110 protein-coding genes, 1 tRNA gene and 8 pseudogenes (2 of these 119 cut by a window edge) are annotated in these 109,970 nt (G+C 67.9%); 61 read left to right on the forward strand and 58 right to left on the reverse strand.

Annotated features, from left to right (window positions below; all coding sequences use genetic code 11):
- The 6 genes and pseudogenes from ACZ1HC_RS13380 to ACZ1HC_RS13405 all read right to left on the reverse strand — a co-directional run.
- Positions 1-228, reverse strand: the 5' portion of a protein-coding gene (locus ACZ1HC_RS13380) for a phage tail tape measure C-terminal domain-containing protein (protein WP_472700407.1). Its footprint begins 2,190 nt before the window's first position; the window shows 228 of its 2,418 coding nt (coding positions 1-228); the start codon lies at positions 226-228; its stop codon lies off the left edge, out of view.
- A complete protein-coding gene (locus ACZ1HC_RS13385) occupies positions 221-349 on the reverse strand; it encodes a DUF7697 family protein (RefSeq protein ID WP_472700848.1) in 129 nt (42 codons plus the stop codon). The genes ACZ1HC_RS13380 and ACZ1HC_RS13385 overlap by 8 nt, the downstream gene beginning before the upstream one ends.
- Positions 350-447: 98 nt before the next feature.
- A pseudogene (locus ACZ1HC_RS13390) lies at positions 448-883 on the reverse strand (hypothetical protein).
- Positions 883-1,821 carry a phage tail tube protein gene (locus ACZ1HC_RS13395; RefSeq protein ID WP_449309841.1) on the reverse strand — a complete coding sequence of 313 codons (939 nt, stop codon included), beginning with the start codon at positions 1,819-1,821 and terminating at the stop codon, positions 883-885. Before ACZ1HC_RS13395 ends, ACZ1HC_RS13390 begins: the two are co-directional and overlap by 1 nt.
- A 24-nt stretch (positions 1,822-1,845) precedes the next feature.
- Positions 1,846-2,265: an acyl-CoA transferase gene (locus tag ACZ1HC_RS13400; protein ID WP_123194493.1), complete on the reverse strand. Its 420-nt coding sequence runs from the start codon at positions 2,263-2,265 to the stop codon at positions 1,846-1,848.
- Between the two features lie 108 nt (positions 2,266-2,373).
- Entirely contained in the window at positions 2,374-2,742 is a 369-nt protein-coding gene (locus tag ACZ1HC_RS13405; protein ID WP_093359426.1) for an ArsR/SmtB family transcription factor, read from the reverse strand.
- A gap of 53 nt (positions 2,743-2,795) precedes the next feature.
- Between ACZ1HC_RS13405 and ACZ1HC_RS13410 the strand changes: the two genes are divergently transcribed.
- Positions 2,796-3,650 (forward strand): cation efflux transmembrane domain-containing protein, encoded by an 855-nt coding sequence (locus ACZ1HC_RS13410; RefSeq protein WP_093359427.1) that lies wholly within the window; start codon positions 2,796-2,798, stop codon positions 3,648-3,650.
- A gap of 69 nt (positions 3,651-3,719) precedes the next feature.
- Here ACZ1HC_RS13410 and ACZ1HC_RS13415 read toward each other — a convergent pair whose 3' ends face one another.
- The 8 genes from ACZ1HC_RS13415 to ACZ1HC_RS13450 all read right to left on the reverse strand — a co-directional run bounded on the left by ACZ1HC_RS13415 (position 3,720) and on the right by ACZ1HC_RS13450 (position 11,475).
- Positions 3,720-4,349: a DUF6441 family protein gene (locus ACZ1HC_RS13415; RefSeq protein ID WP_472700849.1), complete on the reverse strand. Its 630-nt coding sequence runs from the start codon at positions 4,347-4,349 to the stop codon at positions 3,720-3,722.
- Between the two features lie 5 nt (positions 4,350-4,354).
- Entirely contained in the window at positions 4,355-4,666 is a 312-nt protein-coding gene (locus ACZ1HC_RS13420; protein WP_472700408.1) for a head-tail joining protein, read from the reverse strand.
- Complete coding sequence (locus ACZ1HC_RS13425) at positions 4,666-5,001, reverse strand: DUF2190 family protein (RefSeq protein ID WP_472700409.1); 336 nt, start codon at positions 4,999-5,001, stop codon at positions 4,666-4,668. The genes ACZ1HC_RS13420 and ACZ1HC_RS13425 overlap by 1 nt, the downstream gene beginning before the upstream one ends.
- 77 nt (positions 5,002-5,078) lie before the next feature.
- Complete coding sequence (locus ACZ1HC_RS13430) at positions 5,079-7,154, reverse strand: prohead protease/major capsid protein fusion protein (RefSeq protein WP_472700410.1); 2,076 nt, start codon at positions 7,152-7,154, stop codon at positions 5,079-5,081.
- A 5-nt stretch (positions 7,155-7,159) separates the two neighbouring features.
- Complete coding sequence (locus ACZ1HC_RS13435) at positions 7,160-8,716, reverse strand: phage portal protein (protein WP_472700411.1); 1,557 nt, start codon at positions 8,714-8,716, stop codon at positions 7,160-7,162.
- Positions 8,716-8,925 (reverse strand): phage head-tail joining protein, encoded by a 210-nt coding sequence (locus ACZ1HC_RS13440; protein WP_028030714.1) that lies wholly within the window; start codon positions 8,923-8,925, stop codon positions 8,716-8,718. Before ACZ1HC_RS13440 ends, ACZ1HC_RS13435 begins: the two co-directional genes overlap by 1 nt.
- Positions 8,926-8,927: 2 nt before the next feature.
- Positions 8,928-10,931 carry a phage terminase large subunit family protein gene (locus ACZ1HC_RS13445; protein ID WP_472700412.1) on the reverse strand — a complete coding sequence of 668 codons (2,004 nt, stop codon included), beginning with the start codon at positions 10,929-10,931 and terminating at the stop codon, positions 8,928-8,930.
- Positions 10,879-11,475, reverse strand: a complete 597-nt coding sequence (locus ACZ1HC_RS13450) for a hypothetical protein (protein WP_472700413.1) — start codon at positions 11,473-11,475, stop codon at positions 10,879-10,881. Before ACZ1HC_RS13450 ends, ACZ1HC_RS13445 begins: the two co-directional genes overlap by 53 nt.
- A gap of 111 nt (positions 11,476-11,586) precedes the next feature.
- Here ACZ1HC_RS13450 and ACZ1HC_RS13455 point away from each other — a divergent pair, with 111 nt between their 5' ends.
- Together ACZ1HC_RS13455 and ACZ1HC_RS13460 are read left to right on the forward strand one after the other, a co-directional pair.
- Positions 11,587-11,859, forward strand: coding sequence for a hypothetical protein (locus tag ACZ1HC_RS13455; protein ID WP_028720222.1), 273 nt, complete (start codon positions 11,587-11,589; stop codon positions 11,857-11,859).
- Between the two features lie 95 nt (positions 11,860-11,954).
- A complete protein-coding gene (locus ACZ1HC_RS13460; protein ID WP_472700414.1) occupies positions 11,955-12,527 on the forward strand; it encodes a DUF3489 domain-containing protein in 573 nt (190 codons plus the stop codon).
- A 53-nt stretch (positions 12,528-12,580) separates the two neighbouring features.
- On the opposite strand, the gene ACZ1HC_RS13465 is transcribed toward ACZ1HC_RS13460, so the two are convergent.
- The 14 genes from ACZ1HC_RS13465 to ACZ1HC_RS13530 all read right to left on the reverse strand — a co-directional run bounded on the left by ACZ1HC_RS13465 (position 12,581) and on the right by ACZ1HC_RS13530 (position 24,875).
- The gene (locus ACZ1HC_RS13465) at positions 12,581-12,805 is read right to left on the reverse strand and encodes a DUF7220 family protein (protein WP_472700415.1); all 225 of its coding nucleotides are present in this window, start codon (positions 12,803-12,805) and stop codon (positions 12,581-12,583) included.
- Positions 12,802-14,178, reverse strand: a complete 1,377-nt coding sequence (locus tag ACZ1HC_RS13470) for a site-specific DNA-methyltransferase (protein WP_472700416.1) — start codon at positions 14,176-14,178, stop codon at positions 12,802-12,804. Before ACZ1HC_RS13470 ends, ACZ1HC_RS13465 begins: the two co-directional genes overlap by 4 nt.
- A gap of 444 nt (positions 14,179-14,622) precedes the next feature.
- Positions 14,623-15,051 carry a DUF6362 family protein gene (locus tag ACZ1HC_RS13475; RefSeq protein ID WP_472700417.1) on the reverse strand — a complete coding sequence of 143 codons (429 nt, stop codon included), beginning with the start codon at positions 15,049-15,051 and terminating at the stop codon, positions 14,623-14,625.
- Between the two features lie 190 nt (positions 15,052-15,241).
- Positions 15,242-15,778, reverse strand: a complete 537-nt coding sequence (locus tag ACZ1HC_RS13480; protein WP_472700418.1) for a crossover junction endodeoxyribonuclease RuvC — start codon at positions 15,776-15,778, stop codon at positions 15,242-15,244.
- 466 nt (positions 15,779-16,244) lie between these two features.
- Positions 16,245-18,536 (reverse strand): AAA family ATPase, encoded by a 2,292-nt coding sequence (locus ACZ1HC_RS13485; RefSeq protein ID WP_472700419.1) that lies wholly within the window; start codon positions 18,534-18,536, stop codon positions 16,245-16,247.
- On the reverse strand, positions 18,533-19,291 hold the full coding sequence (locus tag ACZ1HC_RS13490; protein ID WP_472700420.1) for a PD-(D/E)XK nuclease family protein: 759 nt from the start codon (positions 19,289-19,291) through the stop codon (positions 18,533-18,535). Before ACZ1HC_RS13490 ends, ACZ1HC_RS13485 begins: the two co-directional genes overlap by 4 nt.
- Positions 19,291-19,719 (reverse strand): DUF6511 domain-containing protein, encoded by a 429-nt coding sequence (locus ACZ1HC_RS13495; RefSeq protein ID WP_472700421.1) that lies wholly within the window; start codon positions 19,717-19,719, stop codon positions 19,291-19,293. The genes ACZ1HC_RS13490 and ACZ1HC_RS13495 overlap by 1 nt, the downstream gene beginning before the upstream one ends.
- Entirely contained in the window at positions 19,716-21,383 is a 1,668-nt protein-coding gene (locus ACZ1HC_RS13500; RefSeq protein ID WP_472700422.1) for a DEAD/DEAH box helicase, read from the reverse strand. The genes ACZ1HC_RS13495 and ACZ1HC_RS13500 overlap by 4 nt, the downstream gene beginning before the upstream one ends.
- A 7-nt stretch (positions 21,384-21,390) precedes the next feature.
- Complete coding sequence (locus tag ACZ1HC_RS13505; RefSeq protein WP_472700423.1) at positions 21,391-21,996, reverse strand: hypothetical protein; 606 nt, start codon at positions 21,994-21,996, stop codon at positions 21,391-21,393.
- 13 nt (positions 21,997-22,009) lie between these two features.
- Positions 22,010-22,900, reverse strand: a complete 891-nt coding sequence (locus ACZ1HC_RS13510; RefSeq protein WP_472699953.1) for an ATP-binding protein — start codon at positions 22,898-22,900, stop codon at positions 22,010-22,012.
- Positions 22,901-23,034: 134 nt separating this feature from the next.
- Entirely contained in the window at positions 23,035-23,385 is a 351-nt protein-coding gene (locus tag ACZ1HC_RS13515) for a hypothetical protein (RefSeq protein ID WP_472699952.1), read from the reverse strand.
- A gap of 26 nt (positions 23,386-23,411) precedes the next feature.
- Positions 23,412-23,774, reverse strand: a complete 363-nt coding sequence (locus ACZ1HC_RS13520) for a hypothetical protein (RefSeq protein ID WP_472699951.1) — start codon at positions 23,772-23,774, stop codon at positions 23,412-23,414.
- Complete coding sequence (locus tag ACZ1HC_RS13525; RefSeq protein ID WP_007425318.1) at positions 23,774-23,980, reverse strand: helix-turn-helix transcriptional regulator; 207 nt, start codon at positions 23,978-23,980, stop codon at positions 23,774-23,776. The genes ACZ1HC_RS13520 and ACZ1HC_RS13525 overlap by 1 nt, the downstream gene beginning before the upstream one ends.
- Before the next feature lie 211 nt (positions 23,981-24,191).
- Positions 24,192-24,875 (reverse strand): hypothetical protein, encoded by a 684-nt coding sequence (locus ACZ1HC_RS13530; protein WP_472700424.1) that lies wholly within the window; start codon positions 24,873-24,875, stop codon positions 24,192-24,194.
- Between the two features lie 109 nt (positions 24,876-24,984).
- On the opposite strand from ACZ1HC_RS13530, the gene ACZ1HC_RS13535 reads away from it, so the two are divergent.
- Together ACZ1HC_RS13535 and ACZ1HC_RS13540 are read left to right on the forward strand one after the other, a co-directional pair.
- A complete protein-coding gene (locus ACZ1HC_RS13535; protein WP_472700425.1) occupies positions 24,985-25,224 on the forward strand; it encodes a helix-turn-helix domain-containing protein in 240 nt (79 codons plus the stop codon).
- Entirely contained in the window at positions 25,221-25,661 is a 441-nt protein-coding gene (locus tag ACZ1HC_RS13540; RefSeq protein ID WP_472700426.1) for a S24 family peptidase, read from the forward strand. The genes ACZ1HC_RS13535 and ACZ1HC_RS13540 overlap by 4 nt, the downstream gene beginning before the upstream one ends.
- A 103-nt stretch (positions 25,662-25,764) precedes the next feature.
- On the opposite strand, the gene ACZ1HC_RS13545 is transcribed toward ACZ1HC_RS13540, so the two are convergent.
- Both ACZ1HC_RS13545 and ACZ1HC_RS13550 read right to left on the reverse strand, forming a co-directional pair.
- Positions 25,765-27,444, reverse strand: a complete 1,680-nt coding sequence (locus tag ACZ1HC_RS13545; protein ID WP_472700427.1) for a CHAT domain-containing protein — start codon at positions 27,442-27,444, stop codon at positions 25,765-25,767.
- Positions 27,389-28,393, reverse strand: a complete 1,005-nt coding sequence (locus tag ACZ1HC_RS13550; RefSeq protein WP_472700850.1) for a winged helix-turn-helix domain-containing protein — start codon at positions 28,391-28,393, stop codon at positions 27,389-27,391. Before ACZ1HC_RS13550 ends, ACZ1HC_RS13545 begins: the two co-directional genes overlap by 56 nt.
- A gap of 219 nt (positions 28,394-28,612) precedes the next feature.
- Here ACZ1HC_RS13550 and ACZ1HC_RS13555 point away from each other — a divergent pair, with 219 nt between their 5' ends.
- Genes ACZ1HC_RS13555 through ACZ1HC_RS13570 form a run of 4 tightly spaced genes read left to right on the forward strand, consistent with a single transcriptional unit; the run spans position 28,613 to position 31,027 of the window.
- A complete protein-coding gene (locus ACZ1HC_RS13555) occupies positions 28,613-28,831 on the forward strand; it encodes a hypothetical protein (protein WP_472700382.1) in 219 nt (72 codons plus the stop codon).
- Positions 28,828-29,328 carry a DUF2924 domain-containing protein gene (locus tag ACZ1HC_RS13560; RefSeq protein ID WP_472700383.1) on the forward strand — a complete coding sequence of 167 codons (501 nt, stop codon included), beginning with the start codon at positions 28,828-28,830 and terminating at the stop codon, positions 29,326-29,328. The genes ACZ1HC_RS13555 and ACZ1HC_RS13560 overlap by 4 nt, the downstream gene beginning before the upstream one ends.
- On the forward strand, positions 29,325-30,647 hold the full coding sequence (locus tag ACZ1HC_RS13565; protein ID WP_472700428.1) for a recombinase family protein: 1,323 nt from the start codon (positions 29,325-29,327) through the stop codon (positions 30,645-30,647). Before ACZ1HC_RS13560 ends, ACZ1HC_RS13565 begins: the two co-directional genes overlap by 4 nt.
- Positions 30,647-31,027 (forward strand): hypothetical protein, encoded by a 381-nt coding sequence (locus ACZ1HC_RS13570; RefSeq protein ID WP_472700429.1) that lies wholly within the window; start codon positions 30,647-30,649, stop codon positions 31,025-31,027. Before ACZ1HC_RS13565 ends, ACZ1HC_RS13570 begins: the two co-directional genes overlap by 1 nt.
- Positions 31,028-31,036: 9 nt before the next feature.
- Here the strand turns inward: ACZ1HC_RS13570 and ACZ1HC_RS13575 are convergent, their stop codons facing one another.
- From ACZ1HC_RS13575 to phaC, 5 genes are all read right to left on the reverse strand, one after another.
- Positions 31,037-31,975: a metallophosphoesterase gene (locus ACZ1HC_RS13575; protein WP_472700430.1), complete on the reverse strand. Its 939-nt coding sequence runs from the start codon at positions 31,973-31,975 to the stop codon at positions 31,037-31,039.
- Between the two features lie 457 nt (positions 31,976-32,432).
- Positions 32,433-32,522: transfer RNA gene (locus ACZ1HC_RS13580), tRNA-Ser, on the reverse strand.
- A 38-nt stretch (positions 32,523-32,560) separates the two neighbouring features.
- On the reverse strand, positions 32,561-33,178 hold the full coding sequence (gene phaR / locus ACZ1HC_RS13585) for a polyhydroxyalkanoate synthesis repressor PhaR (RefSeq protein WP_472700431.1): 618 nt from the start codon (positions 33,176-33,178) through the stop codon (positions 32,561-32,563).
- A 146-nt stretch (positions 33,179-33,324) separates the two neighbouring features.
- Positions 33,325-33,798, reverse strand: coding sequence for a Phasin (locus ACZ1HC_RS13590; protein WP_472700432.1), 474 nt, complete (start codon positions 33,796-33,798; stop codon positions 33,325-33,327).
- Between the two features lie 183 nt (positions 33,799-33,981).
- A complete protein-coding gene (gene phaC / locus ACZ1HC_RS13595) occupies positions 33,982-35,766 on the reverse strand; it encodes a class I poly(R)-hydroxyalkanoic acid synthase (RefSeq protein WP_472700851.1) in 1,785 nt (594 codons plus the stop codon).
- A gap of 422 nt (positions 35,767-36,188) precedes the next feature.
- Between phaC and phaZ the strand changes: the two genes are divergently transcribed.
- The gene (gene phaZ, locus ACZ1HC_RS13600) at positions 36,189-37,496 is read left to right on the forward strand and encodes a polyhydroxyalkanoate depolymerase (RefSeq protein WP_472700852.1); all 1,308 of its coding nucleotides are present in this window, start codon (positions 36,189-36,191) and stop codon (positions 37,494-37,496) included.
- 37 nt (positions 37,497-37,533) lie between these two features.
- On the opposite strand, the gene ACZ1HC_RS13605 is transcribed toward phaZ, so the two are convergent.
- Positions 37,534-38,487: an alpha/beta hydrolase gene (locus ACZ1HC_RS13605; RefSeq protein ID WP_472700433.1), complete on the reverse strand. Its 954-nt coding sequence runs from the start codon at positions 38,485-38,487 to the stop codon at positions 37,534-37,536.
- Positions 38,474-39,214, reverse strand: coding sequence for an alpha/beta hydrolase (locus tag ACZ1HC_RS13610; protein WP_472700434.1), 741 nt, complete (start codon positions 39,212-39,214; stop codon positions 38,474-38,476). The genes ACZ1HC_RS13605 and ACZ1HC_RS13610 overlap by 14 nt, the downstream gene beginning before the upstream one ends.
- Positions 39,215-39,335: 121 nt before the next feature.
- Between ACZ1HC_RS13610 and thrS the strand changes: the two genes are divergently transcribed.
- The 4 genes and pseudogenes from thrS (at position 39,336) to ACZ1HC_RS13630 (ending at position 43,660) form a co-directional block, all read left to right on the forward strand.
- Positions 39,336-41,282 carry a threonine--tRNA ligase gene (gene thrS / locus ACZ1HC_RS13615; protein WP_472700435.1) on the forward strand — a complete coding sequence of 649 codons (1,947 nt, stop codon included), beginning with the start codon at positions 39,336-39,338 and terminating at the stop codon, positions 41,280-41,282.
- 207 nt (positions 41,283-41,489) lie between these two features.
- Entirely contained in the window at positions 41,490-41,696 is a 207-nt protein-coding gene (locus tag ACZ1HC_RS13620) for a cold-shock protein (protein WP_089388183.1), read from the forward strand.
- A gap of 66 nt (positions 41,697-41,762) precedes the next feature.
- Positions 41,763-42,386: a DsbA family oxidoreductase gene (locus ACZ1HC_RS13625; RefSeq protein ID WP_472700436.1), complete on the forward strand. Its 624-nt coding sequence runs from the start codon at positions 41,763-41,765 to the stop codon at positions 42,384-42,386.
- 120 nt (positions 42,387-42,506) lie between these two features.
- A pseudogene (locus ACZ1HC_RS13630) lies at positions 42,507-43,660 on the forward strand (multidrug effflux MFS transporter).
- Here ACZ1HC_RS13630 and ACZ1HC_RS13635 read toward each other — a convergent pair.
- From ACZ1HC_RS13635 to ACZ1HC_RS13650, 4 genes are all read right to left on the reverse strand, one after another.
- Positions 43,619-44,221 (reverse strand): nucleoside/nucleotide kinase family protein, encoded by a 603-nt coding sequence (locus ACZ1HC_RS13635; RefSeq protein WP_472700437.1) that lies wholly within the window; start codon positions 44,219-44,221, stop codon positions 43,619-43,621. The pseudogene ACZ1HC_RS13630 and the gene ACZ1HC_RS13635 sit on opposite strands and share 42 nt — an antisense overlap.
- 74 nt (positions 44,222-44,295) lie before the next feature.
- Positions 44,296-45,069 carry an ATP-binding cassette domain-containing protein gene (locus tag ACZ1HC_RS13640; RefSeq protein WP_472700438.1) on the reverse strand — a complete coding sequence of 258 codons (774 nt, stop codon included), beginning with the start codon at positions 45,067-45,069 and terminating at the stop codon, positions 44,296-44,298.
- Positions 45,066-46,121: an ABC transporter permease gene (locus ACZ1HC_RS13645; protein ID WP_472700439.1), complete on the reverse strand. Its 1,056-nt coding sequence runs from the start codon at positions 46,119-46,121 to the stop codon at positions 45,066-45,068. Before ACZ1HC_RS13645 ends, ACZ1HC_RS13640 begins: the two co-directional genes overlap by 4 nt.
- A gap of 63 nt (positions 46,122-46,184) precedes the next feature.
- The gene (locus tag ACZ1HC_RS13650) at positions 46,185-47,213 is read right to left on the reverse strand and encodes a substrate-binding domain-containing protein (RefSeq protein WP_472700440.1); all 1,029 of its coding nucleotides are present in this window, start codon (positions 47,211-47,213) and stop codon (positions 46,185-46,187) included.
- A 119-nt stretch (positions 47,214-47,332) separates the two neighbouring features.
- Between ACZ1HC_RS13650 and ACZ1HC_RS13655 the strand changes: the two genes are divergently transcribed.
- The 10 genes and pseudogenes from ACZ1HC_RS13655 (at position 47,333) to ACZ1HC_RS13700 (ending at position 56,023) form a co-directional block, all read left to right on the forward strand.
- Positions 47,333-48,244 (forward strand): ROK family protein, encoded by a 912-nt coding sequence (locus ACZ1HC_RS13655; RefSeq protein WP_472700441.1) that lies wholly within the window; start codon positions 47,333-47,335, stop codon positions 48,242-48,244.
- Positions 48,241-48,438 carry a hypothetical protein gene (locus tag ACZ1HC_RS13660; RefSeq protein ID WP_472700442.1) on the forward strand — a complete coding sequence of 66 codons (198 nt, stop codon included), beginning with the start codon at positions 48,241-48,243 and terminating at the stop codon, positions 48,436-48,438. Before ACZ1HC_RS13655 ends, ACZ1HC_RS13660 begins: the two co-directional genes overlap by 4 nt.
- A 124-nt stretch (positions 48,439-48,562) precedes the next feature.
- Positions 48,563-49,183 (forward strand): 30S ribosomal protein S4, encoded by a 621-nt coding sequence (rpsD, locus tag ACZ1HC_RS13665; protein ID WP_472700443.1) that lies wholly within the window; start codon positions 48,563-48,565, stop codon positions 49,181-49,183.
- A 142-nt stretch (positions 49,184-49,325) separates the two neighbouring features.
- Complete coding sequence (locus ACZ1HC_RS13670; protein WP_472700444.1) at positions 49,326-50,180, forward strand: calcium-binding protein; 855 nt, start codon at positions 49,326-49,328, stop codon at positions 50,178-50,180.
- 81 nt (positions 50,181-50,261) lie between these two features.
- On the forward strand, positions 50,262-51,353 hold the full coding sequence (gene hisC, locus ACZ1HC_RS13675; RefSeq protein WP_472700445.1) for a histidinol-phosphate transaminase: 1,092 nt from the start codon (positions 50,262-50,264) through the stop codon (positions 51,351-51,353).
- The gene (locus ACZ1HC_RS13680) at positions 51,350-52,270 is read left to right on the forward strand and encodes a prephenate/arogenate dehydrogenase family protein (protein ID WP_472700446.1); all 921 of its coding nucleotides are present in this window, start codon (positions 51,350-51,352) and stop codon (positions 52,268-52,270) included. The genes hisC and ACZ1HC_RS13680 overlap by 4 nt, the downstream gene beginning before the upstream one ends.
- Before the next feature lie 72 nt (positions 52,271-52,342).
- Positions 52,343-52,899 (forward strand): annotated as a pseudogene (locus tag ACZ1HC_RS13685) (gamma-glutamylcyclotransferase).
- 77 nt (positions 52,900-52,976) lie between these two features.
- Positions 52,977-53,522, forward strand: coding sequence for a hypothetical protein (locus tag ACZ1HC_RS13690; RefSeq protein ID WP_472700447.1), 546 nt, complete (start codon positions 52,977-52,979; stop codon positions 53,520-53,522).
- Positions 53,498-54,340 (forward strand): hypothetical protein, encoded by an 843-nt coding sequence (locus tag ACZ1HC_RS13695; RefSeq protein ID WP_472700448.1) that lies wholly within the window; start codon positions 53,498-53,500, stop codon positions 54,338-54,340. The genes ACZ1HC_RS13690 and ACZ1HC_RS13695 overlap by 25 nt, the downstream gene beginning before the upstream one ends.
- Before the next feature lie 3 nt (positions 54,341-54,343).
- On the forward strand, positions 54,344-56,023 hold the full coding sequence (locus ACZ1HC_RS13700) for a peptidoglycan -binding protein (RefSeq protein ID WP_472700449.1): 1,680 nt from the start codon (positions 54,344-54,346) through the stop codon (positions 56,021-56,023).
- Here ACZ1HC_RS13700 and ACZ1HC_RS13705 read toward each other — a convergent pair whose 3' ends face one another.
- The 3 genes from ACZ1HC_RS13705 to ACZ1HC_RS13715 all read right to left on the reverse strand — a co-directional run bounded on the left by ACZ1HC_RS13705 (position 56,024) and on the right by ACZ1HC_RS13715 (position 58,151).
- Positions 56,024-56,359 (reverse strand): SMR family transporter, encoded by a 336-nt coding sequence (locus ACZ1HC_RS13705; protein ID WP_472700450.1) that lies wholly within the window; start codon positions 56,357-56,359, stop codon positions 56,024-56,026.
- Entirely contained in the window at positions 56,359-57,351 is a 993-nt protein-coding gene (locus ACZ1HC_RS13710; RefSeq protein WP_472700451.1) for a YihY/virulence factor BrkB family protein, read from the reverse strand. The genes ACZ1HC_RS13705 and ACZ1HC_RS13710 overlap by 1 nt, the downstream gene beginning before the upstream one ends.
- Before the next feature lie 62 nt (positions 57,352-57,413).
- The gene (locus tag ACZ1HC_RS13715; protein ID WP_472700452.1) at positions 57,414-58,151 is read right to left on the reverse strand and encodes a hypothetical protein; all 738 of its coding nucleotides are present in this window, start codon (positions 58,149-58,151) and stop codon (positions 57,414-57,416) included.
- A gap of 144 nt (positions 58,152-58,295) precedes the next feature.
- On the opposite strand from ACZ1HC_RS13715, the gene purB reads away from it, so the two are divergent.
- The 3 genes from purB to gap all read left to right on the forward strand — a co-directional run bounded on the left by purB (position 58,296) and on the right by gap (position 61,816).
- Entirely contained in the window at positions 58,296-59,609 is a 1,314-nt protein-coding gene (gene purB, locus ACZ1HC_RS13720) for an adenylosuccinate lyase (protein WP_472700453.1), read from the forward strand.
- Between the two features lie 69 nt (positions 59,610-59,678).
- Entirely contained in the window at positions 59,679-60,689 is a 1,011-nt protein-coding gene (locus ACZ1HC_RS13725; protein ID WP_472700454.1) for a FliG C-terminal domain-containing protein, read from the forward strand.
- Positions 60,690-60,814: 125 nt separating this feature from the next.
- Positions 60,815-61,816: a type I glyceraldehyde-3-phosphate dehydrogenase gene (gene gap / locus ACZ1HC_RS13730; RefSeq protein ID WP_472700455.1), complete on the forward strand. Its 1,002-nt coding sequence runs from the start codon at positions 60,815-60,817 to the stop codon at positions 61,814-61,816.
- A gap of 55 nt (positions 61,817-61,871) precedes the next feature.
- Here the strand turns inward: gap and ACZ1HC_RS13735 are convergent, their stop codons facing one another.
- Complete coding sequence (locus ACZ1HC_RS13735) at positions 61,872-62,624, reverse strand: SDR family oxidoreductase (protein ID WP_472700456.1); 753 nt, start codon at positions 62,622-62,624, stop codon at positions 61,872-61,874.
- A 53-nt stretch (positions 62,625-62,677) separates the two neighbouring features.
- Entirely contained in the window at positions 62,678-62,977 is a 300-nt protein-coding gene (locus tag ACZ1HC_RS13740; protein WP_472700457.1) for an antibiotic ABC transporter, read from the reverse strand.
- Positions 62,978-63,110: 133 nt separating this feature from the next.
- Here ACZ1HC_RS13740 and pyrC point away from each other — a divergent pair, with 133 nt between their 5' ends.
- From pyrC to ACZ1HC_RS13760, 4 genes are all read left to right on the forward strand, one after another.
- On the forward strand, positions 63,111-64,154 hold the full coding sequence (pyrC, locus tag ACZ1HC_RS13745) for a dihydroorotase (RefSeq protein WP_472700458.1): 1,044 nt from the start codon (positions 63,111-63,113) through the stop codon (positions 64,152-64,154).
- A complete protein-coding gene (locus ACZ1HC_RS13750) occupies positions 64,151-64,822 on the forward strand; it encodes an orotate phosphoribosyltransferase (RefSeq protein ID WP_472700459.1) in 672 nt (223 codons plus the stop codon). Before pyrC ends, ACZ1HC_RS13750 begins: the two co-directional genes overlap by 4 nt.
- A 109-nt stretch (positions 64,823-64,931) precedes the next feature.
- Positions 64,932-66,419, forward strand: coding sequence for a replicative DNA helicase (locus ACZ1HC_RS13755; protein ID WP_472700460.1), 1,488 nt, complete (start codon positions 64,932-64,934; stop codon positions 66,417-66,419).
- Positions 66,410-66,766: a DMT family protein gene (locus ACZ1HC_RS13760; RefSeq protein ID WP_472700461.1), complete on the forward strand. Its 357-nt coding sequence runs from the start codon at positions 66,410-66,412 to the stop codon at positions 66,764-66,766. Before ACZ1HC_RS13755 ends, ACZ1HC_RS13760 begins: the two co-directional genes overlap by 10 nt.
- 24 nt (positions 66,767-66,790) lie before the next feature.
- Here the strand turns inward: ACZ1HC_RS13760 and ACZ1HC_RS13765 are convergent, their stop codons facing one another.
- Positions 66,791-67,099 (reverse strand): ETC complex I subunit, encoded by a 309-nt coding sequence (locus ACZ1HC_RS13765; RefSeq protein WP_472700462.1) that lies wholly within the window; start codon positions 67,097-67,099, stop codon positions 66,791-66,793.
- Positions 67,100-67,534: 435 nt separating this feature from the next.
- Between ACZ1HC_RS13765 and ACZ1HC_RS13770 the strand changes: the two genes are divergently transcribed.
- Both ACZ1HC_RS13770 and ACZ1HC_RS13775 read left to right on the forward strand, forming a co-directional pair.
- On the forward strand, positions 67,535-67,759 hold the full coding sequence (locus ACZ1HC_RS13770; RefSeq protein ID WP_472700463.1) for a superoxide dismutase family protein: 225 nt from the start codon (positions 67,535-67,537) through the stop codon (positions 67,757-67,759).
- Positions 67,760-67,850: 91 nt separating this feature from the next.
- Complete coding sequence (locus ACZ1HC_RS13775; protein ID WP_472700464.1) at positions 67,851-68,108, forward strand: I78 family peptidase inhibitor; 258 nt, start codon at positions 67,851-67,853, stop codon at positions 68,106-68,108.
- Here ACZ1HC_RS13775 and ACZ1HC_RS13780 read toward each other — a convergent pair.
- The 3 genes from ACZ1HC_RS13780 to rpsB form a co-directional block, all read right to left on the reverse strand.
- Positions 68,095-68,694 (reverse strand): (d)CMP kinase, encoded by a 600-nt coding sequence (locus ACZ1HC_RS13780; protein ID WP_472700853.1) that lies wholly within the window; start codon positions 68,692-68,694, stop codon positions 68,095-68,097. The genes ACZ1HC_RS13775 and ACZ1HC_RS13780 overlap by 14 nt on opposite strands.
- Positions 68,695-68,818: 124 nt before the next feature.
- Positions 68,819-69,730, reverse strand: coding sequence for a translation elongation factor Ts (gene tsf / locus ACZ1HC_RS13785; RefSeq protein WP_472700465.1), 912 nt, complete (start codon positions 69,728-69,730; stop codon positions 68,819-68,821).
- A gap of 82 nt (positions 69,731-69,812) precedes the next feature.
- Entirely contained in the window at positions 69,813-70,598 is a 786-nt protein-coding gene (rpsB, locus tag ACZ1HC_RS13790) for a 30S ribosomal protein S2 (protein WP_472700466.1), read from the reverse strand.
- A gap of 239 nt (positions 70,599-70,837) precedes the next feature.
- On the opposite strand from rpsB, the gene trhA reads away from it, so the two are divergent.
- Complete coding sequence (trhA, locus tag ACZ1HC_RS13795; protein ID WP_472700467.1) at positions 70,838-71,488, forward strand: PAQR family membrane homeostasis protein TrhA; 651 nt, start codon at positions 70,838-70,840, stop codon at positions 71,486-71,488.
- A 33-nt stretch (positions 71,489-71,521) separates the two neighbouring features.
- Here trhA and glgB read toward each other — a convergent pair whose 3' ends face one another.
- From glgB to ACZ1HC_RS13810, 3 genes and pseudogenes are all read right to left on the reverse strand, one after another.
- Positions 71,522-73,693, reverse strand: a complete 2,172-nt coding sequence (gene glgB / locus ACZ1HC_RS13800; RefSeq protein ID WP_472700468.1) for a 1,4-alpha-glucan branching protein GlgB — start codon at positions 73,691-73,693, stop codon at positions 71,522-71,524.
- A pseudogene (treS, locus tag ACZ1HC_RS13805) lies at positions 73,690-76,967 on the reverse strand (maltose alpha-D-glucosyltransferase). The gene glgB and the pseudogene treS overlap by 4 nt, the downstream one beginning before the upstream one ends.
- Positions 76,968-76,980: 13 nt before the next feature.
- Positions 76,981-79,056: pseudogene (locus ACZ1HC_RS13810) on the reverse strand (alpha-1,4-glucan--maltose-1-phosphate maltosyltransferase); the annotation flags it as partial.
- A gap of 182 nt (positions 79,057-79,238) precedes the next feature.
- Here ACZ1HC_RS13810 and ACZ1HC_RS13815 point away from each other — a divergent pair.
- Both ACZ1HC_RS13815 and ACZ1HC_RS13820 read left to right on the forward strand, forming a co-directional pair.
- Positions 79,239-80,351: a metallophosphoesterase family protein gene (locus ACZ1HC_RS13815; RefSeq protein ID WP_472700469.1), complete on the forward strand. Its 1,113-nt coding sequence runs from the start codon at positions 79,239-79,241 to the stop codon at positions 80,349-80,351.
- Complete coding sequence (locus ACZ1HC_RS13820) at positions 80,348-82,975, forward strand: AAA family ATPase (RefSeq protein WP_472700470.1); 2,628 nt, start codon at positions 80,348-80,350, stop codon at positions 82,973-82,975. The genes ACZ1HC_RS13815 and ACZ1HC_RS13820 overlap by 4 nt, the downstream gene beginning before the upstream one ends.
- Positions 82,976-82,988: 13 nt before the next feature.
- On the opposite strand, the gene ACZ1HC_RS13825 is transcribed toward ACZ1HC_RS13820, so the two are convergent.
- Complete coding sequence (locus ACZ1HC_RS13825) at positions 82,989-83,885, reverse strand: LysR family transcriptional regulator (protein WP_472700854.1); 897 nt, start codon at positions 83,883-83,885, stop codon at positions 82,989-82,991.
- An 82-nt stretch (positions 83,886-83,967) separates the two neighbouring features.
- Between ACZ1HC_RS13825 and ACZ1HC_RS13830 the strand changes: the two genes are divergently transcribed.
- From ACZ1HC_RS13830 to ACZ1HC_RS13905, 16 genes are all read left to right on the forward strand, one after another.
- The gene (locus ACZ1HC_RS13830; protein ID WP_472700471.1) at positions 83,968-85,167 is read left to right on the forward strand and encodes an acyl-CoA dehydrogenase; all 1,200 of its coding nucleotides are present in this window, start codon (positions 83,968-83,970) and stop codon (positions 85,165-85,167) included.
- Entirely contained in the window at positions 85,160-86,335 is a 1,176-nt protein-coding gene (locus ACZ1HC_RS13835) for a CaiB/BaiF CoA transferase family protein (RefSeq protein ID WP_472700472.1), read from the forward strand. Before ACZ1HC_RS13830 ends, ACZ1HC_RS13835 begins: the two co-directional genes overlap by 8 nt.
- Before the next feature lie 518 nt (positions 86,336-86,853).
- On the forward strand, positions 86,854-87,222 hold the full coding sequence (locus ACZ1HC_RS13840; RefSeq protein ID WP_472700473.1) for an isochorismatase family protein: 369 nt from the start codon (positions 86,854-86,856) through the stop codon (positions 87,220-87,222).
- Positions 87,223-87,298: 76 nt separating this feature from the next.
- The gene (locus ACZ1HC_RS13845; protein ID WP_472700474.1) at positions 87,299-87,574 is read left to right on the forward strand and encodes a hypothetical protein; all 276 of its coding nucleotides are present in this window, start codon (positions 87,299-87,301) and stop codon (positions 87,572-87,574) included.
- Positions 87,575-88,234, forward strand: coding sequence for a polysaccharide deacetylase family protein (locus ACZ1HC_RS13850; RefSeq protein ID WP_472700475.1), 660 nt, complete (start codon positions 87,575-87,577; stop codon positions 88,232-88,234).
- Positions 88,234-90,600 carry a 3-isopropylmalate dehydratase large subunit gene (gene leuC / locus ACZ1HC_RS13855; RefSeq protein ID WP_472700476.1) on the forward strand — a complete coding sequence of 789 codons (2,367 nt, stop codon included), beginning with the start codon at positions 88,234-88,236 and terminating at the stop codon, positions 90,598-90,600. Before ACZ1HC_RS13850 ends, leuC begins: the two co-directional genes overlap by 1 nt.
- A gap of 10 nt (positions 90,601-90,610) precedes the next feature.
- A complete protein-coding gene (gene leuD, locus ACZ1HC_RS13860; protein ID WP_472700477.1) occupies positions 90,611-91,225 on the forward strand; it encodes a 3-isopropylmalate dehydratase small subunit in 615 nt (204 codons plus the stop codon).
- A 55-nt stretch (positions 91,226-91,280) separates the two neighbouring features.
- Positions 91,281-92,504, forward strand: a complete 1,224-nt coding sequence (locus ACZ1HC_RS13865; RefSeq protein ID WP_472700478.1) for an ABC transporter substrate-binding protein — start codon at positions 91,281-91,283, stop codon at positions 92,502-92,504.
- 59 nt (positions 92,505-92,563) lie between these two features.
- Positions 92,564-93,433 (forward strand): branched-chain amino acid ABC transporter permease, encoded by an 870-nt coding sequence (locus ACZ1HC_RS13870; protein ID WP_472700479.1) that lies wholly within the window; start codon positions 92,564-92,566, stop codon positions 93,431-93,433.
- Positions 93,433-94,410, forward strand: coding sequence for a branched-chain amino acid ABC transporter permease (locus tag ACZ1HC_RS13875; RefSeq protein ID WP_472700480.1), 978 nt, complete (start codon positions 93,433-93,435; stop codon positions 94,408-94,410). Before ACZ1HC_RS13870 ends, ACZ1HC_RS13875 begins: the two co-directional genes overlap by 1 nt.
- Positions 94,403-95,143, forward strand: a complete 741-nt coding sequence (locus ACZ1HC_RS13880) for an ABC transporter ATP-binding protein (protein WP_472700481.1) — start codon at positions 94,403-94,405, stop codon at positions 95,141-95,143. The genes ACZ1HC_RS13875 and ACZ1HC_RS13880 overlap by 8 nt, the downstream gene beginning before the upstream one ends.
- Positions 95,136-95,636, forward strand: coding sequence for an ABC transporter ATP-binding protein (locus ACZ1HC_RS13885; RefSeq protein WP_472700482.1), 501 nt, complete (start codon positions 95,136-95,138; stop codon positions 95,634-95,636). The genes ACZ1HC_RS13880 and ACZ1HC_RS13885 overlap by 8 nt, the downstream gene beginning before the upstream one ends.
- A gap of 11 nt (positions 95,637-95,647) precedes the next feature.
- Positions 95,648-95,836 (forward strand): hypothetical protein, encoded by a 189-nt coding sequence (locus ACZ1HC_RS13890; protein WP_472700483.1) that lies wholly within the window; start codon positions 95,648-95,650, stop codon positions 95,834-95,836.
- 61 nt (positions 95,837-95,897) lie between these two features.
- Positions 95,898-96,791: an isocitrate lyase/PEP mutase family protein gene (locus ACZ1HC_RS13895; protein WP_472700484.1), complete on the forward strand. Its 894-nt coding sequence runs from the start codon at positions 95,898-95,900 to the stop codon at positions 96,789-96,791.
- 16 nt (positions 96,792-96,807) lie between these two features.
- Complete coding sequence (locus ACZ1HC_RS13900; RefSeq protein WP_472700485.1) at positions 96,808-98,562, forward strand: FAD-dependent oxidoreductase; 1,755 nt, start codon at positions 96,808-96,810, stop codon at positions 98,560-98,562.
- 12 nt (positions 98,563-98,574) lie between these two features.
- Positions 98,575-98,991 (forward strand): aspartate/glutamate racemase family protein, encoded by a 417-nt coding sequence (locus ACZ1HC_RS13905; RefSeq protein ID WP_472700855.1) that lies wholly within the window; start codon positions 98,575-98,577, stop codon positions 98,989-98,991.
- On the opposite strand, the gene ACZ1HC_RS13910 is transcribed toward ACZ1HC_RS13905, so the two are convergent.
- Together ACZ1HC_RS13910 and ACZ1HC_RS13915 are read right to left on the reverse strand one after the other, a co-directional pair.
- Entirely contained in the window at positions 98,988-99,767 is a 780-nt protein-coding gene (locus tag ACZ1HC_RS13910) for a GntR family transcriptional regulator (protein WP_472700486.1), read from the reverse strand. The two genes, ACZ1HC_RS13905 and ACZ1HC_RS13910, sit on opposite strands and share 4 nt — an antisense overlap.
- 114 nt (positions 99,768-99,881) lie before the next feature.
- Positions 99,882-100,796, reverse strand: a complete 915-nt coding sequence (locus ACZ1HC_RS13915; protein WP_472700487.1) for a 3-hydroxyacyl-CoA dehydrogenase NAD-binding domain-containing protein — start codon at positions 100,794-100,796, stop codon at positions 99,882-99,884.
- A 298-nt stretch (positions 100,797-101,094) separates the two neighbouring features.
- On the opposite strand from ACZ1HC_RS13915, the gene ACZ1HC_RS13920 reads away from it, so the two are divergent.
- The 7 genes and pseudogenes from ACZ1HC_RS13920 (at position 101,095) to ACZ1HC_RS13950 (ending at position 105,404) form a co-directional block, all read left to right on the forward strand.
- Positions 101,095-101,532, forward strand: a complete 438-nt coding sequence (locus ACZ1HC_RS13920) for a septum site-determining protein MinC (RefSeq protein WP_472700488.1) — start codon at positions 101,095-101,097, stop codon at positions 101,530-101,532.
- Positions 101,529-101,843 carry a septum site-determining protein MinC gene (gene minC, locus ACZ1HC_RS13925; protein ID WP_472700489.1) on the forward strand — a complete coding sequence of 105 codons (315 nt, stop codon included), beginning with the start codon at positions 101,529-101,531 and terminating at the stop codon, positions 101,841-101,843. Before ACZ1HC_RS13920 ends, minC begins: the two co-directional genes overlap by 4 nt.
- On the forward strand, positions 101,840-102,688 hold the full coding sequence (gene minD, locus ACZ1HC_RS13930; RefSeq protein ID WP_472700490.1) for a septum site-determining protein MinD: 849 nt from the start codon (positions 101,840-101,842) through the stop codon (positions 102,686-102,688). Before minC ends, minD begins: the two co-directional genes overlap by 4 nt.
- Positions 102,685-102,960, forward strand: coding sequence for a cell division topological specificity factor MinE (minE, locus tag ACZ1HC_RS13935; RefSeq protein ID WP_472700491.1), 276 nt, complete (start codon positions 102,685-102,687; stop codon positions 102,958-102,960). Before minD ends, minE begins: the two co-directional genes overlap by 4 nt.
- Before the next feature lie 308 nt (positions 102,961-103,268).
- A complete protein-coding gene (locus ACZ1HC_RS13940; RefSeq protein ID WP_472700492.1) occupies positions 103,269-103,406 on the forward strand; it encodes a hypothetical protein in 138 nt (45 codons plus the stop codon).
- 149 nt (positions 103,407-103,555) lie between these two features.
- Positions 103,556-104,199, forward strand: a pseudogene (gene eda / locus ACZ1HC_RS13945) (bifunctional 4-hydroxy-2-oxoglutarate aldolase/2-dehydro-3-deoxy-phosphogluconate aldolase).
- Positions 104,200-104,201: 2 nt separating this feature from the next.
- Positions 104,202-105,404, forward strand: a complete 1,203-nt coding sequence (locus tag ACZ1HC_RS13950) for an MFS transporter (RefSeq protein WP_472700493.1) — start codon at positions 104,202-104,204, stop codon at positions 105,402-105,404.
- A 47-nt stretch (positions 105,405-105,451) separates the two neighbouring features.
- On the opposite strand, the pseudogene xseA reads toward ACZ1HC_RS13950, so the two are convergent.
- A pseudogene (gene xseA, locus ACZ1HC_RS13955) lies at positions 105,452-107,004 on the reverse strand (exodeoxyribonuclease VII large subunit).
- Between the two features lie 62 nt (positions 107,005-107,066).
- On the opposite strand from xseA, the pseudogene purD reads away from it, so the two are divergent.
- Positions 107,067-108,324: pseudogene (gene purD / locus ACZ1HC_RS13960) on the forward strand (phosphoribosylamine--glycine ligase).
- A gap of 60 nt (positions 108,325-108,384) precedes the next feature.
- Here purD and ACZ1HC_RS13965 read toward each other — a convergent pair.
- Complete coding sequence (locus ACZ1HC_RS13965) at positions 108,385-109,404, reverse strand: ribose-phosphate pyrophosphokinase (protein WP_472700494.1); 1,020 nt, start codon at positions 109,402-109,404, stop codon at positions 108,385-108,387.
- An 87-nt stretch (positions 109,405-109,491) separates the two neighbouring features.
- Here ACZ1HC_RS13965 and ACZ1HC_RS13970 point away from each other — a divergent pair, with 87 nt between their 5' ends.
- Positions 109,492-109,970 carry the 5' portion of a DsbA family protein gene (locus tag ACZ1HC_RS13970; protein ID WP_472700495.1) on the forward strand. The gene runs 121 nt beyond the window's last position, so 479 of the gene's 600 nt are visible here — the first part of the coding sequence; the start codon lies at positions 109,492-109,494; its stop codon lies off the right edge, out of view.

The raw sequence follows: 109,970 nt of genomic DNA on the forward strand, positions 1-109,970 counted from the left end.
TCCGGAGCGCACCATGGCCACCCCGGCGGCGGTCGCAGCGGCGACGGCGGCCGCGGCGGCCACGCGAACCCGGCGCGAGAAGGCCGCGAGCCGGGCATTGGCCGCTTCCATCTCCCGGCTCAGCCGTCCGAAGCCCCGCGACCCGGCCTCGCCCACGCCTTCCAGCTCGGCGCGCACCTGCCGTCCGCCCACGGCCGCGAGGCGGACGCTGACCCTCTTCTCAGCCATGGGCGTGATCCATCTGTTCGTTGAGCTTGGCCACCATCACCGCTTCGATGACGGGTAGCAGTTCGGCCATGGAGAGCGGCGGCACGCCGAGCGCGTCACCGAGCGCCAGCGCCGCCGACATGTCCCAGCCGATCACCGCGCCGGGCAACACGCGCAGCTGGCCGCCGAGACGGCCGACGAGGTCCCAGACCTGCCAACCCTCCGGAGTTTCCGGTCGGTTCAGCCGCGCCGGGCAGTCCGGGCAGGCTTGCGTGCAGGCTTGGCAGTATCGCTCGCCCCCGCCGAAGGACCATTCGGCGAGAGCGCGGAGGCGTTTTTCCCGTTCCAGCAGCAGGCCCTTCGAGACGTAGCTCAGCTGGAAGGCTTCGAAGATCGGCCAGACATCGAGCAGCGCGTCGATCGCCTCGGGTGCCGGATCGATGGGGCTGCCGTCGGCGTCGCCGATGCCCTCCCAGGCGAGCACCGCCCGCCGCGCGAGCGCTTTGGCGAAGGCGACGGCACGTTCCTCGTCGGAGGCATCCTCGGGCACGGCCTCGACAGCGGCATCGCTTCGCGTCGCCACCATCAGCGCGGTGGTCAGCGGGCGCAGCTGCACTCGGACGCCGGGCACGAGGTCATGCCAGCGCGGCGCGTTCGTCAGGTCGAGCGTGAGCATCAGTATTCCTCGATGTCGTTGATCAGGGTGGCGGTGCACATCCGGCCGACGGTACTGTCGCGGGCGGCCTGCCAGTCAAAGGTCGCCTGCACGCCCTGCGGCCCGGAAATCTCGATGCGGGGTCGCGGCAGGTAGACGGCGTGCACGGTGAAGGTGAAGCTCTCGCCGGACGGCAGGACGTAGGCGAACTCCATCTCGCAGGCCTCGCCGTTGATCGCCTGCGTCACCAGCGTCTGGTCGGCGAAGCGCACCTCGATCCGGCCGGTCAGCGCGGCGATGGAGGGGTCCGCGCCGTCGATGCGGCCGTCCGAGCGGATCGTCTCGATCCGGTCGAGGTTGTTGGCATAGGTGATCTCGGCCGAGACCACGTTGCCGAGCGCCGTGCCGTTGCGCATGATCGACCCGTTGAAATGGCCGAAGCGCTTCAGTTCGAGCGCGGCGAGCGTTCCAGCGCTGGTGGTCGTTCCCACCGTCTCGCCCTGCGCCACCAGCCGCGCAGTCGCGGTCAGGAGGCCCGAGCGCTGCATCTGCCAGGTGATCTGGTCGAGCACACAGCCGGAATACATCGCATAGCGCGGCACCTCGGGCATGCCGGTCTCGATCGACATGCTGGGCAGCGTCCAGGATCCCGACTGAAACTCATGCGTCCAAGGGCCGGTCCCAGTCGTGGTCGGGTCGCCAAAGGCCGCCTTCAGCCAGAAGCCGAACGCCTCGGCGTCGAGCGGCACGACAACATCGCCATCCGCCGTCACCGCGTCCTTGATCGGCGCCAGCGGGTCGCGGCCGTAGCCGAGGAGCTCTGAGTTCAGCAGCGGCTGCTCTGCGCCGAGCGAGGTGCTGGCGAAAGGCATGCGGGTGAAGCCGCTGGCGGGCGGCGTTCCATAGGTCGTCTCGAACGCAAGCGCCATCAGCGCCCGCGCCCCCTGGGCTCGTGCCATGGTGTTCTCCTCGGGTTGTCGGGATCAGGCCAGCTGATCGGCCGTGGAATAGTGCAGCACCACCGGGATCACGGCGGCCTTCAGGCTCGCCGCGCCCTCGACGGGCAGATCGACCGGCCTCGGCGCTTCTGCCTCGACCCAGTCGCAGAGCCCGCCCAGCGTGCGGTCGGCGGCGATGGCCGCGCCGATGCTGGCGGTCAACGTGTCGAACGCCGCGTCACGGTCGGCGCCCTGCACGACCGCTTCGATCTCGGCGCGGTGTTGGTAGTGGTAGCGCACCGGCGACAGCGTCACCTCGGGTTCCCCCGGCTCGCCGTCGCGCAGGATCAGCAGGCCATCAGTGGGCACACGCTCGGGCAGAACCTCGCCGCGCAGGGCGGTGGCAGACAGCGCCGAGAGCCGCGCGTGCAGCGCGGTGAGGATGGTTTCACGAGGGCTGGGCATGGAGATGGACCACGATTGGCGACTGCGGAAAGAATACGCCTCAAGCCCAGTCGGACCAATGCAGCAGCATTCACGGACGGCGCCATTGTGCTAAGGTCGTGACGCGGGTCAGCGGTGGAACTCATCCTCGTCAGGCTCATAATTGCGACAAGCTTCGACGCCTGTAGCCACCGCGTCGAGCAGAGCCTCCACATCGTGCAGAAGATCCGCAATCCGGGGGCTGCTAATCCGATAGCGCACGAAACGACCATCGCGCATGCTGGTTACGAGGCCACACTCCGACAGACATCGAAGGTGGTTCGAGACGTTGGGTTGTGTCAGGGCCGTGCGCCCGACGATCTCGTGAACGACCAGCGGCCCGGCGCACAGAGCATCCAGGATCGCCAACCGGCTCTGGTCCGCGAGGCCGCGAAAGAACTTCGCCCGCCGCTCGGTGGCCGTCGCGACGGCATTGCGGTCCGCGGCGATTTGTTCCATATCATTCTCCGCTGATGTGTTTCGCACATCAAGATAGCAGGACCAATGCAAGCATGGCCAATGCCCAAGGCGCCGAACCGACCGCAGATGTCGCATCTTTCCGCTACCGCGTCTCCGGAATGGATTGCGCCAAGGATGCCGCCCAGATCGAGCGGGCCGCGCAGTCGGCGGGCGTGGCGCCGGAGGCAGTAAAGGTCTCCTCCGCCACCCACATCTTGACGTTGAACGTCCCCGAAGCGCGGCTGTCCGAGATCGAACGGGCCGTGGCCGCGACCGGCTACGGGTTCGATCGCATCGAAGCGGGCGACGACGAAGCGCAGGAGGGCGCAGCTTACCAAGACCCGGCCTATCGGCGCGCGCTCTGGATCGTGGTAATTCTCAACGTCGGGTATGGCATTGCGGAGATGATCGGCGGCTTCATTTCCGGATCGCAGGCCGTGAAGGCCGACGCGCTCGATTTCATTGGCGACGGCCTCATCACCTTTCTGGGCCTTCTGGCAATCGGTTGGAGCATTGTCTGGCGGGCGCGATCCGCCCTGATCCAAGGCATCTTCCTTGGCGTTCTGGGCCTTGGGGTTCTTGGGACGACGATCTGGCGCGCCTTTACCCAGACGACGCCGGACGCCGGTCTCATGGGGCTATTCGGTCTCATCGCTCTCGTGGTCAACGTCCTCGCGGTCCTGCCGCTGCTGCGGTTTCGCAAGGGTGACGCGAACATGCGGGCCGTCTGGCTCTTTTCGCGCAACGACGCGATCGGCAATGCGGCCGTGGTTGTGGCCGCGGCCCTCGTCGCGTGGCTGGGCAGCGCATGGCCCGACCTGATCGTCGCGTTCGGGATTGCGGGACTATTCCTGCATTCGTCCTGGTCGATTATCCGCGACGCGCGGGCTGATCTGAAGACAACTTGATGCTATCAGTTCGAAGCGGCCATCGCGGACATCGTCGAATAAGCGCAAGGCCCGCCACAGCAGTCATCTTCAGAACCTCTGCTCCACCCAGCTCGCCACGATCAGCCCCGGCACACCGTCCACTGCGCGCTCCGCATCCCGCGCCAGGTCCAGCCGCTTCGGCAGCTTCACCTGCGGCACCAGCAGGAAGATCGGCGCGGTGACCTTGCCGCGGCCGGTCTTCGACCGCGACACGACCGCTTGACCCTTCGTATTCAACCGTCCTTCCGCCACCAGCAAGCTCGGGCCCGTGCGGCGATAGACGAAGCGCAGGCGCAGCCCGCGCCGTCGTTCCCATTCGCCGGGCGTGATGCGGCCGCCGCGCAGGGATTTGCCAGCAGCTGGCAGCGGGATCGCCAGCCAGAACCCGTCTTTCGAGCGGATCAGCGGGCCGGTGTCATGCGCGCCGACGATGACCGGCGCTTTCGACCAGACCAGCGCCGCGGCGTCGAGGCTCTCGCCCGACCTCGGGAAGTTCTGGCTGCGGATCGAGTTGGCGAGCCGGGGGCCGAGCCCCGCGCTGGTGATCTGCAACCGCCAGGCCGACTTCAGCCCGGACCCGGCCTCGCGCATGGCGGCCGTCACCGCGCGTTCGCCCGCCGCGACCTCGGCCGCCATCATCGCGACGATGTCGGGATCGATGTCGAGCTTCAGCTTCATCACGGTCACGCCGGGCGCAGATCGACGGTCCAGACGAGTCGCTCGCGGTCACGGATAGGCTCGCCCTGAATGAGGAAGGCGTCGCCGTCGATCTCGATGCAGTCGCCGGGGCGTGGAGATGGAACCTCGGCCACGCGCAGATCGATCCGGGTGGTCTCGGACCAGAGCCGCGCGTCGCCAAAGTCGTTGATCGCGTCGGCACGTCGTGCGACGACGCGCACCAGAAGGGGCGCGCCGCCGTCGGCGGTATAGACCGCGTCCCGGCCGACGTTCGGATCGGCGAAGAGCGCGCCAACGGCGGCGGCGAAGGCGCTCATCAGAACGTCGCGTTCAGGCGCACCCGACCGATGGTGTCGCCCGCGCCGCCCGCCACCGCCTCGACGGCCGCGCCGACGAGAGTGTTGTCGGTCGCGACTGTGGTGCAGCGCTTGTTGGTGTCGTCCCAATAGACCTTGGCGCCGACGGTCCAGGCCTGCGAGCCGACCTTGGTGATGTCGAAGACGCCGACGAGCGCGGTCTTGACGGGATCGCCGAGAGCGGCGGCGCCCGCGGCGATGCCGAAGATGGAGCCGACGAGCAGGCCATCGCCGGAGGCGACCGCATAGGGCGCGGTCAGAGTGATAGTGTTGCCGGGCTGGACGTAGTTTTTCATGATGGGGATCCTCGTGGAATGACGAAGGGCGGCCCGTCAGGACCGCCCGCATGTCAGGGTTCAGCATGGGGTGCGGGTTACGCGCCCGGGTTCTTGTAGAGGCCGCGCCAGTCGATGGCCTTGGCGCCGAAGTCGAGGCGGCACTTGATCTCGACGCCGTCGACGTCGAAGCCGTTGCGCGTCTCGATGTAGGCGCCCTGCTGGCCCTCGAGATAGGCGTACTCGATGGTGTCGATCTGGTTCGGACTGGCCGCCAGATACCAGGCGGTCTCGCTGGCGGCGTCGAGCCGGGGTTCGCTGATCGGCGCGAGCGTGCGGATCGATTGCGGCACCACGCTGGACGTCGCGGCGGGCACGAGGTTCTGCGCGACCAGCTGCTCGGCCTTCAGTTCCAGCGAGGCGGGCACGATCAGGAAGGCGGGGCGGACGTTCAGCACGGTCTTCTTGTCGAGGCCGGTCTGCTTGGCCATGGCGGCGCGGGCCGCACCGACGCTGCCGACATCGAGCGTCGCGCCGGTGCCCGCGAGGTTCTTGTGCGTGGTGTGGAACAGCGCGTTGCCGTCGGCCATCGCCGGGTTGGAGGTGATGATGCCCCAGACCACGTCCGACTCCAGCTGGGCGATGGAGTTGCCGTACATCGCCGGGATCCGGGTGAAGGCGTCGAGATCGTCGTTGATCAGCGTCTGGCGGGTGATCGCGACCACCCGGCCATAGGTCTTGACCTTGTAGCTCTCCTTGCTCTCGCCCAGCGTGCCGCGCTTGAACTCGCCGCTCTCGCCGACCTCCAGCAGTTGCGGGGCCTCGCCGAGCTGGACCCTGTGCATCGCCTTGAAGTCGGTCGCCAGCACCTGGCGGCAGAACAGCATGAAGGTGCGGGGATAGGCCTCGTAGGCTTGCCGCAGGGTCTTGTTGGTGACCGCCGAGAGGATCTCGGGGAAGTCCGAGGTCGAGTGCAGCGCCCGCGTCGCCACCTCGTCGCGCGACAGGCCGCGGGTGTTCACCCCGGCATTGCCGAGGCTTTCGCGGGCGAGCTCCAGCAGCGTCATGCCGCGATACTGGCGCGCGGCGTCCTCCAGCTGGAACAGCGTCGGGCTGTAGCGGTGCAGCAGCGCGTTCGCCACCGCGTCGCGCCGGGTGATGCGCTCGTCCCGGCCGCCGAGCGGGACGGAGACGTGCGGGAAGGTCCGGGTCTCGTCGGATTTGGCGGCGACCTGATCGAGGATCAGGCGGCGGCACTCGTCGACGCTGACGCCGCGCTTGACCAGATCCTCGGCGAAGCCGCGCTCGAGGTTCAGCCGCCCGGCCAGATCGTAGATCGTTGAGACACGGTCGCGCTCGGCCTCGCGGGCGCGGGTCGCGACCGCCTCGGTGTCGGGCGCGGGCGTCGCCTGCGTCTTCGGCTGGCTGCGCGTCTCACTTGCGTGGACCTTCGGTTCGCTGGCGGCGACCTTCGGGTCGGGCGCAGCCGCTTTCGGCTCGGTCATGGGGGTGCCCTCGGTTTCGACCGGCTCGGTCGGCTGGGTGGTGGCGGGGGTTGCGGCGTCGCTCGCCGGGGTCTGGGTCTTGTCCGTCATCGGGGATGCTCCTTGCTCTGTGGGGGCGTCCCAGCGGTGAAGGACGCAGTCGTGAAGGGGATGCTGGGCGCGGAAGCCCGCGGCGGGATCGGCGCCGACCGCGACGGCGGAGACCTCGAACGGCGTCCAGTCGACCGCCCGCCAAAGCTCGCGGGCGGCCTCTGGCTTGGAGACCTCGAAGCGGTGGACCTGGTAGCCGATGGAGACCGCCCGGATGTGCCCGGCCTGGATGTCGCGCCAGATCGGCTCGACATCGGCGCGTTCGCTGATCCGGACCAGCGCGATGCCGCGGCCGTTCTCGATCCGGGCCGAGCCCGGCACGACCGAGCCGATCACCGCGTCGAGCGTGTCGAGCTCATGCACCTTCAGGAACGGCGCGCCCGCGTTCAGCCGGTCGAGGCGGACATGGGCGGGGTCGAGGCTCAGCTCCTCGTCATAGGGCTCGCCGAAGAAGGTCGCGCGCCGGACGCGGGCCCCGGCCGACCAGACCACCTCGACGGTGCGGCTGTCGGCATCGGCCGTGTTCGGCGCAAGCTCCGCCGACCGGCGCATGGCCGGCAGTTCGATCATCGTGTCCATGTAGGTCAGTCCTGTTGGTCGGCCTGCGCCGGGTCGGTTTCATCCGCGTCGGCGGAGGGGTCGTCGTCGGCCGGATCGTTCGCCGGATCGGCGGCCCCGTCTTTGGATTGCGCGCTGCCGGTTTTTGTGACACGGCGCGGATCGCTGTCGAGCACCAGCCCGAGCGCGTCGAGCTTGGCGTTGGTCGCGGCGATCTCCGCCAGCACAGCGTCGGGATTGCGGCCCTGTTTCGCGATCACCTCGGCCAGCGTCATGGTGCCCGAGCGGATCGACAGCAGGTTCGCCATCGCGTCCTTCTGCGGATCGACCGCCTCGAACTTCGGCGGCGACCATTCCACCGGCACGATGGGCGACGGGATCTGGCCCGCCGCCCATGCGGCTTCCGTGAACCAGCGCCAGACCGGCGCACAGAACATCGGGATGAAGAGCTGCCACTGGACAGCGTCGATCTGGCGGCGGAACTCGACGAGCCCCGCCCGGATCGAGGAATAGTTCACCTGGCTGAGATCGCCGGTCAGCAGCTCGTAGGGCACCCGGAATCCGGCCGAGATGGTGTGCAGGCTCGCCCGCTTGTATTCGCCATAGCCCCCCGTCGCCGAGGGCTGGTTGAACCGGATGTCCTTGCCGCCCCGCGCGTAGGCGATCAGCCCCGGCTCGAACTGCTCGACCCGGTTGCCATCGGCGTCGACCACGGAGGGCGCGATGCCCTGCTGCGCCTCGTCGTCGCCGAAGACGATGGCGGTGACGCAGGCCTCGGTCTTCTTGCGGACCAGTTCCGCCACCTCGTAGTCGTCGAGATCGCGCAAGGATCGGATCACCGGCGCGCCCCAGGGAACGCCGCGCGCCTGCGTGCGCTGCTTCTCGTAGACATGGGCGATCTCTGACGCTGGCACCGGTCGGCTCTGCAACCCGTTCTGCAAGGCCCCGTAAGCGTCGCCGGGATGTTCGGCATGGAGCCAATAGGCCCTGCGCTTGCCGACCGGGTCGAACTCGATCCCCTGCACCAGCCGCCCTGCGCCGAGGGCGCCGGACTTGGTGGCGTCGAGGAAGTCGGCCTCGAGCACCTGCAGTTGCAGCGGGACCGGCAGACCGTCGCTTGCACGCCGCAGCCTTCGACGGACCAGAACCTCGCCCGCCTCGACCATCTCGCGGCAGATCAGCGTCTGCAGGCCGTAGAAGTCGAGCTGGCCGTCGGCATCGCAGTCCGCCGTCCAGCGCTCGAACAGCGCGTCGACCTTGCGGTCGAGCTTGTCGTCGCCGCTGGCGGCGCGCGGCATGATGCCCGCGCCGATGATGTTGTTGACCAGCACCGCCACGGCCTTGGCCGCATGCGGGTTGTTGCGCACCAGATCGCGCATCCGGTCGCGCAACAGGGCTCCGGCGACGCCGATCTCGGTGTCGGCCGAGGAGCCCGGCGCGCGCCAGCCCTCGGTGCGACGCCCGCGCGCGGCGCCGTCGTAGCCCCGCGTCAGCGTCTCGAAGGCCCGACGCGCCATCACGCGGCGCGCGGCCATGCGCGGCGCCACCGTGGCGATGGCGTGATCGAACCAGGTCGCCGACATCACCGATCTCCGCGGCTGAAGCCCGCGAGCCCGGCCACCGGCAGCGGCCGCGTGGTGCCCGCGATGGCGCGCTCGATGGTGCGGATGCGGGCGAGCAGATCCTCGGCCGAGCCATAGTCGACGGATTTGCCATCGTAGCTGACCCGGGTCGTGCCGCTGGCGTAAGCCCGGCGCAGCGCCGAAAGTTCGGTTTCCGTCCAGTCGGTCATGTTCAAAACCATCCTCCGCGCCGCCCGAGCCAGTCGGAGCGGCGCTTGCCCTGCGGGGCCTGTCCCGGCCGGTTGATCTGTCCGGCGGGATCGGTGTCGGTGGGGGCGGACCCGAGCTGATCCTCGAGGTCGCGCCATTTCTCGTCGGGCCAGCGGTCCGCGCCCGCGATCCAGGCGGCGGCGCGGGCATAGACCCGGCAGTCCAGCGCCTCGTTGCGCTCGCGCAGCTTCTGCCATTCCAGCCGGGCGAAGCCGCGCTTGGTGCGCACCGTCACCAGCTGCTCGGCGACGAACTGCTTCAGCCATTCGTTCTCGACCCAATGCGGCAGGTGCACCGAGCCGGGCGGGAATGCCGCCCCGTCGGCCACGTCCTCCTCGGTCGGGCGCGCCAGCCGCAGGAAGCGGTAGGTCTCGGCCTTGAAGGTCGACACCGCCACGGTCCAGAGCCGCGCCCCGCGACGCAGGCGTTTCCCGCCCTCGGTCGCGTCGACGAAGGTCGGCCCCGAGACCGGGCTCGAGCGGTTGAACCCCTCAACACCCTTCACCGGCGACACCTGCGCGAACCCCTGCGCCCGCGACCAGGAATAGACCGCCGGGGCCTCGTAACCGGTGTCGATGGCGAGCCGCGCGATCCGCAGATGCGCACCGCGTTCGTGCGGCCAGCTTCGGTCGAGCAGCGCCGTCAGCTCCGACCAGGCGTCGTGCCGATCCGGGCCGCCCTCGATCACGACGTGATCGACGAGCCAGCTTTCCAGCCCGCGACCCCAGGCCCAGACATCGACCTCGATCCGGTCCTTCTGCACGTCGGCCCCGGCCGTCAGGAACAGCCCGCCTGCTGGCACCGTGCCGGATGTCCAGCGCTCGCGCCGGTCGTAGAGCCGCTGCCAGTCCGGCGCCTCCCCCGTCTCGACCCATGTCTCGCCGAGGATCGTGTTGCGGAACGCCTTGATCGCCTCGTCCGACCCTTGGCACCCGTCCCATGCCCGCACGATCCGCTCCCAGCTCAGCCAACCGATCGGCGAGTAAAGCGCCGAGAGGTGATACCCGACCGTGGTCGGATCGGCTGCGGTAGCGGTCGCCCGCCATTCGCCGCCCTCCAGCATGGCCGTCTTGTGGTGCTCCGCGATGGGCGTCTCGCAGCCCTCGCAGTGATATTCCGCCGTTTCCGGGCGGCCCTTCTGCCAGCGCAGCCGGTCGAACTTCAGCCACTGCATCGCCCCGCAATGCGGGCACGGCACGAAGAACCGGCGCTGGTCGCTTGCCTCGAACTCCCGCTCGATCCGGCTCAGCCCCCGGATCGTCGGCGTTGACACCAGCAGCACCTTGCGCCGATGGGCGAAGGTCAGCGACCGGGCCTCGGCCAGCGTGACCGGATCACCTTCCTCGTCGGCCGAGGCCGGATAGGCGTCGACTTCGTCGAGGAAGATGTACCGCGCCGGGGTCGAGCGCAGCCCGACCGCCGAGTTCGCCCCGGTCATGATCAGGATGCCGCCCGCGAATTCCTTGGACAGCATCGTGTTGCCCGCGTCGCGGGATCGCGCAGGCTTCACCCGCTCCCGCAACTCGGGGCTCTCGTCGATCAACGGGTCGATCCGCTGGCGCGAGTTGCGTTTCGCCAGTTCAACCGTGGGCTGGACGGCGAGCATCGGGCCCGGCGCCTGGTGGATGGCGAAGCCGATCCAGTTGTTGCCCGCCTCGGTCGCCCCGACCTGCGCGGCCTTCATGAACACGATCCGCTGCGTGCGATCGCCGGGCGACAGCCGGTCCATGATCTCGCGCATGTAGGGCGTGCGCACCGTACGATATCGCCCGGGCTCGGCCGAGGCGCGGCCCGAGAGCATCCGGTGCCGGTCCGCCCATTCCGAGACGGTCAGGTCCGGGTCGGGCCGCAGCCCGTTGCCCCAGGCGCGCAGGACCTCGCCCGCGCCGTCGAAGCCAGTCAGGCTATCATCGTCACCGGAAGTCGGGCCGGACCTCGGCGAGTTCGTCGAGGTGGGCGCGTACATGTTTTTCCAGCACCTTCTGCATCGCGGCTGGCTCCACGGGGATCTGCTGGCCCGTCGCGTCGCGGCACGAGGCCGAGAGCTCGGCCGCCATCAGCGCCGCCGCGCGTGCAGGCCAGTTCACCCACGCGTCCCGTTCCTCCCGCGCCAGCCGGAACACCAGCGCCAGCGCGCGGGCCCGCTCGATCAACTCCCCCTTCAGCTTCTGGAGCCGGATGCGCCGCTCCTGCGCTTTCAGCACCTCGTTCGCGGTCTTCGCCTGCAGGAAGGTCGTGCCGCCGCCGACGGCCGGGACTGCCAGCCCCTGTTCACGCAGCGTGTCGCCAACAGCGGCCACGGCCGCCTCGGGGACGGGCTTCAGCTTCGGCGTGGGCGGCTTGCGGGTCTTGGACGGGTCGGTCGTCTCGGCACGTCTGGCGTCGCTGGCGGCCGCGTTGATGCTGCCGTCGGGATAGAGGACCAGCCGCTCGGCGGCCTTGGCCTTCTGGATCGCGCCCCGCGACAGCCCGACATGCGCGGCGTACTGGCGCTCGCTCATGCCCTGCATCGACGGCTCCGATTATCTATCGAAATCATGTTCTTATCGAGTTGATAAGCAGCGCGACCGGAGCGAACGTCCGTTCAGAAGGACGATGCAACTCACCAAGGAGCCATCACGATGACCACGCGCCTGAACCCGATCACCACCCCGCGCCACGAACTCCGCGCCGAGAAGGCGCGCCGGAATAAGGAAGCCGCGCTCGCGGCCTTCATCGGCAAGAAGGCCGAGATCGACGAGATGCTCGCCCGGCTGCAGACGCTGAGCGACGACCACTTCAACGCCCACCCCGACGAGATCAACTGGGGCCATGTCGGCACCCTCGAACACTACGCCAGCCTCCTGAAGCGCATCACCGACAGCGCCTTCGGCGAGGGCGAGCACGCCCGCTGATCTCCGGCACTGCCGGAACTCCCGCCGCGCGCCCTGCGCGGCTCGGGGTCGTAGAAGGCGCCGCATGACGCGGGCCCGAATACGGAGACGACCCCATGACCAAGCTTTCCGATACCCAAGCCATCATCCTCAGCGCCGCCGCCCAGCGGCCCGAGCACATCGCCCTGCCGCTGCCCGAGAGCCTGCGCGGCGGCGCCGCCGCCAAGGTGGTCGGCGCGATGCTCGCCAAGGGCTTCCTCGAGGAGGTCGACGCCGACATGCGCAAGGGCGAGCTAGTCTGGCGCGAGACCGGCGACGGCCACGGAGTCACACTGATCGCTACCGACGCAGGCCTCGCCGCCATCGGCATCGAGCCCGACGACGCGAACACCGCGCCTGCGGGCACGACGGACGTGCCGACCGAGGAGCCCGCGCCGGACGCTCCCGCCGGACCCGAAGCCGCGCCCAAGGCGCGCACGCCGCGCGAGGGCACCAAGCAGGCCACGCTGATCTCCATGCTGCGCGCGCCGGACGGCGCGACCATCGAGGAGATCATGGCCGCGACGGGCTGGCAGTCGCACACGGTGCGCGGCGCGATGGCCGGGGCGCTGAAGAAGAAACTCGGGCTCGAAGTGACCTCGGAGAAGGTCGAAAACCGGGGGCGCGTGTACAAGCTCCCCGCCGCCTAACGCACCGGACCCCGACAGGTTGATGGCCGCCGTCCCACAGGGGCGGCGGTCGATCATTTGGCGCTCCGCATCCGGATCGACTCGAACAGGCGCCGCAGGGCGAAGGATCGTGCGATGCTCACCACGGTGAACACCGCGCCCATCTTCAGGTTCTGCGCCAGCGTCGTGTGCAGCCCGAAGATCGGAAAGATCAGGATCTGCGTGACCACGGCGACGCCGTAGCCGACGATCACGTTGGCGACGGACTCGACCAGCGACATGAGGCGGGACTGTTTCATGCGGCGGCCCGGCGCTTTCGCGCGGGTTCGGGGGCGGCGTCCGTGTCCGGCGCGTCGGCCGGGGCTTCGGAACCGTCGCTCAGCCGCTCGGTTCTCAACTGCGCGAAGGTCCGTCCATCGCCGTCGAGGATCGCTTCGCGGCCAGTCTCGGCCTGCCAGCGTTCGACCGCGACATCGACATAGGCGGGGCTGATCTCCATCGCGAAGACGCGGCGGCCGTTGGCTTCGCCCGCCATGATCTGCGAGCCGGAGCCCGAGAAGGGCTCGTAGCAGAGCCCGCCGCGCGCCACGTGCTGGCGCATCGGGATTCCGAAGGCGTCGAGCGGCTTCGGCGTCGGGTGGTCCGGGCGCTCGTCCTTCGAGAAGGATGGCATCTCCCAGGTCGAGGGCAGCGTCTGCTCGGCCACCTTCGGAGGGCGGTTCGGGCGGCGCCAGCCCATGAAGCAGGGCTCGTGTTTCCAGAGGTAATGGGAGCGGGTCAGGACGCCGCGGTCCTTCACCCAGATGATCTGCTGGTGGACGAAGGCCCCAGCCTTTTCCCAGCAGGCTTCCAGCATCCCCTGACGGCGAGAGGCGTGCCAGCAGTACCAGGCGGCATCCTCGGTGATCGCCTCGGCCACGGCCGCGGCGATGAAGCCGTCGTAAAGCTCGGCCCCCTGCGAACTGTCGTCCCAGGTCGTGCCGTAGGACGCCGACCAATCCTTGTTCCGGGTCGGATGGTTCGAGCCGTCGTAATCGACGAGGTATGGCGGGTCGGTCGCGAACAGGATCGCCCGCTCACCATTCATCAGGCGGCGCACGTCGGCCGCGCTGGTGCTATCACCGCACAGCAATCGATGATCCCCGAGGATCCACAGATCGCCGGTGCACGAGGCCGGATTGCGCGGTGGTTCAGGGATGGTCACCGGCGGCACGGAGCCCCCGGCGCCACCTTCTTCCCCGTCCCCCTCCGGCACGAAGGCCAGCAGCTTGTCCAACTCGCCGTCGGAAAAGCCGACCAGCGACAGGTCGAAATCCTCGGCCAGCAGGTCGTTCAGTTCCGCCGACAGCAGCGCCTCGTCCCAGGTGCCGAGTTCGGTCAGCTTGTTGTCCGCGATCCGGTAGGCCCGGCGCTGCGCCTCGGTCAGGTGCGCCAGCACAATCACCGGCGCTTCGGTCAGCCCGAGCTGGGTTGCGGCCAGCACGCGCCCGTGCCCCGCGATCAACTCGCCGTTCTCAGCCACGAGGCAGGGCACGGTCCAGCCGAACTCCGCCATGCTGGCGGCGATCTTCGCAACCTGGTCGGCCCCGTGCGCCTTCGCGTTCTTCGCGTAGGGCTGGAGCTTGGCCAGCGGCCACGTCTCGATCGCGTCCGGGGCGAAGCTCAGCGTCATGGCGGGCAAGGTTCCTCGGTCGGGTGGATGCCGGTGGCTTCCGGACTCCGGATGCCGCGCTGGACTCCAAGCGGGGTCCAGCGGCTACCAGCGGTGTCCGGTCGGAAGGCCAGCGTTCATTGGTGTTTGCGCGGCGCGCGCGTGGCTCCGGCTTCCGGGTGGCTTCCCAAAAATCCGGCCCTGTCGCTGGCGATGTCCCGCGCTTCGCCCGCCAGCATACGAATGTCGCGCAGAAGGAACCGCGAAGTCGTCTGAGGGAGGGTGGCGGGGGCGGACAGCGGCCCGCAAGGAAAGGATTAGCGCCTTTCCTTTTCCAACGGCCCTCGCCAACGAAAGGATGGTTTCGTTCGGGGCTGCGCCGCGCGCGCCTCTCCCGAGTATATCCACTTTCTAGCCCGGGAGAGGCGTTTTTGTCTGCGCGAAAACCCTCTACACGAGACTTTCCTACAGGCTGCGCGCCAGCTTGATGATCTCGAGGATCGGCAGCTTGCGGTTGAAGGGCTGCCTGTTGAGGTTCAGCGCGATCAGCGACAGCCCGTAGCGCCAGTGCTGATTCGCAGCGGCGTGGCAGAGACCGACGTGCCAGCAGATGTTCTTCCAGCGCTCGTCATGCGCCTTCATCCAGACGATCTTGCCGTCGATGGGCTCGAGGCAGTTCGTCCAGGTCAGCGTCTCCTCCATCCGCGCGATGTCCCGCGGCGAGGGCGAGACGCGCATGGGCTTCGGCTCCTGGCCCACCTTGTCGGCGAACCCGTGGACGATCTCTGGCCATGTGCTGAAGTATCCGTTGCGCCGGGGCTCCGGCAGACGGCGCAGGATCATACCCGCCTCGGAGAGCCGCGCCTCCACGTCGGCTGGTGTCCAATGGGTCATTTCCTCACCTCTCGTTCCATTGGGCTTGCGCCGTAGAGACGCTCGCCGAGTTGCCGCACCAGCTCCCGCTCAGGCCAAGTAAGTCTCTGGTCGTCAAGGGAAACTGCGAACACACGTTGCTCCTTCCAGCCGTCGCGCTTGACCTGTTCGGGGTTGCGGCGCTCGCCGCCATAGCCTCGGGGAAACCGCCTCATTGCAGGCCCCCCTTGGTCTCGAGCGCCCAGAGCAGGATCGCGATGGCGTCGGCCTCGTTGTCGTCGGCGGGGCTGAAGCCGCGCGCCCGGGCCGCGGCGATCATCGCCTCCTTGGGAGCGTTGCCCTTGCCCGTGGCGTGCCGTTTGATCGTACCAACCGGGACGCCCTCATAGGGAATGCCGCGGAGTTCGGCCCATGCGGTCAGCGTGGCCATCAGGCCGCCATAGACATGGGCCGCGTCGGTGGCCGCGTGGCGGCGGACCTCCTCGAACCAAATGGCGGCGACGGGTCCGGACAGGCGGTCGATCTCGGTCAGCCAGTTGGTGAAACGGAGATACCGCATGCCACCGCCATCGAACCGGCCGGGGCGGAAGGATGCCGTGCCGGAGGTGATCAACCCGTCGATGCCGTGCAGCGCCCAGCCCGTGGTGGTGCCCAGATCGAGCGCCAGTATCGCGCGGCTGGCCCGGACGGCGGGTGGCAGATCGGGGATTGCCTCGCGGCGGTGTGTGGCAAGAGTCAGGTCAGCCATGAGTGGTCTCCTCTTCTGGTTGGCTGCTCGGGTGGAAGACGACGGCGGTCTGGTGCTTGGCGGTACGGGGCCGCCGTCGTCGGATCGGAAGGTTGGCGCGTGGGCAGGCCTCGCGCGCGAAACCCCTGGGGGTGGGCGTGGGAGAACCCGCCTGCGGCGTTCTCCCCACCCCCGTAGGGGGTGGTTTCACCCCCGAAACTGGAAACCCGCAGCAACACACTGACGGGAATAGGGAATTCCAGTTTCGGGAGTGCGCTTGCGCCGGACCCGGCCGAAACTGGGTGCAGCGTAGCCGTTGCGGTATCTGCGCAAATTTGCGGGGGCAGTTTCGGAAGCGGGCCGAAACTGGCCACATCGGACGTAAGCGCGCTTCTGCGTGAGGGTGGCGGGGCAGTTTCGGCAAGGCCCCGCATCTTGGCCAAACTGGTCCCTGCGCAATTCTGCGCAGAACGATCTGCCGGGGCGATCATGGCCGTTCCCCCTCCGGATAGACCCAGACATGCGGGTTCTCGACCTCGAGCAGCGCTCCGGTCTGTGGCGATTTGTAGTGGGTGGGCAGCACTGCGATGCTGGCGGGGGTGACCTCGCCGGTCGCCGGATCGACCTCCTCATCGTCCGTGGGCATGACCATCCCCTCGACGCAGAGGTAGCCGAAGCGCGATCGCGAAGGCCCGAGGGCGTAGGGCGCGCCGTCGCGGATGAACTTGATGGCGCCCTTGGTGGCCTGCACGGCGATCCGGTCGCGGATCGTGTCCTTGCCGCCCAGACCGCTCTTGTTCTCAAAGGCCTCAGCGAACTGGTTGATGGTGTAGAGCCGCCCCTTGGCCGCCTCCTCGAGCAGGATCGAGAGGATCACGTCCCGCTTGCGATCACGCTCGGCGTCATGCTTCGCGCCGACTTCGGGGCGCACGAGCCGCTCGTTCATCGGGTTCAGTTCGGCCCATTTGCCGTTGACCTTGTCCACGAGCTTGGCGGGTAGCGCAGGGCCGTTCCGGAGTTCGATCTCGAGGCGGCGCTGGGTCGAATCCTCCTCGGGCCGGTGCAGGATCAGGCCTGTGGTGTAGAAGCCCCGGAGCGCGCTGGCGCCGGAGAGCGCAAGGAACGGATCCTCCTTCACCTGGTGCTTCGAGAGCTTCTTGGTGTGGTGGACCAAGATGACGCCGCAGTCGGGATTGACGTGGTCGCGCAGCACCTCGACCCGGTCCTTCAGGAAGAACATCATCGCGGCGTTGTCGTTCTCGCCACCGCCATCGGGGCCGCCGTCGAAGAGGTTGCGGATCGGGTCGATGCAAAGGATGTCGAGCGGCGCGTCGGGGAACGCGGCCCTGATCGCCTCGGCCACGCGTGCGCTGCCCTCGGCATCGAGCAGCATGCGCAGTTTCGGCGTGACGATCAGGTTGTCGCGCGCGGCGGCGATCAGCTCGGGCGGCAGGCCGATCTGCTGCATCCGCTCGCGCAGGTAGTGATACTGGATCTCTGCCTGCAGGTAGAAGATCCGCAGCGGCCGCGGCGGGGTGAAGCCGAGGAAGGGCACGCCCGCGGCCATGTGCACGAGCAGTGCGATCAGCAGGTCGCTCTTGCCGACCTTGGGCGCGCCACCCAGCACCAGAAGCCCGCCCGGCGTCAGCACGCGCGGGCCGATGATGTCGTCGGGCATCGGGCTGGTATCGTCGAGCAGCGCGCCTAGAGTGAAGGTCGGCAGGTCGGTTTGCGCGGGCGCGGCACTGTCGAGGCGGATCAGCGGCGGCCCGTGCCGCTTGATGTGCAGCTCCCACAGCCGGTTCGTCTCGCGCTTCAGCCTGTCGAGCGGCCAGGACGGGCGGAGCATCGCGGCGTTGTAGCCGCAGATCGCCATCCAGCCCTCGTGCATCGACATGCGGCCCTCGTGGACCAGGCGCAGGAAATAGCCGATGGCGGCCGAGGCGCCCTCGAAACGGGACCAGTCGTCCGTGCCGGCCTCGTGCACCGGCGTCACCAGCACGTCGTCGATGGCGGGTTTCTCGCGGGGTTCGGCCGTGGCCATGCCGACGCCGGGCATGGGCAGCATGTCGGCGACGCGCTCGGCCATCTCGGCGAGTTCGACCTCGAGCGCGGTCGCCTCGCGGATCTGCACCAGCCGGGTGAGCCCGCCCTTGTGATAGACGGTGCCGGGTACGCGGATCGGCTGGTGGGCCGAGCGGAAATGGGTGTCGCCGCCAACCTTCAGCGCGATCTCGCCGCGGAGCTGGCAGAGCCGGGCAAGGTCCGCCCCCTCCGCGGGCTCGGTCAGTTTCCACCAGACATGGAGCTTGGTTGCGCCCTCGGGCGTGCGCCCGCCGCTCTCGACGATCAGCGTCGGTCGCCCGAGGTGGTGGACGAGATGATCGAGCTTGGCCGGGATGTCGCCCGAGTCGAGATCGACCACGAGGCTCTGCATCTGCAGGACGTCCGCGGCCCGAGCCTGGCCGGTTTCCGCGACGGTGCCCGGGATGACATAGACCGCCGCGCCCTCGCGCGCGGCCCAGCCCGCGAAGGTGGCGAGCTTCTCGGGCGATGTCGCGTCCGCGTCGATCCAGATGTTGTGCGGGCGGCCGTCTTTGCCCTGACCCTTGTCGACGAAGCCCCGGACCGGGATCAGGCCATCCGAGTAGCCAAAGACCACATCGACGAAGCGCGTGATCTGGTCCGCGTCCGGTTCGACCGCGAAGGGATCGTCCAGCGGCGCCGCGTCGTTGAAATCCCGCCACGGGTTGAAGTGGATGATGTTGTCGTCGCTCACGTGGACAGTCCCCAGCAGCGTTCGGCCCAAGGGCAGAACCGGCACTCGAAGAAGTCGCGATTGGCGGCTATGCGCGGCAGCAGCTCTCCCGCGTCGGTCGCCCGAAGGATCCGGACGCCCCGGTCGGACATCCGCTGCGCGAGGTCGGCGTCGAAGGGCACGAGCTCGTGGTGCAGCTCGGCCGTGTCCTTGTTGATCGCGGTGAACAGCGCGGGGTTCACGCTGATGCCCGGCACCGTCGCTTCCATGTAGGCCTGGTAGAGCGCGATCTGCGCGGCATAGACCGGCTTCGCGACGGTGACGCCCTTGGCCACCGTCTCGCGCCAGTTCTTCGCGTTCATTGTCTTGCATTCCCAGAGCGCGGGCGTGCGCAGCCCCAGCGCCGCGGGGGCCGCGGCGATGATCCCGTCGACATGACCACGGATGCGCCCGGCCGCGACCGAGAAGCCGAACTGGCCGCCGTCGCGCTTCTGGGTCACCAGATCGATCCCGGTCGCCCGCAGCCAGCGGATGGCAAGATCCTCGAGCTGATGACCGATCGCGAAGATCCGGAGCGAGCGGCCGGAGAAGTCCTGGCCCTCGTCCTTCGGCGCACCCGCGAACTCGAACTGCAGCGCGCGCTCGCAGGCATGGCCGAGCCGGGACGCCCCGAGATAGTCGCGCGGCGGCGTGGCAGCACGTTCAGCCTCGAGCGCGGCGTCCACGGCCGCATTGATCCGGTCGGCGATGCCGGGGCGCTTGTTGAAGTCCAGCATCAGAACGGGATCTCCGACTGGCTGGCGATCTCGGTCATCTCGGCGCGGAAGGCCTCGATGGTGGTGACGATCAACCGGTGCATGTCGTTCTGCGTCAGCTGGCCCAGCGGCCGGTCCCAGCCGATCCGCTCCATCTCGGGCGCGATCGCGCGCATGACGGCGGGCAGCGCCTGAGTTTCTTCTTCGGTGAAATCGACCATGCTCAATCCTCTCTTCGCTTTGCGGGTGAAGGCCGCCTGGCAGCCCATGGAGCAGAACCAGCGGTGGGTGCGGTGGGGGCGTGGCCGGTGGGGATCGAACCAGCCGAAGCCGCGGGTGCGCGCGGTGCAGACGGCGCAGAGCACCGGGCGCGGATGCCAGAGGCGATCACGGCCCGGTCGATCCGGAGCCTCTGCGGGCGTGGATGGGATTTGCGCGACATCGTTCACGCCGCCCTCCGCTCGGGAGCGGCCGACATCACGAGCCGCCGGATGTCGCGCCGGTTGAACTGGAAGGTGATCAGCGCCGAGGCGCGGTAGCGCGTGAGCCCGTAATCCTGCCGCTGCGCGGGCGAGAGGTATTGCAGCTGTTTCTCCGTCGGCGCCTGGCTCAGCCAGCGCTTCGACTTGAAGGCGCTCTCGTCTGTCTCGTGGGCGTTCAGCCAATCGTCGGCCTGCGCGAGGCAGACCTTCCGATCTCCCACGCCGAGAAGGCAAGTCGGCTGTCCCTTGGCTCCGCCCACGGCATGCCAGCGGCCTTCGAGGAAGAACACGCCGCCCCAGGCATTGAAGCCGCTGGCCATCAGCGCGGCGTCGTCGCCGAAGAGGTCTTCCCAGACGAAGCTCGACCGTTTGAGCAAGTCGATCTCGGACATCACGACGTTCTCGAGCGGCGTCGTCACGGACCCGCCTTGGAATTCGTAGCCGCAGATCGGGCACTGCCGCGACGCGAGCGGGATCTCCGCCTCGCATTCGGGACAGGTCTTCGTCGGGGCTTCGCCCGGTGTCGGGTCGCGACCGTCGAGATCGACGTCCTGCTCCAGCGTGCCGTGGGTCAGGCTCGAGATCCCGAAATCCAGAACGATGCAGTCGGTCTTCACCACGCCGGGATGTTCGGCCGGATCGACGGTACGCAGGCCGCGCCCGACCATCTGGATCATGGTAGACTTGTAGGAGCTGGGCCGCAGCAGCACGACGCAGGAGGTGGGCGGGTGGTCCCACCCCTCGGTCAGCACCGCGACATTGACGAGGACCTGCACCTCGCCGGACGCATAGGCTTCGAGCACCATCTTCCGCTCAGTGGAGCCCATGTCGCCAAGGACGACGGCGGCCGGGTTTCCGGCCTCGTTGAAGGCGGTCGCGACATCGACCGCGTGCGCGACAGTCGAGCAGAAGACCACGGTCTGGCGGTTCCCGGCCTTCTCCTCCCAGTGCCGGATCACTTCCTCGGTGATGGGCGCGCGGTTCATGATCGCCGCAACTGCGCCCATGTCGTAATCGTCGGCGGTCTTGCGGACGGCGCGCAGCTGGTCCTGCACGCCGACATCGATAACGAAGGTCCGGGGCGGGACGAGGTGGCCAGAGGCGATCAGTTCGCCCAGCCGGACCTGGTCGGCAACGTTGTCAAAGACTTCGCGCAGGCCCTTCCGGTCGCCCCGGTTGGGCGTCGCCGTGACGCCGAAGACCCGGGCTTCCGGATTGGCGTCGCGCACCCGGTCGATGATGCGGCGGTAGCTCTCGGCCACAGCGTGATGCGCCTCGTCGATGACCAGCAGATCGAGCTTCGGCATGGCCGCGAGATTGGCGGCGCGTGACAGCGTCGGCGCCATGGCGAAGGTGACCTGGCCCTCCCAGGACTTGGCGGTGGCATCGACGACGGATGTGCCGATGCCGGGATTGACCCGGGCGAACTTCGCCCGGTTCTGGCTGGTCAGCTCGTCGCGATGGGCAAGCACGCACGCCCTGGCGCCGTGCCCGGTCATGTTGCCGGTGACGGCCGAAAGCATGATCGTCTTGCCCGCGCCCGTGGGCGCTACGCCCAGCGTGTTGTCGCGGGTCGAGAGCGCAGCGAGGCTGCGCTCCACGAAGAGTTTCTGGCGGGGACGGAGGAGCATCGCGCCCTCACTGCGCCCATGCAGGACGGCCAGGAACCGGCGATGCCGCGGGCTGCTGGACCGGCGCCTGCAGGGGCGCCGTCTGCGCGGGCGGCTGGTAGCCGTGCTGCGCAGCGAGCCCCATGACCTGCGCATAGTCGCGGTGATCGGGTGTCACCGCAGCGCGGATCTCGTTCTTCTCCTCGCCCATGGCGTCGCTGCCGACGTCGATCCGAGCGATGAACTCGATCCCGTCGAGATCGGCGAAGCCATTGATGCGTCGCGCCGCCTGCGCCTGCGGGGACTGATCCTTGTCGGAGATCCCGCGCGCCGAGTTCAGCATGCCGCGCACGAGGCTGCGGCCCATGTTGGCCCAGTCCGGACCCTTGGGGCTGTAGAGACCGATCAGCGTGAAGATCTTGCGCCGGGCGTATTGGCCCTCGGTCACCGTGAACTCGCCGTTGAGGTAGACAGCCCCGGTCGAGCCGCGGGTGGCATAGCCCCCGGTCCAGCCCTGCGACGGGTCGTCGAAGCCGCCGGGGCGGATCGTCAGCCGCACCTTGGCGAGTGTTCCCTTCGGGATGAGGTTGGTGTTGGACTGCGCGTCGTTGAAGTCGTTCCAGAGGCCTGACATGGCTCGGATCCTTTCAGTTGGTGGGAGCGGATTGGGTGTCGGGCGCTGGCGCGCCAGGCGGCGCGGGCAGCTGCGGCGGCGCATAGGTCAGCCGCCGTTCGGCCGGGATCAGTGGCCCGCGGATCTTCTCCATCAGCCGGCCGAGATGGGGCTCTTCGACCAGGTCGAGGCGGCCGGAGCGGTCCTTTGCCGGGTAGCCCCACGGGTTCAGAGTCTGGCAGACGAAGGCGCGCTGCGGCCGGTTCTGCTCGTCCGGCATGCTGGCCATGGTGATGACCTGATCGACGATGCCGGGCAGCTCGAGCCCGGTCTTCGAGCCGTCGATCTGCGGGACGAAGACCTTGCGATTGAAGTCGTCGAGCTTCTCGTCGAGGATCCCGACGAACCAGACGTTCTTGCCGCGCGTGTGCTGGAGATGGGTCAGCCAGCCGATCATCTCGCGCCCGTGCAGCCCGTAGGCGCCGCGCACGTCGGGCTTGCCGGTCTTCTCCGAATGCGCCTCCGGCTGCCCCCGGCACCACTGGAAGCAGAGCCGCCCCGCCACGGTGATCGAGTCGATGAAGACGGTGTCGTATTTCGCGAGGACGCGCGGATCGCCGAACCGACCGCACACCTCGTCGAAATGCGCCTGGCTGTAGGGCTGTTCGGGCCGGAGCGCCGGGTTCGGGCCTCCGATGAAGACCGCGAAATCGCGACACTCCTTCCAGGTGCGCGGCCGAACCACGTCGATATGGAGCCCCTCGATGGCGAGATCGCCCGCCTCGAGGTCGAAGAACAGCGTGGTCGAGGCTTCGAGCGTCCAGAGCAGGCTGGTCTTGCCGATCCCGGACGGGCCGAAGATCACGCCCTTGACGCCCCGCGTCTCGGCCAGCCGCTGATCGGCGGTGATGATGGGGAGGCTCACGCGCGGTCCTCCTGCGGCAGGATCGCGATCTTCAGCGCACCGGTCTTCACGGTGCGGGCGGGCTCGAAGCCCTGGCGGATCGCCTCGGGCCAGGCGACATAGGCGCGCTCGGGCACCTTGAAAGTGATCTCGACCTATTCGGATGGATCTTCGCCGGCAGCGCGGATGCGCTCGACCATGGCGGCGAGCTGGGCCTGGTCCCATTCGACGCGCTTCGGCAGATCGGCGACCACGGTGAAATCGCCATCGGCGAGGCGGACGGTGCCGGTGTCCTTGCCGCAGGCGCGGCGGGCCTCGGCGGCGCGGGTGGCGTAGCGGACCTCGAGCGCGGTGGAAAAGCGCGCGGTGACAGCCTTCATCTGCTTTGCGGCGGCGTCGATCTCGCGCTGCATCGCGGCCAGGAGCTCGACAGGAAGCTGGGCGATCTCGCCTGCGGGCAAGTTGATCAGCTCGTCGATGGAGGGAGTGTTCTCAGGGAACGGCATGGGTTTCTCCGTGATGGGGGATGGGGTCAGGCGGCCTCGAGGAGGCGCATCGAGAGGGCGGCGCCGGCGGGACCGGGCTTGGGCCGGGCGACGGCGATGTAGGCGAAGTGGTCGGGGCCGAGACGCGCCTGCACGAGGTGGACGAGCCGCTGCTCGGCGGCGCGCAAGGCGGCGGCCGCGACACCGCGCAGGGTGCGCTGGCGCTCGGGCGTGAGGTTCGAGACGGCCCCGGTGGCGTCGACGGCAAGGAACCCGCGGTGATAGACCAGCGCCTCGCCCGGGTCGGCCTGCGCGATCCAGGCGGACAGCCCTACCTCGTCGAGCGCGGGACCGGCGGCGCCGAAGATCGACACCACCCGGCTGCCGTGGATGGCGGACCGGCTCTCCATCATGCCGCCCCCCGCGCGCTGTCGGCGGTGTGCGTGAGCTGGTCCTTCTCGAAGGCGAGGATGTCCTCGAGCCGGTAGACCACCCGGCCGCCGAGTTTCATGTAGGCGGGGCCTTCCCCGGCCCATCGCCAGCGCTCGAGCGTGCGGTGCGAGATCGTCCAGCGCCGCGCGAGCTCTTTCTGCGTGAGGCAGGTCTTCTGCTGCATCGTGTTCTCCCGGTGTCGGTTGTCGGGAGCACGATGCGAAATCCCACGAGGGGATGTCGTCAGGATTGGTGTGGGATGCGGAGGGGGATCGTCAGGAGCCTTTCAATCCAAGGGAGAACGGCCCCGAGGGGGGTCACCATCCCCCTCTCATCCCCCAGCGCATCCCACCGGGGGATCGAGAGCGCGCGCGGACGGGAGGGATGACGCGGGCTCAGAGGCCGCGCAGGCGATAGGCTCCGCGGCCGTCCGACTCGATCAGCAGTCGCCAGTTCTTCTTCGACTTGAAGACGTCGGACATCTTGAGGCTGCGCGAGCCCGCGGCAGCAAGGATCGCCTTGCCGCTCTGCCAGGGCTCGCCGCGCCCGGCTGCCTCGTGCAGCGCGCGCACGACCTGCGCCTGGATCGCACCCAGTCGGAAGTGCTGCCCGTTGCAGCGGACGTCCTGGTAGTCGGCCGAGGCATGGAAGGCGCCGGGCCGCGGGCCGGCAGCCGCTCCGGCAAATCCCGTCTCGGCCTCGAAGCGGTCACGCTCGTCCCGCCTGAGGAAAAGATCGCGCTGCCGCACGGTGATCAGCTCTCGCTCCCCTGTCAGGCATGCATAGTCGGCCTTGTGCGAGCGGAAGCGGCTGAGCTTCACCTCGCCATGCCGGAACAGCTGGAAGACGTCATGGGCGTGGAGATCCAGGAGCCCGTTGAACGGGCCCCGCTCGAAGGGAACGGAGAATCGCTCCCCCTCTGGTGTCTCCTCGTAGTCGCCGAGCTCCACGCCGAGGTTGAACACCCGGATCGACAGCCGCAGCTGGTCGTTCTCGGCCAGGTAGACGAGGTCCGCCTCGGACATGGACCAGCGCTCGAGGATCTCCGGCAGGGTGAAATACGACTTCTCGATCTCCATCCGGACCCCCGATTCCCATGTGCGATTGTTTAGGTTTTGTTCTAATCGCTTGACGGGTCCGCATCAATCCTGTTTTATCCTATTTCATCCACATACCCTTGGGGAAAACATGACCGAGCAGCACACCCTGGCCGACCGCCTGCGGGCCCGCGCCCATCAGCTCGGCCTGACGCCTGCCCATGTCGCCGAGATGGCCGGCGTGAACCGCTCCTTCGTCTACGACATCCTGCGCGGTCGCTCCGCGCGCCCCGGCATCGACCGGCTGGCCGAGGTCGCCCGCGTGCTGAAGGTCGACCGCGACTGGCTGATCCACGGCATCGGCGAGGTCGAGGGCACTCCCCCTTCGTGAACAATCCCGACGATGCCTTCGTGGCGATCGCGCACGCCACCCCGCGCCCCGCGATGGGTGGCGGCGCGGTGGTAACCGAGGACGGCGATACGCCCGGCCGTACCTACCACTTCCGCCAGTCGTGGATCCGCCACAAGCTCAAGGCCAGCCCGTCTCAACTGCGCATCATGCATGTGGAGGGCGACAGCATGGCGCCGACACTCCTCAGCGGCGACGCGGTGCTAGTCGACATGACCCGCCGCGCGCCCAACCCACCCGGCATCTTCGTGCTGGACGACGGGATGGGGCTGGTCGCCAAGCGGCTCGAGCACATCCCGAACAGCGACCCGCCCGCGGTGCGCGTCATCTCCGACAACAAGCACTACCCCGAGTACGAAAGAACGGCCGACGAGATCCACATCGTCGGCCGCATCCGTTGGTTCGCGCGGGAGATCTGAGGTGATCGTGTTCAGGGAGATCGACGATGCCGATCCGGCGCTGGCGAACTAACCTTTGGCCATGGTCAGCTGGATAGCGCGCCTCCGAACGCCCCTGTGGAAGCTAACGCAACAGCAGGTACTTTTCCGCCTCGAGGCGGTCAATCATAGCCACTTCATTCTTTCCCATCTGGAAAGCAGTTTCGTAGTTTCGTCCACTCGCCAAAGCCTGATAAAATGCATATGTAAATCTAGGAGCAGTGTGATCATTGATAGTATCTTTCGATCCCACAACTATTCCAACATGCTTGCAACATGCATCGGCAACTTCTTCAGTGTAGCAAGCGTGGAGTATCAGGCAATCAAGCTGGCCATAGGCTTTCAATACGTCAGCTAGAACACTCCCATCCAGCTCAGCGGTAGTACCCTGGTGGGTTTCAAATACGAGAATGCCCCTATCGCCGTGGCCGCTGAAATGTAAGATCTTTGGCTCATGGTTTAAAAGTTGCTCCTGTATTTGATCAAGACGAACAGCAAACCGTTGAATGATCTCCAGATCTCTTTTCTTATTGGTGAGCTTCCTTAGCTGCTCCTCCAACATTGCAGCTTCCTTGTCAGCGCGAAGCCTTCCTTGATCATCTGGGGTCGCATTAAGGACAAGTACCTTCGTCATATTCTGCATTTGAATCGCCCTCAGCACTCTGCTGTGCTCGTTGTCTTCCTGAAGCCCAAACAATCCGAAAGATGAAGCCGCCTCCTTAGCTTTAATCTCCCCATAAAGCGGCTGTCCCTCTGCCCCCAAGAGAACCCGCTCACGAAAATCCTTATCTCGGTCGACAAGTGAAAAGGCCAATTCCTTGTAGCTCGGAACCTCTTCTGAAAAACGTGCGAAGTGCTCTGCAAGTTGATGTTGCACACGCAAACTGTCTTCAGCGTCAAAGCAACCCAACGTCACATCTTGGAGACCATCGTAGAAGCTCCTCACCAAACCCTTTGACAAACCTTCTCGCGCGTCGACGGAGGATAAATTACTGCCCCTAATGATTAATTCCTGTCGAGCTGTAAGGTCCGCGAGATCTGTAGCCCCGAGCTGCAAGAGCTTCGCCTGGACGTTTGGTGGCTCGGTTTCAAGCAGGTCAAAACTTACACCCAAATGCTCAACACCCAACCGAGCGTTCTCGATAACTGCCCACACGCTATATTGGCGGACTATTGCATCGTCGTGCTGGCCGAGCTCTCTAACAATCTCGCCATTCTCGTGACGGGGATGCAGAAGATGCTGAATATCGCGATTGATGCCGACGACGATCAGGGCAAGCTTCAGAACATCTGAATTGGCTTTATCAAGGTCAATTGTTAAGCTAGTTCCCGCTAACATTCGTGGCGCAACGGTTTGCATTGCCGCAAGCACTTGCGCTTCAGGCGGAACATGGCGCAGCCCGGCCAAGTTCGGGATCTGCCCCTTATATAGAAAGCCGAGCGCCGAAATCGCAGCCGCAACGATCTCCGGCTTCTCTTCGTGGCGCTTGAGAGCGAACTCAACGCTCTGCGCCGTGTTTGCCATTGTGCCTAGCCGCGCGATCGCATTCAGGCACCACCGAACCACTTTGTCATCTCTGCTGTTGACGACAATGCCAGCAATCAAGTGTTCGAATGCCGGCTTAGCTGCTGGCGCTAAACGCGCTCCAGATCGATAAAGGCGGCAGATGTCCTGCAGCGCAGCCTTTTGCCGCCGCGGATCACCACCCTCAAGTTCGAAGCGAAGAAATGCAGCTTGTTGAGTGGTGATATTCTGTATCGACACTTGCTTCCTGGTTCTTCCAATTTGACAATCGGTCTAGAATGCGCGCGCTCCAAGGCTCGAAGTCTTCTATGTTGTTGTTATTCCTAGAGACGCATAGCCAGTGCGGCTCCTTTATCGACAGGCGACGAGTCGATGGTTCGAACCAGTCCGGACAATTCCATCTTAAAACGACAATTAGGTCAAATTTCGATCTCTCTGTCTCGACGACCATTACGCAGTCGATCAGCATTGAAGATGAAGCATCAGAGTCAAAATTTGAGAAAGACAAATCAAGATCTTGCACAAGCACTGAAATCGCACAGTCTTTGACGCCGAACGGATCGTCAGAGAAGAGCGACGCGTCTTCGGCCGCTATAACGCCAGGAAAGCAAATCGACCTCTTGTCAGCGAACGCATCCCTATCGTCTCGATAACGACCTACTCTGTAGGCTAGAATCTGATCCTCTTTCAGCACAACTGAAACAGTCCACGCGGAACAGTATCCGCGATCATCCATCTCGTCCGGGTGCATGTAGGCCACTGCATCGGAAGCATCTGCTGCTCCGAAGAAGTGATGGAAATCAGCCATGCCCTCGCCATAGTTCTCGATGAAAGAGCGGCTGATAGCGAGGCTATTCTCTCTCTTGAGATCACGTGTTCTCCGCCGAGCCGGAAAACGCTTTTTCCATTCAGCCGGGAAATTGGGATCCCTGAGAAACTCTACTAAGGCGAACTGTCCGGGCTCGGTGCGGTAGAATGCTGACGTTTCACGATGATGAAGAATGTCCTCGCTCAGGCGGGCCTGCAATGTCTTCTGTTGAGTTTTCCCATACAGGTGGTTCGGCACAACACCAGCTTGGTACGCCAAATCAAGTATCGCCCGCGCGCTCATCGGGCGCCGGGTCGACCTGAGTACGGTTTGCGCGATCTGTAGATACGAGTCCAAGCTGACCTCCACCCGTATCATCATGGGCCATGCATCGAAATGTTTCAATGAGGCTGATCAGTGCCGCCGTTCGCTTCGATGTCCTGACAAGAGCAAGTAGCCGTGGCTTGCCCGTGGTCCCCGTGGCGCTTCCCATTCAGTGCGCGGCGCCACGCGCTGATACGCTAACGCTCTGTTTTAACTTGATACTCCATAAGGAAGCCGGCGAACACGGAGCAAACCGCCTCAGGAGGTTCGCTCCCCATGCAAGATGACATCGCCTTTGCGCCGCCCGCCGAGACGCTCACCACCGATGAGCGGCTTGCGGAACTGGCCGCCATCCTCGCCAGCGCCATCGCGCGCACCAACCCACGGGAAACGAACGAGAATTCTCCGTTCAGCGGAGACAGTTCGCTGGACATTCTGTCCCTCAAACGCCGTCGTCGGAGACAGGTGCAAAACCGAGTTGGAGACGACGCATGAGGAAAAACACAAGGAAATCAGGCGCAAAGGCTGCGCTCGCGCGGCCGGCGGAGGGGATCGACGTCCTGGCCGAACTGGCCGCGCTGAAGGCGATGACAGTGCCCGAGCTGCAGGGGAAGTGGCGGGTCATGTTCGGCGAACCCGCACCGAACGCCAGCCGCGGAAACCTGGAGCTGCGGATCGGCTACCGCATCCAGGAACTGGCCCATGGCGGGATCAAGCCTGCGACACGCCGCACACTGGACGCGCTGGCGGCCGAGGTCGCCACGGGCGCGCCGGGCCCGCTGATCGCGGATCCCCGCCGCCCGATCCCCGGCACAAAGCTGGTGCGCGAATGGCAGGGTGAGGAGCAGGTCGTCACCGTTCTGACCGATGGCTTCGAATGGCAGGGGCGGCGCTTCAAGTCGCTCTCGGCCGCAGTCCGTGCGATCACCGGTAGCCACTGGAACGGGTGGAAGTTCTTCGGGATGGCCCATGGTGCGGAGGCGCGCCCATGAGCCGCACCAAGCCCGAAGCCGTCCGCCGCCTGCGCTGCGCCATCTACACCCGCAAGTCGAGCGAGGAAGGACTCGACATGGAGTTCAACAGCCTCGACGCGCAGCGGGAAGCCTGCGAGGCCTATATCGCTTCACAGCGCGCCGAGGGCTGGGTCGCCCTGCGCGACCGCTACGACGACGGCGGCTTCTCCGGCGGTACGCTGGACCGCCCCGCGCTGGCGCAGCTGATCGCCGACATCGAGGCCGGGCTGATCGACGTGGTCGTGGTCTACAAGATCGACCGTCTCAGCCGTGCGCTGATGGATTTCTCGAAACTGGTGGAGATCTTCGACCGCCACGGCGTCACCTTTGTCTCGGTCACGCAGTCCTTCAACACCACGACGTCGATGGGGCGGCTGACGCTGAACATCCTGCTCAGCTTCGCCCAGTTCGAACGCGAGGTGATCGGCGAGCGGATCCGCGACAAGTTCGCCGCCTCCCGCCGCAAGGGGATGTGGATGGGGGGCCCGGTGCCGCTCGGCTATGTCGTGAAGGACCGCAAGCTGATGATCGAGCCTGCCGAAGCCGAACAGGTCCGGACGATCTTCCGCCTCTATGCCCGCTCCAGCTCCACAGCGCAGGTGCTGAAGGAACTGCATGCGCGCGGGATCCGCACCAAGCGCGGCGCGGTGTTCGACCGTGGCTACCTGCTGAAGTTTTTGCACAACAAGGTCTATCTTGGCATCGCCGTGCACAAGGGCGAGGAATACCCCGGTGAGCACAAGGCGATCATCGACCAGAAGCTGTGGGACGAGGTGCACGCGGTCATCGCCAACAACCGCGTCGCCCGCGGGGCGGTGGCGCGGGCGGCGCAACCGGCGCTCCTGCGCGGGCTGATCTTCACCGAGACGGGCGCCGCCATGACGCCCCACCACACCAAGCGGAAGGGCAAGCGCTACTGCTACTACACCTCCATGGACGTGATCCGGAAACGCCCGGCGGCCGAGTTGCGCGGGCCTCAGCGGTTGCCGGGTGCCATCGTCGAGGAGGCCGTCATCGGCGAAATCCGCCGGATGCTGCGCACGCCCGAGGTCGCGGCGCGGACCGCGCGGGCGGTGCGGAAGGACCGTCCCGATCTCGATGAGACCACCGTTGTCGCCGCGCTGGCGCAGTTCGACGACCTGTGGAAGGCGCTCATCCCGGCCGAGCAAGCTCGCATCGTCCAGCTTCTGGTCGCGCGGATCACGGTGAGCGAGGCGGGTCTTGCCATCGACCTGCGCCACGATGGCCTCGGCGCCATCGCTGCACTGATGGCCCCGCCGAAGAAAGAGGTCGCCTGATGCCCCAGCCCGAGACCCTGCGCGTCCACATCCCGCTCGAACTCCGCCGTCGCGGTGGTCGCCCCCGGATCCTTCCGCCGAAGCACGTCGAGGCCGCCATGAACCGCGGACAAGATCCCCACCTCTTGCGCGCCATCGGCCGCGCATGGGGCTGGCGGCAGCGGCTGGAACGCGGCGACGTCGCCACGCTCGCAGATCTGGCCGCCGATGAGGGCCTGTCCGACCGTTACGTCAGCCGCCTCCTGCGCCTCGCGTGGCTGGCGCCCGAGGTGCTCGAGCGGCTGGTCGTCCACCGCGAGCCCTCGACAATCTGCATCTATGATCTGTGCTTCGTGGCGTCCCTTCCGTGGGACGAGCAGCCGGGGCGGGTGTTCGACTGAGACGAAGGGTCAGTCAGGGATCGCGTGAAGCCAAACCCGGTCGGGGGAGAGCAACGTCTCACCCGGGTGCAGTTCGTATGTGACCAGCGGCCCATCCTTGCCGGCGGAATAGTCGAGGCACAGCGCGTTCGGAGCCTGCAGGACCGGATCGCCGCTGAGCCAGTAGTGACCGAAGAAGACAGGGCGTTCGTGGGCGGGATAGGTCTGCGCCATCAGGGTTCCCGGTAGTGGGACATCGGGCAGATCATCCGGAACAGGCACCGAGATTGCGATGTCACGCCAGGTCCGGGCCACTGCATTCCACCATTGCAGTCGGACGTGATCGCGGTGGGTGCCGTCCTTGTCGCGGAATGCAAACCCATCGGGAAGCTGGTGTTCGGGCCACTTCGTGATTTCCTCGACCAGGTGGAAAAGCTCGTCGGCAGGGTCAGCCGCGCGGATCCACTGCTCTTCGGACAGAACGCCGTCCTTGGTGAGCGCCCGCACGCGGTCGATCGAGGGGTCGACCCAGCAGGCATGCACTGCGCGGAATCCCTCAGCTTCCAGAAACAGCGGGAGGCTGCGCATCCACGCCAGCGCCTCGTGGGTCTCGCCGGCACCGACGGGGAACTCCGCCAGGAAGCTTGCGTGCTGGCGCCGGTTCTTCTCCGAATGAGCGCGGAGGGGCTGGCCGGTCTCGGGGTGGGCCGTGTGGAAGTGAAGGGCATTGAGCTCGTGGTTGCCCATGATCGCGCGGGCCTTGCCGCTGTTGATCAGGTCGCGCACCAGGTGAATGACGGCCCGGTTTTCCGGTCCGCGGTCGATGAAGTCGCCCAGAAAGACGATGGTCCGCTCCGGGTCGGGATGGATCCAGCCCGCCGGACTCCGCCGCCATCCGAGGGCATCGAGCGCTCCCCGTAGTTTAGCGATCTGCCCGTGGATGTCGGGGATGATATCGACTGTTCCCATGCACTCTCCTGAAAATCGTTTCCTATGCTGATGGCTGGTTCGCAAGTGCCGTCGGTCACCGACCTGCGCCTTGTAACGCTAACGAGTTCAAGTCCTTTTGTCGTCGGGGTTTTCCGGTTCTCGTCACGGGCGGACACCGCCACCGCTACGCGCCATTCGGCCAGCGCACCGAGCGGCTGCGCCTCTCGCGTGTTGCGGCTCTGTTCCTCTCGAAGGGGATCAACACAAGGACCGAAGTCTTGGCGGGGTGAAAACTCAGGCCATTGGAAATGCGTGGAAAAATTCGACCGAACCGAATTCAACGAGGTTCGCCCGAACAGAGACGAAAGGCCGTTCAGAGCCCGGATCGGGCCTGAGGCGCAGTCTCAGAGGTTCGCATGGGGGAGGCAAAGCCCTTTGAAAACACGACTATTTCCGCGCCACGATAGGCGCCTGTCCGTGTTCGCAACAGGGATAATGGCGGACAGTGAGGGATTCGAACCCTCGAGACGGTTCCCCGCCTACACACTTTCCAGGCGTGCGCCTTCGACCACTCGGCCAACTGTCCGTGGGCGGGGTCTAGCCGGTGTCGGTCGCCGGCGCAAGTCAGAGCTTCGAGATGCGCTGCTGAAGTTCCGCCAGCTGGCGACGGATTTCGGCCATGTCTTCGCTGGAGGCGCCCGCCGCGGCGGCGCCACGGCCCGGGTCGGACTTGCGCGCCGGGTGACCCTCGGCCCCGGAGGCGTCGTCGCCCAGATCTTCCGGCTCTGGCCCCGAACTGCCCGTCCAGCCGCCCAGCATGGCCTTGAGAAACGCCCGCTGCTGGCGGTGCATCGCCTCGAAGCCCGGCACCTTCGTCATGGGGTTGGGCATCACGGCCATGTTCTCCATCAGCTTGGACTGGCTTTCGCGCAGCATGTCGAAGCTGGCGGCCAGGAACTGCGGCACGACGGAATGGGCGCTGGTGGCGTAGCTGCGCACGAGGTCGGTCAGGACGGCAATGGGCAGGACGTTCTCGCCCCGGCCCTCGTGTTCGGCGATGATCTGCAGAAGATACTGCCGCGTCAGGTCGTCGCCGGACTTGAGGTCGACGATCTTGACCTCGCGCCCTTCGCGGATGAAGGCCGCGATGTCCTCGAGCGTGACGTAGTCGCTGGTTTCGGTATTGTAGAGCCGCCGGCTGGCATAGCGTTTGATCAGAAGCGGCGTGGTGGCTGCGGCCATGACGGACCCCGGACATGCGGTTTCCAGCATGATGTGTGCTGCATCCGCAAAAGGCAAAGCAATTTTCCGCGCCTGCCAAGGCCCTGCCGCAGACCATGAAAAAAGGGGCCGGAGGGCCCCTTTTTCCGATCAGCGTGAAGACGCGATCACTTCGCCGCGACGGTGGTCGTCGGGGCGGCCGCAGAGGCGGCCTTCTTCAGCGCCGCCTGATTGTCGCGGGCGACGGTCTCGGCAATGGTGCTGGCATCGTTCGCCACGTCCTTGCCGGCGGTCAGCATCAGGTCCACGGTGTCCATCTGGACCTTCTTCGCGACTTCGGCGAAGGCTGCCATGTGTTCGGCCGCAACTTCGGCGGAAGCCGAAGCGAAGTCCGTCAGCGACTTGGCGTAATCCGACGGTTCGCGCTTGACGACAGCCAGTTCGCCCATGCGGGCCAGGGTGTCCTTGGCCCACTGGGCCGAGATCTCGGTCGAGCGTTCGGCCGCGGCCAGCGAGATGCGGGCCAGCTTTTCGCCCATGATGCCCTGGGACCGGAAGGCTTCCTGGAAGGACGATGTGTCGACCGGAAAGTTGGCCATCATGTCCTGGAAGGTCTTTGCAAAATCGGGGGTCTTCGCCATGTTATTCACTCCTGTCAGCGCGGCGGAAGGGAACCTTCGGTGAAAGAGCTTTCCGCAGCTAGTACCATTCTCGTGACAGGAACATAAATGCTGCGGCGCGGCATTTCAAGGGTTTTATGCTGCGCTGCAGAATATTCTGGAGAAGGTCCGGCTGGTTTTTGCAAGCCGCTGTCCGGAAACGGATCACGAACCCTTTTCGTGAACATAGGTTCCGGGCGCAGGGCACAATCCCGGGCCGGGATCGCGGGCGGGGACCTTCCCTCCTGCCCGTTCGGCAAGCCATTCCGCCCAGTGAGTCCACCAGGTTCCCGGGGTGAAGGTGGCGGCTTCCTTCCAGGCCTGATGGCCGGCGCTGAAGTCGCTGCTGCCGATGTAGTGGCCGTATTTCTTCTTCGTGGGCGGGTTGACGATGCCGGCTATATGGCCGGATTCCGACAGGATGAAGGTCTTGTCCTTCGACCCCATCCCCGCCACGCCGCGCCAGCAGTCCTTCCAGGGCGCGATGTGGTCGGTCTCGCAGGCGATCGCGCAGACCGGAACGCTGACGTCGGACAGGTGCAGCTTGTGGCCCATCACCTCGAACCCCTCGGTCGCGAAGGCGTTCTGCTGGCAAAGCCCGCGCAGATACTGCATCGCCATCTTGCCCGGCAGGTTCGTGCTGTCGCCGTTCCAGAACAGCAGGTCGAAGGCCGGGGGCTCCTCGCCCATCATGTAGCTGCGGATCGCCGGCCCCCAGACCAGGTCGTTGGGACGCAGGAAGCTCATGGTGCGCGACATCAGCTGGGCGCGCAGCAGGCCGTGGCGCTTGATCTCCTCGGCGATGCCGGTCACGAAGTCGTCCTGCAGGAAGCTGACGAACTCTCCCTGGTCCGAGAAGTCGGTCAGGGTGGTGAACAGCGTGGCCGACTTCACCCGGTCGTCCCCGCGCTGCTTCAGCAGCGCCAGGGTCAGCGACAGCGTGGTTCCGGCGATGCAATAGCCGACGGCGTTCACCTGCCGCTGCCCCGTCAGGTCGCGAACCTTGTCCATCGCCTCGAGATAAGCGGCGACGTAATCCTCCATCCCCACATCGGCGTAGGAGACATCGGGGTTCTTCCAGCTGACCACGAACAGCGTGTGGCCCTGTTCCAGAAGCCACTTGATGAGGCTGTTCTGCGGCTTGAGGTCGAGGATGTAGAACTTGTTGATCCAGGGCGGAAAGATCAGCAGCGGCGTCTCGTGGACCTGGTCGGTGGCGGGCTTGTACTGGATCAGCTCGTAGAGCCGGGCCCGCTCCACGACCGAGCCTGCCGAGGCGCCGATGTCCTCTCCGACCACGAAGGCCTCGGGGTCAGTCAGCGACACGACGAAGTCGCCGCCGTTGCGTTCCACGTCGCGCACCAGGTTCTCAAGCCCGCGGACCAGGCTTTCGCCCTCGGTCTGGACCGCGCGTTCCAAGGCGTCGGGGTTGGTGGCCAGGAAGTTGGTCGGCGCCATCATGTCGACGATCTGATCGGTCATCCAGGTGATCCGCCGCCGCGCCACGTCGTCCGACAGCCTGAGGTTCCCGGCCGCGTCCTTCAGCGCCTTGGCGTTGATGAGATACTGGCGCTTGACGAAGTTGAAATAGGGGTGGCTCTGCCACAGCGGATGGGCGAAGCGCTTGTCCTTGGGCTGATCCTCGTCCGAGGGCGTCACGTGACCCAAGGCCATGGCCCGTTGCGCGTCGGCATAGTTCTTCAGCGTCTCGCCCCAGTAATCGACCTGGCTCTCCAGCACCCGGCCCGGCTGTTCGGACAGGGTCTTGACCCAGGCGCTGGCGGCGGTCAGCAGCAGGTCCGGGCCGGGCGCCTCGATTCCCGGATTGGGCCGGGGCCGCGCCGACAGCGCGGCCATCAGCCGCTGGCCGAGGGTCTCGATCCTCTCGATGTTCTCGGCCAGCTTCCGCGCCGTCGCCCCGGTCGAGCCGCGGGCCAGGGCATTGGCCATGGCGCCCGAGGCACGCGCGCCCTCGGACGCTTTCGCGGCCTCCTGCTGCGGGGCGTTGGTCAGATGCGGGGCCGAGATGGGATCGGGCGCCGGCGACGACACCGGTTGCGCCTGCGGCTCGCGGTTCCGTTTGGCCTTGGTGCCGGACGCCCTGGCCTTTTTGGCGGCGGGCGGGGCATCCTTGCCGGACGTGTCCGACTTGCGCCGCGTCCGGGCAACACTCTTGCCGTCCGATCCTGCAGTTCTTGCCATGATCCCGGTTCCCCCCTATTACCAGAGACAATCATAGGCGCAGGGCGGCTATTGCGCAAACCCGGGTTTCGGACCCATGTGCCGTGGCGATGCGTTCCACCCCGACGCAGCAATGAAAGGATGGCCCCGTGACGATCAAGGGTATCAAAGGCATCGTGTCCTATGACGCAATGGAAACCATTCGCAACACGAACGAATGGATGGGTGCATCCGCCCGGGCCATTGCATCCTATCCGATCTTCGCCCTGAACCCGCATCCCTTCTTCAAGCTGATGAGCGCCTGGGGCCGCGTCACCGAACGCAGCTTCGGGCGGATGGTCATCAAGCCTGACTGGAACATTCCCGCCATCACCGGCGATCAGGGCCAGGATCACATCGTCTATGTCGATACGGTGATGAAGCGTCCCTTCGGCGACCTGATCCACTTCCGCGTCGCGCGCCGCGACGTCCAGCCCCGCAAGGTCCTGCTGGTGGCGCCGATGTCGGGCCACTATGCGACGCTGATGCGGTCCACCGTCACCTCGCTGCTGCCCGATTGCGAGGTCTATGTGACCGACTGGCACAACGCGCGCGACATCCCGGTGAGCGAGGGCAAGTTCGACATTGAGGATTATACCCAGTATCTGGTCGATTTCATCCGCCACCTGGGCCCCGACACCAACGTCATCGCGGTCTGCCAGCCTGCGCCGCTGGCCTTGGCGGCCACCGCGATCCTGGCCGAGGATGACCCCGCCTCTCAGCCGCGCAGCCTGACGCTGATCGGCGGCCCGGTCGATCCCGACGCGGCCGCGACCGAGGTCACCGATTTCGGCAACCGCATGACCATGGGCGAACTGGAACAGCTTGTGATCCAGTCCGTGGGCTTCAAGTATCGCGGCGCGGGCCGCATGGTCTATCCGGGCCTGGCCCAGCTTGGCTCGTTCATCGCCATGAACGCCGAAACCCACGCCAAGGCCTTCATCGACAAGATCTGGGACGAAGCCCGCGGCGTCGCCTCCGAGGGCGACAAGCACAACAAGTTCTATGACGAATACCTGGCCGTGATGGACATGACGGCCGAGTTCTATCTCTCCACCGTGGACCGGATCTTCAAGAAGCTCGAGATCGCCAGGAACGAGTTCGTCGTGAACGGCCGCCGCGTGGACATCGGCAAGATCACCGACGTCGCGATCATGACGGTCGAGGGCGCGAACGACGACATCTCGGCCCCGGGCCAGTGCGTCGCGGCCCTGGATCTGTGCACCGGCGTCCCTGCCGACCGCAAGAAGCAGCATCTCGAACCCGGCGCCGGTCATTACGGCATCTTCGCGGGCAAGTCCTGGCGGCTGAACATCCGCCCGCTGGTTCTCGATTTCATCGACGACAACATGACCCTGCCCGAGGTCGAGAAGCACCGGAAGAACCGCGTTCGTGGCGGCGAGGCTGCGGATTGCGGCGCGACCGATCCCTTCACCGACAGCAGCAAGATCGCGGTCTGAAGGGCGGGCCGCGGGCCGGCGGGGCTGTTCCCCGCGATCAGCGCAGGGCGTTGATCCAGGCCGCGATCCTGGGCACAAGGTGCCGCGTCAGGCCGGGCGACAAGGCGTCGCCCGCAATCACATGGGCATCGGGATCGTCCTGGGGCCCCACCGTCAGCTTCACCACGGTGGCGCCGCCGCCCCATCCCGCCGCCACGCGCGCCGATGCGGCGTGGTCGACGATCCTGTCCGCGTCGGACCAGATGAACAGGGCCGGCGCGGAAGCGGCCCGGTAATCGCCCTGCCCGGCCTGCCGCAGCAGCGCCCCGACCGCCAGGACCGCAGACAGCGGATAGCAGATTGTCCAGCGGCGGCGGTGCAGGTCGTTCCGGACCGGGAAGCAGCGTTCGGGATCGCCCAGCAGGCGAAGGACGGGACGGGCCAGGGGCAGGTCCAGCAGCCACCTGTCCCCCCTTTGCAATCCGAAGTTGGGCGAGATCAGCACCACCCCCGCCATCATCCGGCCCAGCCGGGGATCGCGCGCGCCCAGGGCGGCCAGCGTCCCGCCCGTGGACATGCCGATCACCACCACCCGCCGCCCCAGGCGCCTCGCGGCCGCCAAGCCCTGCGCCAGGTCACGCCACCAGTCCTGCGCGCGCGCCCGGGCCAGGCCGCGGCCATCCGTCCCGTGGCCGGTCAGCCGCATCGCCAGAAGATTGGCCCCCAGCCGTTCGGCCAGCCGTTCCGGCAGGGGGCGCAATTCGCCCGGGCTGGCGGAAAAGCCATGAAGATACAGGATCGCCACGTCCGTCATGGCGCCGGGCCGGCCCGCCCAGTGCAGTCGGGACGCCACCTCGGGGTCAATCCCGGCCTCGCGGCGGTCCAACCAGGCCTGCACGTCGCCGGGCGGCGGCGCCCCCTGCCCGTCCGTGCGCAGCCGGTCCCTGGGGCCGAAGATCCAGATCAGCGCCAGCGCCGCCAGCAGCCCGCTGGCCAGCCTAGCCCAGAACATCGGCGACCGATGCCGCGATCAGCGCCAGACATTCCGGCGTGGAAAAGCGGTGATCGGCGCTCTTCACCAGGGTCAGCCGCATGTCGTCCCCCGTCGCGTGCCCCAGCAGCCGCACGGCCCAGTCGGCCGGCACGTCGGCGTCGGCCGTTCCCTGCAGCATCCGCACCGGGAAGGGCAGCGGCAGCGGCCGGTCCATCACCAGATGGCGGCGGCCGTCCTCGATCAGGCGGCGGGTGATGACATAGGGCTGGTCGCTGTAGTCGCTGGGCCGCTCGATCCGGCCCGCGCGCATCAGCGTCTCGCGCTGCGCCTCGGAAAAGCCGGCCCAGAAGCCCTGCTGGGTGAAGTCGGGCGCGGCGGCGATGGTCACCAGGCCTGCCACCCGCTGCGGGATGGCGCGTGCCAGCAGCAACGCGATCCAGCCCCCCATCGAGGATCCGACCAGCACCTGCGGCCCCTCCGTCAGCGCCTCGATCACGTCCTGCGCGTCCTGCAGCCAGTCGCCGATGCAGCCGTCCTCGAAGCGGCCGCCGCTGTCGCCATGACCCGAATAGTCGAAGCGCAGGAAGGCGCGGTTCTGCCCGGTGGCCCAGTCATGCAGCCAGGCGGCCTTGGTGCCGGTCATGTCGGACTTGAACCCGCCCAGAAAGACCAGCCCCGGCCCCGCCCCGCTGCTGCGCCGAAAGGCGATCCGCCGCCCGGAGCGGGTTTCCAGATATTCGCTCATGTCCCACCTGTCGCTGTCGTCCCGCTTATCTTGACAGTTTTCCCCGCGGGGTCCAAGGAAGGCCGCAGATAACCCGCAACCGGGCGTTCCGTGGGCGCCAGACCGACGAGGAGGACAGATCATGTCCCGGATTTCCCTGACCTTCCCCGATGGCAATGCGCGCGACTATCCCGCCGGCGTCACGGCCGCGCAGGTAGCCGAAAGCATCGCCCCCAGCCTTGCCAAGCGCGCGATCTCGGCCAGCCTGGACGGGCGGCATATCGACCTGCAATGGCCGATCACCCGCAGCGGCGCCATCAGCATCCACACGATGAAGGACGAGGCCCAGGCGCTTGAACTGATCCGCCACGATCTTGCCCATGTCATGGCCCGCGCCGTGCAGGAACTGTGGCCGGACGTGAAGGTGACCATCGGCCCGGTGCGCGATCAGGGATGGTTCTACGACTTCGACCGCGCCGAGCCCTTCACGCCCGAGGATCTGGGCCGGATCGAGGCCCGGATGAAGGAGATCATCGCCGCCCGCGACCCCGTCCGCACCGAGGTCTGGGACCGCGACCGCGCCGTGGCCCATTACCGGGACCGGAACGAGCCGTTCAAGGTCGAACTGATCGAGCGCATTCCCGAGGGCGAGGATCTGCGGATGTACTGGCACGGCCCCTGGCAGGATCTGTGCCGCGGCCCGCATCTGCAGAACACCGGGCAACTGCCCGCCGACGCCTTCAAGCTGACCCATGTCGCCGGCGCCTACTGGCTAGGCGACAGCACGCGCCCGATGCTGCAGCGCATCTATGGCGTGGCCTTCCGCAACCGCGACGACCTCAAGGCCCACCTGACCATGCTCGAGGAGGCGGCCAGGCGCGACCACCGCAAGCTGGGCCGCGAGATGGACCTGTTCCACATGCAAGAGGAAGCGCCGGGACAGGTCTTCTGGCACCCGAACGGCTGGAACATCTACACCACGCTGCAGGACTACATGCGCCGCAAGCAGCGCGCCGATGGCTATGTCGAGGTGAACACCCCCCAGGTCGTCAGCCGCACCCTCTGGGAGGCCTCGGGCCACTGGCAGAACTATCAGGAGAACATGTTCATCGTCGAGGTGGACGAGGATCATGCCAGGACCAAGACCGTCAACGCGCTGAAGCCCATGAACTGCCCCTGCCACGTGCAGGTCTTCAACCACGGCCTGAAATCCTATCGCGACCTGCCCCTGCGCATGGCCGAGTTCGGTTCCTGCAACCGCTACGAGCCCTCGGGCGCGCTGCACGGCATCATGCGGGTTCGCGGCTTCACCCAGGACGACGCGCATATCTTCTGCACCGAGGACCAGATCGAGGCGGAAACCCGGAAGTTCATCGAGTTCCTGGCCGGCGTCTATGCCGACCTGGGCTTCACCGACTGGCGCATCAAGCTGTCCACGCGGCCCGAGAAGCGCATCGGCAGCGACGAAAGCTGGGACCGGGCGGAATCCGCGCTTGGCAATGCCTGCAAGGCAGCGGGTCATGACTACGAACTGTTTCCCGGCGAGGGCGCCTTCTACGGCCCCAAGCTGGAATTCGTGCTGCGCGACGCCATCGGCCGCGACTGGCAATGCGGCACGCTGCAGGTGGACCCGAACCTGCCCGAACGGCTGGGCGCGGAATATGTCGGATCGGACGGCGCCAAGCACCGCCCGATCATGCTGCATCGCGCGGTCCTGGGCAGCTTCGAACGCTTCATCGGCATCCTGATCGAGAACAGCGCCGGCAAGCTGCCCTTCTGGCTGGCGCCGCGGCAGGTGGTGGTGGCCTCCATCGTGTCGGATGCCGACGCCTACGTGCACGAGGTCGTGGCGGCCCTGCGCGACGCGGGGCTGCGAGCCGAGGCGGACACCCGCAACGAGAAGATCAACTACAAGGTCCGCGAACATTCGGTCGGGAAGGTGCCGGCGATTCTTGCCATCGGCATGAAAGAGGTAGAGGATCGCAATGTGTCGGTCCGGCGGCTCGACCAGCAGGGCTCGCGCCAGTTGCCGCTGTCCGAAGCCGTGGCCATGCTGAAAGACGAAGCGACACCGCCCGATCTGCGGTGACTCCGAAACGGATTGAAGGTCATCGCGCGCAGTCCCCGGGTTCTGCGCGCGTTTCCTGCTTGCGTTTTTTAACGATCTCGTCCATCCTCTCTCTTGCGTGAGCGAAGCCTTTCTACCGCCTCCCTTTACGGGCAGCCGGAATACCGAAAGCGGGCTGCACGGCCTGACGCAATCCTGCGTCGGGATGACTTGAAGGAGAGAACGGTTATGGCGACCGGAACGGTGAAATGGTTCAACGCCACCAAAGGCTATGGCTTCATCGCCCCCGATGACGGCGGCAAGGATATCTTCGTCCACATCTCGGCGGTGGAACGCGCCGGGCTGACAGGTCTGAAGGACAACCAGAAGATCGCGTACGAACTGCAGTCGGGCCGCGACGGCCGCGCCTCGGCCAGCGATCTGAAGCTGCTCTGATCCGGCCTTGAACGGCTGCGAAACGGCCCGTTCGCGGGCCGTTTTCCTTTGCCGGAAGGACCACCCATGATCCCGCTGGACATCTTCGCGGATCCCGTCTGCCCGTGGTGCCTGATCGGCAAGCTGGAACTGGACCGCGCGCTTGAAAGCCGCGCGCTGCACCCGTTCCAGATCGCCTGGCACCCGTTCCGGCTGGACCCGCAGATGCCCGCAGGCGGGATGGACCGGATAGAATACCTGCGTGCCAGGCTGGGCCCGCGCGCCCACGAGGCGTCGCGCGCGGTCGCGGAACGGGCGGCGGCGCTTGGCCTGGACCTGAACCCTTCGCCCCGCCAGCCCGATACCACCGATGCCCACCGGCTGATGCACTGGGCAGGCCTTGAAGGCGCGCAGACGCGCGTGATGTCGGGCCTTCTGCGCGCCCACTGGCAGGAAGGGCGCGACATCGGCGACGCTTCGGAACTGGCCCGCATCGCTGCCGCGGCGGGCATGGACGCCGGCCTCGTGACCAGGCTTCTGGCCAGCGATGCCGACCGCGACGAGGTCGCCGCCCGCGAACGGCACGCGCGCGAGCGCGGCGTCTCGTCGGTGCCGACCTTCATCCTGGCCAACCGCCACGTCATCACCGGCGCCCAGCCGGCCAGCCTGTGGCGGCAGGTCATCGACGACCTGGCCGGGACGCCGAACTAGCTTGCGCCGGCTGACGCTCTCGGGCAAGGGAACGGCCTGACGAAAGGCCCCCGAATGTCCGTGACTGCCCCCGATGCCGGCGCGTCGCAGCGCCGCCTGCCGCTGGCCGAATTCGTGGCCATGATGGCGTTCCTGTTCGCCACCGTCGCCTTCTCGATCGACGCCATGCTGCCGGCGCTGCCCGACATCGCCGCCGAACTGACGCCCGAGAACGTCAACCGCGCCCAGCTGATCCTGACCACCTTCATGGCCGGCATGGGGATCGGCACGCTGTTCGCCGGTCCGGTGTCCGACGCCATCGGGCGCAAGCCCGCGATCTACCTGGGCGCAACCATCTATGTCGCCGCGACGCTGGCGGCGCTGTTCGCCCACTCGATCGAGTTCCTGCTGGCCGCCCGCTTCCTCCAGGGGCTCGGCGCCTCGGGGCCGCGGATCGTCGGCATGGCGCTGATCCGCGACCTTTACGCCGGTCGCGAGATGGCGCGGATCTCCAGCTTCGTGATGATGGTGTTCATCCTGATCCCGGCGCTTGCCCCGGCGATCGGGGCGGGCATCATCTGGTTCTCGGGCTGGCAGGGGGTCTTTCTGGCCTTCATCCTGTTCGCGCTGATCGGAACCACCTGGCTTGGCCTGCGCCAGCCGGAAACGCTGCCGCCCCCGGCCCGCCGTCCGCTGCGCGCCGCCCCCTGGCCGCGGCCGCGCGCGAGGTGCTGGGCGACCGGCAGGTGATGCTGTGCACGCTGGTGCTGACGCTGGGCTTTGCGCAGATGTTCGGGCTTCTCTCCTCGGCCCAGCAGCTGTTCGGCGAGGCCTATGGCAAGGGCGACAGCTTCCCCGCCTGGTTCGCGCTCATGGCGTTGCTGTCGGGTCTGGGGACGTTGCTGAACGCCACCTTCGTGATGCGCTTCGGGATGCGGCGGATCGCCCGGTGGGCCTATGCCATGCAGACCTGCGTCTCGTCGGTCGTGCTGGCGCTGACCCTGACGGATGCGCTGCCCGACGGCCTGCGCTTTCCCGCCTTCTTCTTCTGGGCGGTCAGCGTCTTCTTCATGGCGGGCGTGACCTTCGGCAACCTCAACGCGCTGGCGCTTCAGCGCATGGGGCATGTCGCGGGCATGGCGGCCTCCCTCATCGCCGCCCTCTCGACCATCGCGGCGACCCTGATCGCCGCGCCGGTCGGCCTGCTTTACGACGGCACGGCGATCCCGGCCATGACGGCGACGCTGGTCTGCTCAGCCTTGGCCTGGGTCCTGATGAAGCGCCTGCGGGATTGACAGATCCGCCGGGACCGACCTTCGCGTGGCGATCCGGGCATTGGCAAGATCGTTTTCCAGATGGGCCGCGATCTGGCGCGCATCCTTGCCATGGCCCTGCCACCGCGCGGTCAGGCGGCGCTCCAGTTCAGCCTCGGGCACGTCCAGCCAGATCCTCAGGTCGTATCGCAGCCCGTTCCAGGGCGGGCGGTCCAGCAGCAGGTAGTTCCCCTCGATCACGACGATGCGATGATGGGGCGCCACCACCCCTGCCCCGGCCACGGCGATCTCTCGGCTGCGGTCGAAGACGGGAAAGACGACCTCGGATCCCGGAACTGCCAGACGCCGGACCAGAGCCGCGAAGCCCTCGGCGTCGAAGGTCTCGACGGCGCCCTTGCGCGCCAGCAGCCCCCGGGCGGCCAGCACCCGGTCGTCCAGGTGGAACCCGTCCATCGGCACCAGCACCGCATCGTCCAGCCGGCCTGCCAGCCCCGCGGCCAGGGTGGACTTGCCCGATCCCGGCGCGCCTGCCACCGCAACCAGCACCCGCGTGCCCTCCAGCCCGCGGATCCGGGCCAGCAACCCCTGCCCATCTCCTGTGTCGAAATATCCTGGGGGAGTCCGAAGGACGGGGGCTAGCCCCCCTTCCCCGCCTATCACGCCGCGACCCCGTCCGGCACCCGCGCCCCGGTCATGTAGGCCACCGCGTCCGACATGCTGTGGTCCTTGGGGTTGATGACGCAAAGCCGGCGGCCCAGGCGGTGGATGTGGATGCGGTCCGCCACCTCGAACACATGGGGCATGTTGTGGCTGATCAGCACGATCGGGATACCGCGCGACCGCACGTCCAGGATCAGGTCCAGCACCCGGCGGCTTTCCTTGACGCCAAGCGCGGCCGTGGGTTCATCCAGGATGATGACGCGGCTGCCGAAGGCCGCGGCGCGCGCCACCGCGACGCCCTGCCGCTGGCCGCCGGACAGGGTTTCCACCGGCTGGTTGATGTTCTGGATCGTCATCAGGCCCAGCTCCGACAGCTTCTGGCGGGAAACGGCGTCCATCGCCGGCTTGTCCAGCATCCCGAACCACCTGCCCATGATGCCGTCGCGGCGGATCTCGCGGCCCATGAACATGTTGTCCGAGATCGAGAGCGCGGGCGACAGCGCCAGGGTCTGATAGACCGTCTCGATCCCGGCCCTGCGTGCCTCCAGCGGGCTGGCGAAGCTGACCGGCCTGCCGTCCAGCTGGATCTCCCCCTCGTCGGGCTGCACCGCGCCCGAGATCGCCTTGATGAGGCTGGACTTGCCGGCGCCGTTGTCGCCGATCACCGCCAGGATCTCTCCCGGATACAGGTCGAAGTCGGCGTGGTCCATGGCGGTCACGCGGCCATAGCGCTTGACCAGGTTGCGGGCGGACAGAAGCGGCTGGGTCATGACGAGATCTTCCTGATCCATTGATCGACGGCGACGGCAAGGATGATCAGCCAGCCCGTCGCGAACAGTTGCCACAGCACGTCCACGCCGGCCAGCCGCAGCCCCGAATTGAACACCCCCACGATCAGCGCCCCGATCAGCGGTCCCATGATCGACCCGCGCCCCCCGAACAGGGAGATCCCGCCGATCACCACCGCGGTGATGGATTCCAGGTTGGCCTCGAAGAACGAGGTCGGGCTGACCGATCCCACCCGGCCGATGGACGACCAGGCGGCCAGTCCGCAGATGACGCCGGCCAGCACATAGACCGACATCAGCACGCGCCTGGTCTGGATGCCCGCCAGGGCCGCGGCCTCGGGATCATCGCCCACCGCATAGACCCGCCGGCCCCAGGCGGTGTGATAAAGAGCGTACCACAGCACCGCGAAGACCAGGACCATCAGCAGCACGCCATAGGTCAGCACGGCGCCCCCCAGGGTGAAGCGCTCACCGAAGAACTTCAGCAGCGGGGCTTCGGCATCCAGGGTCTGGCTGCGGATCGTCTCGCGGTTGGAGAGGTAATAATTCAACGCCAGGAAGATATTCCAGGTGCCCAGCGTCGTGATGAAGGGCGGCAGCTTCAGGCGGGTCACAAGCGCGCCGTTCAGCGCGCCGGTGGCGCCGCCGACCGCCAGCCCGATCAGGATCGCGATGGGCACCGGAATGCCGAAGTCCACCGACAGCTTGCCCATGATGACCGAAACCATCACCATCACGGCGCCCACCGACAGGTCGATGCCCGCCGTCAGGATCACCAGCGACTGCGCCGCCGCCAGCGTGCCCACCACCGCGACCTGCTGAAGGATCAGCGACAGGTTGAAGGCCGAGAAGAAGTTGGGCGAAACCAGCCCGAAGGCCGCCACCGACAGGACCAGCACGATGACCGGAACCATCGTGGGATAGCGGTGCAGGAAATGCTGGATGCGGTCCAGCGTGCCGCGCGAATGGTGGTCGAAGCTGGCCACCTTTTCGGACGGATCGCGCGCGACCGCGGGATCGGGGGTGTGGGACATGGGGCTCTCCGGGGTTCAGCAGGGGCGGCCGCGATGGGCGGCCGCCCGGTTATCGGGACGTTCTCAGCCCCAGCACTGGGCCAGGCCCTCCTCGACGCTGATCGACGGCACCCCCTCGACCGGCTGATCCGTGACAAGGTTCACGCCCGTGTCGGTGAACTCCAGCCCCTCGGTCGCCTGCGGCTTGGTGCCGTCCTTGGCGAAGGCGGCGATCGCCTCGATCCCCATCGAGGCCATCTTCAGGGGATACTGCTGCGACGTGGCGCCGATCACCCCGGCCTTGACGTTCTCGACGCCGGGGCAGCCGCCATCGACGGACACGATGGTGACATTGCCCTCCATGCCGAAGGACTTCAGCGCCTCGTAGGCGCCTGCGGCCGCGGGTTCGTTGATGGTATAGACCAGGTTGATGCCCGGATCCTGCTGCATCAGCGCCTCCATCGCCTGACGGCCGCCCTCCTCGTTGCCCGAGGTGACGTCATGGCCAACGATGCGGGGGTCGTCCTCGTCCCCGATCACGTTTTCGTCTTTGACATCGATGCCGAAGCCTTCCAGGAACCCCTGGTCGCGCAGCACGTCCACCGAAGGCGAACTGGCCGACAGATCCAGCATGGCGATCTTGGCATCGGCCGCGGCATCGCCCATCTTGCCCGCCGCCCAGGCGCCGATCAGGCGGCCTGCCTCGCGGTTGTCGGTGGCGAAGGTCGCGTCGGCCGCGTCGATCGGGTCCAGAGGCGTATCGAGCGCGATGACCAGGATGCCGGCGTCCCGCGCCTGCCCGACCGATTCGGTGATGGCCTTGGTGTCGGATGCGGTGATCAGGATGCCCTTCACCCCCGCCGCGATGCAGCTTTCCATCGCCTGCTGCTGGGTTTCGTGATCGCCGTCGATCTTGCCGGCGAAGGTCATCAGTTCGATGCCCAGTTCCTGCGCCTTCGCCGTGGCGCCTTCCTTCATCTTCACGAAGAACGGGTTGATGTCGGTCTTGGTGATGAGACAGGCCTTGACCGGATCCTGGGCGGCGGCGACGCCGGCCGACAGGGCCAGCACCGATGCGGCCAGCGACAGGCCAAGCGAAGACTTAATGATCATTGCAAAACTCCTCCGAATGGCGGCACCTCCTCCGCCTCTGCGTTCCCAGAAAGCATGAAGCGTTTCCTCTTGTCAATAAATCAATTCTGTTGACTAATGCGGTTCAGGAGACAGCCGCCATGCTCAACGACCCCAAGCCCCGCCTCGACCTCAGCCGGAACGAGCGTCTGGTCCTGTCGCTGATCCGCAAGCGTGCAGCCCTGCCGCGCGCCGCCCTTGCCCAGGCCACCGGCCTGTCGCCGCAGGCCATCACGAACCTGACCAGGCGGCTGATCCAGAACGGTTTCGTGGACGAAGGGGCGGTCGTCAGGGGCAAGGTGGGCCAGCCCTCGACGCCCCTGTCGCTGGCGCCGGACGGGGCGTTGTTCCTGGGCCTGAAGCTGGGCCGCCGGCTGGTCGAACTGGCCCTGGTGGATTTCACCGGATCCATAAAGATCCACCGGCAGGAGATATACCCCCACCCGACCCCCGAACGCATCGTCGGCTTCGCCCGCCACGGCATCGCCACGATGCTGTCCTCTCTGGACGATCCGTCGCGAATCGCCGGCCTGGGGATCGCCATGCCGTTCCGCCTGTGGGACTGGGGGGCCGAGATGGCGGGCTGGCGCGGCTTCGACCTGGCCGCCGAACTGGCCGGCAACGTGCCGTTTCCGGTGTTTCTGGAAAACGACGCCAGCACCGCCTGCGCGGCGGAACTGATCTTCGGCCGCCTGAACCTGCCGCGCGACTTCGTCCACCTCTACATCGCCCATTTCGCCGGGGGCGGCGTGGTGCTGGATGGCAGGCTGCGGGTCGGACCCGCCCGCAATGCCGGGGCGCTGGGGTCGATGCCTGTCCCGGGCGGGCGGCAGTTGCTGGACGTGGCCTCGGTCTCGACGCTGGAGGCGCGCCTGGGCCACCCGCTGCAGCCGGACGACACGGGCTGGGTGGTCCCCCCGAGATCGAGCGGCCGTGGATCGCCCAGTCGGCCGACGCCCTGGCCTTCGCGGCGATCGCGGCGACGGCGCTTCTGGACATCCCGGCGGTGGTGATCGACGGCGCCGTTCCGCCCGCCACCCGCGCGGCCCTGGCACGGGCCACCCGCACGGCGATCGAGGCGCTGCCGGCGGCCGGCATAGACCGGCCCGCGGTCCTGGAGGGCAGCCTGGGCCGCGGCGCCCGCATCTTGGGCGCCGCCGCCCTGCCGCTGGCGCATTTCTTCGAACCGGACGGATCGCTGACTTGACTCTGCCGGCCCTGCCCTTATAAGGCCCGCTTCCATTGGTGTTGGTGGACCCCGCAAGGGGAAGCCTGTCGGGCCGAAAGGCCAAAGGACAACGCCCTTCGATGACACATGAAGGAGATCAGCGGTGACGAAACGCACCTCTGCCAAGTACAAGATCGACCGCCGCATGGGCGAAAACATCTGGGGCCGCGCCAAGTCCCCGGTCAACCGCCGCGAATACGGCCCCGGCCAGCACGGCCAGCGCCGCAAGAACAAGCTGTCGGACTTCGGCACCCAGCTGCGCGCCAAGCAGAAGCTGAAGGGCTATTACGGCGACCTGACCGAAAAGCAGTTCCGCCGCATCTATGCCGAGGCCGAGCGCGTCAAGGGCGACACCGGTGAGAACCTGATCGGCCTGCTGGAGCGTCGCCTGGATGCCGTCGTGTATCGCGCCAAGTTCGTGCCGACCATCTGGGCCGCGCGCCAGTTCGTGAACCACGGCCACATCACCGTCAACGGCCAGCGTGTCAACATCGCGTCCTACCGCGTCAAGGAAGGCGATGTCGTCGCCATCCGCGAACGCTCGCGCCAGCTGGCCATCGTGCTTGAGGCCGTGAGCCTGACGGAACGCGACGTGCCGGACTATCTGGAAGTGGACCACAACAAGATGACCGCGACCTTCGTGCGCACCCCGGCCCTGGGCGACGTGCCCTACGCCGTGGTGATGGAGCCGAACCTGGTCGTCGAATACTACGCCAAGAACTGATCCGGTTCTGGACGCTATTGCAGATCGGGCCGCCCTTCGGGCGGCCCTTTCCATTTGCCTAAACTTGTCCGCACGATCTGGTTGCCGTGATGGCGCGTTCCGCTAGCGTCATCCCGGACATGATTTCAGCATAGGCTTCCAGATGGCGCGTATTCAGCTTTACAGGTCATTCAACCTGACCGGCTCGACCTCCTACGATGGTTTCGAATGGGGTGCGGGCGAAGACTACATCACCTATGATGACGGATGGCGCCTGGATACGGAATTTGCTGGCTATGACCGCCTCCGCGTGATCGGACTGTCGCGCGACGGGGAAGACGTCCTTCGGATGGACCGGTTCCTGTTGAACACCAATACGCTTGACGCGGATCGCGCGGTCGGGACGGGCAATATCCAGCCGTTCATCAGGGCCATCCTGGGCGGCGCAGATCAGATCCTGGGATCGGCGGGGTCTGATCGCGCATCAGGCATGAATGGCCACGACCGGATCGACGGACGTGCCGGCAACGACATCCTGAATGGCGGAGCAGGCCAGGACACGCTGATCGGCGGAGCCGGCAACGATACCCTGAGAGGCGACGGGGGCAACGACCTTCTTCAGGGGGCCGCAGGCCGGGATTCCCTGTTCGGCGGCTTGGGCAGCGACCGGCTTCACGGCGGCCAGGGCAATGATGCGCTTGAAGGCGGTGCGGGGGCCGACCGCCTGGATGGTGGTAGTGGCGCGGACCGCCTTCTCGGCGGGGCCGGTGACGATACCCTCCAGGGTGGTGCAGGCGCAGACGATTTTGTCTTTGCGGCCGGCGACGGACGGGATCGGGTTGCCGACTTCGCCGCCGGAACGGACCGGATCGTTTTCGCTTCGGGGGCGGACGGCATGGCGGATCTGTCGATCAGCGACATCGGCCGTGATGTCCGGATCACCTATGGAGACAGCGTGATCGTCATGGCCCGGGTCGAGCCCGCCGAACTGACCGAGGCGGATTTCGTCTTTCTCTAGGAAGGCACGACGACCTGCGGAAATCGGCTCTTTCCATGTGCCGGCCCGGTGACTAAACCGGGCGGCGCAAAGGATACCAGCATGACGCAGATCACCCCGAAGCCCGGCATCATGGACATTGCGCTGTATGTCAGCGGCGAAAGCCGGCTGCCGGGGCGCGGCGAGGTGCTGAAGCTGTCCTCGAACGAAAACCCGCTGGGCTGCAGCGAACGGGCGCGCGCCGCCTATGCCGCCGCGGCGGGGGATCTGCACCGCTATCCGAATACCGATCACGGCCCCCTGCGCCGCGCCATCGGCGAGGTCCACGGCCTCGATCCCGACCGGATCATCTGCGGCGTGGGCTCGGACGAGGTGCTGCAGTTCGTGGTCCACGCCTTTGCCGGCGCGGGCGACGAGGTCATCACCACCCAGCACGGCTTTTCCATGTATCCGATCCTGGCGCGGATGGTGGGCGCGATCCCGGTCACGGTGCCGGAAACCGAACGGCGCATCGACATCGACGCCATCTTGGCCGCCGTCACCGACCGCACGCGCGTGGTCTTCATCGCCAACCCCGCCAACCCGACCGGCACGATGCTGACCCCCGCCGAGGTGCAGCGCCTGATCGACGGGCTGCCGCCATCTGTCCTGCTGGTCCACGACGGCGCCTATACCGAATTCGCCGCGGGCGCCGATGGCGGGGCGGGGCTGGTGGACCGGCATCCCAACGTCATCATGACCCGGACCTTCTCGAAGATCCACGGGCTGGGCGGGCTGCGGATCGGCTGGGGCTATGCCAGCCGCCCGGTCATCGACGTGCTGAACCGGATCCGGCAGCCCTTCAACCTGTCGAACGCGCAGATGGCCACGGCCGAGGCCGCGGTCCGCGACACCGCCTTCCGCGACCGCTGCGCCGATCTGAACGCGCGGATGCGCGACCGCCTGCGCGCCTCGCTGATCCAGATGGGCATCGGCTGCGACGAAAGCTTCGCCAACTTCGTCCTGGCCCGCTTCGCCGACGCGGCCGAGGCCGAGGCCGCCGATACCGCGCTGCGCGACGACGGGATTCTGGTGCGGCGGGTGGCGGGCTATGGCCTGCCCGCCGCGTTGCGCATCACCGTGGGCGACGAGGCCGGCGTGACGCGCGTGATCGACAGCCTGGGCCGCTTCAGGGCCGGCCGGAGGCAGGCATGAGCGTCCTCTATGACCGCGTGGCCCTGATCGGGCTGGGCCTGATCGCCGGGTCCATGTCCCACGCGATCCGCGACAAGGGCCTGGCCCGCGAGGTGGTGGGTCATGCGCGCAGCGCCCAGACCCGGGACATCGCCCGCGACATCGGCTTGTGCGACCGCGTCGAAGACACCGCGGCCGAGGCCGTGGCGGGTGCCGATCTGGTGGTGCTGGCCGTCCCGGTGGGGGCGATGGGCGATGTGGCGGCGCAGATCGCGCCGCATCTGAAGCTTGGCGCGACGGTGACGGATGTGGGTTCCGTCAAGCAGGCGGTAATCGACGCGGTGGCCCCGCATATTCCCCCCGGGGTTCACTTCGTCCCCGGCCACCCCCTTGCCGGGACCGAACATTCTGGACCGCGCGCGGGCTTTGCCAGCCTGTTCCAGAACCGCTGGTGGCTGCTGACGCCGCTGCCGGGGGGCGATCCGCAGGCCGCCGCCCGCCTGTCCGATCTGGTTCGCGCGATGGGCGCCAAGACCGACAACATGGATCCTGCCCATCACGACCTGGTTCTGGCCGTGACCAGCCACGCGCCGCATCTGATCGCCTACACGATGGTCGGGGTGGCCGACCACCTGCGCCGCGTCACGGACGAGGAGGTGATCCAGTATTCCGCCGCGGGTTTCCGCGACTTCACGCGGATCGCCGCCAGCGACCCCACCATGTGGCGCGACGTGTTTCTCCACAACAAGGAGGCGACGCTGGACATCCTGGGCCGCTTCACCGAGGAGCTGTTCGTGCTGCAGCGCGCCATCCGCATGGGCGACGGCCAGCAGCTGTTCGACTATTTCACCCGCACCCGCGCCATCCGCCGCGGCATCATCGAAGCGGGCCAGGACACCGCCGCGCCCGATTTCGGCCGCGTCGCGCCGACGCGCTAGGCCCAGCCCGGCCGCCCTTCCAACCCGCGCTGCGCTGTCCTAACTATGGCGCAATCAATGGGTTTTCGGCAGATGCGCAAGATAGAGTGGGTCTTCGGTTACGGGTCGCTGATCTGGGATCCGGGCTTCGTGCCGGTCGAAACCGTCCGCGCCTGGGTGACCGGCTATGCCCGCAGTTTCTGCCTGCGCTCGATCCAGCACCGGGGCACGGCCAGCCTGCCCGGGCTTGTCCTTGGCCTGGACGAACAGCCCGGGGCGGAATGCGGCGGGCTTGCGCTGCGCGTCGCCGACCACGACCACGACGAGGTGCTGGCCTATCTGCGCGCCCGCGAACTGGTCACCGACGCCTATCAGGAGGCGATCCTGCCCCTGCGGCTCGAGGATGGCCGCCAGGTCGAGGCCCTGGCCTACGTGATGCGGCGCGATCACGTGCAGTATGCGGGCGGCCTGCCCCTGGACGAACAGGCGCGGATCATCGCGCGGGCGCAGGGGGGCGCGGGCCCAACGCCGATTATCTGTTCAACACCGCCGCCCACCTGACGCGGATCGGGCTGGGCGACAGGGATCTGGACCGGCTGTCGGATCAGGTGCGCAGGCTTCTGGAACAAGGCGCTAAGCCCGCAGGCTGAGTCGGATCGCTTGGCAAGGCAGATGCCGCGCCCTACACTTGGTCCCGAACAGTTCCGGCGCAGGGGAAGGCGACCAGTTGACCGAACCATCCAGCAGCCACCGGCCCGGCGCCGCGTCGCTTTCCGGCCGTTCGGGTCCGGCGCACCGGCGGATCGCCGCGACCCGGGCCGGCGGCAGCGGACCGTCCCACCCGCATTTCTCGCAGCCCGTGCGCCAGATCGTCCTGATGGTGACGGTGCTGGCCCTGGTGCTGGCGGGCGGCTGGGTGGCCTATGGGCGCATCCTGCCGATCTTCCAGGCCAACCTGTGGCTGAACGGCGTGATCCTGGCCGTCTTCGCGCTTGGCGTGCTGGCCTGCTTCTGGCAGGTGGCGCAGCTGATCCAGTCGGTCAGCTGGATCGAACGCTTTGCCCAGCGCCGCCACACCGCCGTGGAAAAGGGCATCGCCCTGCGCAGCGGGATCGACACCGGCGACCAGCCCCCCGCCTGCTGGCGCCCCTGGCCGCGCTTCTGGGAACGCGGGGGCCGATCGGCGGCGCAATCTCGACCGGGGCGGCCAGTTCGATCCAGGAGTCCGTCGCGACACGGATCGACGAATTGCGCGACATTACCCGGTACCTGACCAACCTGCTGATCTTCCTGGGGCTTCTGGGAACCTTCTACGGGCTGGCCACGACCATTCCCGCCGTCGTGGAAACCATCCGCACCCTGGCCCCGCAAGAGGGTCAGAGCGGCATCCAGGTCTTCGACGAACTGATGAGCGGGCTTGAAGCCCAGCTTGGCGGCATGGCCACGGCCTTTTCGTCATCGCTGCTGGGGCTTGCGGGATCGCTTGTGGTGGGGCTTCTGGAACTGTTCGCGACCCACGGACAGAACCGCTTCTATCGCGAGCTCGAGGAATGGATGTCGGGCTTCACCCGCGTCAGCCTGGCCGGGTCCGAAGGCGACGCGGTCGATCAGGCGGCGCTTGCGGGCTTTCTGGAACAGATGGCGGGCCAGATGGACCGGCTCCAGCAGATCCAGGCCGAACGCGACCTGCAGCGCGACGAAGCCGCGGCCATGGCCGATGAACGGGTCGTGGTGATGGCCCAGGCGGTCGAGGCGCTGGTGCAACAGACCGAGGCCGCCCGCGAGGCCGCCTTGTCGGGCACGGGTTCGCTGGCGGGGGCGCTGTCGCGTCTGGCGGCGGGCCAGGATCGGCTGGTGGAACTGGTGCGGATGCAGGCCGAACGGCCCGCCCCGACGCCCCCCGACATGACCGGGATCGAGACCGCCCTGAACCGGCTGGCCCGCGACCTGGCCGAGGGGCGCGACGAGATGGTGGCGGAACTGCGCTCTGACCTGCTGGTGCTGACCCGCGCCGTCCGCGCCGCACGCTTCAACGATCCGTTCCGGGACGACCTGCTGCGCGATCCGCTGGTCACGCGGGACAAGGGCTAGGGCATGGCCATGCGTCGCGCCACCGCCGGGCACCGCTTCTCGACCAACATCTGGCCGGGCTTCGTGGACGCCCTGGCGACGCTGCTGATGGTGCTGGTCTTCGTCCTGACCATCTTCACGGTGATGCAATCCGTGCTGCGCGACCAGATCACCGACCAGGACGACACCATCACCGAACAGGATCAGCTCATCGCCAGCCAGGATCGGGTGATCTCGCGCCAGGAGCGGCGTCTTGAACAGCTGGGCCGGCAGGTCGCGGCGCTGGGCCAGGCGCTGACGGCCTCGGAAGGGCGCGAGGAGGCGTTGCAGGACCAGCTTGCCCAGGCCGAGGCCGAGGCCCGAGATCGGGCGGCGCGGATTGCACGGCTGTCCACGCAGCTGGAAAGCAGCCGGGGCGAACTGGCCCAGGCGCGCAGCCGCCTGACCGACTTCGAAGCCGAGGTCGCGGCCCTGATGGCGGCACGCGCGGCCGATCGGGAACAGGCCGATGCGCTGCGCCAGCAGATGCAGACGGAACTGGCGCAGCAGGAAAGCCGGGCCAATGCGGCGGAACTGGCGGTGGCCGCAGCGCGCCGGGAAACCGACGCCCAGGCCGAACAGGCCCGCCTTGCCGCCGCCCGGCGCGAGGCGCTCGAGGCGCTGACCGCGAACCTGCGCCGCGAGAACCAAGAAACCGCCGCCCGCGCCACCGCTCTGCAGGCCCAGCTGACCGAGGCCGAGGCCGCCCGCCTGACCGAGGCCGAGGCCGCGCGCGCCCTGCGCGAGCGTCTGGAACAGGCCGATGCGGAACTGACGGCCATGACCCTGTCGTTGGAGGAAAGCCGCAAGCGGGCCGAGGAGACCCTGACCCTTCTGGCCGCGGCCGAGGCCGCACGCGATCAGGCCACCGCCCAGGCCCAGCAGGCCCTGACCGAGGCCGAGCGGCAGGCCGCGCTTCTGGCGACGGCGCAGAAGGCCCTGGCGGAACAGCAGGGCCTGACCGAGGACGGCCAGAGGCGGGTCGCGCTTCTGAACGAACAGGTGGCCTCACTGACCGCGCAGCTGGGGTCGCTGCAGGCGCTGCTGGACGCGGCGGGCGACGAACAGCGGCAGGCCGAACTGCGGGTCGAGGATCTGGGCCAGCAGCTGAACGCGGCGCTTCTGCTTGCCGCCGAGGAAAAGGACCGGCGCCTGACCCTCGAGGAGCAGGCCCGCCAGCGGGCCGAGGAGGAGGCCCGCGACCTTGCCCGCTATCGGTCCGAGTTCTTCGGCAGGCTGTCGCAGATCCTGTCGGGCCGCGAGGGGGTGCAGGTGGTCGGCGACCGCTTCGTGTTCCAGTCCGAGGTCCTGTTCGCGCCCGGCGAGGCGACCCTGTCGCCCTCGGGCCGGGATCAGGTGGCGCGCGTCGCCCGGCTGCTGGCCGAGATCTCGGGCGACATCCCGCCCGAGATCGACTGGATCATCCGCGTGGACGGCCATACCGACAGCACCCCCCTGTCGGGCAGTGGCCGATACCGCGACAACTGGGAACTGAGCCAGGCGCGTGCCCTGGCGGTGGTGCGCTACATGACCGAAGAGCTGGGCTTTCCCGCCAACCGGCTGGGCCCCACCGGCTTCGCCGATACCCGCCCCGTGGCGGCAGGCGACACGCCCGAGGCACTGGCGCTGAACCGGCGGATCGAACTGAAGCTGACCGAACGCTGATCAGTGGCCGACGGTGCGGGAAAACAGGTTGACCACCAACACGCCCAGCACGATCAGCCCAAGCCCGATTACTGCGGGCAGGTCCAGTCTCTGCCCGAAGACGAAGAACCCGATCAGCGCGACCAGCACGATGCCCAGTGCGCTCCAGACCGCGTAGGCGATGCCCAAGGGCAGGCTCCGCAGGCTGAGCGACAGCAGATAGAAGCTGAGCAGATAGCACAGCGCCATGCCGACGGTGGGACCCAGCCTGGTGAACTGCTGGGACCGTTGCAACAGCGAGGTGCCGACGACCTCCAGCCCGATCGCCAGGACCAGCGGGACATAGGGGGAAACCATCAGCCCCTCGCCTCCCGTCCGTCCGGCACGCCGGCAAGCCGCCGAAGATGGCCCTCGATCTCGGAATTGACCTCGGCCCCGACCAGGACGATCATCGCCGCCAGCCACAGCCACATCATCAGCGCGACCACCGCACCAAGCGATCCGTAGGTCTCGTTGTAGTCGGCGAAGTTCGCCGCGTACCAGCTGAACAGCGCCGAGGCGATCACCAGCAGCACCGCCGCCAGGATCGCGCCCGGCGAAATCCACCGCCAGCGGGAATCTGGCGCGTCCGGCCCCCAGCGATACAACGCAGCCAGGGCCACGATCAGGACGCCGAACATGATGGGCCAGCGGACCAGCCCGACCAGCCGGCTGGTGCTGTCGGGCAGGGGCAGCATCTGCAACAGGATCGGGATGACCGCGATCATGCCCAGCATCAGGATGACCAGCACCAGCCCGCCCAGGGTGAAGGCCATCGAGACGATGTTCAGCCGGATGAAGCCGCGGGTCTCGGTCTTGAAGAAGGCCACGTTCAGGGCCGACAGCATCGCCTTCATGCCGCCGTTGGCGGAATAGAAGGCCACCAGCAGCCCGGCGATCCCGGCCAGCGACAGCACCGTTTCCGGCGAGGCGGAGATCGCCTGGATCTGGTTGCGGATGATGTCAAGCGCGCCTGCGGGCAGGAACGCCGCCAGCATGTCCAGATGGTCGGTGATGGTGGCGGGATCCGCGACCAGGCCATAGATCGACACGAAGGCGGTCAGGGCCGGAAACAGCGACAGCAGGCCGAAGAAGGTGATCCCGCCCGCCACCGCGCTGACCCGGTCCAACCCGATCTGCTGTGCGGTGGCGCTGGCGATCGCCGCCAGATCCCGCCAACGCAGATCACGCAGGCCGACATCCTCGGGCGCGAGGCGCGCCTTCCGCGCCAGGCTCGACGACCCGTCCGGTGCCTTGGCGCTGGTCTTCAGGCCAAAGCGATGGCGGGTCGAGATCGTCCAGATCGCCAAACAGCGCATCCAGAACGCTGGGGGTGTTGCTGCCGTCCATCGGATCCTGCCGGCTTTCGCGGTCACAGACGGTGCGTCCGGTCGTCCCGGTCGGCGCGATCCGCGGCGCCAGGGCTGACGGGCTGGCCGCGCAGGGCCGCGCGCAACTGCTCGGCGGTGGCGGCGAATTCCTGGACGATCCCGGTGGCCTGCGTGGCGACGCCGCGAAAGCTTTCGACGGCCAGGGCCATCGACCTGGCCACCCGCTCCAGGCTTTCGGACAGGCGGGTGGAGGTCTCGATCAGGCTTTCGGCAAAGTTCTCTTTCCGCTTCTTCGGCTTCATGTCCGCGGGGGACCGCTTCTGCGCCGCCTCGGCGCGCAGCCGGGCCGTCTCCTGCCGGTCCTGGCGATCCTGCGCGTTGACGCGGCTGCGCATCGCGTCGCGGTCGCGGTCATCCAGTTCGGCGAAACGCGGCGCCGAATAGGACGCCGCGTGATGGCGCAGGGTCGAGGTGCGCCGGGGACGGTCGTCCGAAAGCGCCTCGGCGATCTTGCGGACCGCCAGCACCGCCGCTGCCGTGCCGCCGGCGAGGCCCAGGCCGACGCCGCCCCACAGCGCGATCTTGGCCGCGGTCGATGGGGCGGGATGGCCTCGCTCGCCCCCCGGCGACACCCGGCCCGACGGAGTGGTGCGGCGGGACCGGGCGATGCCCTGCGGCACGTGATGGCCCGGCGGCACCGGACGCGGACCGAAACGGGTTTCGCTGGTATGATCGGCTTCGGTCTCGGGGCGGTTGTCGTCGTCTTGGATGGGGGTCATCTCAGCTCTCCGGCTTTCTCGGATCCGTTCGTTTCCTCAACAGCATGCACCGCTTTAATGTTCCCGCGCCGGCCGTGGGCGATCGAAAACTTGCCCCCGCGTCAACGCCCCGCTATGCCCGCGCCAACCGGAAAGGAACCCGCCATGATCCCGCGCTATGCCCGTCCCGAAATGACCGCCATCTGGTCCCCCGAGACCCGTTTCCGCATCTGGTTCGAGATCGAGGCCCATGCCTGCGACGCCCAGGCCGATCTGGGCGTGATCCCGCGCGAGAACGCCGAGGCGCTGTGGCGCGCCCGCGACGTGCAGTTCGACGTGGCTCGCATCGACGAGATCGAGGCCGTGACCAAGCACGACGTGATCGCCTTCCTGACCCATCTGGCCGAACATGTCGGGGCCGACGAGGCGCGCTTCGTCCACCAGGGGATGACCAGCAGCGACGTGCTGGACACCACGCTGAACGTCCAGCTTGTCCGCGCCGCCGACATCCTGCTGGCCGATCTGGACCGCGTGCTGGCGGCGCTGAAGCGTCGCGCCTACGAACACAAGGACACCCTCCGCATCGGCCGCAGCCACGGCATCCACGCCGAGCCGACGACGATGGGCCTGACCTTCGCCCGCTTCTACGCCGAGATGAACCGCAACCGCGATCGCCTGGAACGCGCGCGGTGGGAGGTGGCGACGGGCGCGATCTCGGGCGCGGTGGGGACCTTCGCCAACATCGATCCGGCGGTCGAGGAGCATGTCTGCGCGAAACTGGGCCTGCGCCCGGAACCGATCAGCACCCAGGTCATCCCGCGCGACCGCCACGCGATGTTCTTCGCGACGCTGGGCGTCATCGCCTCGAGCATCGAGAACATCGCCATCGAGTTCCGCCACATGCAGCGCACCGAGGTGCTGGAGGCCGAGGAATTCTTCAGCCCGGGTCAGAAGGGCAGTTCGGCCATGCCCCACAAGCGCAACCCGGTCCTGACCGAGAACCTGACCGGCCTTGCGCGTCTGGTCCGCATGGCGGTGATCCCGGCAATGGAGAACGTGGCGCTGTGGCACGAACGCGACATCAGCCATTCCTCGGTCGAACGCGGAATCGCACCCGATGCGACCATCACGCTGGATTTCGCGCTGAACCGGCTGGCCGGCGTGATCGACAAGCTGGTGATCTATCCCGAAAACATGCTGAGGAACATGAACAGGTTCAAGGGCCTGGTGATGTCACAGCGGGTGCTTCTGGCGCTGACCCAGGCCGGCGTCTCGCGCGAGGATGCCTATCGCCTGGTGCAGAGAAGCGCCATGAAGGTCTGGGAACAAGGCGCTGATTTCAAGCAGGAACTTCTGGCCGATGCCGAAGTCGTCGCGGCCCTGTCGCCGGCCCAGATCGAGGAGAAGTTCGACCTTGGCTATCATACCAGGCACGTGGACACGATCTTCCGCCGGGTGTTCGAGGAAGGCCGGACCTAGGGCGGCGTAAACCCGATGTTAGCAAAGCCCTGCCAGATTGGCCGCATGGACGGACGATCTGGTGGGACCATGACGATACAGACGGGATTGAACCAGCGGCAAAAGGCGGCGGTGATCGTGCGGCTTCTGCTTGACGACGATCAGGTGTCCGGCCTGTCGCGGCTGGACAGCGAAAGCCAGACCCTTCTGGCCGAGGAAATGGCCGGGATGGAACTGATCGATCGCCAGACACGCGACGCGATCATCACCGAATTCTGCGACAGGCTGGAATCGGTCGGCGTCACCTTTCCGGGCGATCTGGACGGGACGCTGGCGATCCTGGGCGCGCAACTGTCCGAAGACAGCACCGACAGGCTGCGCCGGCGCGCGGCGATCTCGGGGCGGGGCGATCCCTGGCCGCGCATCGCCGCCCTGCCCGCCGCGGCCCTGACGGCCCTGGCCACCTCCGAGGCTGTCGAGGTTGTGGCGCTGATGCTGTCCAAGCTGCCGGTGGAACGGGCCTCGGAACTGTTCGTCGCCCTGCCCCGCGAACGCGCGCGATCGGTGGCGCAGGCCATGTCCATGACGGCGGGGGTCAGCCCCGAATCGCTGCACCGCGTCGGCCTGATCCTGCTGCAGGCGGCCGAGGCGCTGCCCCGGCCGGCGATCCCCACCCCCGCCACCGACCGCATGGGCGCGATCCTGAACTTCGCCACCGCCGACCTGCGGGACGACGTGCTGAACAGCCTGGACAGCCACGACGCCGACTTCGCGGGCAGCGTGCGCAAGGCGATCTTCATCTTCGCCCATATCCCCGCCCGGGTGCAGCCCCGCGACGTCCCCCGCATCGTGCGCGAGGTCGATCAACCGGTTCTTGTCCGCGCGCTTGCCGCGCAAGGCGAAGCCGAGGCCGCCAGCGCCGAGTTCATCCTCTCCAACCTGTCGCAGCGCATGTCCGAGGGGCTGCGCGAGGAACGCAACGATCTGGGCAGGCTGCGCCCTTCCGACATCGAGGAAGCCATGAACGAGGTCGTTGCCGCCATCCGCCGGCTGGAGGAGGCGGGCGAGATCACCCTGATCCTGCCGCAGGACGACGACTGACGCAGCACGCGGCGGCTCGCCCCCTGCCCCCTCCCGGGCAGCCCGGCAAGGCAAGACGCGGCATTTGCATCGCCCCGGCGGGCGCGATACAGGAACCCAACGTCACCAGGTCGGGAGAAAGAACCATGGCTGTGAAAGTTGCGATCAACGGTTTCGGACGCATCGGGCGCAACGTGCTGCGCGCCATCGTCGAATCGGGGCGCACCGATATCGAGGTCGTCGCCATCAACGACCTGGGGCCGGTGGAAACCAACGCGCACCTGCTGCGCTATGACAGCGTGCATGGCCGCTTCCCCGCGCAGGTCACCGTCAACGGCGATTCCATCGATGTCGGCCGCGGCCCGATCAAGGTCACGGCGATCCGCAACCCCGCGGACCTGCCCTGGGGCGATATCGACGTCATCATGGAATGCACCGGCATCTTCACCTCGAAGGACAAGGTCCAGCCGCACCTGTCCACCGGCGCCAAGCGCGTCCTGATCTCGGCGCCCGGCGACAATGCCGACAAGACCATCGTCTTCGGCGTCAACGACGCCACGCTGACCGCCGAGGATCTGGTCGTCTCGAACGCAAGCTGCACCACCAACTGCCTGTCGCCCGTCGCCAAGGTGCTGAACGACAGCATCGGCATCGCAAAGGGCTTCATGACGACGATCCACAGCTATACCGGCGACCAGCCGACGCTGGACACGATGCACAAGGATCTGTACCGCGCCCGCGCCGCCGCCCTGTCGATGATCCCGACCTCGACCGGGGCCGCCAAGGCCGTGGGCCTCGTGCTGCCGGAACTGAAGGGCAAGCTGGACGGCGTCGCGATCCGCGTGCCGACGCCGAATGTCTCGGTCGTGGATCTGGTCTTCGAGGCCAGCCGCGACACCTCGGTCGAGGAAGTCAACGCCGCGATCAAGGCGGCCGCCGACGGCCCGATGAAGGGCATCCTGGGCTATACCGAGGAAAAGCTGGTCTCCAGCGACTTCAACCACGACCCCCATTCCTCGGTCTTCCACATGGATCAGACCAAGGTGATGGAAGGCCGGATGGTCCGCATCCTGACCTGGTACGACAACGAATGGGGCTTCTCGAACCGCATGTCCGACACGGCCGTGGCGATGGGCAAGCTGATCTGAACCCGGAACGGGCGATGCGGCGGGGCGGCGGTGAACGGCACCCGCCGCCCCTCTCCTATGCGGGATAGATCATCCGCGCCGACATCCCGCCATCGACGACGAAGCGCTGCCCGGTGATGAAGCCCGCCTCGTCCGAGGCGAGATAGGCCACCAGCCCGGCGATGTCCTGGGACCTGCCGACCCGCCCCACGGGATGCTGCGCCATCTCGGCCGCGCTGTGGTGGGGCGTGCTGCGGCTGGCGCTTTTCCGGTGATCGGCAGTCTCGATCCAGCCGGGCAGGATCGCGTTGACGCGGACATCCGGCCCCAGGCTGACGGCCAGCGCATGAGACAGGGCCAGCAGCGCGCCCTTGGCGGCCGCATAGCCTTCGGTCTGGGGCTCGGACTGCAGGGCGCGGGTCGAGGACATCAGCAGGATCGACCCGTTCGCCTGCCGCAGCAGCGGCACGGCCCCGCGCACCGTCAGGAAAGCGCCCGTCAGGTGGCTGTCCAGCATCCGCCGCCAGTCGCGCAGCGCCAGCGATTCGATCGGTCCCGTATGCGGATCCGCGATGCCGGCGTTCGAAACCAGCAGATCCAAGCCCGCGCCGTCCAGCCAGTCGCGGATCCAGGCAAAACCGCGCTCCACCCCATCCTCGTCGGCGACATCCACCGTCAACGCCAGAAGATCGGGATCGGTCGCGGACACTTCCCGGACCGCTTCGGCGTCCAGATCGAACAGCGCCACCCGCCAGCCGTCCGACCGCAGCCGCCTGACGATGCCCAGCCCGATGCCCTGCGCGCCGCCCGTGATCAATGCCGTCTTCATGCCGTGCCTCCTGCCATCCGGCAGCAGAACGGCAGCACCGGCGGATCGTTCCGTCAGCGGGTCCTGGTCAGGCGGCGGGAATTGGCCCGGGTGCGCTTGCCATAGGGGCGCAGCGCCGCGGCCATCACGCGTTCGGCGCTGGCGCCGCGGCCGGCGGCCTGGGCCATCGCGAACAGCGATTCCGTGGCGGCGGCCTGCTTTTCCGCGATCATGCGGAAAGGCTCTCCGGGGGCCTGGGTCATCATGCCCATCATGCCGGCGGTGCGCAGGCCGATCACCGTCTGCGCCTCGATGGTCATGCGGGCGAACTGGGCCCAGAGGCGGAGCGGGTTTTTTGGCATCGTCGGGAACATGAGGCTTCCTTGCACACTGGATCCGTATCTGGGCCTGCGCGGGCCTCGGCGCAAGCACATTCGGCGCGGCGGCCGGCACAATTCGTCCGGCGCCCGCTTGGCAAGCGGCATCGGCCATGTATAGAGGCAGCCTATGAGCGACCGCCTGACCCTTCGCCGGCCCGACGACTGGCACCTTCACCTGCGCGACGGCGCGATGCTGGCGGCCATCGCGCCCCATTCGGCGGGCTTCGGCCGGGCGATCATCATGCCCAATCTGGTGCCCCCGGTGGTGACGGGCGCGCAGGCCGCGGCCTATCGCGACAGGATCCTGGCGGCGCTGCCGCCCGGCGCGGCGTTGCAACCGCAGATGACGCTGTATCTGACCGATGCGACCGACCCCGCCGATGTCGTCGGCGCCTTCCGCGACGGCATCATCCGCGCCGTGAAGCTGTATCCCGCGGGGGCCACCACCAATTCCGCCAGCGGCGTGACCGACTTCGACCGCGTGCAGCCCGTGCTGGAGGCCATGGCCGAGGCCGGCGTGACGCTGTGCGTACATGGCGAAGTGACCGATCCGGCGGTGGACATCTTCGACCGCGAGGCGGTGTTCATCGACCGCGTGCTGGACCCGCTGCGCCGCCGCACCCCCGGGCTGCGCGTGGTGATGGAACACATCACGACCCGCGAGGGCGTGGCCTATGCGCGGTCCGCAGGCGACGATCTGGCGGCGACGATCACCACGCATCACCTGGTCATCAACCGCAACGCGATCCTGGCCGGGGGGATCCGCCCGCATTACTACTGCCTGCCTGTCGCCAAGCGTGAATCGCACCGCCTGGCGCTGCGCGAGGCCGCGACCAGCGGCGAGGCGCGGTTCTTCCTGGGCACCGACAGCGCCCCCCATGCGGATGCCGCCAAGCTGCAGCCCTGCGGCTGCGCGGGCTGCTTCACCGCCCCGAACACCCTGTCGATCCTGGCCCAGGTCTTCCAGGACGAGGGCGCGCTGGACCGGCTCGAGGCCTTTGCCAGCCTCAACGGCGCCGCCTTCTACGGCCTGCCGCCGAACGAGGACCGGATCACGCTGGTCAGGCGTGACAGCCCCTCGGATCATCCCGCGCGGATCCGGGCGGGGGACGAAACCGTCACCGTCTTCGACCCCGGCTTTCCGCTCTACTGGCACCTGGAGGACCGATGAGCCTGACCTTCCCCGCCCGCGAGGAGATCGCCCGCCTGACTGCGCGGATGCTGCTGGACATCAAGGCCGTGGATTTCAACGCGGCCCAGCCCTTCACCTATGCCTCGGGGCTGAAGGGGCCGACCTATGTGGACTGCCGCCGGATCATCAGCTTTCCGCGTGTGCGGCGGACGCTGATGGACTTCCTGTCCGCGACCGTCATGCGCGATGCGGGCTTCGAGGCCTTCGACAACGTGGCCGGCGGCGAGACCGCAGGCATCCCCTTCGCCGCGCTGGTGGCCGAGCGGCTGGGCCTGCCCATGACCTATGTGCGCAAGAAGCCGAAGGGCTATGGCCGCAACGCCCGCATCGAGGGCGTGATGACCGAGGGCCAGCGGGTCCTGCTGGTCGAGGATCTGACCACCGACGGCGGCAGCAAGCTGTCCTTTGTCGATGCGATTCGCGACACCGGGGCGACCTGCGCGCATACCGCCGTGATCTTCTACTACGGCATCTTTCCCGAAACGACGCAGCGGCTGGCCGATCATGGTGTAATGCTGCATCACCTCTGCACCTGGTGGGACGTGCTGGCCGAGGCCCGCCTGATGTCCGCCTTCGACGAACGGACCCTGGCCGAAGTCGAGATCTTCCTGACCGACCCGCGCGCCTGGCAGGCCGCCAACGCCTGACTTATCCACAGGCGATCCACAGAACCGCCCCCCGAAATCGAACCGCGCGGCGTTCCCCGCACGGGGCTTCGGGTGTAGAACGGGACGCAAGGACAAGAAGGGGCAGCCCATGACCAACCTGCGCGCCATCATCCCGGGCCAGCCCGTCAGCCCCGAGGACACGCCCTCGATCCCGTTCTCGCTCGAGGCCGAGCAGCAGCTTCTGGGGGCGCTTCTGACCAACAACGACGTGTTCGACCGCGTCAGCCAGATCATCAAGCCTGATCATTTCTATCATCCGGTCCATGCGCGCATCTTCGACATCTGTTCCGAACGCATCCGCCGCAATGCCCTGGCCAGCCCCGTCACCATCAAGGCCTTCCTCGAGCATGACGAGGGGCTAAAGGAACTGGGCGGCCCCGCCTATCTGGCCCGCATCGCGGGCGCCGCGATCAGCGCCTATGCCGCGCGCGACTATGCCCAGATGATCCGCGAATTCGCCCTGCGGCGGGAACTGATCCAGCTGGGCCAGGACATCGCCGCCCGCGCCGCCACCGTCGAGGTCGGCGACGAGGCCGAGGAGCAGATCAAGGCCGCCGAACAGACGCTTTACAAGCTGGGCGAGGCAGGCACGGCGGAACGCGGCTTCCAGTCCTTCCTGAAGGCCGTGACCGGCGCCGTGCAGGCGGCCAACGCCGCCTATCAGCGCGACGGCAAGCTGTCGGGGATCTCGACCGGGCTGATCGACCTGGACGCCAAGATGGGCGGGCTGAACAACTCGGATCTCATCGTCCTGGCGGGACGGCCCTCGATGGGCAAGACCTCGCTGGCCACCAACATCGCCTTCAACATCGCCAAGGCCCACAAGACCGGCGAACGTCCCGACGGCACCATCGGCACCATCGAGGGCGGCGTGGTGGGCTTCTTCAGCCTGGAGATGTCGGCCGAGCAGCTTGCCGCGCGGATCCTCTCCGAAGCGGCCGAGGTTCCCAGCGAGCGCATCCGGTCGGGCAACATGGACGAGGCCGAGTTCCGCCGCTTCGTCGAAGCCGCGCACGCCTTGCAGAACTGCCCGCTCTATATCGACGACACGCCCGCCCTGCCGATCAACCAGTTGGCCGCCCGGGCGCGCAAGCTGAAGCGGACGCATGGGCTGGACGTGCTGATGGTGGACTATCTGCAACTGCTCAAGGCCGCGTCGGCCAAGGACAGCCGCGTGAACGAGGTGTCCGAGATCACCCAAGGGCTGAAGGCCGTCGCCAAGGAACTGAACATCCCGGTGATCGCCCTGTCGCAGCTGTCGCGGCAGGTGGAAAACCGCGACGACAAGCGCCCGCAACTGTCCGACCTGCGCGAATCCGGGTCCATCGAACAGGACGCCGACATCGTGATGTTCGTGTTCCGCGAGGAATACTACAAGGAACGCGAAAAGCCGTCGGACAGCGACCTGGACGCGATGGCCAAATGGCAGCAGGTGATGGAGCAGTGCCACGGCAAGGCCGAGGTGATCCTGGGCAAGCAGCGCCACGGCCCCATCGGCACGGTCGAGCTGTCCTTCGAGGGCCAGTTTACCCGCTTTGGCAACCTGGCGCGCGACCGGCAGTCGCAATGGGACTAGGGCTGCCCGTCCCGGTCGTCACCATCGGACTGCTGATCGCCTCGAACGTCTTCATGACGGTGGCGTGGTACGGGCATCTGAAGTTCAAGACCGCGCCGCTGCTGACGGTGATCCTGGTCAGCTGGGGCATCGCCTTCTTCGAATACGTGATGCAGGTTCCCGCCAACCGGATCGGCCACGGGCATTTTAGCGCCGCGCAGCTGAAGACCATCCAGGAGGTCATCAGCCTGACGATCTTCGCGCTGTTCTCCTGGCTCTACCTGGGCGAACGCATCGGCTGGCAGCATGGCGTCGGCTTCGGGCTGATCTGCCTCGGCGCCTGGTTCATCTTCCACGACTTCGGCTGAGCGCCCGCCGGGGCGCCCCGGCGATCAGTGCGTCCAGGGGCCGCGGCGGTCGGTGGCGAAGTTCTCGCCATAGCCGCGGGGGCGGATGTTGGGCGCGCGGCTGTGGGGGGGCTGGACGACATATTCCCAGCCACGCTCGCGGGCGTAATCCTCGGCCTGCTTCTGGGTGTCGAAATGCAGGCGGACCTGGCTCTGGGTGTCGTCGCTGCTGATCCAGCCCATCAGCGGGTCGATATGGCGTCCCTTGGGCGGAAACTCCAGCACCCACTTCTTGCTCCGCGGGTTGCCGGACTGCATGGCATTGCGGGCGGGTTTATAGATGCGAACGCGCATTCGGGCAGCCTTTCGATCGGATGTCGGGCGACTTATCGCCAATCGGGCGGCGCGGATCAAGGGCCGGAACGGCGCGGGCCGGCCCGGCGTTGGGCCTGACCATCGGAACACAGGAGGATCCCATGCCCTTTCGGACCGCAGCCGCCCTTGGCCTGATCCTGGCCCTGCCCGCCGCCGCCCAGGACAGCGCGGCGCCCGCAGCCCCCGCCGAAGGCGCGACGCCCATGATCGCGCAGATCCAGACCGCCGACGGCGAAAGCCTGGGAACGGCCACGGCGGTGTCCACCCCGTCCGGCCTGATGCTGGTCACGCTTGAACTGCAGGGCCTTCCCGCCGGGATCCACGGGGCGCATGTCCACGAGACCGGCGAATGCACGGCGCCGGACTTCGAGATCGGCAGGCGGCCATCTTGCCGGCGGCAAGGAACACGGCGTGATGACCGAAAACGGGCCGCACGCGGGCGATCTGCCCAACATCCACGTCCCCGACGGCGGCACCCTGACGGTCGAATATTTCGCGGCCGGGCTGACGCCCGAACTGATGATGGACGACGACGGGGCGGCCATCGTCATCCACGAACAGCCCGACGACTATGTGGGCCAGCCCTCGGGCCATGCCGGCGGGCGGATCGGCTGCGGCACCTTCGCGCAGGCCGAATGACCCGACCCTGCGGCGCGGCGCCGGAACGGGTGCCGCGCCCTACCCGTCATTCGTCCAGACAGCCCGAGGTGATGGTATGCCAGCCGCCCGCATGACGCTTCCGATGATCGCCGCCCTGACGCTTGCTGCCTGTTCGGCGGGCTACAGCCTGACGGTCGCGGCCACGACCTGCGACCTGGGGCAGCATCAGCGCCTGGTCGGCATGAACATCGGCGAGGTCAGACTGCCACCGCAGCTCGAACGTCGCGAGATCAGCCCGGGCCAGGTGGTCACGCAGGACTATCAGCCCGACCGACTGAACATCTTTCTGGATCCCAAGGGCTGGATCACCCGGGTCAGCTGCGGCTGACCCCCGACCTTGCCTGCTCGACCGCGGCAACCGCCCGGGCGATGGCCTCTGCGATCGACAGATCGCTGGTGTCCAGCACCACCGCATCCTCGGCCGGCCGCAGCGGCGCGGTGGCCCGTTCGCTGTCGCGGCGGTCGCGTTCCTGCAGTTCCGCAAGCATCCGTTGCGGGTCGGCCCCCAGTTCGGCAGCCCGCCGCCCGGCGCGCACCCGGTCCGAGGCCGTGACATACAGCTTGACGGCGGCGCCGGGGCAGATGACCGTCCCGATGTCGCGCCCGTCCAGCACGGCGCCCGGTTCCTGGGCCGCGAAGCGCTGCTGGAAATCGACCAGGGCCGCGCGCACGGCCGGAATGGCGGCGATCCGGCTGGCAGCCTGTCCCGCCTCGGCGCTGCGCAGGTCGGGGCCCGCCAGGTCGGCGCTTTCCAGCGCCTGCGCCGCCGCCACGGGATCGCCGCCCTTCGCGGCGACCGCCCGGTACAGAAGCCCCGTGTCCAGGTGGTGAAAGCCGAAATGCGCCGCAAGCGCCCGGGCGATGGTGCCCTTGCCCGATGCGGCGGGTCCGTCGATGGCGATGATGAATGGCATGGTCACGCTGAACTGGTTTCGCGCCCTCCATCGCACGGCGGCGCGTCCCAGGTCCACAGGCTTGCGCAAAAGAAAACGCCGGCCCCCGCGGACCGGCGTTCCCAGAAGCACGGGCGAGAGGGGATCAGACGCTGCGCAGGGTCTTGGCGACCTCGGCGGCGAAATCCTCTTCCTTCTTCTCGATGCCCTCGCCCACCGCGACGCGGGCGAAGCCGGTGATCTCGACGCCCGCTTCCGCGGCCGCCTGAGCCACCGTAAGGTCGGGGTTGATCACGAAGGGCTGGCCCAGCAGCGTGTTTTCGCTGACGAACCTCTTCATCCGGCCGGGGATGATGTTGTTCTGGATCACGGCCTCGGGCTTCGGCTTGGCCGCGGCGGCGTTTTCCTCCAGCGCCTTGGCGGTCTGGACCTCAAGCTCGCGCGCCAGCAGCGCCGGATCGAGCGTCGCTTCCGACAGCGAGACGGGGTTCGTGGCGGCGATGTGCATCGCGAACTGCTTGCCGATCGCCTGGGCCTTGTCCTTGTCGCCCTTCAGCGCGACCAGCACGCCGATCTTGCCCATGCCGTCGGCGGCGGCGTTGTGGACATAGGACACCACCGTGTCGCCTTCCAGAACGTGCATCCGGCGCAGGGTCATGTTCTCGCCGATGCGGGCGATGGCGTCGGTCAGCACTTCCGAGACGGGCTTGCCGTTCAGATGCGTCGCCTTGAGAACCTCGATGTCGTCGGCGGTGGTCAGGGCGATGTCGGTGATGTCGCGGACCAGTTGCTGGAAATCCGCGTTCTTCGCGACGAAATCGGTTTCCGAGTTGATCTCGACGGCGACGCCGCGGCCATCGGTGACCTGCACGCCGATCAGGCCTTCGGCGGCCACGCGATCGGCCTTCTTGGCGGCCTTGGCCAGACCCTTGGTGCGCAGCCAGTCAACGGCGGCTTCCATGTCGCCGCCCGTTTCGGTCAGCGCCTTCTTGGCGTCCATCATCCCTGCGCCGGTCGTCTCGCGCAGTTCCTTCACCATCGCGGCGGTGATAGCCATGATCCGTCTCCTTTGATCAACGCGTCAGGCGGGGCATTCCCCCGCCTGACGACAGTTCCGTAAATGCGCGGTCCGGCGACGATCAGGCGTCGGCGGTCGCCTGTTGCTCGGGGGCGGGCTCGTCCAGCAGCTCCTCGGGGGCGTCCGACAGCGCGCCCACGTCAACCCCGGCGGCGCCCATCTGCGCCGACATGCCGTCAAGCGCGGCGCGGCTGGCCAGATCGCAATAAAGCGCGATGGCGCGCGCGGCGTCGTCGTTGCCGGGGATGATGTAGTCCACCCCGTCGGGCGAGCAGTTGGTATCGACCACGGCGACGACCGGGATGCCCAGCTTCTTCGCCTCGGCGATGGCCAGGTTTTCCTTGTTCACGTCGATGACGAACAGCAGGTCCGGCAGGCCGCCCATGTGGCGGATGCCGCCCAGCGAGGCCTGCAGTTTCGCCTGCTCGCGTTCCAGCTGCAGACGCTCTTTCTTGGTCATGCCCTCGGCGCCGCCGGCCATCGTCTCGTCGATGGCCTTCAGGCGGTTGATCGACTGGCTGACGGTCTTCCAGTTGGTCAGCGTGCCGCCCAGCCAGCGGTGGTTCATGTAGAACTGGGCCGAGCGCTCGGCCGCGTCGGCGACGGGTTTCTGCGCCTGGCGCTTGGTGCCCACGAACAGCACCCGGCCGCCCTTGGCGACGGTGTCGCGGATCACCTGCAGCGCCGCGTCCAGCATCGGCATCGTCTGGGTCAGGTCCAGGATGTGGATACCGTTGCGGTCGCCATAGATGAACTCGGCCATGCGCGGGTTCCAGCGCTGCGTCTGGTGGCCGTAGTGGACGCCAGCTTCCAAGAGCTGACGCAGGTTGAATTCGGGAAGCGCCATTCCATGTCCTTTCCGGTTTGCGCCTTGGCAGGGGATTCAGGGACTGCGCCCCAACCGGTGGACCCTTGCGGATTTCTCCCGCAAAGGGCCCGCCCCTGCCTGTGAAGTGTGCGCGCAGATAGACCCTTGGCGCGCGATTTGCAAGGGGTCTCGGCAGGGGCCGGTCACGCGACATGACCAACCTGTCAATTGCCCCGCCGGCCCCGGTCGGGCAAGATCGGATCATCAGGGGATGCATCATGACCGACAGCCGGTTCCGCTTCGGGCGGCATTACGATTTCTACGAGGTTCTGGCGGACGGCATCGTTCACGGCGTGGGCGTCGTGCTGGCGCTTGTGGGCGTCACGGCGCTGATCTTCCACGCTGCCGTCTCGGCCGGCACGGCCGAGGTCCTGGCCGCGACGATCTACGGCACCGGGCTGGTCGCGGCGCTTGCCGTGTCCTTCCTTTACAACATGCTGCCCCATTCCCCGCTGAAATGGCGCCTGAGGCGGGCGGATCATTCGGCGATCTTCGTGCTGATCGCGGCCACCTACACGCCGTTCCTGCACAAGGCCGCCTCCGATCCGGTGGTCTTCGGGCTGCTGGTGGCGATCTGGACGATGGCGGCGCTGGGCGTGGCGCTGAAATGCCTGCTGCCCGGCCGCTTCGACCGGCTGGCGATCCTGCTCTATATCCTCATGGGCTGGAGCGGGCTCATTGCCTTCCGGCCCATCGCCGACCACCTGCCGCCGCTGTCGATGCTGCTGATCGTGATCGGCGGCATCGTCTATACGGCGGGGGTGATCTTCCACGTCTGGGAACGGCTGCGGTTCCAGAACGCGATCTGGCACGGTTTCGTCGTCACCGCCGCTGCGATCCATTACGCGGCGGTCCTGTCGGCGATCTAGGGCCGGAACCGCCCCACCCCGAGGCCGGCCCGGTCAGGCGCCGGCCTCCTGCGTCTCGGGCATCAGGACGATGGTCGCCAGCGGCGGCAGCGTCAGGCTGACCGAGGCCGGGCGGCCGTGCCAGGGCTGTTCGTCCGCCCGCAGCCTTTCGCCGTTGCCGACGCCGGATCCGCCGTATTCCGTGGCATCGCTGTTCAGCACCTCGCGCCAGGGGCCGGGCAGCGGCAGGCCGATGCGGTAATCATACCGCACCTCGGGCGTCAGGTTGCAGACCACCACCACCGGGGGCGCCCCGTCGTCGGACTTGCGCAGATAGACCAGGACGCTTTGCGCAACGTCGCTGGCGTCGATCCAGTCGAAGCCCTCGGGCTCGCAGTCCAGCCGGTGCAGGGCGGGCTGGTCGCGATAGAGGTGGTTCAGATCGCGCACCAGCCGCTGCATCCCGGCGTGCAGCGGATCGTCCAGCAGGTGCCAGTCCAGCGACTGGTCGTGGTTCCATTCCCGGTCCTGCGCGAACTCGCCGCCCATGAACAGCAGCTTCTTGCCCGGATGGGTCCACATGAACGAGAAATAGGCCCGCAGGTTCGCGAACTTCTGCCAGCGGTCGCCCGCCATCTGCCGGATCAGCGAGCCCTTGCCGTGAACCACCTCGTCATGGCTCAGCGGCAGGACGAAATCCTCGGACCAGGCATAGACCAGCCCGAAGGTCAGGTTGTTCTGGTGGTGGCGGCGATGGATGGGATCGCGCCGGAAATAGCCCAGCGTGTCGTGCATCCAGCCCATGTTCCACTTGAAGCTGAAACCCAGGCCGCCGTCGCGGACCGGGCGGCTGACCTTGGGGAAGGCGGTCGATTCCTCGGCGATGGTGATGGCGCCGGGATAATCGGCGCAGACGCGTTCGTTCACGCCGCGCAGGAAGTCGATCGCCTCGAGGTTCTCGTTCCCGCCGAACTGGTTGGGGATCCACTGGCCGGGCTGGCGCGAATAGTCCAGATACAGCATCGAGGCCACCGCATCCACCCGCAGCGCGTCGATGTGGAACCTGTCCAGCCAATAGAGCGCGCTGGCCTGGAGGAAGTTCGCGACCTCCTGCCGGCCGAAGTTGTAGATCAGCGTGTTCCAGTCCTGATGGAAGCCCTGCCGCGGATCCGCGTGTTCATACAACGCGGTGCCGTCGAACCGGCCCAGGCCGTGCGCGTCCGTGGGGAAATGGGCGGGTACCCAGTCGATGATGACGCCGATGCCCGCCGCGTGCATCCGGTCCACCAGCCGCGCGAAGGCCTCGGGCGATCCATAGCGGCTGGTCGGGGCGAACAGGCCGATCGGCTGGTATCCCCAGGATCCCGTAAAGGGATGTTCGGAAACCGGCAGGAACTCGACATGGGTGAAGCCCATCTCGGTCACGTAGGGCACCAGCAGTTCGGCGATGGTGTCGTAATCCAGGATCTCGCCCGCGCCGCCGCGCCGCCAGGATCCCAGATGCACCTCGTAGATCGAGATCGGGGCCTTGCGATCCTGCCGCGCCGACCGGTCCGACATCCAGTCGCCGTCCTGCCAGGCATGATCCGGCAGCCCGCTGATGATCGAGGCGGTGCCAGGGGCCTGTTCGTGCAGGAAGCCCACCGGATCGGCCTTCAGCGGCAGCGGTTCGCCATGGGCGCTGATGATCTCGTATTTGTAGAGGTCGCCGACCCCCAGGCCGGGGATGAACAGTTCCCAGATGCCGGGGCCAAGCCGCCGGCGCATGGGGTGGCGGCGGCCGTCCCAGGCGTTGAAGTCGCCCACCACGCTGACCCGCCGGGCGTTGGGCGCCCAGACCGCGAAGCCCACGCCAGCGACGCCGTCGCGGGTCATCGGATGCGCGCCCATCTTCTCGTACAGGCGGCGGTGGCGGCCTTCGGCCAGCAGGTATTCGTCCATCTCGCCCAGAACCAGTCCGAAGCGATAGGGATCCTCGGCCAGCCAAGTCCGGTCGCCGGCCTTCATTTCCAGCTGGTAACGGTCGCCCTCGACCGGGCCGGCAAAGAAGCCCTCGGGGTGGACGCGTTCCAAGGGAAACCGCCGGTCGCCCGCCAGGGCCGTGACCTCGGCGGCTTGCGGGGCAAAGACCCGCACCTCGCCGTCATGGGGGCCGAGGATGGCGAAGGGGTTGGAATGGCTGCCCCGAAGGATCGCCTCGATGTCGCTTGCCAAGGCTGTTGTCATTGTTCGCGCTGTCCCAGCAGTTCAAGAATGCCCGTCAGGGGAATACCGATCCAGTTGGGCCGGTTGCTCAGTTCATAGCCCGCCTCGTAGACGGCCTTGTGCAGCAGGAAGAAGTCCAGAAGCGTCTGCCATGCGGCCGCGTCGGCGGGCAGCGTCACCACGCCTTCGGAATGGCGGCGATAGGCGTCCAGGAAGTCGCGCATGGCCGACCGGCGCCAATGCTCGACCCGGTCCAGACCCCGCTCGGCCCCGCCGAAGCCGCCCCGCTGGCGCAGGGCCACCGTCATTGCCGCGTAGTCGAGCGACCGCAGCATCCCGGCCACGTCCCGCAGGGGCGAGGACTTCTGCCGCCGTTCAGCCAGGCTGCGGGCGGGCTCGCCCTCGAAGTCGATGATCGACACGTCGTTCTGCGCCAGCAGCACCTGCCCCAGATGGAAGTCTCCGTGGATCCGCGACAGCTTGCTGTCGGGCGCGATGTCGGCCACCGCCCGCAGCCGCGACAGCAGGTCGTCGCGCTGCTGCAGAAGCGACTGCGCCAGGGGCGCGGCGTCGTCGGGCAGTTGCGCCTGTTCCAGCCGGTCCAGCAGGGCGCGCGCCTCGGCTTCCGCGTCGCCCACCCATTGCCCCAGCCGGTCGGCGGTCAGATCCTCGGTCGCGAAGTCGGGGTTGTCCGTGTGGGTGGCCAAGGCCTTGTGCAGTTCGGCCGTCCGCTGCCCCAGAAGCGCCCCCAGGCTGAGCGGGAATTCGTAGCCCGCCGGCTCGGGCCGCCCCTCGCCCGCCGACATCCAGCTTTCGTGTTCGTGCAGATCCAGCGTCAGGGCGTCGATGATGCCGGTCCAGGCGTCGCCTCGGTTGGGCACGAAGGCAAAGGCCGCCGCCAGCGTGGTCGAGCCGTGCAGCACCCGGCCCAGATAGCGCGGCGTGTGCCTGTAGCCGGCGTTCTCGGTCAGGAACTTCGCCACCTCGACATCGGGCTGCTCGCCCTCGCGCAGGCGGCGATACAGCTTCAGGATGATCTTGTCACTGAAGGCGATCGACAGGTTCGACTGTTCGGCGCCAAGCTGGCGGGGATCGCCCGGATCCTGGATCGCCCGCAGCGCCTCGCTGCCCTCGAAGCGCAGGGCGCCGTCGGTGCGCCCCTCGCGAAGCCCGTCCAGCAGCAGTTGCGGCAGGCGTTCGTCATAGGCGCCGTCGATCAGCGCGCCCACCCGGGCGGTGTGGCGAATCTTGGCCAGGGTATAGGACAGCTTGGGCGCGCCGGGGCGCAGGTTCTCGTCCCCCAGCGGGCCGAGATCGGCAGAAGATAGCTCTGCTCCTCGTCGCCCACGGTCACGTCCAGGGCGACCAGCTCGTGTTCGCCCCGGTCGAGGCTGCCCAGCGCGGTCAGCCTGACGCCGCCGATGGCCTTGTCCTTGCCCGAGAACCAGCGCTGCAGGGGCAGCCATTGAGGCAGCACGTCCTTGCGGAACTGTGTGCCCTCGCGCCCGCCGATCGCCGTGGCCACCCGCCCGTCGCGGGCGGTCAGCGTCATGAACTCGGGCAGGATGTCGGGCATCGCCTCGTGCCAGGACGGGGTTTCCTCCTCGGCGCTCAGCGCGAACCAGTAGAAGCCGTAGGCCGGCAGCGTCAGCATGTAGGGCAGATCGCCGATGGGCGGGAAGGCCGAACGGCCGGTCAGCTCGATCGGCACGGTGCCGCGATGGCGCGACAGATCCAGTTCCACCGCCTGCGCGCTGTCGGCCAGGTTTGCCACGCACAGATAGGCGCGGCCCTCATACTCTCGAAGATAGGCCAGGATCTTGCGGTTGCGCGGATAGAGCAGGATCATCTCGCCGCGCCCGAAGGCCGGGTGCTGGCGGCGCACGGTGATCATCCGGCGCATCCAGTTCAGCAGGGACGACGGATCGTCGGCCTGCGCCTCGACGTTGACGACCTGATGGCCATAGACCGCGTCGATGATCGCCGGCAGGTAAAGCTGCTGCGGCTTGGCGCGCGAGAAGCCGGCGTTGCGGTCGCCCGACCATTGCATCGGCGTCCTGACCCCGTCGCGGTCGCCCAGATAGTAGTTGTCGCCCATGCCGATCTCGTCGCCGTAATAGATGATCGGCGTGCCGGGCATCGACAGCAGCATGGAATTCATCAGCTGGATCTTGCGCCGGTCGTTCTGCATCAGCGGCGCCAGCCGGCGGCGGATCCCCAGGTTGATGCGCGCCCGCGTGTCGGCGGCATAGGTCTGCCACAGATAGTCGCGTTCTTCCGAGGTGACCATTTCCAGCGTCAGCTCGTCGTGGTTGCGCAGGAAGATGCCCCACTGGCAGTTCTCGGGGATCTCGGGGGTCTGGCGGATGATGTCGGTGATCGGATGGCGGTCCGCCTGCGCCAGCGCCATGTACATGCGCGGCATCAGCGGGAAGTGGAAGCCCATGTGGCATTCGTCGCCGTCGCCGAAATAGGGGCGCGTGTCCTCGGGCCACTGGTTGGCCTCGGCCAGCAGCATCCGGTCGGGGAAATGCGCGTCCAGGTCGGCGCGGATCTTCTTGAGGACCTCGTGGGTCTCGGGCAGGTTCTCGTTGTTGGTGCCGTCGCGTTCGACCAGATAGGGAATGGCGTCCAGCCGCAGGCCGTCCACGCCCATGTCCAGCCACATGCGCATGACCTTCAGCACTTCCTCGAGCACCTTGGGGTTGTCGAAGTTCAGGTCCGGCTGGTGCGAATAGAAGCGGTGCCAGTAATAGGCCCCCGCCACCGGATCCCAGGTCCAGTTCGACTTTTCCGTGTCCAGGAAGATGATCCGCGTTTCGGGCCACTTCTGGTCGTTGTCCGACCACACATACCAGTCGCGCGCGGCCGATCCGGGCTTGGCGCGGCGCGCCCGCTGGAACCAGGGGTGCTGGTCCGAAGTGTGGTTGATGACCAGTTCGGTGATGACCCGGATGCCGCGCCGATGCGCCTCCTTCACGAAGGCCTTGAAGTCCTTCATCGTCCCGTAGGACGGGTTGATCGAGCGGTAGTCCGAGATGTCATAGCCGTCGTCGCGCAGGGGCGAGGGATAGAACGGCAGCAGCCAGATCGCCGTGACGCCGAGTTCCTGCACATAGTCCAGCCGCTGCATCAGGCCGGCGAAATCACCGATCCCGTCGCCGTTGCTGTCCATGAAGGCCTTGATGTGCAACTGATAGATGATCGCGTCCTTGTACCAGTCCGCCTGACTGCGGTCGATCCCGTCGGTGCGGACGGCAAAATTCGCATCGGAAGCAGGGGTGGCGATATTCATCAGCGAGGAACTCCGGGGCGAAAAGCTGCCAGATGGCATAGGGTCGGGTATGGGGCTCAAGCTCCAGCCAGTGGTTCTTGCCGTGCCAGGTGAAGCTGTTGCCGTGGATCAGGTCGCGGACCTCGACCGAGGCCTCGTCGGGCAGGCCGAACTCCCACAGGGGGACCTCGAACTCGAAGGTCTGGGTGTTGTGGGGATCCAGGTTGACGTGGATCAGCACGAAGTCGTTGCCGGTCTGCTTGCCATAGCACAGCACCTGGTCGTTCCAGGCGTTGTAGAACTTGACGTTGGTGAAGTGCTGCAGGGCGGGGTGGGTCTGGCGCAGCCGGTTCATCAGCCGGATGTCGTCCTGGATGTTGCCGGGCTGGTTCATGTCCCAGACGCGGATCTCGTATTTCTCGGAGTTGAGGTATTCCTCCTTGCCCGGCACCGGCGTGGCCTCGCAGATCTCGAAGCCGTTATAGACGCCGTAGTTGCCGCCCAGCGTCGCGGCCAGCACCAGCCGGGTGCGGAAGCCCGGGCGGCCGCTGGTCTGCAGGAAGCGCGGGTTGATGTCGGGCGTGTTCACGAAGAAGTTCGGCCGCATGTATTCCCGGCACTGTTCCTGCGTCAGCTCGGTCAGGTATTCGGTGATCTCCTGCTTCTCGTTGCGCCAGGTGAAGTAGGAATAGGACTGCGAATAGCCCACCTTCGCCAGCCGCTTCATCACCTTGGGCCGGGTGAAGGCCTCGGCCAGGAAGATCACGCCGGGATCCTTGGCGCGCACCTCCTCGATCAGCCATTCCCAGAAGGGGAAGGGCTTGGTGTGGGGGTTGTCCACGCGGAAGATCCGCACGCCCTGATCCACCCAGAACAGCACCACGTCGCGCAGCGCATACCACAGGTCGGGCAGCGCCCCGCGATAGAAATGGACGTTGACGATGTCCTCGTATTTCTTGGGCGGGTTCTCGGCGAACTTGATCGAGCCGTCGGGGCGCCAGTCGAACCATTCGGGATGCTCGCGGATCCAGGGATGGTCGGGCGAACACTGGATGGCGAAGTCCAGGGCGATCTCCAGCCCGTGGTCCTTCGCGGCCGCGATCAGGCGGCGGAAATCCTCGAAGCTGCCCAGTTCGGGATGGATGGCGTCGTGGCCGCCGGCCTCGCTGCCGATGGCATAGGGGCTGCCGGGCTCGCCTTCCTGGGCGGTCAGGCTGTTGTTGCGGCCCTTGCGGTTGGTCTTGCCGATCGGGTGGATCGGCGGGAAATACAGCACGTCGAAGCCAAGGTCGCGCACATAGGGCAGCCGCGCGATCACGTCGTCGAAGGTGCCGTGGCGGTTCACGTCGCCCGATTGCGACCGCGGCATCAGCTCGTACCAGGCGCTGAAGGCCGCGGCCTTGCGGTCCACGAAGACGGTCAGGGTCTTGTATTCGGTCAGGTTGGTGCGCGGGCCCGCCTGCTGCATCAGCGCCAGCACCGCAGGATCGCCCATCCGAGCAAAGCGCGACGCGTCCGAGGCCGCGTCGTCGCCCACGGCTTCGGCATAGGCGGCATCCGCCGCCAGCAGCCCCACCAGCGTCGCCCGCGCCTCGCCGGGGATGCCGCCTTCCTCCAGCGCCGCCTGCACCAGCCTGCGCCCCTCCTCAAGCTCCAGGGCGATGCGCTGGCCGGCCGCCAGCTTCTTGGTCACCTCCTTGTGCCAGGTGGTGAACAGGTCGCGCCAGGCCAGGATGGTGCAGTGATAGCGGTCGTTTTCCGGGAAGGTGACGGTCCCGGCCCAGCGGTCGTTCTCGACGAAAGCCATGCGGGCCTCTTGCGCAGGGGCGTCGTCGCCCACGCGGCGCCAGCGGATCGCCGCCGCCAGCGAATCGTGGCCGTCCGAGAAGATGTCGGCCTCGATCACCGTCTCCTGCCCCGCCACGGCCTTGGCCGCGAAGCGTCCGCCGTCGATCTCGATCGAGACGCCCTCGATCGCGATGCGCTGCGCGGCAAGCGCGCGCAGGCGGGATTCGCTGTCGCCGTGGCCGGAACGGGGCGACCCGCCCGCAGCCTCGGCGGCCTGCCCTGCGATCTGCCCGGGATTGTCCGAACGGTTGTTGCCCAGCATGATTCCTTCTCCGGCAGTTCCTTGTCAGGACAACAGGCTTGGCGGGCGAAGGTTCCTGCCCCTTGCCCCCTGCCGGTTGCCCTGGCGGATGATTATCCTGCCCGGCGGGGGGTTGTCTAACCGGCTGGGTGCGTGGTTTGTTCTTCTTTCGCGACAGTGCCGCCGCAAGGATCCCGTCCCCGATGTTCCGCTTCCTGCATTCCTCCGACCTGCACCTGGGCAAGGCCTTCGGCAGCTATCCCGAAGGCATCCGCAACCGCCTGCGCGAGGCGCGCCACGGCGCCATCGCCCGGTTGGCCCGGGTCGCGCGCGACGGCGGCGCCGGCGTGGTGCTGCTGGCGGGCGACACCTTCGACGCCGAAACCCCCGCCCCCGACACGCTGCGCCACGCCCTGCGCGCCATGGCCGCCGAGGCCGACATCACCTGGGTGCTGCTGCCCGGCAACCACGACAGCCTCGCCGCCACGGAGCTGTGGCGGCGCATCGCCTCGGACGCGCCGGCGAACCTGCGCGCGATCACCAGCCCCGATCCGCTGGAACTGGCCCCCGGCGTGATGGTGCTGCCCGCCCCCTGCACGCAGCGCCGCCCCGGCCGCGACCTGACCGAGGCGATGGCCGCCGCCACCCCCGACGGCTGCCTGCGCATCGGCCTGGGCCACGGCGCCATCGCCGACTTCTCGGCCGAGGAAGGCGCGGCGGGCATCATCGCCCCCGACCGGGCGCGGCGGGCCGGGCTGGATTACCTGGCGCTTGGCGACTGGCACGGGCGGATCGAGGTGAACGAGGCCACCTGGTATTCCGGCACGCCCGAGGCCGACGGCTTCAAGCACGCCGCCGCCTGCTGCGCCCTGCTGGTCACGCTGGACGGCGCGGCGCGGGTGCGTCCGGTGGAAACCGGCGTCATGGGCTGGCAGACGGTGACGCTGGATCTGCTGCCGGGGGACGATCCGCTGGCGCGGCTGGAGGCGGCCCTGCCCCTGCCCGCGATGCGGCGCGACCTGCTGCTGCGGCTGGTGGCGACCGGGCGGCTGCCGCTGTCCGACCGCAGCGCGCTTGACGCCGCGGCGCAGGCGGCGGCGCCGGATTTCGGCTGGTTCAGCCATGACCTGTCCGGCCTTGCGACCGAGGCCCGGCCCCAGGATCTGGACGGCATCGACCGCGGCGGCGCCCTGCGCCAGGCCGCCGAGGCGCTGCTGGCCGAGGCGGACGATCCGCGCCTTGGCGCCGACGAACGGGCGGTGGCCGCCTCGGCGCTGTCGCGGCTCTATGCGCTGGCGCAAGAGGTCCAGCCATGAAGATCCGCGCGCTGCAACTGACCAACGTGCGCCGCTTCGCCGGCCGCACGGCCCGCATCGAGGGGATCGGCGACGGCATCACCGTGCTGTGCGAACCCAACGAATTCGGCAAGTCCACCTTCTTCGACGCGATCCACGCGCTGTTCTTCGAACGCCACCGCGCCACCCGGGCCGCCGTCAAGGCGCTGCAACCCCATGCGGGCGGCGCGCCCGAGGTCGCCGTGGACCTGGATCTGCCCGACGGGTCCTACCGGGTGGAAAAGCGGTGGCTGTCGCGCGCCACGGCGCGGGTCAGCCGCGACGGCCGCATCCTTGCGCAGGACGACGAGGCGGAGGCCTGGATCGACCGGCTGCTGGGCGCGGGTCTGTCGGGACCCTCGGGCCTTCTCTGGGTGCGCCAGGGCCTTCTGGGGCTTGAACCCGAGGGCAGTTCGGCCAGCGACAGGTCGGATCGGGAACGGGCGCTGTCGGCGCGGCGCGATCTGCTGTCCTCGGTCGCGGGGGAAATCGACATGATGACCGGCGGGCGCAGGCTGGACGGCGTGATCGCGCGCGTCGCGGATGCGCTGGGCCGGCTTGCGACCTCGACCGGCAGGCCGAAGGCGGGCGGCGACTGGGCGCGCGCCGAGGCCGAGGCCGAGGCCCTGCGCGCCGAGGAAGCCGACCTTGCCGCCAAGGCCGCGCGGCTGTCGGGCGATCTGGCGCGCCGCGCCGAGGCGCAGCGCCAGCTTGCCGCCCTGGACGACCCGGCCGAGGATCGGCGCCGCGCCGAAGCCCTGACTGCTGCCCGCGCCGCCTTGGTCGAGGCCGAGGCCCATGCCGCGCGCGTGCAGGCAGCCCGACATGCCCTGGCCCTGGCGCGCGCCCACGACGACAACGCCCGCACCCGGATCGAGCGGCTGGAGACGCTGGCGGACCGCGCCGACCGCGCCGCCCGGGCGCTGAGCGCCGCGACCGAGGAAGCCGCCCGCCACGATGCCCGCGCCGACGCGCTGACCCAGGCCGAACGCGACGCGGCTGCGGCACTGGGCGATGCCGAAACCCGCAGCCGCGCCCTGCGCGAACGGCTGGCGCTGGCGCAGCGGGCGCGGCTGGCGCGCGCCGCGCAGGATCGCGCCGGGCAGCTTGCTCGGAGCCTGGCCGAGGCCGAACGCCTGCGCGCCAGTCTCGAAGCCGCCCGGGCGCAGCGCGGTCTGCTGGTGGTGACGCCGCAGGCGCTTGCCGCCGCCGAACAGGCCGGGGACGACCTGAACCGCGCCGAGGCGCGTCTGGACGCGCAGGCGGTCAGCCTGACCCTTGCCTATACCGGCGCCGCGCGGGTTCGGGCCGACGGGGCCGACCTGCCCGAAGGCCCCCACCGCCTGACCGGCCCGCGCGATTTCGACCTGCCCGGCATCGGCGCGATGCGCATCGACCCCGGCCCCCAGGCCGGCGGCGACCGGACGCAGGTGCAGAAGGCTGCGGCGCTGCTGGCGCAGCGGCTGTCGGCCTGCGGCGCCGAGGATCTGGCCCAGGCCCGGGCGCGGCTGGTCGAGGCGCAGCGGCTGGACGACAGCCTGCACGGCACCCAGGCCCTGCTGGCCCAGATCGCCCCCGACGGGCTGGACGCGCTGCGCCAGGCCCATGCCCAGGCCGTCTCCGAGGCCGGGGCGGAAGGCCCGGACGCGGGCGACCCCGCCGCGCTCGAGGCCCAGCTTGCCGCCGCCACCGCCGCCGAGGATCAGGCCCGCGCCCTGGCCGCCCAGGCGCAGGCGGCCCTGCGCACGGCCCTCGAGGCGCGGGCCGGGGCCACCGCCACCCTGGCCGCCGCCCGCCGCGCCCATGACGCGGCCGTGGCCGAGGCCGGCGATCCGGCGGCGCTGACCGCCCGGCTGCGCGACTTGCGCGCGGCCCGGGCCGCCGACCAGGCGCGGCTGGCCGAAGCCCAGGCCGAGTGCGCGCGGCTGGAACAGGCGGCCCCCGATCTGGACATGGCGCGTGCCGCGCTGTCGCGCGCCCAGTCCGCCGCCGCGCAGGCCAAGGCGCAGCGCGACCGCCTGCGCGAGGATCTGGCGATGCTGAACGGCTCCATCGGCACCCTGGCCGAGGAAGGCATCGAGGAGCATCTGGACGAGGTGCGCGGCAGGCTGGCCGAGGCCGAGGCCCGCGCCGCGCGATACGCGGCCGAGGTGCAGTCCCTGTCGCGGCTGCGCCAGGCGCTGGATCAGGCGCGGCGGCAGGCGCGGGACGCCTATCTGGGGCCGGTGCTGCGCGAATTGCAGCCGCTTCTGGCGGTGATCCATCCCGGCGCCACGCTGGAGATCGACGACCAGACCCTGCTGCCCGCCGCCCTGACCCGCGACGGCCAGCCCGAGGCGCTGGAGATCCTGTCGGGCGGCACCCGCGAACAGGTGGCGATCCTGACCCGGCTGGCCTTCGCGCGGCTGTTCGCGCGCGCCGGAACGCAGGTGCCGGTGATCCTGGACGATGCCCTGGTCCACAGCGACGACGACCGGATCGAGGCGATGTTCACCGCGCTCCACCGCGTGGCGCAGGACCAGCAGATCCTGGTCCTGACCTGCCGCCAGCGCGCCTTCGCGGCCTTGGGCGGCGAACGGGCGCGCGTCAGCATCGAGGCCGCCTGACGCGGAAGGCTGGTCAGCCCGCGACCTCGGCCGCCAGCCAGTTGCGGAAATGAACCAGCGGGCGCGACCCGGTGCGGTTGCCGGGCCAGACCAGGCAATAGCCGCCGCGGCCGGGAACGGCCGGGCGCAGGACCGCCAGCAGATGCCCCTCGGCGATCTCCTGCCGCGCCAGATAGTTGGGCAGCAGCGCCACCCCCAGCCCTGCGATGGCCGCCTGGATCATCATCGAGAACTGGTCCATCACCATCCCCCCGGCCGGCGCGGCCTGGCTGCCCTGGCCGCGGAACCAGTCGGCCCAGGCGTCGGGGCGGGTCTGCAGGTGCAGCAGGACCAGCCCCGCCAGATCGCCCGGCGCGGCGACCGGATGGGCCTGAAGAAAGGCCGGGCTGGCGCAGGCGGTCAGGCTTTCGTCGAACAGCTTCAGGCTGTTGGGGTCGGCCTCCGCATCGGGGCGATAGATGATCGCGGCGTCGAAGGGCTCGCGGGCGAAGGCCACGGGCTGGAAACGGGTGGTCAGGTTCACCAGGATGCCGGGATGGCGGGCCATGAAGCCCGGCAGGCGCGGGGCCAGCCAGCGTGTGCCGAAGGTCGGCAGCACCGCCAGATCCAGGCTGCCGCCTTCGGGATTGGCGATCAGCGCCATGCTGCCCCGCTGGATCAGGTCGAGCGCGGCCGAGATGTCGGCGTGATACCGCACCGCCCCGTCGGTGGGGACCAGGCGGCGGCGGTGGCGGGCAAACAGCGGCTGGCCCATCTGCTGTTCCAGCGTCTGGATCAGGCGGCTGACGGTGCTTTGCGTCAGGCCCAGTTCATGCGCGGCGGCCGTCACCGACCCGTGCCGCACCACCCCGTCGAAGGCCAGCAGCAGGCTGAGGTTCGGCAGATAGCGCCTGATGCGCACGACATTCATCCCATGCATGAAGTCATGGAGATTTATCATTTTCGATGGCGCCGGCAAATGGATATGCTGCCCCCAACCAAGGAGATCCCGCATGTCCACCACATCCCACAAGGGCGCCGCCTTCGACTGGGCCGACCCCTTCCTGCTGAACGACCAGCTGAGCGAGGAGGAACGGATGATCCGCGACAGCGCCGCGGCCTTCGCCGCCGACCGGCTGGCCCCGCGCGTGACCGACGCCTACCTCAACGAGACGACCGATCCCGAGATCTTCCGCGAGATGGGCGCCGCCGGCCTGCTGGGCGTCACCGTGGCCGAGCAATACGGCGGCGCCGGCGCCTCGTACGTCTCCTACGGCCTGGTGGCCCGAGAGATCGAGCGGATCGACAGCGGCTATCGCAGCATGGCCTCGGTCCAGTCGTCGCTGGTGATGTTCCCCATCGAGGCCTATGGCAGCGAAGAGCAGAAGCGGCGCTATCTGCCCAGGCTGGCGACCGGCGAATATATCGGCTGCTTCGGGCTGACCGAACCGGATGCCGGCTCGGATCCCGCCGGCATGAAGACCCGCGCCCGCAAGGTGGACGGCGGCTATGTGCTGACTGGCGCGAAGATGTGGATCTCGAACAGCCCGATCGCGGATGTGTTCGTGGTCTGGGCCAAGTCCGACGCGCATGGCGGCAAGGTCCGGGGCTTCGTCCTGGACAAGGGCATGAAGGGGCTGTCGGCGCCCAAGATCGAGGGCAAGCTGAGCTTGCGCGCCTCGATCACCGGCGAGATCGTGATGGAGGATGTCGCGGTGCCCGAGGACGCGCTGCTGCCCAACATCGAGGGCATGGGCGGACCCTTCGGCTGTCTCAACCGGGCGCGCTACGGCATTTCCTGGGGCGCGATGGGCGCGGCCGAGGACTGCTGGTTCCGCGCCCGCCAGTACGGGCTTGACCGCCACCAGTTCAACCGCCCCCTGGCCGCCACGCAGCTGTTCCAGAAGAAGCTGGCCGACATGCAGACCGAGATCGCGCTTGGCCTGCAGGCGTCCCTGCGCGTCGGCCGCCTGTTCGACGAGGGCCGCTTCGCGCCCGAGATGATCTCGATCGTCAAGCGCAACAACTGCGGCAAGGCCCTGGACATCGCGCGGATGGCGCGGGACATGCATGGCGGCAACGGGATCTCCAGCGAATACCACGTGATCCGCCACGCGCAGAACCTGGAAACCGTGAACACCTACGAAGGGACGCACGACGTTCACGCGCTGATCCTGGGCCGCGCGCAGACCGGGATCCAGGCCTTTGGCTGAGCCGCCGCTGAAGGGCCTGCGCGTCGTCGAGCTGGCGCGCATCCTGGCCGGGCCGTGGATCGGGCAGACCCTGGCCGACCTGGGCGCCGAGGTCATCAAGGTGGAATCCCCGGAAGGCGACGACACCCGCCGCTGGGGGCCGCCCTTCATCGACCGCCCCCGCGCGGACGGCACGACCGAACGGGTCGCGGCCTATTTCCACGCGGCCAACCGGGGCAAGACCTCGGTCACCTGCGACTTCAACGACGCGGCCGAAATGGACCGGCTGCGCGGGCTGATCGACCGGGCGGACGTGGTGATCGAGAACTTCAAGGTCGGCGGGGTGCGGCGCTTCGGGCTGGATTACGACACCCTGTCGGCGCGCAATCCGGGGCTGATCTATGCCTCGGTCACGGGCTTCGGCCAGGACGGGCCGCGCGCCGGCCAGCCGGGATACGACTTCCTGATCCAGGGCATGTCGGGGATCATGGACCTGACCGGGCCGCCCGACGGCGAGCCGCAGAAGGTCGGGGTGGCCTGGATAGACATCTTCACCGGGCTTTACGGCGTGATCGCCGTGCAGGCGGCGCTTGCGGAACGCGCGCGGTCGGGGCTTGGGCAGCATCTGGATCTGTCGCTGCTGGACTGCGGCGTGGCGGTGCTGGCCAACCAGGCCATGAACTTCCTGCTGGGCGGCATGGTGCCGCATCGGTTGGGCAACGCGCATCCCAACATCGTCCCCTACCAGCTTTTCCCGGCCTCGGACGGGCACCTGATCGTCGCCTGCGGCAACGACCGGCAGTTCGCGGCGCTGTGCCGGGTGCTGGACCTGCCCGACCTGCCGGGCAACCCCGACTTCGCCACCAACCCCGCGCGCGTGGCCCATCGCGACCGGCTGGTGGCCCTGCTGACCCAAGCCACCGCGCGCCGCAGCCGCGCCGACCTGATCGCCGCCCTCGAGAAGGCGGGCGTGCCGGGCGGACCCGTCAATGACGTGGCCGAGGCGCTGTCGGAACCGCAGATCGTCGCGCGCGGCTTGCAGATCGCGCCGGAAGGCATCGCGGGACTGCGCACGCCCATCCGCTTCGGCCGCAGCGGCATGGCCCACGACCGCGCCGCCCCCGCCCTGGGCGACGGCGCCTGGACCTTTGCCGAAGATCGCGGCGTGACGCCCCCAGGCGCGCCATAGCCGCCGCGACGGTCCCGACCGCGCCGCCGACCTGCTTTCGCCGCGCTGCAGCATCCGCAGCGCGGCGATCGCGATTCTGCCCCGCCCAGAAGAACCCGGCCACCGGCCCCTCAATAGGCTGATAATGCGATGTATTTTTCATCCCCGCCGCGGCAGATTCTTCTTTATAAATGACATAAAGCCATAACAATAGGTCTAACAGGATGGGGAACCTGGCAGGAGGAGCGCGGCCCTTTCGGGCAGCCGCAAGCCGGGTCCGCAGCGCAGGCAGAGGAGGTCCAGCAATGGAAATGTCGTCCCTGACGGCCCGGCAGCTTTACGAACACGCCAAGGCGAACCCCACGCGCCGCCGCTTCGGCTTCGGCAGGAAGCCCATGCTGATCACATCGACCTGCAACTGGCCTATACCGGCGTCGGCGAATTCGCGACCGCCTATGAAACCGATCCCCGGCAACTGGACTATGTGAACCAGCTTGCCGATCTGGCCCGCGCCAAGGGGCTGCCGATCACCTGGACCTATGTCGCCTACATGCAGTCGGGCGAGGATTGCGGCGTCTGGGGGACCCGGACCGACACGCCCGATCTCGCTGCAGAACATCAAGGTCGGCTCGCGCCGGGCCGAATTCGACCCGCGCCTGAAGATCGACCCGGTGCGCGACATCATCATCAACAAGCGCATGGCCTCGGCCTTCCACGAAACCAACCTGCAGTCGCTGATGGTCTGGCACCAGTGCGACACAGTGGTGCTGACGGGCGGCTCGACCTCGGGCTGCGTGCGGGCCTGCGTGGTGGACGCGATCTCGCGCGGGTACCGGGTGATCGTCCCCGAGGAATGCGTGGCCGACAAGCACGAAAGCCCGCATTTCGCCAACCTGTACGATATCTAGGTCAAGTATGGCGACGTGATCCCGGTGGCCGAGGCCATCGCCTGGTATGACGCCTACCAGCCCGAGGCGCGCTGAGATGGGCGGCGAACCGATGCGGTCGGACCTGGGGCTCTACGACTATCTTCCCTGGCCCGGCCGGCCGAAGATCACCTGGCCCGGCGGCAAGAAGCTGGCCGTCTGGATCGCGCCCAACATCGAGTTCTACGAATACGATCCGCCGAACAACCCGACCCGGACCCCTTGGGGCCGCCCGAACCCCGACGTGCTGCAATATTCGCACCGCGATTACGGCAACCGCGCGGGATGGCAGCGGATGATGGCGGCGATGGACCAAGCGGGCTTTCGCGGGTAGGTGTCGCTGAACGTCGCGCTGTGCGATCACCATCCGGAAATCATCCGCGCCTGCGCCGACCGGGGGTGGGAGTTCTTTTCGCACGGCATCTACAACACACGCTATGTCTACAACATGACCATCGACCAGGAACGCGAGATCATCCGCGACGCCTTCGACACGGTCAGGAAGCACACCGGCCAGGACCTGGCGGGCTGGCTGTCTCCGGCGCTGTCCAACAACCTGTGGACCATGGACATCCTGGCCGAGGCGGGGATCCGATATACCTGCGACATGTTCCACGACGACCAGCCGATGCCGGTGAAGGTCAAGTCGGGCAAGCTCATTTCGATGCCCTACTCGCTCGAGATGAACGACGTGATCGTCTATAACAGCCAGAAGGTCACGCCCCGCCACTACGGCGAGATCATCCGCCGCCAGTTCGACCAGCTTTACCGGGAATCGGACGAAAGCGGCATGGTCATGTGCATCCCGCTGCACCCCTATCTGGTGGGCCAGCCGCACCGCATCGACGCCTTCGCCGAGGCCATCGCCTACATCGCCGGCCACGAGGGCGTCTGGCAGGCCACGGGCCGAGAGATCGCGAAAGCCTATCACGCCAGCGGCGCCTATGACGCGATGGCGGCCGCCGCAGCCAGGCACGCGCAGGGGGACCGCTGATGCCGCTTCCCGAGGATTACCTGGTTTATCCCGCCCGCCGCTACGGCATGGACCACGACCGTTACGACTGGTCCGACATGTTCGCCCGCAAGCCGATCGCCTGGCTCGGCGGGGCGCGGATCGCGCTGTCGATCGTCACCCATGTGCAGCATTTCCCGCTGGACATGCCGGCCAAGCCCTTCAAGGCGCCGGGCGCGCTGTCGATGCCCTATCCCGATTTCCGCTATTACACCAACCGCGACTACGGCAACCGCATCGGCGTGTTCCGCATCCTGCGGCTTCTGGCGGAAAAGGGGCTGCGGGCCAGCTTTGCCGTCAACGGCTGCATCGCCGCGCGCTATCCCGCGCTGCTGGAGGCGGTGACGGCCGCCGGGCACGAGGTGGTGGCGCATGGCCTGGACATGGGCAAGGTCCACCATTCGGGCCTGTCCATCGACGACGAGAACGCGATCATCGCCGAAACGCTGCGCCTGCTGCGCGGCGCCACTGGCCAGCCGGTCGAGGGCTGGCTGTCGCCCGGCCGCGCGCAGGGCTTCAACACGCCGGACCTGCTGGCGCGCAACGGCATCCGCTGGAACCTGGACTGGGCCAACGACGACCTGCCCTATCGGATGCGCACGCAGGAAGGCCCGCTGCTGGCGATGCCCTTGGCCTACGAGACCGACGACCGGGTGGTGGCCACCGAATACTTCCACTCCGAACCCGAATGGGTCCGGCAGGTCATGGACCGCTTCGACGTGCTCTATCGCGAAAGCGCGCAATACGGCGGTCGGGTGATGAGCCTGCCGCTGCATTCCTGGGTCTCGGGGATGCCCTACCGGGTCGAATACCTGCGCGAGGTTCTGGACTACATCCTGGGCCACGAGGGGGTCTGGACCGCCCCCGTGGGACAGATCGCCGCCGCCGCCGAAAGCCAGGTCTCGACGGTCTGGAATGACAAGGAACGGATCGCCATGACGCCAGCATCCGACACGACGCCGCGAACCCTGTTCGGCAAGATCTGGGACGCGCACGAGATCCTGCGCCACCCGTCGGGCCAGTCGCTTCTCTATATCGACCGCGACCTGATCCACGAAGGCAGCTTCCACGCCTTTGCCGACCTCAAGCGCCGCAACCTGCGTCCGCGCCGACCGCGCCAGATCTTCGGCATCGCGGATCACTATGTGCCCACCCGGGGCCGCAGCGCCGATGATGCGGCCAGCCCGGCCATTGCCCGGATGATCCGCACCTTCGACGAGAACATGGAATGGGGCGGACTGCGCCATTTCGGCATCGCCAGCCGCGAACAGGGCATCGTTCATGTGGTCGCGCCCGAACAGGGCATCACCCTGCCCGGCCTGACCATCGTCTGCTCGGACAGCCATACTTCGACCCAGGGCGCGCTGGGGGCCATCGCCTTCGGCATCGGCCAGTCGGAAAACGCGCATGTGCTGGCCACGCAGACGCTGTGGCAGATGCGGCCCAGGACGATGCGCGTCACGGTGAACGGACGGCTGGGCCAGGGCGTCACCGCCAAGGACGTGATGCTGGCGCTGATCGCCAGGATCGGGGCCGCGGGCGCGGGCGGGCACGCCATCGAATATGCGGGCCAGGTGGTGCGCGACATGTCCATCGAGGCGCGGCTGACGCTGTGCAACCTGTCGATCGAGGCAGCGGCGCGGCTGGGCATGGTCGCCCCGGACGAGACCACCTTCCGCTATGTCGCCGGGCGCCACTACGCGCCCACCGGCCAGGAATGGGATCTGGCGATGGCCCAGTGGCGGCGGCTTCCCACCGACGAGGGCGCGACCTTCGACCGAGAGGTGGAACTGGACGGGGCCGCCATCGCGCCGATGGTCACCTGGGGCACCAGCCCCGAGGATGCCGTGCCGATCACCGGCCGCATCCCCGACCCCGCCAGCTTTGCCAGCCCCGAAAAGCGCAAGGCCGCCGCCAGGTCGCTGGAATACATGGACCTCGCGCCCGGCACAGCGCTTGACGGCCTGCCCATCGACCGGGTCTTCATCGGCTCCTGCACCAACAGCCGGATCGAGGATCTGCGCGCCGCCGCCGCTGTCCTGAAGGACCGCAAGGCGGCCGTCCCGGCCATCGTCGTGCCCGGTTCCACCCAGGTCCGCGAACAGGCCGAGGCCGAGGGCCTCGCCCGCATCTTCCGCGAGGCGGGCTTCGAATGGCGCCAGTCGGGCTGTTCGATGTGCGCGGCGATGAACGGCGACGCGGTGGGGCCGGGCGAACGCTGCGCCTCGACCTCGAACCGGAACTTCGTGGGGCGGCAGGGGCCTGGATCGCGCACCCACCTGGTCAGCCCCGCGATGGCGGCCGCCGCCGCCATCACCGGGCGGCTGACCGATGTCCGCAAGCTGTAGGGAGGACGCGATGAAGGCCTTCAGGCGCGAAACCTCGACCGTCGTTCATGTTCCCGGCGTCAACTGCGACACCGACCAGATCATCCCCGGCCGCTTTCTCAAGGCCGACCGGGCCGAGGGCTATGACAAGTTCCTGTTCCACGACATCCGCCGCGACGCCGACGGCAAGCTGGACCCGGACTTTCCGCTGAACCGCCCCGGCGCCGGGCAGGCCAGGATCCTGCTGGTCGAGGACAATTTCGGCTGCGGATCGTCGCGCGAAGGCGCCGTCTATGCCCTGGCCGATGCGGGCATCCGCGCGCTGCTGGCGCCCGGCTTCGGCGACATCTTCTTAAACAACGCGCTGAAGAACGGCATCGTCCCGGCCCGCCTGCCCGCGCCGGTCTGCGAGGCGCTGGCCGATCACCTTGCCGCCGATCCCGATGCCACCGTGACCGTCGATCTGGAAGCCACCCGGGTGGTTCTGCCCGCGGGTCTCGGCACCCACCCCATCGCCATCGACGCCTTCGCCCGCGACTGCCTTCTGCAGGGCCTGGACGAGATCGAGATGACCTTCACCTACATGGACCGGATCGAAGCCTTCGAGGCCGAGAGGATGGCCCGGAACCCCTGGCTGGAACGCTGACCGCCCCCGGCCAGGGGCCCTACCCGTCAAACGAACAACAAGCAGGGAGACGACAATGACATACACACTCAATCGCCGCGGCTTGCTGAAGGCCTCGGGCGCGGCAGCCCTTGTCAGCGGGCTGTCCATGCCCTCGATCCTGTGGGCGCAGGGCCAGACCGTGAAGATCGGCGTGCTGGAGCCGCTGACCGGCAACCTGGCCTATAACGGCACCCAATGCGCGGCGGGCGCCAAGTTCGCGGCCGACGCGATCAACGCCGCCGGCGGCATCAAGAGCATGAGCGGCGCGCAGATCGAACTGGTCGTGGTCGATGCCCAGAGCCGCCCCGAGATCGCGGCATCGGCCGTCGATACCCGGGCCGAGGCAGGCGTGGTCGCCTTCACCGGCGCAAGCGCATCCGCCCTGGGCCTGGCATCGTCGCAGGCGGCGGCGAAATACGATCTGGCGCAGGTCTTCTCGATCGGCACCGCCGAGACGATCGTGGAACGCGGCCTGCCCAACGTGTTCCGCTTCACCCCCGGCGTCAACAAATGCACCAGCGTCGCGCTGGAAAACCTCAAGCAGCTGAACGCGGACGCGGGCAGCCCCGTCAAGACCGCCGCCATCGTCCACGAGGACGGCCCCTTCGGGTCGAACATGGCCAAGATCATGGCCGAGCAACTGCCCCAGCAGGGCATCGAGGTGGTCGAGACGATCTCGCACCCCACGCCGCACCGCGACTTCAACAACATCGCGCTGCGGGTCAAGGCGTCGGGGGCGAACATCCTGATCCCGTCGAACTATCTCAACGAATACACGCTGATGGCCCGCGCCCTGCGCCAGCAGCGGGCGGAACTGATGGCGATCTACTCGATCCTGGGCGGGGCCGCGTCCAACATCAAGTTCGTGCGCGAGAACAACGACATCGCGCAGTACGTGATGGACTGCAACCACTGGTACGACCCCAACAAGCCGGAATCGCAGGCGCTTGCCGCCACCGTGGCCGAGGCCGGGCTGGACCTGACCTATGACGTGATGGTGTCCTATGCGACGATCCAGGTGATCGCCGACGCGCTGGAACGCGGCGCCTCGACCGACCGCAAGGCGATGATCGAGACGCTGGCGGCCTCGACCTACGACGGCTCGATCATGCCCTACGGGCCGACGAAGTTCGTCAACGGCGACAACGTCAACTCGCAGCCGGTGAACACCCAGATCCGGGGCGAGACGATCGAGCTGGTCTTCCCCGAGGAATACGCCACCGCCGAACCGGTCTTCCCGATCCCGCGCGAAGGCTGATCCGACCGGGTCCCCGCCGGCAGGCGGGGCCCCCGGCCCTTCTTGACAAGCGAGTGCCCATGTCCAGCCTGATCCTGCCCGCCGTGCTCAGCGGCCTGACGATGGGGGCCGTCTATGCGCTTGTGGCGCTTGGCCTGACCCTGATCTACGGCGTCCTGCACATCATCAACTTCGCGCATGGCAGCCTGCTGATGCTGGCGCTGTATGCCGCCTATTTCCTGTTCGTCCACGTGGGCCTGGATCCCTATCTGGCGATCCCAGTCCTGCTGCCGGTGTTCTTCTGCCTGGGCTACGCGCTGCAGCGCTGGGTGATCGCCCCCATGAGCGGCGGGTCCGAACAGAACGTGCTGCTGGTGACGCTGGCGCTGGCGCTCATCATCGACAACCTGGCGCTCTACTTCTGGACGTCGAACACTCGCAGCGTGGACATTCCGTATGCCTACAACACCGTTGAATTCCTGGGCGCCTACCTGCCGATGGGCCGGGTGATCGCCTTCTTCGCGGCCCTTGCCGCGGCACCCCTGCTGTGGCTGTTCATGACCCGCACCCGCACCGGATCCGCCATCCGCGCCGTCGCCATCGAGAAGCGCGGCGCCGAGATCGTGGGCATCGACGTCAGCCACACCTATGCCATCTGCTTCGGCATCGGCACCGCCTGCGTGGCGCTGGCCGCCTGCCTGCTGCTGCCGACCTTCTACGTCACGCCGCAGGTGGGTTACACCTTCGTGCTGGTGGCCTTCACCACGGTGGTTCTGGGCGGCATGGGCAGCCTGCCCGGGGCGCTGATCGCGGGGCTGCTGCTGGGGGTGATCGAATCGCTCTGCGGGCTGTTTCTGGGGGAAAGCCTGGGCCAGATCGGCATCTTCATGGCCTTCATCCTGATCCTGCTGTTCAAGCCCTCGGGCCTTCTGGGCAGGAGGGCCGCGTGATGAAACCCCATTCCGCCGGACAGGCCGTTCTGATCGGCCTGGCGCTGATCTATCTGGCCAGCCTCTACTTCATGTCCTCGCCCGTCTGGATGGGCTTCACCATCAACGCGCTGATCGTGGCGGTCGTGGCGCTGGCCTGGAACATCACCGGCGGCTTCGGGGGCATGGCGTCCTTCGGGCACGCGGCGATGTACGGGACCGGCGCCTATGCCTCGGCGATCCTGCAGGTGCAGTACGGCATCAATGCCTGGATCGGCTTCGCGGCCGGGATCGCGGCTGGCGCGGTGATGGGCGCCTTCATCGGCGCGCTGGCCTTCCGCTATGGCCTGAAGGGGTCGTATTTCGCCTTGGTCACGCTGGCCTTCGCCGAGGTGCTGCGGATCTGCGCGTCGTCGTTCGCCATCACCGGCGGGGGCAGCGGCCTGCAGCTTCGCCTTGAACCGGGGCTGTCCACGCTGCAGTTCAACGACCGCACGGTGGTCTATACGATCCTGCTGGTCGTCGTGGCCCTGGTCATGGCGCTGACCGCCTGGCTGAAACGGTCCCGCTTCGGCGCCTATCTGATCGCCGTGCGTGAAAACGAGGACGCGGCCCGCGCGCTCGGCATCGACACCTACAGCATCAAGGTCAAGGCGATGGCGATCTCCGGGGCCTTCGCGGGGCTTGCCGGGGTTCTCTATCTTCAGGTCTGGCTGTTCATCGATAGCGCCGTCGTCTATGGCAGCGCCGTGTCGATCGAGGCGCTGATCGGCCCGATCATCGGCGGCGCGGGCACCGTCTGGGGGCCGCTCATCGGCACGCTGGGCCTGCACCTTCTGGGCGAAGGCGCCAAGCACCTGCTGCACGACGCGCCCGGCCTGAACTTCGTGCTTTACGCGGTGGTGCTGATCTGCGCGCTGCGCTTCCTGCCGCAGGGCCTGATGGGGCTGGCCGCCCGCATCGGCCCCTTCCGCAAGAACGAGGACGACCATGCTTGAGGTTCGCAACCTGTCCAAAAGCTTCGGCGGCCTGAAGGCGGTGGACGACGCCTCGCTGGAGGTGCCCGAAGGCGCCATCGTCGGCCTGCTGGGCCCGAACGGGGCGGGCAAGACCACCTGCTTCACGACGATCGCCGGCTTCACCCGGCCCGACCAGGGCGCGGTCCGCTTCATGGGTCGCGACGTCACCGGCCTGCCCCCGCACCGCATCTGCGCGATGGGGATGATCCGCACCTTCCAGATCGTGCAGCCCTTCGTCGGCCTGACGGTGCAGGAAAACATCGCCGTGGGCGCCTATCTGCACCACCACGACCGGGCCGAGGCGATGGCGGTGGCCCGCCGGGTCGGCAAGCGGCTGGGCATGGGCGCGATGCTGGACCGACCGGCATCCGCGCTGACCATCGCCGGGCGCAAGCGCCTGGAACTGGCCCGCGCGCTGGCGACCGGCGCGAAACTGCTGCTGCTGGACGAGGTGATGGCCGGCCTGATCCCGTCCGAGGTGTCGGAAATCGTCGGCATCATCCGCCAGATCCGCGACGAGGGGCACACCTTCCTGATGATCGAACACGTGATGCAGGCCGTGATGAGCCTGGCCGAGACCGCCTACGTCCTGAACCACGGCAGGATGATCGCCCGCGGCACGCCCCGGGAACTGGTCCGCGATCCCGGCGTGGTCGAGGCCTATCTGGGCCACGGCGCCGCCGCCCGTCTGCAGGAGGGTCACCATGCTTGAGATTTCGGACCTACGGGCCGGCTACGGGTCGATGGCCGTGCTGCACGGCATCGACATGCGCATCGACGCGGGCGAGATCGTGGCCCTGCTGGGGTCGAACGGCGTGGGCAAGACGACGCTGAACAACGTCGTCTCGGGCTTCATCCGCCCCAGTTCCGGCGAGGTCCGGTTCGAGGGCGCGCGCATCACCGGCATGAAGCCGCGCGACATCGTGGCGCTGGGCATCGCGCAGGTCCCCGAGGGCCGCCGGATCTTTCCCAACCTGACGGTGGCCGAGAACCTTGAACTGGGCGCCTTCCGCCGCGCCGCGGCCCACCGCAAGCAGAACTTCGACCGCATCTGCACGATCTTCCCGCGTCTGCGCGAACGGCTGGACCAGCTTGCCGGGACCCTGTCGGGGGGCGAACAGCAGATGCTGGCGATCGGGCGTGGCATGATGTCCGAACCCAAGCTGCTGATCCTGGACGAGCCGTCGCTGGGCCTGTCCCCCTGATGGTCGAGGAGATGTTCGGACTGATCGGGCGCATCAACGCCGAAGGCTGCGCGGTGCTGCTGGTCGAACAGAACGTCGTGCAGTCGCTGAACGTCGCCAGCCGGGCCTATGTGATCGAACAGGGCCATCTGGTGATGCAGGGGGACGCGGCCGGGATGCTGGCCGATCCGCAGCTGCGGCAGGCCTATCTGGGTCCTTGACGACCCGCCCCGCCGGACGCGCCATGCCCGGCGGCACAACAGACGCAAACGGAGAACGAAGATGTCGCTGACATGCACGCGCCGCCTGCGCCAGGCCCTGGCGGGCGAACGGACCGTCATGGCCCCCGGGGTCGTTGACGCCATGTATGCCCGCCTGGTGGCCGAGGCCGGCTTCGAGGCCATGTACATGACCGGGGCCGGCACCTCGGCCACAAGGCTGGGCTATCCCGATGTGGGCCTGCTGACCATGACCGAGATGGTGGACAACGCCACCCGCATCGCCGATGCATCCGACCTGCCGCTGATTGCGGACGCCGACAACGGCTTTGGCGGGCCGCTGAACGTGCGCCGGGCGATCCAGCTTTACGAACGCGGCGGGGTGGCGGCCGTCCATCTCGAGGACCAGGTGCTGCCCAAGCGCTGCGGACACCTGTCGGGCAAGCAGCTCATCCCGGCCCAGGACATGGTGGCCAAGGTCAAGGCCGCCGTGGACGCCCGCCTGGACCCCGATTCCGTGGTCATCGCCCGCACCGACGCCCTGGCCCTGCACGGCCGCAACGCCGCCTTCGACCGGGCCGAGATGTATCGCGAGGCCGGCGCCGACGTGATCTTCATCGAAAGCCCGCTGCCCGACGACCTGCCCCATATCGCGCCGCGCTTTCCGGGCATCCCGCTTCTGTACAACATGGCGACCTCGGGCAAGACGCCGTTCCTGACGCGCAGCGAAATCGAGGCGCTCGGCTTCAAGCTGATCATCTATCCCAACTGGCTGCTGCTGTCGGCCTGCGAGGCTGCGCGCCGGACGCTGGACGTGCTGCGGCGCGAGGAAACCATCGCCTCGGTGGCGCCCCACGTGATGAGCTTCAAGCAGTTCTTCGACACCGCCCGCATGGCCGAGGTGCAGGAACTGGAAGCCCGCTACGGTACCCCGGAAGACAGCCGCACCGACTATTGACCGAAAGGAAGACCCGATGGCCGTTCTGTCCGCCGATGGCGTGGACTTCGACGTGGAGATGCCGGTCGTGGTGGTCGGGGCGGGCGCCTGCGGCCTGGTCGCGGCGCTTGCCGCCCATGACGCGGGGCAAGAGGTGATGATCCTGGAACGCGACGCCACGCCGCAAGGCTCGACCTCGCTCTCTGCCGGGCTTATCCCGGCGGCCGGCACGCGGTTGCAGCGCGAAGCCGGGATCGACGACGACCCCGATCTGTTCGCCGCCGACATCCTGGCCAAGACGCACGGCCATACGGCCGCCGACATGGCGCTGCTGGCCGCCCGCACCTCGGGGCCGATGATCGACTGGCTGATGGACAGCCACGGCATCGGCTTCCGGCTGGTGACGGGCTTCCTCTATCCCGGCCATTCGCGGATGCGGATGCACGGGCCCGACAGCCGCACCGGGGCGGATCTGGAACAGGCGCTGCTGTCGGCGGTGTCGCGGGCCGGCATCGACCTGCTGACCGGCGCATCGGTCGAGGATCTGTTCGTGGAGGCGACCGGCCGGGTGGCCGGCGTCCGCTTCCGCCGCCCCGACGGCGCGATGGAGACGCTGGGCTGCAAGGCGCTGGTGCTGGCCTGCTGCGGCTTCGCGGGCGACGCGAAGATGGTGCGCCGCCACATCCCGGAAATCGCCGATGCCGAATGTTGCGGGCATCTGTCGAACACCGGCGATGCGGTGAAATGGGGCACGGAACTGGGCGCGCAACTGGCGGACATGGGCGCCTATCAGGGCCACGGCTCGGTCGCCCACCCGCACGGTCTGCCTCTGACCTGGGCCGTGGTCACCCAGGGCGGCATCCTGGTCAACACCGAAGGCCGGCGCTTTTCCAACGAGATGCGCGGCTATTCCGAACACGGGGCCGAGGTCGCGGCCCAGCCCGGCCAAGTCGCCTGGGACATCTTCGATGCCCGCTGCGAGGCGGCGGCGCTGGATTTCCACGACTACCGCGAGATCCGCAAGCTGGGCGCGGTGAAATCCGCCGACAGCGTCGAGGATCTGGCCGCCGCCACCGGCCTGCCGCTGGACGCGCTGCGGGCCGAACTGGACGGCATCGCCGCTGCCGCCGCGGCGGGACAGCCCGACCGGCTGGGCCGCCGCTTCGGCCCCGATCAGGTGCTGGCGCCGCCCTATCGCGCGGTCAAGGTCAACGGGGCGCTGTTCCACACCCTGGGCGGGCTGGTCATCGACCATGACGCGCGGGTGCTGCGGACCGACGGCACGCCTTTGCCCAACCTGATGGCGGGGGGCGGGGCCGCACGGGGCCTGTCGGGCGATCTCGAGCTATGGCTACCTGTCGGGCAACGGGCTTCTGTCGGCCACCGCCTTCGGGCGGCTGGCCGGGATCACCGCCGCGCGCATCGCGGCAAACGCATGACGGCGATGGAGGTGAAGATGCGGAAAGTCCTGGTGATCGTTCCCTTCTCGATGGACGAGGCGGATCTGGCCCGGCGGCAGGCGCAGATCGACGCGGTGGATCTGGGGCCGGGGATCAGCTTCCATTACCGGCCGGTGCGCGTCGGACCGAAGAACTATTCCAGCCAGCACGACATGGCGCTTGCCGACTTCTCGATCCTGGACGCGGGGCTGGATGCGCAGGCCGAAGGCTATGACGCGGTCTGCATCGACACCATGTCCGACAGCGGCATGGCCATGCTGCGGTCGGTGCTGGACATCCCGGTGATCGGCGCGGGCAAGGCGTCGATGCTTTATGCGCTGACGCTGGGCTGACGGTTTTCCATCCTGGCGCAATGGGAACCGGCGCTGCCGCGCTATCGCAAGGCGATCCGCGAATACGGCTTCGACCGGCAATGCGCCTCCGTCCGCAGCTTCGACCAGCCGCCCGATTTCGCGAACCTGCTGGGCGGGAAAGAGGATGAGGTCTTTCCCCGGATGCGCGATGTCGCCCTGCGCTGCATCCACGAGGACGGCGCCGAGGTCATCTGCCTGGGATCGACCACCATGCACCAGGCCGGCGAATACCTGGCCGCGACCCTGCCGGTCCCGGTGGTGAACCCCGGCCCGCTGACCTACAAGCTGGTCGAGACCTTCCTGGCGCTTGGCCTGTCCCACGGCCGGGCCGCCTATCCCGCCCCGGTCGAGCCCCGGTTGGACATGCTGCGGGCGATGATGAGGGCCGGCGCGGCGACGGGCGGCTAGGCCGGGCGGGTTCCGTCCAGAAGGAACTCCCGGCCCTGCTCGCGCTTCAGCGAGACGCGGTATTCGTACCGGTCGGCGCAATACAGGATCTCGGCCGCGTAGAAGGGCACCATCCGGTCGTTGAAGAAGAAGCGGTTGACCCGCATCAGCGGCGCGCCGATGGGCAATTGCAGAAGATCGGCCGCGTATTCGTCGGCCAGCGTCGCGGTCAGCACCTGTTCGACCTGTTCGACCACCGCGCCTTCCCGCTGGACCAGGTCGATCATGTTGGTGCTGGCCAGATCCTGCCGGGTCAGCCCCGCGCCCACCTCGGGAAGAAGATAGGCCATCGACAGCGAATAGGGCCGCCTGTCCAGTTCCCGCACCCGGACCGACCGCACCAGTTCCGTGCCGGGGACAATTCCCATCTGCGCGCAGATCCGCGGCGGCGCCTCGCCGCGGTCCAGGCTGACGACCTTCAGCCGCGTGCTTTGCCCCACGGTGTTGAGATAGCTGAACAGCCCGTTGATGTTCGACACCACCGCCCGGTTCAGCGACGACTTCTGCGCGCGGTCGGTGACGAAGGTGCCGCGGCCGCGCATCCGGGTGATGAGCCCTTCGGCCGACAGCATCTCCATCGCCTTGCGCACGGTGATGCGGCTGACGCGAAAGCTGTCGGACAATTCGGCCTCGCTCGGGACGGGCACGTTCTCGGGATAGTAGCCGTTCACGATGCGCTCTCTCATGACGGCATAGACGCGGTGATAAAGGGGGGTCGGGGAATTCGCCTTGGTCATCCTGCCGGTGCCTTGCTGAAATCTGTCATGCTGGAAATGTCCTTGCCGCAGGCCCGGGCCGCCATGCCCTGCCGGACCCCGCCCTGCCGCTGGATCCGGTTTTTCCCGCGGCAGTCAACCCCGCAGCGCCCGCTGCACCGCGATCAGCCGGGCGTCCCGTTCGGCGGCCAGCGTGGCAATGTCGCGTCCCCCCGCCGCGGCGGCGATGCCGTCCACCAGCATGGCGCAGGTCGCCTGATCCAGCCGGGGCTGGCCCAGATCCCGCCAGCGGCGTTCCTGGCTTGGACCCAGATGGGCCAGGTAATGCGCGATCCCGCCCGCGCCGCCGCCCAGGTGATAGGCCATGTGCGCCCCCACCACCGACCACCGCAGCCCGGGCCCGTGGACAAGGGCGGCGTCGATCTGGTCCACGTCGGCGATGCCCTCGGCCACCATGTTCACCGCCTCGCGCCACAGGGCAGACGACAGGCGGTTGGCGATGTGGCCCACGGCCTCGCGCCGCAGGAAGACGGGGTGACGCCCCAGGCTGCGGAAGAAGGCGGCGGCGGCCTGCAGGCGGGCGGCATCCGGGCCGTAAAGCTCGACCAGGGGCATCAGGTGGGGCGGGTTGAAGGGATGGGCGGTGATCAGCCGGCCGGGATCGGCCATGCCCCGCGACAGTTCCGACCAGACCAGCGACGAGGTGCTGGAGGCGATGGTGACGCCCGCGGGCGCCGCCTCCTCGATCCGGGCATAGAGGGCGCGTTTCAGGTCCACCTTTTCCGGGGCGTTCTCCTGAACCCAGGCGGCATCCGCCACGGCGTCCCGCAGGCTGTCGCACAGATGCAGCCGCCCCGGAGCGGGCAGATCGAAGCCCATCCGGGCGATCTGGTCCATCGGCCCCTGCAGGGCCTGCGGGACGGCCCGGCGCGCGTCCGCATCGGGGTCGAACAGCGCGACATCGTGGCCCCAGGCCATGAACAGCGCGGTCCAGCTGACCCCGATCAGCCCGCCGCCGACAACCGCGATCCTGCCCGCTTCATCCGTCATCCGGTCCGCCCCTTTTCGGGTCATCATCCGTCCGGGTGCCGGACCCGTCAACGCCTGATTGTCATGATCTTATGATCTTTGCGGGCGGACCTTGGCGCGCGGTGGCCGCAATGGTCGCGGATTCGGGGCTGGACATGGCGCGCGGTGCAAGGCAATCCACACTTCGGGGTCGTCGGCGGGTTCCTGCCGGCACGCACGCGGTGTCTTCCCCGGCGGGGCGCTTCGTGGGAAATGACCCCCTAACAAAGAGCGGCGCGACCCGAGTCGCCATCCGCCACAGCAGGAGCAGAGTGTCGCCGTGTCAGAAGGATACGCCCGTGCCCGCAACGGCGCACAGCAGGCCAGGACGGCCCCGTTCCAGGTTCGCGGCCGTTTCCTGACCGTTCTGGCGCTGCGCATCGACAGCGACCAGGCCGACGATCACTTCCACGCCCAGCTTGGCGAGCAGCTTGGCCGCACGCCGCAGTTCTTTTCCGGCGCGCCGGTGGTGCTGGATCTGGGCCAGGCTCCCGGCCTTCAGGATCCCGGCCGCCTGCGCGACCTGGTGGACAACCTCCGCGGGCGGGATCTGCGCGTCTTCGGGGTCCAGAACGCCGGGCGTGTCGATGCCGCCGCGCTGCAGGATCTGGGGCTGATCCCCGTCACCACCGGGCGCGACGCCCCCTGCCGCGCGAGCCCGCCCCCGCCGCCGCGCAGGCCGCCCCCGCGCCCGCCCGCCCTGCCGAAACCAAGGTGATCCGCTCGACGGTGCGGTCGGGCCAGATGATCGTGGCCGACCAGGGCGACCTGACGGTGATCGGATCGGTTGCCTCGGGCGCCGAACTGATCGCGGCGGGCAACATCCACGTCTATGGCACGCTGCGCGGCCGGGCCATGGCGGGCTGCCACGGCAACGAGAGCGCGCACATCTTCTGCCAGAGCCTCGACGCCGAGCTGGTGGCCATTGCCGGCCTCTACCAGACCAGCGAGACGCTGGAGCAGGCGCGCGACCGCTGCACCCATATCTACCTGGAGAACGAGAAACTTCGCATGGAGGTGATCGCATGACATCGGAAGCCAAGAAGGACGCGCCCCTGGGGCGGGTCATCGTGATCACGTCGGGCAAGGGGGGCGTCGGCAAGACGACGTCCTCGGCGGCCATTGCGGCCGGGCTGGCCAAGCAGGGCTTCAAGACGGTCGTGATCGACTTCGACGTGGGGCTGCGCAACCTCGACATGATCATGGGCTGCGAACGCCGCGTGGTCTTCGACTTCATCAACGTCATCCAGGGCGACGCCAAGCTGAAGCAGGCGCTCATCAAGGACAAGCGGCTGGACACGCTGTTCATCCTGCCCACCTCGCAGACCCGCGACAAGGACGCCCTGACCAAGGAAGGCGTCGAGCAGATCCTGAACGAACTGAAGGCCGAGTTCGATTATATCGTCTGCGACAGCCCCGCGGGGATCGAACGCGGCGCGCAGATGGCCATGTATTTCGCCGACGAGGCGGTGGTGGTGACCAACCCCGAGGTATCCTCGGTCCGCGACAGCGACCGGGTGCTGGGCCTTCTCAGCAGCCAGACCAAGCGCGCCGAGACCGTGGGCGCCGAGCCGATCAAGGCGCAGGTCCTGCTGACACGCTATGACCAGGCCCGCGTGGACAGCGGCGAGATGATGACCGTCGAGGACGTTCTGGAAATCCTGGCGGTGCCGCTGCTGGGCGTGATCCCGGAAAGCAAGGCGATCCTCAAGGCCTCGAACGTGGGCACGCCGGTGGTGCTGGACGAACCCTCGGCCGCGTCCCGCGCCTATGAGGACGCGATCTCGCGGCTGACCGGCACCCAGGTCGAGATGCGGATCCAGGGCGAACGCCGCCCCGGCCTGTTCCAGCGGCTGTTCGGGCGGGCGTCATGAACCTGTTCGGCTTCGCTCGCAAGCGCCCGACCCAGAGCGCCCAGACCGCCAAGGACCGCCTGCAGATCCTTCTGGCCCATGAGCGCAGCAGCGGCACGGCCGAGGCGGACTACCTGCCGATGCTGCAACGCGACATCATCGCCGCGATCCGCAAGCACGTCCCGATCGTCGGCGAGAAGGACGTCGATGTCCGGATGGAACGGGGCGACCAGATGTCCAGCCTGGAAATCAACATCGAGCTTCCGGCCAGCGTCCCGCCCCGCAGGGGCTGATCCGGCGCCCCCGGCCCTGCCCGGCCCCGGCCCTGCGCGCGCGCCCGGTTCGACCGGACCGGGATTGCCGGGACGAACTGTTTTCCAGCATCCTGCCCGGCCGCGGTCCGGCCGGGCCGCGGCGCCGACCGGAGGTTCCAAAAAGGAAGCAATTTCTTTACGCTGCACAAAAATCCCACTAGCGCGGTGGAACCCTGCCGGATTATTCTTGTTAAATTCTTTTCTTCTTTTGCAGGTTTTCGATGTCTCAGCCCGGCCGAGTCCAAGCTTTTCGTCCTGTCGTGACGGTGGACGACTGGAAAATCATCATGTCCGCCATCCAGGCCTATTCCCACAACGCCGAATATCGCGATCTTCTGGGACGGCTGGAACACGAGGCGATGATGAACGGGATCACGGAACTGCGCCGTCACGCCAACCCGCCGGCGACCTTGGACCGCCAGTAGCCCCACACCGGGTGACGGATGCGCCTGCGGGCCGCGTCCCGACCAAGCTGTTCGTCGTCGGGAACAAGGGTGCCGCTACGGCAAACCGCTTGCATCGGTTCCCGCCACCGGGCAGGTTGCGCGCGAACCGCGGAACAGAAGGTGACGCCATGAAACCCGAACTCCAGTCGCAAAGGACCCGCGCGCTCTGCGGCCTGGCGCCGGTCATTCCGGTGATCGTGATCCGCAACGCCGAGCGCGCCGCGGGACTGGCGCGGGCGCTTGTCACCGGCGGGCTGCCCGTTCTGGAAATCACCCTGCGGTCGGACGCGGCCCTGGATGCGATCCGGGCCATGTCGGCCGTGTCGGGCGGGCATGTCGGGGCCGGCACCGTGCTGACGCCCGACGACGCGCGCCGCGCCAAGGACGCGGGCGCGACCTTCGCCGTGTCGCCGGGCCTGACCGACCGGCTGATCGCGGCCTGCGAGGAACTGGAGCTGCCGCTGCTGCCGGGCGCGGCCACCGCCTCCGAGGTGATGCGGGCGGCTGACGCCGGCTATGACATGCTTAAGTTCTTCCCCGCCCAGACAAGCGGCGGCGCCGCGGCGCTGAAGGCCCTGGCCGGACCGCTGCCGAGGATCAGCTTCTGCCCCACGGGGGAATCACCGCCGCGAACGCCCCGGAATACCTCGGCCTGCCGAACGTCCTCTGCGTCGGCGGCAGCTGGATCGCCACCGATGGCGACGTCAACGCCGAGAATTGGGGGGCGATCCAGGAACGCGCCCATGCCGCCTCCCGGCTGAGCCGGGGCTGATCTTGGCGCCTGACGACAGACGCGCCCGACGCAACGTGATCGTGCTGGTCGCGGCCCAGGCGATCCTGGGCGCGCAGATGTCGATGATCTTCATCGTCGGCGGTCTGGCCGGCCAGATCCTGGCGCCCAATCCCTGCATCGCCACCCTGCCGCTGTCGATGATCGTCCTGGGGTCGGCGCTGACAGCGCGTCCCCTGGCGCGCTTCATGCAGGACCGCGGCCGGCGGGCGGGCTTCCTGCTGGCGGTCGCGGCGGGGGCCCTGGGCGCGGCGCTTGCCGCCGGGGGCCTGTGGACCGGGTCGTTCTGGTCCTTCATGGCGGGATCCTTCCTGACCGGCATCTACATGTCCGCGCAGGGATTTTACCGCTTCGCCGCCACCGACCTTGCCTCCGAGGACTATGCCCCGCGCGCGATCAGCTGGGTCATGGCGGGCGGCTTGGCCTCGGCGATCATCGGGCCCGCCCTGGTCCGGGCCACCGATGGCCTGACGGCGGTGCCCTTCCTGGCCACCTATCTGGCGGTGATCGGGCTGAACGCCCTGGGGCCGTTCCTGTTCGCCTTCCTGGACAGCCCCCCGCCCCCGCGGTCCCGGACCGCCGCAGAGACGGGACGTTCCGCCGCAGAGTTGCTGCGCCAGCCGCGGATCGCCGTGGCGATGATCTGCGCGATGGTGTCCTATGCGCTGATGAACCTGGTGATGACCTCAACCCCGCTGGCGGTTGTGGGCTGCGGCTTTGCGGCGACGGATGCGGCCAACATCGTCAGCGCCCATGTCCTGGCGATGTTCGCGCCCAGCTTCTTCACCGGCCACCTGATCGCCCGCTTCGGCGCCGGGCGGATCGTCGCGGTGGGGCTGTTCCTGCTGGCCCTGGCCGGTGCCGCGGCGCTGTCGGGGGTGCAGCTGTCCAATTTCTTCGCGGCGCTGATCCTGCTGGGGATGGGCTGGAACTTCGGCTATATCGGCGCGACCGCCATGCTGACGCGGGCGCATTCCCCGGCGGAACGCGGCCGCGTGCAGGGCCTGAACGATGCGGTGGTCTTTGGCGGCGTGTTCCTGGCCTCGTTGTCCTCGGGGGGGCTGATGAACTGCAGCGGCGGTTCGGTGGTCGCGGGCTGGAACGCCGTCAACCTGGCCATGCTGCCTTTCCTGGTGCTGGCGGGGGGTTCCCTGATCTGGCTGATGCTGCGCCCGAAGGGCATCTAGGGCGGGGGCCAGCCCCCGCACCCCCGGGGTATTTGCGCAAAAGAGAATCAGAACAGGGATTTCTGGCCCGAGGGCTTGGGCCTTCTGCCGGATCTCGGGGCGCCTTCGGGGCGGACCGTCACCCGGCCGTCGACAAATTCCAGGTCCATCTGCGGGACCATTTTGGCCGCCTGCGCCGTGGTGACGACGCCCTCGGGACCGTGGACCACCACGAAACCGCGCTTCAGGGTTTCCTTGTAGCCCAGAGACAGGCGCAGGCGGTCCACCCGCTGCATGGCCTGATCGCGGTTGCGGATCGCCCGCTGCACGGCCTGATCCAGCCGTCGCGCCAGATCGCCAACCCGTTCACGCTGCTGCGCGGCAGCCCTTTGCGCGGCAGCCACCGCCCGCAGCAAAGACGCCTCGAGCCGTTCCGCCATTGCCGTCACCCGGTCGCGCCGCCGTTCCAGCCGCCGGGCGGCGGCGGCGTCCAGCCGATGTTCCAGCCCATGCAGCGCGTGCGCCTTGCGGTCGGTGAACCTCCGCAGCAGCGCCACCGGCATGGGCCGGGCCGCAAGCCGATGCCGGCGCGTCCGGACCAGTGCGTGCAGCGCCGGATCCAGCCGCCCCGCCCACAGATCCAGCCGTTGCCGCGCGCCCTCGGTCAGGGCGGCGGGACGGCCCAGGGCGCGGGACAGGTCGCGCAGCCGCTGGCGAGGGCGGTCGATATGGTGGCGGCTGCAGCGCGTCAGCCGGGCCTGCGCCTCGGCCAGCCGCGCCGACAGGTCGGCCAGCACCGGCACCGCCATCTCGGCCGCGGCGGTGGGCGTGGGCGCGCGGCGGTCCGAGGCGAAGTCGATCAGCGTGGTGTCGGTCTCGTGGCCCACGGCGGAGATCAGCGGGATGCGGCTTTCGGCGGCGGCGCGGACCACCGCTTCCTCGTTGAAGCCCCACAGATCCTCAAGGCTGCCGCCCCCCGCGCGACGATCAGCAGATCCGGGCGCGGGATCGGGCCGCCCTGCGGCAGGTCGTTGAAGCCCCGGATCGCCGCCGCGACCTGCGGCGCGCAGCCTTCGCCCTGGACGGCCACCGGCCAGATCAGCACGCGGGTCGGAAAGCGGTCGCGCAGACGGTGCAGGATGTCCCGGATCACCGCCCCGGAAGGCGAGGTCACGACCCCGATCACGCGCGGCAGCGGCGGCAGCGGCCGCTTGCGCGCCTCGTCGAACAGCCCTTCGGCGGCAAGGGCCTGGCGGCGCCTCTCCAGCATCGCCATCAGCGCGCCAAGGCCGGCGGGCTCGATCTGGTCGACGATCAGCTGGTATTTCGACTGGCCGGGAAAGGTGGTGATGCGGCCGGTGGCGATGACCTCCATCCCTTCCTCGGGGCGTTGCGCAAGACGCCCCGCCTGCCCTTTCCAGGTCACGGCAGCCAGCACCGAGCGGTCGTCCTTGAGGTCGAAATAGAGATGGCCCGACGAGGGACGCGACACGCGCCCGATCTCGCCCCGGACGCGCACGCGGCCGAACTGGTCCTCGAGGCTGCGCTTGACCGCGCCCGACAGTTCCGAGACCGTGAATTCATGCGCGTTGCTGCCCGGCGCGTCTTCCAGCAAATCCATGCGTCTTGTTCCCTTCCTGGCCCCAGACTAGAACGCCGCCACCAGAAGCGAAAGGGCGGCCCATGAACATCCTGATCCTTGGCGGCGGCGGGCGCGAACACGCCCTGGCCTGGGCGATCCGGCAGAACCCGAAATGCGACCGCCTGATCGTCGCCCCGGGCAACGCCGGCACCGCCACCGTGGCGGAATGCGCCGAGCTGGACATCCTGTCGCGCGCCGCGGTGCTGGAATTCGCCCAGGAAAACGCCATCGACTTCGTGGTGATCGGCCCCGAGGCGCCCCTGGCCGCCGGTGTCTCGGACGCGCTGCGCGACGCGGGCTTCCTGGTCTTCGGTCCTTCGCAGGCCGCCGCCCAGCTCGAGGCCTCGAAGGCCTTTACCAAGCAGATCTGCGATGCCTGCGGCGCCCCCACCGCCGCCTGGGCGCGATCTCGACGACGCGGCAAGTGCCCACGCCCATGTCGCGGCCCAGGGGGCGCCCATCGTCGTCAAGGCCGACGGGCTGGCTGCCGGCAAGGGCGTCACGGTGGCGGAAACGGTCGAACAGGCCCATCAGGCCATCGACGCGGTCTTTGCCGGCACCTTCGGCGGAACGGCGGTGGTGATCGAGGACTTCATGGAGGGCGAGGAAGCCAGCTTCTTCATCCTCTGCGACGGGACGGATTGCCTGCCCATCGGCACCGCCCAGGACCACAAGCGCGCTGGCGAAGGCGACACCGGCCCCAACACCGGCGGCATGGGCGCCTACAGCCCCGCCCCGATCCTGACCGAGGCCCTGCAGGATCAGGTGATGGCGCGGATCGTGCGGCCCACGGTGGCCGAGATGGCGCGCCGCGGGATGCCGTTCCAGGGGGTTCTCTATGCCGGGCTGATGATCCGGGACGGTGCCGCGCGCCTGGTCGAATACAACGTCCGCTTCGGGGACCCGGAATGCCAGGCGCTGATGATGCGGCTGGGAGCGCAGATCCTCGACCTGCTGCTGGCCTGTGCCGAGGGCCGGCTGCGGGATCTGTCGGTCAACTGGGCCGATGATCACGCGCTGACGGTCGTCCTGGCCGCCCGGGGCTATCCGGGCGATTACGTGAAGGGCAGCCCGATCAGGGGGCTGGAGAGGCTGGCCGAAACCAGTTTCGAGATGACCTTCCACGCCGGCACCGCTGAACGGGACGGCCAGATCGTCGCGACGGGGGGCCGCGTGCTTGCCTGCACCGGCCGCGGCTCCACCCTGGCCGAGGCGCGCGACCGCGCCTATGCCCAGGTGGACGCCATCGACTGGCCGCAGGGCTTCTGCCGCCGCGATATCGGCTGGCACGCGCTCTGAGGCTTCTTCTTTGCGCAAATACCCCCGCCGGAGGCAGCCGACCGCACCCCCGTCACCCCGTCACAGGCTGGAATACAGCCCCTCGTAGATCGGCAGCAGGGTATCGGTCTCGAACAGGCTGCTGACCGAGGTGCCGTTCCAGATGTTCAGGATCGCCTGCGTGAACATCGGCGCGGTCGGCACGATGCGGATGTTGGGGGCCGACTTCACCGCCTCGGTCGGCTGGATCGAATCGGTGATGACCAGCGACTTCATCACCGACGTGCTGACCCGTTCCACCGCCGGGCCGGACAGCACGCCGTGGGTGATATAGGCATGGACCTCGGTGGCGCCCCTGTCGGTCAGGGTCTGGGCGGCCTTCACCAGCGTCCCGGCCGTGTCGCAGATGTCGTCCACGATGATGCAGACCTTGCCCTCGACATCGCCGATCACGGTCATCTCGGCCACCTCGCCCGCCTTCTCGCGGCGCTTGTCCACGATGGACAGCGGGGCGCCGATCCGCGTCGCCAGTTCGCGCGCCCGCGCCACGCCCCCCACATCGGGCGAGACCACCATCAGATCCTGCATCCGCCCCCGGAAATGATGCTGGACGTCAAGCGCGAAGACCGGGGCCGCGTAGAGGTTGTCCACCGGGATGTCGAAGAAGCCCTGGATCTGGGCTGCGTGCAGATCCAGCGTCAGAACCCGGTCGATCCCGGATTCGGTCAGCAGGTTCGCGACCAGCTTGGCGCTGATCGGCGTGCGGGCCTTGGCGCGCCGGTCCTGACGGGCATAACCGAAATAGGGGATCACTGCGGTGATGCGCGCGGCCGACGACCGGCGCAGCGCATCGGCCATCACCATCAGCTCCATCAGGTTGTCATTGGCCGGATTCGAGGTCGGCTGGATGATGTACATGTCCTCGCCGCGAACGTTCTCATAGACCTCGACGAAGATCTCCTGGTCGTTGAACCGCTCGATCCGGGCGTCGCAAAGGCTGACATTCATGCCCCGGTGCATCGACATCCGCCGGGCGATCGAGGCGGCAAGCGTCCGGTTCGCATTGCCAGAAATCAGCTTGGGTTCGGTCATGACGGGCATGGGTGGGGGCCTTTTCCGAGGATCTGCCAGATTGCGCCCGCCTTACCACCCGGCTAGCCTGCCGGCAAACCGCGAAGGATCGTCTTTATGGCCAGCATCGACTACTATCTCGGGACCATCAGCCCCTGGGCATATCTGGCAGGGGACCGGCTGGAACAGATCGCCCGACGCCACGGCGCGACCATCACCTACAAGCCGCTGGACCTGCTGCAGCTGTTCGACCGGACCGGCGGCGTGCGCCCGGCGAACCGCCATCCCAGCCGCATGGAATACCGCGCGCAGGAACTGCCCCGCTGGGCGGACCATCTGGGTATGCCGCTGAACATGAAGCCCGCCCACTGGCCGGTGAACATGGCGCCGTCGTCCTATGCGATCATCGCCGCCCAGCAGGCGGGGGGCGGCGACCTGGGCGGGCTGGTCCAGGCCTTCCTGCGGGCCGTCTGGGCCGAGGATCGCGACATCAGCGACGATTCGGTGATCCGCGATCTTCTGTCGGCGCATGGCTTCGATGCCTCGCTGGCCGACAGCGGGCTGTTCCTGGGCGCCGAGACCTATGGCCGCAATCT

This window comes from Paracoccus sp. BR5-17, assembly GCF_055693925.1.

Bases quoted from the DNA above. Each gene is read 5' to 3' on its own strand.
- ACZ1HC_RS13385 (WP_472700848.1), bottom strand. From the start codon at position 349: ATGTCGGCGGCGCTGGCGCTCGGTGACGCGCTCGGCGTGCCGCCGCTC.
- ACZ1HC_RS13395 (WP_449309841.1), bottom strand. From the start codon at position 1,821: ATGGCACGAGCCCAGGGGGCGCGGGCGCTGATGGCGCTTGCGTTCGAG.
- ACZ1HC_RS13400 (WP_123194493.1), bottom strand. From the start codon at position 2,265: ATGCCCAGCCCTCGTGAAACCATCCTCACCGCGCTGCACGCGCGGCTC.
- ACZ1HC_RS13405 (WP_093359426.1), bottom strand. From the start codon at position 2,742: ATGGAACAAATCGCCGCGGACCGCAATGCCGTCGCGACGGCCACCGAG.
- ACZ1HC_RS13410 (WP_093359427.1), top strand. From the start codon at position 2,796: ATGGCCAATGCCCAAGGCGCCGAACCGACCGCAGATGTCGCATCTTTC.
- ACZ1HC_RS13415 (WP_472700849.1), bottom strand. From the start codon at position 4,349: ATGAAGCTGAAGCTCGACATCGATCCCGACATCGTCGCGATGATGGCG.
- ACZ1HC_RS13420 (WP_472700408.1), bottom strand. From the start codon at position 4,666: ATGAGCGCCTTCGCCGCCGCCGTTGGCGCGCTCTTCGCCGATCCGAAC.
- ACZ1HC_RS13425 (WP_472700409.1), bottom strand. From the start codon at position 5,001: ATGAAAAACTACGTCCAGCCCGGCAACACTATCACTCTGACCGCGCCC.
- ACZ1HC_RS13430 (WP_472700410.1), bottom strand. From the start codon at position 7,154: ATGGACACGATGATCGAACTGCCGGCCATGCGCCGGTCGGCGGAGCTT.
- ACZ1HC_RS13435 (WP_472700411.1), bottom strand. From the start codon at position 8,716: ATGTCGGCGACCTGGTTCGATCACGCCATCGCCACGGTGGCGCCGCGC.
- ACZ1HC_RS13440 (WP_028030714.1), bottom strand. From the start codon at position 8,925: ATGACCGACTGGACGGAAACCGAACTTTCGGCGCTGCGCCGGGCTTAC.
- ACZ1HC_RS13445 (WP_472700412.1), bottom strand. From the start codon at position 10,931: ATGTACGCGCCCACCTCGACGAACTCGCCGAGGTCCGGCCCGACTTCC.
- ACZ1HC_RS13450 (WP_472700413.1), bottom strand. From the start codon at position 11,475: ATGCAGGGCATGAGCGAGCGCCAGTACGCCGCGCATGTCGGGCTGTCG.
- ACZ1HC_RS13455 (WP_028720222.1), top strand. From the start codon at position 11,587: ATGACCACGCGCCTGAACCCGATCACCACCCCGCGCCACGAACTCCGC.
- ACZ1HC_RS13460 (WP_472700414.1), top strand. From the start codon at position 11,955: ATGACCAAGCTTTCCGATACCCAAGCCATCATCCTCAGCGCCGCCGCC.
- ACZ1HC_RS13465 (WP_472700415.1), bottom strand. From the start codon at position 12,805: ATGAAACAGTCCCGCCTCATGTCGCTGGTCGAGTCCGTCGCCAACGTG.
- ACZ1HC_RS13470 (WP_472700416.1), bottom strand. From the start codon at position 14,178: ATGACGCTGAGCTTCGCCCCGGACGCGATCGAGACGTGGCCGCTGGCC.
- ACZ1HC_RS13475 (WP_472700417.1), bottom strand. From the start codon at position 15,051: ATGACCCATTGGACACCAGCCGACGTGGAGGCGCGGCTCTCCGAGGCG.
- ACZ1HC_RS13480 (WP_472700418.1), bottom strand. From the start codon at position 15,778: ATGGCTGACCTGACTCTTGCCACACACCGCCGCGAGGCAATCCCCGAT.
- ACZ1HC_RS13490 (WP_472700420.1), bottom strand. From the start codon at position 19,291: ATGCTGGACTTCAACAAGCGCCCCGGCATCGCCGACCGGATCAATGCG.
- ACZ1HC_RS13500 (WP_472700422.1), bottom strand. From the start codon at position 21,383: ATGCTCCTCCGTCCCCGCCAGAAACTCTTCGTGGAGCGCAGCCTCGCT.
- ACZ1HC_RS13505 (WP_472700423.1), bottom strand. From the start codon at position 21,996: ATGTCAGGCCTCTGGAACGACTTCAACGACGCGCAGTCCAACACCAAC.
- ACZ1HC_RS13515 (WP_472699952.1), bottom strand. From the start codon at position 23,385: ATGCCGTTCCCTGAGAACACTCCCTCCATCGACGAGCTGATCAACTTG.
- ACZ1HC_RS13520 (WP_472699951.1), bottom strand. From the start codon at position 23,774: ATGGAGAGCCGGTCCGCCATCCACGGCAGCCGGGTGGTGTCGATCTTC.
- ACZ1HC_RS13525 (WP_007425318.1), bottom strand. From the start codon at position 23,980: ATGCAGCAGAAGACCTGCCTCACGCAGAAAGAGCTCGCGCGGCGCTGG.
- ACZ1HC_RS13530 (WP_472700424.1), bottom strand. From the start codon at position 24,875: ATGGAGATCGAGAAGTCGTATTTCACCCTGCCGGAGATCCTCGAGCGC.
- ACZ1HC_RS13535 (WP_472700425.1), top strand. From the start codon at position 24,985: ATGACCGAGCAGCACACCCTGGCCGACCGCCTGCGGGCCCGCGCCCAT.
- ACZ1HC_RS13550 (WP_472700850.1), bottom strand. From the start codon at position 28,393: ATGATGATACGGGTGGAGGTCAGCTTGGACTCGTATCTACAGATCGCG.
- ACZ1HC_RS13555 (WP_472700382.1), top strand. From the start codon at position 28,613: ATGCAAGATGACATCGCCTTTGCGCCGCCCGCCGAGACGCTCACCACC.
- ACZ1HC_RS13560 (WP_472700383.1), top strand. From the start codon at position 28,828: ATGAGGAAAAACACAAGGAAATCAGGCGCAAAGGCTGCGCTCGCGCGG.
- ACZ1HC_RS13565 (WP_472700428.1), top strand. From the start codon at position 29,325: ATGAGCCGCACCAAGCCCGAAGCCGTCCGCCGCCTGCGCTGCGCCATC.
- ACZ1HC_RS13570 (WP_472700429.1), top strand. From the start codon at position 30,647: ATGCCCCAGCCCGAGACCCTGCGCGTCCACATCCCGCTCGAACTCCGC.
- ACZ1HC_RS13575 (WP_472700430.1), bottom strand. From the start codon at position 31,975: ATGGGAACAGTCGATATCATCCCCGACATCCACGGGCAGATCGCTAAA.
- phaR (WP_472700431.1), bottom strand. From the start codon at position 33,178: ATGGCCGCAGCCACCACGCCGCTTCTGATCAAACGCTATGCCAGCCGG.
- ACZ1HC_RS13590 (WP_472700432.1), bottom strand. From the start codon at position 33,798: ATGGCGAAGACCCCCGATTTTGCAAAGACCTTCCAGGACATGATGGCC.
- phaC (WP_472700851.1), bottom strand. From the start codon at position 35,766: ATGGCCAATGCCCTGGCCCGCGGCTCGACCGGGGCGACGGCGCGGAAG.
- phaZ (WP_472700852.1), top strand. From the start codon at position 36,189: ATGGAAACCATTCGCAACACGAACGAATGGATGGGTGCATCCGCCCGG.
- ACZ1HC_RS13605 (WP_472700433.1), bottom strand. From the start codon at position 38,487: ATGTTCTGGGCTAGGCTGGCCAGCGGGCTGCTGGCGGCGCTGGCGCTG.
- ACZ1HC_RS13610 (WP_472700434.1), bottom strand. From the start codon at position 39,214: ATGAGCGAATATCTGGAAACCCGCTCCGGGCGGCGGATCGCCTTTCGG.
- thrS (WP_472700435.1), top strand. From the start codon at position 39,336: ATGTCCCGGATTTCCCTGACCTTCCCCGATGGCAATGCGCGCGACTAT.
- ACZ1HC_RS13620 (WP_089388183.1), top strand. From the start codon at position 41,490: ATGGCGACCGGAACGGTGAAATGGTTCAACGCCACCAAAGGCTATGGC.
- ACZ1HC_RS13625 (WP_472700436.1), top strand. From the start codon at position 41,763: ATGATCCCGCTGGACATCTTCGCGGATCCCGTCTGCCCGTGGTGCCTG.
- ACZ1HC_RS13640 (WP_472700438.1), bottom strand. From the start codon at position 45,069: ATGACCCAGCCGCTTCTGTCCGCCCGCAACCTGGTCAAGCGCTATGGC.
- ACZ1HC_RS13645 (WP_472700439.1), bottom strand. From the start codon at position 46,121: ATGTCCCACACCCCCGATCCCGCGGTCGCGCGCGATCCGTCCGAAAAG.
- ACZ1HC_RS13650 (WP_472700440.1), bottom strand. From the start codon at position 47,213: ATGATCATTAAGTCTTCGCTTGGCCTGTCGCTGGCCGCATCGGTGCTG.
- ACZ1HC_RS13655 (WP_472700441.1), top strand. From the start codon at position 47,333: ATGCTCAACGACCCCAAGCCCCGCCTCGACCTCAGCCGGAACGAGCGT.
- ACZ1HC_RS13670 (WP_472700444.1), top strand. From the start codon at position 49,326: ATGGCGCGTATTCAGCTTTACAGGTCATTCAACCTGACCGGCTCGACC.
- hisC (WP_472700445.1), top strand. From the start codon at position 50,262: ATGACGCAGATCACCCCGAAGCCCGGCATCATGGACATTGCGCTGTAT.
- ACZ1HC_RS13680 (WP_472700446.1), top strand. From the start codon at position 51,350: ATGAGCGTCCTCTATGACCGCGTGGCCCTGATCGGGCTGGGCCTGATC.
- ACZ1HC_RS13700 (WP_472700449.1), top strand. From the start codon at position 54,344: ATGGCCATGCGTCGCGCCACCGCCGGGCACCGCTTCTCGACCAACATC.
- ACZ1HC_RS13705 (WP_472700450.1), bottom strand. From the start codon at position 56,359: ATGGTTTCCCCCTATGTCCCGCTGGTCCTGGCGATCGGGCTGGAGGTC.
- ACZ1HC_RS13715 (WP_472700452.1), bottom strand. From the start codon at position 58,151: ATGACCCCCATCCAAGACGACGACAACCGCCCCGAGACCGAAGCCGAT.
- purB (WP_472700453.1), top strand. From the start codon at position 58,296: ATGATCCCGCGCTATGCCCGTCCCGAAATGACCGCCATCTGGTCCCCC.
- ACZ1HC_RS13725 (WP_472700454.1), top strand. From the start codon at position 59,679: ATGACGATACAGACGGGATTGAACCAGCGGCAAAAGGCGGCGGTGATC.
- gap (WP_472700455.1), top strand. From the start codon at position 60,815: ATGGCTGTGAAAGTTGCGATCAACGGTTTCGGACGCATCGGGCGCAAC.
- ACZ1HC_RS13735 (WP_472700456.1), bottom strand. From the start codon at position 62,624: ATGAAGACGGCATTGATCACGGGCGGCGCGCAGGGCATCGGGCTGGGC.
- ACZ1HC_RS13740 (WP_472700457.1), bottom strand. From the start codon at position 62,977: ATGTTCCCGACGATGCCAAAAAACCCGCTCCGCCTCTGGGCCCAGTTC.
- pyrC (WP_472700458.1), top strand. From the start codon at position 63,111: ATGAGCGACCGCCTGACCCTTCGCCGGCCCGACGACTGGCACCTTCAC.
- ACZ1HC_RS13750 (WP_472700459.1), top strand. From the start codon at position 64,151: ATGAGCCTGACCTTCCCCGCCCGCGAGGAGATCGCCCGCCTGACTGCG.
- ACZ1HC_RS13755 (WP_472700460.1), top strand. From the start codon at position 64,932: ATGACCAACCTGCGCGCCATCATCCCGGGCCAGCCCGTCAGCCCCGAG.
- ACZ1HC_RS13760 (WP_472700461.1), top strand. From the start codon at position 66,410: ATGGGACTAGGGCTGCCCGTCCCGGTCGTCACCATCGGACTGCTGATC.
- ACZ1HC_RS13765 (WP_472700462.1), bottom strand. From the start codon at position 67,099: ATGCGCGTTCGCATCTATAAACCCGCCCGCAATGCCATGCAGTCCGGC.
- ACZ1HC_RS13770 (WP_472700463.1), top strand. From the start codon at position 67,535: ATGACCGAAAACGGGCCGCACGCGGGCGATCTGCCCAACATCCACGTC.
- ACZ1HC_RS13775 (WP_472700464.1), top strand. From the start codon at position 67,851: ATGACGCTTCCGATGATCGCCGCCCTGACGCTTGCTGCCTGTTCGGCG.
- ACZ1HC_RS13780 (WP_472700853.1), bottom strand. From the start codon at position 68,694: ATGCCATTCATCATCGCCATCGACGGACCCGCCGCATCGGGCAAGGGC.
- tsf (WP_472700465.1), bottom strand. From the start codon at position 69,730: ATGGCTATCACCGCCGCGATGGTGAAGGAACTGCGCGAGACGACCGGC.
- rpsB (WP_472700466.1), bottom strand. From the start codon at position 70,598: ATGGCGCTTCCCGAATTCAACCTGCGTCAGCTCTTGGAAGCTGGCGTC.
- trhA (WP_472700467.1), top strand. From the start codon at position 70,838: ATGACCGACAGCCGGTTCCGCTTCGGGCGGCATTACGATTTCTACGAG.
- glgB (WP_472700468.1), bottom strand. From the start codon at position 73,693: ATGACAACAGCCTTGGCAAGCGACATCGAGGCGATCCTTCGGGGCAGC.
- ACZ1HC_RS13815 (WP_472700469.1), top strand. From the start codon at position 79,239: ATGTTCCGCTTCCTGCATTCCTCCGACCTGCACCTGGGCAAGGCCTTC.
- ACZ1HC_RS13820 (WP_472700470.1), top strand. From the start codon at position 80,348: ATGAAGATCCGCGCGCTGCAACTGACCAACGTGCGCCGCTTCGCCGGC.
- ACZ1HC_RS13825 (WP_472700854.1), bottom strand. From the start codon at position 83,885: ATGAATGTCGTGCGCATCAGGCGCTATCTGCCGAACCTCAGCCTGCTG.
- ACZ1HC_RS13830 (WP_472700471.1), top strand. From the start codon at position 83,968: ATGTCCACCACATCCCACAAGGGCGCCGCCTTCGACTGGGCCGACCCC.
- ACZ1HC_RS13840 (WP_472700473.1), top strand. From the start codon at position 86,854: ATGTCGCCTACATGCAGTCGGGCGAGGATTGCGGCGTCTGGGGGACCC.
- ACZ1HC_RS13845 (WP_472700474.1), top strand. From the start codon at position 87,299: ATGGGCGGCGAACCGATGCGGTCGGACCTGGGGCTCTACGACTATCTT.
- leuC (WP_472700476.1), top strand. From the start codon at position 88,234: ATGCCGCTTCCCGAGGATTACCTGGTTTATCCCGCCCGCCGCTACGGC.
- leuD (WP_472700477.1), top strand. From the start codon at position 90,611: ATGAAGGCCTTCAGGCGCGAAACCTCGACCGTCGTTCATGTTCCCGGC.
- ACZ1HC_RS13865 (WP_472700478.1), top strand. From the start codon at position 91,281: ATGACATACACACTCAATCGCCGCGGCTTGCTGAAGGCCTCGGGCGCG.
- ACZ1HC_RS13870 (WP_472700479.1), top strand. From the start codon at position 92,564: ATGTCCAGCCTGATCCTGCCCGCCGTGCTCAGCGGCCTGACGATGGGG.
- ACZ1HC_RS13875 (WP_472700480.1), top strand. From the start codon at position 93,433: ATGAAACCCCATTCCGCCGGACAGGCCGTTCTGATCGGCCTGGCGCTG.
- ACZ1HC_RS13880 (WP_472700481.1), top strand. From the start codon at position 94,403: ATGCTTGAGGTTCGCAACCTGTCCAAAAGCTTCGGCGGCCTGAAGGCG.
- ACZ1HC_RS13885 (WP_472700482.1), top strand. From the start codon at position 95,136: ATGCTTGAGATTTCGGACCTACGGGCCGGCTACGGGTCGATGGCCGTG.
- ACZ1HC_RS13890 (WP_472700483.1), top strand. From the start codon at position 95,648: ATGTTCGGACTGATCGGGCGCATCAACGCCGAAGGCTGCGCGGTGCTG.
- ACZ1HC_RS13895 (WP_472700484.1), top strand. From the start codon at position 95,898: ATGTCGCTGACATGCACGCGCCGCCTGCGCCAGGCCCTGGCGGGCGAA.
- ACZ1HC_RS13900 (WP_472700485.1), top strand. From the start codon at position 96,808: ATGGCCGTTCTGTCCGCCGATGGCGTGGACTTCGACGTGGAGATGCCG.
- ACZ1HC_RS13910 (WP_472700486.1), bottom strand. From the start codon at position 99,767: ATGACCAAGGCGAATTCCCCGACCCCCCTTTATCACCGCGTCTATGCC.
- ACZ1HC_RS13915 (WP_472700487.1), bottom strand. From the start codon at position 100,796: ATGACGGATGAAGCGGGCAGGATCGCGGTTGTCGGCGGCGGGCTGATC.
- minD (WP_472700490.1), top strand. From the start codon at position 101,840: ATGACATCGGAAGCCAAGAAGGACGCGCCCCTGGGGCGGGTCATCGTG.
- minE (WP_472700491.1), top strand. From the start codon at position 102,685: ATGAACCTGTTCGGCTTCGCTCGCAAGCGCCCGACCCAGAGCGCCCAG.
- ACZ1HC_RS13940 (WP_472700492.1), top strand. From the start codon at position 103,269: ATGTCCGCCATCCAGGCCTATTCCCACAACGCCGAATATCGCGATCTT.
- ACZ1HC_RS13965 (WP_472700494.1), bottom strand. From the start codon at position 109,404: ATGCCCGTCATGACCGAACCCAAGCTGATTTCTGGCAATGCGAACCGG.